Annotated in this window: 91 protein-coding genes and 1 riboswitch (1 of these 92 running past the window's edge); of the genes, 24 read left to right on the plus strand and 67 right to left on the minus strand. The window is 68.1% G+C overall.

Features of this window, described 5'->3' with window-relative positions; genetic code table 11:
- Window positions 1–87 precede the first annotated feature (87 nt).
- The 8 genes from AC0IYU_RS14710 to AC0IYU_RS14745 form a co-directional block, all read right to left on the minus strand.
- Window positions 88–543: an SUKH-3 domain-containing protein gene (locus tag AC0IYU_RS14710; protein WP_472118006.1), complete on the minus strand. Its 456-nt coding sequence runs from the start codon at window positions 541–543 to the stop codon at window positions 88–90.
- Window positions 544–931: 388 nt separating this feature from the next.
- A complete protein-coding gene (locus AC0IYU_RS14715; protein WP_472118009.1) occupies window positions 932–1558 on the minus strand; it encodes an RHS domain-containing protein in 627 nt (208 codons plus the stop codon).
- Entirely contained in the window at window positions 1545–2021 is a 477-nt protein-coding gene (locus AC0IYU_RS14720; protein ID WP_472118012.1) for a hypothetical protein, read from the minus strand. Before AC0IYU_RS14720 ends, AC0IYU_RS14715 begins: the two co-directional genes overlap by 14 nt.
- Complete coding sequence (locus AC0IYU_RS14725) at window positions 2018–6724, minus strand: RHS repeat-associated core domain-containing protein (RefSeq protein ID WP_472118015.1); 4707 nt, start codon at window positions 6722–6724, stop codon at window positions 2018–2020. Before AC0IYU_RS14725 ends, AC0IYU_RS14720 begins: the two co-directional genes overlap by 4 nt.
- A 15-nt stretch (window positions 6725–6739) precedes the next feature.
- Entirely contained in the window at window positions 6740–7234 is a 495-nt protein-coding gene (locus AC0IYU_RS14730; protein ID WP_472118018.1) for a pentapeptide repeat-containing protein, read from the minus strand.
- Between the two features lie 33 nt (window positions 7235–7267).
- Window positions 7268–7600 carry a hypothetical protein gene (locus AC0IYU_RS14735; protein ID WP_435485384.1) on the minus strand — a complete coding sequence of 111 codons (333 nt, stop codon included), beginning with the start codon at window positions 7598–7600 and terminating at the stop codon, window positions 7268–7270.
- A gap of 28 nt (window positions 7601–7628) precedes the next feature.
- A complete protein-coding gene (locus tag AC0IYU_RS14740; RefSeq protein WP_472118021.1) occupies window positions 7629–12494 on the minus strand; it encodes an RHS repeat-associated core domain-containing protein in 4866 nt (1621 codons plus the stop codon).
- 51 nt (window positions 12495–12545) lie between these two features.
- A complete protein-coding gene (locus AC0IYU_RS14745) occupies window positions 12546–15587 on the minus strand; it encodes a type VI secretion system Vgr family protein (protein ID WP_472118024.1) in 3042 nt (1013 codons plus the stop codon).
- A 367-nt stretch (window positions 15588–15954) separates the two neighbouring features.
- Between AC0IYU_RS14745 and AC0IYU_RS14750 the strand changes: the two genes are divergently transcribed.
- Window positions 15955–17319 (plus strand): hypothetical protein, encoded by a 1365-nt coding sequence (locus AC0IYU_RS14750; protein ID WP_472118027.1) that lies wholly within the window; start codon window positions 15955–15957, stop codon window positions 17317–17319.
- A gap of 127 nt (window positions 17320–17446) precedes the next feature.
- Here AC0IYU_RS14750 and AC0IYU_RS14755 read toward each other — a convergent pair whose 3' ends face one another.
- The 8 genes from AC0IYU_RS14755 to AC0IYU_RS14790 form a co-directional block, all read right to left on the minus strand.
- The gene (locus AC0IYU_RS14755) at window positions 17447–19639 is read right to left on the minus strand and encodes a LamG-like jellyroll fold domain-containing protein (RefSeq protein WP_472118030.1); all 2193 of its coding nucleotides are present in this window, start codon (window positions 19637–19639) and stop codon (window positions 17447–17449) included.
- Between the two features lie 88 nt (window positions 19640–19727).
- The gene (locus AC0IYU_RS14760; protein WP_472118033.1) at window positions 19728–20921 is read right to left on the minus strand and encodes an MFS transporter; all 1194 of its coding nucleotides are present in this window, start codon (window positions 20919–20921) and stop codon (window positions 19728–19730) included.
- Window positions 20921–22033 (minus strand): chorismate synthase, encoded by a 1113-nt coding sequence (gene aroC / locus AC0IYU_RS14765; RefSeq protein ID WP_472118036.1) that lies wholly within the window; start codon window positions 22031–22033, stop codon window positions 20921–20923. Before aroC ends, AC0IYU_RS14760 begins: the two co-directional genes overlap by 1 nt.
- Window positions 22034–22064: 31 nt before the next feature.
- A complete protein-coding gene (locus AC0IYU_RS14770; RefSeq protein WP_472118039.1) occupies window positions 22065–22262 on the minus strand; it encodes a hypothetical protein in 198 nt (65 codons plus the stop codon).
- An 88-nt stretch (window positions 22263–22350) separates the two neighbouring features.
- The gene (locus tag AC0IYU_RS14775) at window positions 22351–23907 is read right to left on the minus strand and encodes an MFS transporter (protein WP_472118041.1); all 1557 of its coding nucleotides are present in this window, start codon (window positions 23905–23907) and stop codon (window positions 22351–22353) included.
- Window positions 23908–24071: 164 nt separating this feature from the next.
- Window positions 24072–33086, minus strand: coding sequence for a two-partner secretion domain-containing protein (locus tag AC0IYU_RS14780; protein WP_472118044.1), 9015 nt, complete (start codon window positions 33084–33086; stop codon window positions 24072–24074).
- Between the two features lie 13 nt (window positions 33087–33099).
- On the minus strand, window positions 33100–34875 hold the full coding sequence (locus AC0IYU_RS14785; RefSeq protein ID WP_472118047.1) for a ShlB/FhaC/HecB family hemolysin secretion/activation protein: 1776 nt from the start codon (window positions 34873–34875) through the stop codon (window positions 33100–33102).
- A 220-nt stretch (window positions 34876–35095) separates the two neighbouring features.
- The gene (locus AC0IYU_RS14790) at window positions 35096–35410 is read right to left on the minus strand and encodes a UBP-type zinc finger domain-containing protein (protein ID WP_472118049.1); all 315 of its coding nucleotides are present in this window, start codon (window positions 35408–35410) and stop codon (window positions 35096–35098) included.
- A 127-nt stretch (window positions 35411–35537) separates the two neighbouring features.
- On the opposite strand from AC0IYU_RS14790, the gene AC0IYU_RS14795 reads away from it, so the two are divergent.
- From AC0IYU_RS14795 to AC0IYU_RS14815, 5 genes are all read left to right on the plus strand, one after another.
- Window positions 35538–35960 carry a cupin domain-containing protein gene (locus tag AC0IYU_RS14795; RefSeq protein WP_435440048.1) on the plus strand — a complete coding sequence of 141 codons (423 nt, stop codon included), beginning with the start codon at window positions 35538–35540 and terminating at the stop codon, window positions 35958–35960.
- Between the two features lie 220 nt (window positions 35961–36180).
- On the plus strand, window positions 36181–38466 hold the full coding sequence (locus AC0IYU_RS14800) for a TonB-dependent receptor (protein WP_472118051.1): 2286 nt from the start codon (window positions 36181–36183) through the stop codon (window positions 38464–38466).
- Between the two features lie 21 nt (window positions 38467–38487).
- Window positions 38488–39174 (plus strand): Fe2+-dependent dioxygenase, encoded by a 687-nt coding sequence (locus AC0IYU_RS14805; protein WP_472118053.1) that lies wholly within the window; start codon window positions 38488–38490, stop codon window positions 39172–39174.
- 52 nt (window positions 39175–39226) lie between these two features.
- Window positions 39227–40258, plus strand: coding sequence for a DUF2167 domain-containing protein (locus AC0IYU_RS14810; protein WP_472118056.1), 1032 nt, complete (start codon window positions 39227–39229; stop codon window positions 40256–40258).
- Between the two features lie 10 nt (window positions 40259–40268).
- A complete protein-coding gene (locus AC0IYU_RS14815; RefSeq protein ID WP_472118058.1) occupies window positions 40269–40997 on the plus strand; it encodes a site-2 protease family protein in 729 nt (242 codons plus the stop codon).
- Between the two features lie 70 nt (window positions 40998–41067).
- Here AC0IYU_RS14815 and AC0IYU_RS14820 read toward each other — a convergent pair whose 3' ends face one another.
- Window positions 41068–41541, minus strand: coding sequence for an Lrp/AsnC family transcriptional regulator (locus tag AC0IYU_RS14820; RefSeq protein ID WP_472118561.1), 474 nt, complete (start codon window positions 41539–41541; stop codon window positions 41068–41070).
- Between the two features lie 204 nt (window positions 41542–41745).
- Between AC0IYU_RS14820 and AC0IYU_RS14825 the strand changes: the two genes are divergently transcribed.
- Window positions 41746–43134: a tryptophanase gene (locus tag AC0IYU_RS14825; protein ID WP_472118061.1), complete on the plus strand. Its 1389-nt coding sequence runs from the start codon at window positions 41746–41748 to the stop codon at window positions 43132–43134.
- Window positions 43135–43181: 47 nt separating this feature from the next.
- On the opposite strand, the gene AC0IYU_RS14830 is transcribed toward AC0IYU_RS14825, so the two are convergent.
- Window positions 43182–44060, minus strand: a complete 879-nt coding sequence (locus tag AC0IYU_RS14830) for an aldo/keto reductase family oxidoreductase (protein WP_472118064.1) — start codon at window positions 44058–44060, stop codon at window positions 43182–43184.
- Between the two features lie 103 nt (window positions 44061–44163).
- Between AC0IYU_RS14830 and AC0IYU_RS14835 the strand changes: the two genes are divergently transcribed.
- The gene (locus tag AC0IYU_RS14835; RefSeq protein ID WP_472118067.1) at window positions 44164–45063 is read left to right on the plus strand and encodes a LysR family transcriptional regulator; all 900 of its coding nucleotides are present in this window, start codon (window positions 44164–44166) and stop codon (window positions 45061–45063) included.
- Window positions 45064–45071: 8 nt separating this feature from the next.
- Here AC0IYU_RS14835 and AC0IYU_RS14840 read toward each other — a convergent pair whose 3' ends face one another.
- From AC0IYU_RS14840 to AC0IYU_RS14910, 15 genes are all read right to left on the minus strand, one after another.
- Window positions 45072–45428, minus strand: coding sequence for a (2Fe-2S) ferredoxin domain-containing protein (locus tag AC0IYU_RS14840; protein WP_435440061.1), 357 nt, complete (start codon window positions 45426–45428; stop codon window positions 45072–45074).
- Window positions 45425–46414 (minus strand): precorrin-3B C(17)-methyltransferase, encoded by a 990-nt coding sequence (gene cobJ / locus AC0IYU_RS14845; RefSeq protein ID WP_472118070.1) that lies wholly within the window; start codon window positions 46412–46414, stop codon window positions 45425–45427. The genes AC0IYU_RS14840 and cobJ overlap by 4 nt, the downstream gene beginning before the upstream one ends.
- A gap of 71 nt (window positions 46415–46485) precedes the next feature.
- Window positions 46486–46890, minus strand: coding sequence for a cobalamin biosynthesis protein (locus tag AC0IYU_RS14850; RefSeq protein WP_472118073.1), 405 nt, complete (start codon window positions 46888–46890; stop codon window positions 46486–46488).
- Window positions 46887–47624 (minus strand): cobalamin biosynthesis central domain-containing protein, encoded by a 738-nt coding sequence (locus AC0IYU_RS14855; protein ID WP_472118076.1) that lies wholly within the window; start codon window positions 47622–47624, stop codon window positions 46887–46889. The genes AC0IYU_RS14850 and AC0IYU_RS14855 overlap by 4 nt, the downstream gene beginning before the upstream one ends.
- Window positions 47614–48411, minus strand: coding sequence for a precorrin-2 C(20)-methyltransferase (gene cobI, locus AC0IYU_RS14860; protein ID WP_472118079.1), 798 nt, complete (start codon window positions 48409–48411; stop codon window positions 47614–47616). Before cobI ends, AC0IYU_RS14855 begins: the two co-directional genes overlap by 11 nt.
- Complete coding sequence (gene cbiE / locus AC0IYU_RS14865; RefSeq protein WP_472118082.1) at window positions 48408–49715, minus strand: precorrin-6y C5,15-methyltransferase (decarboxylating) subunit CbiE; 1308 nt, start codon at window positions 49713–49715, stop codon at window positions 48408–48410. The genes cobI and cbiE overlap by 4 nt, the downstream gene beginning before the upstream one ends.
- A 14-nt stretch (window positions 49716–49729) precedes the next feature.
- Window positions 49730–50833 (minus strand): cobalt-precorrin-5B (C(1))-methyltransferase, encoded by a 1104-nt coding sequence (locus AC0IYU_RS14870; RefSeq protein WP_472118085.1) that lies wholly within the window; start codon window positions 50831–50833, stop codon window positions 49730–49732.
- On the minus strand, window positions 50830–51519 hold the full coding sequence (locus AC0IYU_RS14875) for a precorrin-8X methylmutase (RefSeq protein ID WP_472118088.1): 690 nt from the start codon (window positions 51517–51519) through the stop codon (window positions 50830–50832). The genes AC0IYU_RS14870 and AC0IYU_RS14875 overlap by 4 nt, the downstream gene beginning before the upstream one ends.
- The gene (locus AC0IYU_RS14880; RefSeq protein WP_472118091.1) at window positions 51516–52511 is read right to left on the minus strand and encodes a sirohydrochlorin chelatase; all 996 of its coding nucleotides are present in this window, start codon (window positions 52509–52511) and stop codon (window positions 51516–51518) included. Before AC0IYU_RS14880 ends, AC0IYU_RS14875 begins: the two co-directional genes overlap by 4 nt.
- Window positions 52508–53365, minus strand: a complete 858-nt coding sequence (cobM, locus tag AC0IYU_RS14885; protein WP_472118095.1) for a precorrin-4 C(11)-methyltransferase — start codon at window positions 53363–53365, stop codon at window positions 52508–52510. The genes AC0IYU_RS14880 and cobM overlap by 4 nt, the downstream gene beginning before the upstream one ends.
- A 154-nt stretch (window positions 53366–53519) precedes the next feature.
- Window positions 53520–53781: riboswitch (cobalamin riboswitch) on the minus strand.
- A gap of 61 nt (window positions 53782–53842) precedes the next feature.
- The gene (locus tag AC0IYU_RS14890) at window positions 53843–54673 is read right to left on the minus strand and encodes an SDR family NAD(P)-dependent oxidoreductase (RefSeq protein WP_472118098.1); all 831 of its coding nucleotides are present in this window, start codon (window positions 54671–54673) and stop codon (window positions 53843–53845) included.
- Window positions 54674–54698: 25 nt separating this feature from the next.
- On the minus strand, window positions 54699–55118 hold the full coding sequence (locus tag AC0IYU_RS14895; RefSeq protein ID WP_472118101.1) for a MaoC family dehydratase: 420 nt from the start codon (window positions 55116–55118) through the stop codon (window positions 54699–54701).
- 10 nt (window positions 55119–55128) lie between these two features.
- Window positions 55129–55569, minus strand: a complete 441-nt coding sequence (locus AC0IYU_RS14900) for a MaoC family dehydratase N-terminal domain-containing protein (protein ID WP_472118104.1) — start codon at window positions 55567–55569, stop codon at window positions 55129–55131.
- Window positions 55570–55579: 10 nt separating this feature from the next.
- Window positions 55580–56764 (minus strand): lipid-transfer protein, encoded by a 1185-nt coding sequence (locus AC0IYU_RS14905; RefSeq protein WP_472118107.1) that lies wholly within the window; start codon window positions 56762–56764, stop codon window positions 55580–55582.
- Between the two features lie 52 nt (window positions 56765–56816).
- Window positions 56817–58376: a long-chain-fatty-acid--CoA ligase gene (locus AC0IYU_RS14910; RefSeq protein WP_472118110.1), complete on the minus strand. Its 1560-nt coding sequence runs from the start codon at window positions 58374–58376 to the stop codon at window positions 56817–56819.
- Window positions 58377–58486: 110 nt separating this feature from the next.
- Here AC0IYU_RS14910 and AC0IYU_RS14915 point away from each other — a divergent pair, with 110 nt between their 5' ends.
- Together AC0IYU_RS14915 and AC0IYU_RS14920 are read left to right on the plus strand one after the other, a co-directional pair.
- Complete coding sequence (locus AC0IYU_RS14915; protein ID WP_472118113.1) at window positions 58487–59524, plus strand: AraC family transcriptional regulator; 1038 nt, start codon at window positions 58487–58489, stop codon at window positions 59522–59524.
- Window positions 59525–59593: 69 nt separating this feature from the next.
- Window positions 59594–60169: a GbsR/MarR family transcriptional regulator gene (locus tag AC0IYU_RS14920; RefSeq protein ID WP_472118116.1), complete on the plus strand. Its 576-nt coding sequence runs from the start codon at window positions 59594–59596 to the stop codon at window positions 60167–60169.
- 19 nt (window positions 60170–60188) lie between these two features.
- Here the strand turns inward: AC0IYU_RS14920 and cydX are convergent, their stop codons facing one another.
- From cydX to AC0IYU_RS14970, 10 genes are all read right to left on the minus strand, one after another.
- The gene (gene cydX / locus AC0IYU_RS14925) at window positions 60189–60338 is read right to left on the minus strand and encodes a cytochrome bd-I oxidase subunit CydX (RefSeq protein WP_435442607.1); all 150 of its coding nucleotides are present in this window, start codon (window positions 60336–60338) and stop codon (window positions 60189–60191) included.
- Between the two features lie 14 nt (window positions 60339–60352).
- Window positions 60353–61507 carry a cytochrome d ubiquinol oxidase subunit II gene (gene cydB, locus AC0IYU_RS14930; RefSeq protein ID WP_472118119.1) on the minus strand — a complete coding sequence of 385 codons (1155 nt, stop codon included), beginning with the start codon at window positions 61505–61507 and terminating at the stop codon, window positions 60353–60355.
- Window positions 61504–63129 (minus strand): cytochrome ubiquinol oxidase subunit I, encoded by a 1626-nt coding sequence (locus tag AC0IYU_RS14935; protein ID WP_472118122.1) that lies wholly within the window; start codon window positions 63127–63129, stop codon window positions 61504–61506. The genes cydB and AC0IYU_RS14935 overlap by 4 nt, the downstream gene beginning before the upstream one ends.
- A gap of 42 nt (window positions 63130–63171) precedes the next feature.
- Window positions 63172–64911, minus strand: a complete 1740-nt coding sequence (gene cydC, locus AC0IYU_RS14940) for a thiol reductant ABC exporter subunit CydC (RefSeq protein WP_472118125.1) — start codon at window positions 64909–64911, stop codon at window positions 63172–63174.
- Window positions 64908–66602 (minus strand): thiol reductant ABC exporter subunit CydD, encoded by a 1695-nt coding sequence (gene cydD / locus AC0IYU_RS14945; RefSeq protein WP_472118128.1) that lies wholly within the window; start codon window positions 66600–66602, stop codon window positions 64908–64910. Before cydD ends, cydC begins: the two co-directional genes overlap by 4 nt.
- A 157-nt stretch (window positions 66603–66759) precedes the next feature.
- Window positions 66760–67872 (minus strand): acyltransferase family protein, encoded by a 1113-nt coding sequence (locus AC0IYU_RS14950; RefSeq protein WP_472118563.1) that lies wholly within the window; start codon window positions 67870–67872, stop codon window positions 66760–66762.
- A gap of 56 nt (window positions 67873–67928) precedes the next feature.
- Window positions 67929–68891, minus strand: a complete 963-nt coding sequence (locus tag AC0IYU_RS14955) for an NAD(P)H-dependent flavin oxidoreductase (RefSeq protein ID WP_435440084.1) — start codon at window positions 68889–68891, stop codon at window positions 67929–67931.
- Window positions 68892–68971: 80 nt separating this feature from the next.
- Window positions 68972–70762, minus strand: coding sequence for an acyl-CoA dehydrogenase (locus AC0IYU_RS14960; RefSeq protein WP_472118131.1), 1791 nt, complete (start codon window positions 70760–70762; stop codon window positions 68972–68974).
- A 74-nt stretch (window positions 70763–70836) separates the two neighbouring features.
- Window positions 70837–71769, minus strand: a complete 933-nt coding sequence (locus AC0IYU_RS14965; protein WP_472118134.1) for an electron transfer flavoprotein subunit alpha/FixB family protein — start codon at window positions 71767–71769, stop codon at window positions 70837–70839.
- A 2-nt stretch (window positions 71770–71771) separates the two neighbouring features.
- Window positions 71772–72521, minus strand: a complete 750-nt coding sequence (locus AC0IYU_RS14970) for an electron transfer flavoprotein subunit beta/FixA family protein (RefSeq protein ID WP_472118137.1) — start codon at window positions 72519–72521, stop codon at window positions 71772–71774.
- 476 nt (window positions 72522–72997) lie between these two features.
- Here AC0IYU_RS14970 and AC0IYU_RS14975 point away from each other — a divergent pair, with 476 nt between their 5' ends.
- From AC0IYU_RS14975 to AC0IYU_RS14990, 4 genes are all read left to right on the plus strand, one after another.
- Window positions 72998–73705: a Crp/Fnr family transcriptional regulator gene (locus AC0IYU_RS14975; RefSeq protein ID WP_472118141.1), complete on the plus strand. Its 708-nt coding sequence runs from the start codon at window positions 72998–73000 to the stop codon at window positions 73703–73705.
- 193 nt (window positions 73706–73898) lie between these two features.
- Entirely contained in the window at window positions 73899–74075 is a 177-nt protein-coding gene (locus AC0IYU_RS14980) for a hypothetical protein (RefSeq protein ID WP_472118144.1), read from the plus strand.
- Complete coding sequence (gene aspT / locus AC0IYU_RS14985; protein WP_472118147.1) at window positions 74072–75775, plus strand: aspartate-alanine antiporter; 1704 nt, start codon at window positions 74072–74074, stop codon at window positions 75773–75775. The genes AC0IYU_RS14980 and aspT overlap by 4 nt, the downstream gene beginning before the upstream one ends.
- 17 nt (window positions 75776–75792) lie before the next feature.
- Window positions 75793–77412, plus strand: coding sequence for a bifunctional aspartate transaminase/aspartate 4-decarboxylase (locus tag AC0IYU_RS14990; protein ID WP_472118150.1), 1620 nt, complete (start codon window positions 75793–75795; stop codon window positions 77410–77412).
- 49 nt (window positions 77413–77461) lie between these two features.
- On the opposite strand, the gene AC0IYU_RS14995 is transcribed toward AC0IYU_RS14990, so the two are convergent.
- The gene (locus AC0IYU_RS14995; protein ID WP_472118153.1) at window positions 77462–77842 is read right to left on the minus strand and encodes a hypothetical protein; all 381 of its coding nucleotides are present in this window, start codon (window positions 77840–77842) and stop codon (window positions 77462–77464) included.
- Window positions 77843–78127: 285 nt separating this feature from the next.
- Between AC0IYU_RS14995 and AC0IYU_RS15000 the strand changes: the two genes are divergently transcribed.
- Complete coding sequence (locus AC0IYU_RS15000) at window positions 78128–80500, plus strand: phosphoketolase family protein (protein ID WP_472118156.1); 2373 nt, start codon at window positions 78128–78130, stop codon at window positions 80498–80500.
- Window positions 80501–80539: 39 nt separating this feature from the next.
- Entirely contained in the window at window positions 80540–81355 is an 816-nt protein-coding gene (locus AC0IYU_RS15005) for a YoaK family protein (RefSeq protein WP_472118159.1), read from the plus strand.
- Between the two features lie 24 nt (window positions 81356–81379).
- On the opposite strand, the gene AC0IYU_RS15010 is transcribed toward AC0IYU_RS15005, so the two are convergent.
- Entirely contained in the window at window positions 81380–82666 is a 1287-nt protein-coding gene (locus tag AC0IYU_RS15010; protein ID WP_472118162.1) for a mechanosensitive ion channel family protein, read from the minus strand.
- 43 nt (window positions 82667–82709) lie between these two features.
- A complete protein-coding gene (locus AC0IYU_RS15015) occupies window positions 82710–83663 on the minus strand; it encodes a histone deacetylase family protein (RefSeq protein WP_472118165.1) in 954 nt (317 codons plus the stop codon).
- Window positions 83664–83765: 102 nt separating this feature from the next.
- On the opposite strand from AC0IYU_RS15015, the gene AC0IYU_RS15020 reads away from it, so the two are divergent.
- The 5 genes from AC0IYU_RS15020 to AC0IYU_RS15040 are packed head-to-tail and all read left to right on the plus strand — an operon-like array spanning window position 83766 to window position 89475.
- Window positions 83766–84686 carry an AAA family ATPase gene (locus AC0IYU_RS15020; protein WP_472118169.1) on the plus strand — a complete coding sequence of 307 codons (921 nt, stop codon included), beginning with the start codon at window positions 83766–83768 and terminating at the stop codon, window positions 84684–84686.
- Window positions 84683–85648 (plus strand): DUF58 domain-containing protein, encoded by a 966-nt coding sequence (locus AC0IYU_RS15025; RefSeq protein WP_472118172.1) that lies wholly within the window; start codon window positions 84683–84685, stop codon window positions 85646–85648. Before AC0IYU_RS15020 ends, AC0IYU_RS15025 begins: the two co-directional genes overlap by 4 nt.
- A gap of 13 nt (window positions 85649–85661) precedes the next feature.
- Window positions 85662–87683: a transglutaminase TgpA family protein gene (locus tag AC0IYU_RS15030; protein ID WP_472118175.1), complete on the plus strand. Its 2022-nt coding sequence runs from the start codon at window positions 85662–85664 to the stop codon at window positions 87681–87683.
- A 53-nt stretch (window positions 87684–87736) separates the two neighbouring features.
- Window positions 87737–88837, plus strand: a complete 1101-nt coding sequence (mltB, locus tag AC0IYU_RS15035; RefSeq protein ID WP_472118178.1) for a lytic murein transglycosylase B — start codon at window positions 87737–87739, stop codon at window positions 88835–88837.
- A 5-nt stretch (window positions 88838–88842) separates the two neighbouring features.
- Window positions 88843–89475 carry an HD domain-containing protein gene (locus tag AC0IYU_RS15040; protein WP_472118181.1) on the plus strand — a complete coding sequence of 211 codons (633 nt, stop codon included), beginning with the start codon at window positions 88843–88845 and terminating at the stop codon, window positions 89473–89475.
- 9 nt (window positions 89476–89484) lie between these two features.
- Here the strand turns inward: AC0IYU_RS15040 and AC0IYU_RS15045 are convergent, their stop codons facing one another.
- The 16 genes from AC0IYU_RS15045 to glpD form a co-directional block, all read right to left on the minus strand.
- Window positions 89485–89988, minus strand: coding sequence for a hypothetical protein (locus AC0IYU_RS15045; RefSeq protein ID WP_472118184.1), 504 nt, complete (start codon window positions 89986–89988; stop codon window positions 89485–89487).
- Window positions 89985–91055, minus strand: a complete 1071-nt coding sequence (locus AC0IYU_RS15050; RefSeq protein WP_472118187.1) for a beta-ketoacyl synthase N-terminal-like domain-containing protein — start codon at window positions 91053–91055, stop codon at window positions 89985–89987. The genes AC0IYU_RS15045 and AC0IYU_RS15050 overlap by 4 nt, the downstream gene beginning before the upstream one ends.
- Entirely contained in the window at window positions 91052–91282 is a 231-nt protein-coding gene (locus AC0IYU_RS15055; protein ID WP_472118566.1) for an acyl carrier protein, read from the minus strand. The genes AC0IYU_RS15050 and AC0IYU_RS15055 overlap by 4 nt, the downstream gene beginning before the upstream one ends.
- Window positions 91283–91320: 38 nt before the next feature.
- Window positions 91321–92478, minus strand: a complete 1158-nt coding sequence (locus AC0IYU_RS15060) for an ABC transporter permease (protein ID WP_472118190.1) — start codon at window positions 92476–92478, stop codon at window positions 91321–91323.
- A gap of 10 nt (window positions 92479–92488) precedes the next feature.
- Window positions 92489–93397: an ABC transporter ATP-binding protein gene (locus AC0IYU_RS15065; RefSeq protein WP_472118193.1), complete on the minus strand. Its 909-nt coding sequence runs from the start codon at window positions 93395–93397 to the stop codon at window positions 92489–92491.
- Complete coding sequence (darH, locus tag AC0IYU_RS15070; protein WP_435485323.1) at window positions 93397–94377, minus strand: BtrH-related acyltransferase DarH; 981 nt, start codon at window positions 94375–94377, stop codon at window positions 93397–93399. The genes AC0IYU_RS15065 and darH overlap by 1 nt, the downstream gene beginning before the upstream one ends.
- Complete coding sequence (locus AC0IYU_RS15075) at window positions 94374–94769, minus strand: DarG family dialkylresorcinol biosynthesis protein (protein ID WP_472118196.1); 396 nt, start codon at window positions 94767–94769, stop codon at window positions 94374–94376. Before AC0IYU_RS15075 ends, darH begins: the two co-directional genes overlap by 4 nt.
- Before the next feature lie 84 nt (window positions 94770–94853).
- Entirely contained in the window at window positions 94854–95990 is a 1137-nt protein-coding gene (locus AC0IYU_RS15080; protein ID WP_472118199.1) for a beta-ketoacyl-ACP synthase III, read from the minus strand.
- Window positions 95980–96912, minus strand: coding sequence for a dialkylrecorsinol condensing enzyme (locus tag AC0IYU_RS15085; RefSeq protein ID WP_472118201.1), 933 nt, complete (start codon window positions 96910–96912; stop codon window positions 95980–95982). The genes AC0IYU_RS15080 and AC0IYU_RS15085 overlap by 11 nt, the downstream gene beginning before the upstream one ends.
- A 216-nt stretch (window positions 96913–97128) precedes the next feature.
- Window positions 97129–98862 carry an ABC transporter substrate-binding protein gene (locus AC0IYU_RS15090; protein WP_435440122.1) on the minus strand — a complete coding sequence of 578 codons (1734 nt, stop codon included), beginning with the start codon at window positions 98860–98862 and terminating at the stop codon, window positions 97129–97131.
- A gap of 89 nt (window positions 98863–98951) precedes the next feature.
- Window positions 98952–99260, minus strand: coding sequence for a DUF2160 domain-containing protein (locus tag AC0IYU_RS15095; RefSeq protein WP_472118204.1), 309 nt, complete (start codon window positions 99258–99260; stop codon window positions 98952–98954).
- A 12-nt stretch (window positions 99261–99272) separates the two neighbouring features.
- On the minus strand, window positions 99273–100085 hold the full coding sequence (locus AC0IYU_RS15100; protein ID WP_339094276.1) for a carbohydrate ABC transporter permease: 813 nt from the start codon (window positions 100083–100085) through the stop codon (window positions 99273–99275).
- A 72-nt stretch (window positions 100086–100157) separates the two neighbouring features.
- On the minus strand, window positions 100158–101048 hold the full coding sequence (locus tag AC0IYU_RS15105; protein WP_472118207.1) for a carbohydrate ABC transporter permease: 891 nt from the start codon (window positions 101046–101048) through the stop codon (window positions 100158–100160).
- A gap of 145 nt (window positions 101049–101193) precedes the next feature.
- Window positions 101194–102264 (minus strand): ABC transporter ATP-binding protein, encoded by a 1071-nt coding sequence (locus tag AC0IYU_RS15110; RefSeq protein WP_472118209.1) that lies wholly within the window; start codon window positions 102262–102264, stop codon window positions 101194–101196.
- Between the two features lie 158 nt (window positions 102265–102422).
- The gene (locus AC0IYU_RS15115) at window positions 102423–103493 is read right to left on the minus strand and encodes an ABC transporter ATP-binding protein (protein WP_472118212.1); all 1071 of its coding nucleotides are present in this window, start codon (window positions 103491–103493) and stop codon (window positions 102423–102425) included.
- Between the two features lie 124 nt (window positions 103494–103617).
- Complete coding sequence (gene glpD, locus AC0IYU_RS15120) at window positions 103618–105279, minus strand: glycerol-3-phosphate dehydrogenase (protein WP_472118215.1); 1662 nt, start codon at window positions 105277–105279, stop codon at window positions 103618–103620.
- A gap of 121 nt (window positions 105280–105400) precedes the next feature.
- Between glpD and AC0IYU_RS15125 the strand changes: the two genes are divergently transcribed.
- Both AC0IYU_RS15125 and glpK read left to right on the plus strand, forming a co-directional pair.
- The gene (locus AC0IYU_RS15125; RefSeq protein ID WP_435440127.1) at window positions 105401–106171 is read left to right on the plus strand and encodes a DeoR/GlpR family DNA-binding transcription regulator; all 771 of its coding nucleotides are present in this window, start codon (window positions 105401–105403) and stop codon (window positions 106169–106171) included.
- Window positions 106172–106346: 175 nt separating this feature from the next.
- Complete coding sequence (gene glpK / locus AC0IYU_RS15130) at window positions 106347–107843, plus strand: glycerol kinase GlpK (RefSeq protein ID WP_472118219.1); 1497 nt, start codon at window positions 106347–106349, stop codon at window positions 107841–107843.
- Between the two features lie 22 nt (window positions 107844–107865).
- On the opposite strand, the gene AC0IYU_RS15135 is transcribed toward glpK, so the two are convergent.
- On the minus strand, window positions 107866–108336 hold the full coding sequence (locus tag AC0IYU_RS15135; protein WP_472118222.1) for an SH3 domain-containing protein: 471 nt from the start codon (window positions 108334–108336) through the stop codon (window positions 107866–107868).
- 194 nt (window positions 108337–108530) lie between these two features.
- Here AC0IYU_RS15135 and AC0IYU_RS15140 point away from each other — a divergent pair, with 194 nt between their 5' ends.
- Window positions 108531–110180, plus strand: coding sequence for a sulfatase-like hydrolase/transferase (locus AC0IYU_RS15140; protein WP_472118225.1), 1650 nt, complete (start codon window positions 108531–108533; stop codon window positions 110178–110180).
- Between the two features lie 25 nt (window positions 110181–110205).
- Here the strand turns inward: AC0IYU_RS15140 and AC0IYU_RS15145 are convergent, their stop codons facing one another.
- From AC0IYU_RS15145 to AC0IYU_RS15160, 4 genes are all read right to left on the minus strand, one after another.
- Window positions 110206–111162, minus strand: coding sequence for an alpha-E domain-containing protein (locus AC0IYU_RS15145; RefSeq protein ID WP_280809968.1), 957 nt, complete (start codon window positions 111160–111162; stop codon window positions 110206–110208).
- Between the two features lie 29 nt (window positions 111163–111191).
- Window positions 111192–112688: a circularly permuted type 2 ATP-grasp protein gene (locus AC0IYU_RS15150; RefSeq protein WP_472118228.1), complete on the minus strand. Its 1497-nt coding sequence runs from the start codon at window positions 112686–112688 to the stop codon at window positions 111192–111194.
- Between the two features lie 89 nt (window positions 112689–112777).
- A complete protein-coding gene (locus AC0IYU_RS15155) occupies window positions 112778–113659 on the minus strand; it encodes an oxepin-CoA hydrolase, alternative type (protein ID WP_472118231.1) in 882 nt (293 codons plus the stop codon).
- Between the two features lie 199 nt (window positions 113660–113858).
- Window positions 113859–115343, minus strand: the 3' portion of a protein-coding gene (locus AC0IYU_RS15160; RefSeq protein WP_472118234.1) for a DNA internalization-related competence protein ComEC/Rec2. Its footprint extends 957 nt past the window's final position; 1485 of the gene's 2442 nt are visible here — the last part of the coding sequence; its start codon lies off the right edge, out of view — the gene reads right to left on this strand; the stop codon is at window positions 113859–113861.

The raw sequence follows: 115343 nt of genomic DNA on the forward strand, positions 1-115343 counted from the left end.
CGGCATACGAGATCCTATGACTCGTCTCGTGGGCTCGGAGATGTGTATAAGAGACAGCCCCCAGGCCTTGCACCAAATAGACCCGTCTTACTCCGAGAGCTTCTGAAACTTACCGCCAAACATAATCTTGTCCAAAGCTTCTTCTACCGTTTTCCCCATCCTGCAAAAGTAATCGTCATACCCCCCAAAAAAGCCACCGCAATCGCCAATTAAGAACGTCAAATGCCCGGAATAGCCTTGCCCGATCGGAATTAACACCTCGCCGGCGAGTCGTTCATAATCTCCAACGATCCAAGCGCGGTCTAAGCGACGCGTAGCCGCGGAAGGATCAAAATGGCTTTCATCGGATAATTCTCCGCTGTAGGCGGGATGCACTAATTTAATACCTCCAAAAGATCCAGCAAAATCCAATGCTTCCCGAAATGTTTTGTAGCCATCTTTCTTCCAGTCAGATGCAAACTGATTCGTTTCGATCTTTCGCGCAGAATTCCAACCGAAACGCCCCAGAGCAGCAGTCAATTTTGGATTTAATTGATAAGCCATGATCTATTGCCTGTCAGAACCTTGAATTTCTTGAATGTCACCGAACAATTTTTACAACAGGGCATCGGCTCTCCTGACCTCGTGTAGACAGTAGCGACATCGAGGTCGACAATGGACGACCCATCTTTTAATGCTTTATTTTCCGCATGAATTTCCGCGCAATTGTTTGCGCCCCAGCTTTCCAACGAAGATGCTGGCATGCCAACTCCCAATTCTCCATTAATGTTTTTGAGTTTTGTTTCACTGGTTCCGGTATAGATCTTTCCGGTTCTACGGTTCACCATTGCACAAGTGGCTGTGGGTAATTTTCCGCCTATCGCCCTGAGCCTTGCTGCTTCTCGCTTTGCATCTTCAAGCGCATTGGGGCATCCCTTAGATCTTTGAAGCCCTAATAAGTCGATCCACTGGATCGGATTGAGCGCGTATTCATACGAATTTGGGGCCTCCAATAGGTTTGATTGGGTCGCTGGACGTGAATCTTCCGCTGTAAGGGTCGTAATACCGATACCGGTTGCAATGCAGCCCGTCTCTTCATCAAAATACTGCTCCTGGAACCGTATCGGGTTCCGCCCCCCGCGCGTCTCCCCGCCTCGCTGATCGCCTCCCGCGCCGCTCCCCAGGCCTTGTACTGCGCCGACCACGCAACCGCGCCTTCATGGTCCGTCAGCTCCTGCGGCGTGCCAAGGTGGTCGCATTGATAGAACGCCATCTCCTTCCTGTCGAACGCACGCGGCACCGCGCTGCTACGCTGCTCGCCGTTCCACAGCGGGTCCTGCTCGATGTCGTAGACCCCGCCGTTCGCTTCCATCAGCGCCTTCGTATCCGTCGTCTCGCTCAGCGCCATCGCGCGCGCCTGGCGCACCTGCACCAGCGGCACGAACGAGCCGGCCTCGTGGATGTAGTGCACGCTCCAGCCGCGCTCGCCGCCCTCCTGAATCGCTGATTTGCTCTGCGTGCTCTCGAACCCGAGCAGGGCGCTGTCCCAGTCGATTGGCGCCGAATCACAGAGGATCAAGCAAATATTTCCGGGCGTACTTCAAAAACTCCATGCCCATTTCGGGGGCAAGCCGCTTAAGCAAGAAAAGATAGAACGGTAAGGGCGTTGGGCTTTCGTTTTCGTCCGGATTCCAGTCTGTGTCTTCATAGAAGCAGCAGACGGCGCATCGGCTCAACGCGGCCAGGGCCGGGTTTTCTTTTTCGGAACGATCGGACAACGCCCATAGCGCAAGCTTGCCCGGTTTGCGAAGCTCGTCGCTATTGCTTGCTTCAGAGCTGACAACGGCCTCCTGAAGTTGCTTAGCAATGAAGTTCAGCTGCGTCGGTGGGATCGCCTGATCGAACCGACCAGTCAAGATGCAAGTGCTTAGGAACTCGGCATACATCTTCATCATTCGGCCAAAGGGCACATGCCTGTCCGTCAGTTGCTCTTCGAGAGCATCAAGTTCGCTAATTTCTTCATCGGTGTACGGACCAATCATTCTTTCACTCCATCACAAACACCAAGCCGGCCCATGACAACCTTGCACGATTTGCAGTACGGCATCAACTTCCCATCATTTCTCACGGTCGTCGACGTACCTCCCTGAACGATGCCCCGAAGTTCGTCAACGCTAGAAGCATTGTGCGAATGCGCGATGCTGCTAAGCGCGTCGGGCTCGCCGCACCAAGGGTGTGTCTTGGACCTATCGTCTACTGGGATCTCGTCATACATTTCTTTGACCACTGGGTGCTGCGGCCCCTTTCCACCAGCTCCACCGCTGTATCCGACGACAGGTTCAGAAAGCTTCCCGCCTTCGATAGTGGTCCGCGTGCCTTGGTTGTTTGGCGTGATGCCTTTCTTTCGAGCAAGGCCCAAAGGATCGGTCCACGCTACCGGGTTGGGAGCAAATCGATGAAGATTTGAGCCGCCAATCAAGCCAATGGGATCCTTTGAAATGAATCGGCCTGCGCACGGATCGTAATACCGATACCGGTTGTAATGCAGCCCCGTCTCTTCATCAAAATACTGCCCCTGGAACCGTATCGGATTCCGCACCCCCGCTCGTCTCCCCGCCTCGCTGATCGCCTCCCGCGCCTCTCCCCAGGCCTTGTACTGCGCCGACCACGCAACCACCCCTTCATGGTCCGTCAGCTCCTGCGGCGTGCCAAGGTGGTCGCATTGATAGAACGCCATCTCCTTCCTGTCGAACGCACGCGGCACCGCGCCGCTGCGTTGCTCACCGTTCCACAGTGGGTCCTGCTCGATGTCGTAGACGCCGCCGTTGGCCTCCATCAGCGCCTTCGCATCCGTCGTCTCGCTCAGCGCCATCGCGCGCGCCTGGCGCACCTGCACCAGCGGCACGAACGAGCCGGCCTCGTGGATGTAGTGCACGCTGAAACCGTGCTCGCCGCCCTCTTCCACCGCTGATTTGCTCTGCGTGCTCTCGAACGCGAGCACATCGCCGTCCCAGCCGAACAGGGTGGTCGCCTCGCCCGTTCGCTTGGCGATGCGCCGCCCCAGCGCGTCGTACGCAAAGGTGGTGGTGATGCCGCTCGGGTCGGTGGCCGCGGTCATGCGGTTGAAGCCGTCCCAGGCGAAGACGGTGCGCCATCCGTTGCGCACGCGCTCGGTCATGTTGCCGCGTTCGTCGTAGCGGTAGCTGGTGCCGGCGTAGTTCTTCAGCAGGTTGTCCAGCAGCTTGCCAACTGCGCGCTGGTCCGGGTCTGCAGGCGTTGCGGGGTCGGCGATGTTGCCGGCCGGGTCGAAGGCGAACACCTCGCGGCCCACGCGGCTGTTGGCTTCGAGCAAGCGCCCGACCGGGTCGTAGCGGTAGCTGAGGTTGCCGCGACGGCTGTCGCCGATGCCCACGAGCTGGCCGGCCTTGTCGTAGCTGTAGCTGCGCTGGATGCCGGCCGCGCTCGCAGCCTCGACGGCGCCGGGCCTGGTGCGCGAGATCTGCTGTTCGAGCAGGCGCCCGGCGGGGTCGTACTTCAGGTGCTGGCTCAGGCCGTTGCCTTGCTCGCGCGCCACCTCGCGGTGCAGGTCGTCGCGCTCGAACTCCAGGATGTCCTGACCGTCGAGCAGCAGGCCGTGCACATGGCCCGATCCGTACGTGAGCCACTGCGTGACGTGGCCGTCGGGCCGCACGGTGGCGATGCGCTGGTTGAGCTCGTCGTAGCGGTGTTGCCAGACGGCCGTGCGCTTGCGTTCGAGGTAGTCGTGGTGCTCGCGCGTGAGGTTGCCGGCCGCGTCGTAGAACCACTGCAGGCGCGCGTCGCCGTTGGCGGCCTCGATGAGCCGGCCGCTGCGGTCGTAGCCGAAGTGCTCCGCCTGCTCGCCGGCCCTGCGTTCGCTCAGGCGCCCGAGCGCATCGAAGTCGAGCGCCGTGCGGTGGCCGGCTTCGACCACCTCGGCGAGGATGCCGGTGGTCGCTTCGTGGATGTACTGCGTGGTCTTGCGGTCGAAGCCGGTCTCTTCGAGCAGGCGGCCCGCCGGGTCGTAGCGAAAGTCGTAGCGGCTGCCGTTCTCGTTGTGCAGCTCGGTCAGGCGGCCCAGCAGATCCCATTGGTATTTGAGCGAGCGGCCTGCGGCGTCGGTGCGGCCGGCAATCAGCCCGGCTCGGGTATAGCCGTAGCGCGTGGCACGCCCGAGCGCATCGGTGTGTGTAAGCAGGCGGCCTTCGGCGTCGTGCACGAAGTGCTCGACGGTCTCGTCGGGCTGCACGACCTGTTCGAGCTGGCCGGCGGCGTAGCGGTAGCTGGTGGCGTTGCTCGCGGCATCCGTGGCCTTGGTGAGGCGGCCGCGCGCGTCGTATTCCCACTGGCTGGTCTTGGCGGAGCAGTCGGTGTAGCTGAGCAACTGGCCCGAGGGCGAATAGGCGAGCGACTTCACGCCGCCCTTCGCATCGGTGATGCGCACCGGCCGGCCGGCCTTGTCGTAGGCGTACTCGGTCTTGTGGCCCAGCGGGTCGATCTCTTCCGTCAGGTGGCCTTGCGCGTCGTAATCGCGCTTCCACACGCCGCCTTCGGCATCGAGGATGCCCGTCAGGCGGTTGAGCTTGTCGTACTCGAAATGCACGCGGCTGCCGTCGGCGCGCGTGTGGGTTTGCAGGTTGCCGTCTTCGTCGTAGGTGAAGTCGTCGGTGCTGCCGTCGGTGTGCACATGGCGGGTGATGTTCTTGGCGTCGTCGCGAAAGAACCATTCCTGCAGCTTGTCGGGGTGGATCACGCGGTAGGTGTAGCCCTGGATGTCGTAGTAGTGCCAGGTCTCGCCGCCCACTGCGTCGGTCACGTAGGTCAGGCGGATGTTCGGGTCCCACTCCAGCGTGAGCGCGAAGCTGCCGTCGTCGGACCACTCGCGAACCGCCTTGGCATCGGCGCCCGTGCCGTTGTATTCGAGGTTCATGCCGCGGCCGGTGCGGTCGGTGTAGCGGGTGACCAGATGGTGCGCGTAGGTGTAGGCCCAGCTCGCGCCGTCTTCGTCCTGTGCGGCGACGAGGTCGCGTTCCGCATCGTGCGTGTAGGCGGCCAGTTGGCGCACGACCTGGCCGTCTTTCAGCTCCCACAGCGACTGGATGAGCCCGGTCTGCGCATCGGGCTGCGTGCCCACGTGCGCCATGACGACCTCGCCCTGCTTGCTGACGATGTCGCTGAGCACGCGCTCGCCGGTCGACGCAATCACATGGTCGTAGCGCAGGCCGATGGACTTGCCGTCCTTCGCCTGCTGCGCCACGAGCCGGTAGTGCGGCTGGCGGCTGTCCACGCGCTCGTAGATCTCGCGCCATTCGCTCTGTTCGCCGGCGGGCAGCGGCTTGCCGAAGTCCAGCGCCAGCAGGCTCTCGCTCAGCAGCGAGATGCGGAGTTCCTCGATGGCATCGAAGTGGCTCTGCCCCACCTGCAGCACCGGATAGGCGTGGCTGCGGCCATCGGCCGCGTGGTACACGAAGCTGGCCTGCCCCTGGCGCGCACCGCGCACGGGCGTGGCAACGTCCACCCGCGTGCTGAACGGCGTGATCCAGCGTGCGCCGAGGCTGCCGCGGTCGAAAGCGTCGAGGTCGCTCGCATAGGTGCGCGACCACTCGATGGGCAGCGGCGCGGCGAGCGCGAAATCGGTGTGCGTGAAGCTCTCGTTGCCGGTGGCCAGGCTGATGGACTTGCCCACGCGCGGCAGGGCAGGGCAGGTCTTGCAGCCGCCCGTTCCCTGCGCCGGCGCCTGCCTGGTGATGTGCTCGAGCGGCTCACCGGGCTTGACCTTCTCGGCCTTGGCGCCGGTGTTCGGCGACAGCATCGCGTGCTGCTTGCCCTTCCTGCGCAGCAGCGCGTCCATGAGCTTGTGCAGCAGCCACATGATGCTGGCCTGCGTCTCCTTGTTGGCCAGCGCCGACAGTTGGCTGCGCAGCTGCCGCTTGAAGTCGAGCATCTGCGAAATCACGCCGTCCACCCGGCTGGCCACGCCCGCGGGCAGTTGGCTCGCGGCCGTCTTGGCAACGTAGTTGGCCGACTGCTTGGTGTAGCGCACGGCCGTGCCCCACATGCGGCGCCAGGTGCTCTCCGTCTTCGGGTCATGCACGCGGGCTTCGGCCGCGCCGGGCGTGGCCACGTTGAACAGGTCCTTCTGCCCCAGCACGCGTCGCAGGATGTCCACCAGGTTGTCGATGATCTTGTCGGCCAGGTCGGCGCAGCTCTTCAGGATGCCGTCGAGCTTGGCGATGGCACCCTCGATGAAGGTGTCCAGCTCGCCGGCGATGGTGGCGTTCAGGTGGCCCACCAGCGTGGTGACGATGGCCTCGCCCAGGTTGGACGCGGCGTTCTTCAGCTCCTGCCGCACCAGGTGCAGCGTGGGCCGCAGGCTCATGCGCGCGGCCGCCATGCTCGGCGGCAGCGGAATCAGGCCGATGAGGTTGATGCCAAGGCTCACCCAGAGCAGGAAGGCCTCGATGCCGTCCTTGGCCTTCTTCTCGACGATGTTGATGATGTCCAGGAACACATCCACCAGCGCCATGATGTTGCCGATGACCGGAATGCTGCCCAGCACCATGGTGAGCCGCTCCAGCGTGACGTAGCCGCCGCTGAAGCCGCGCAGCCAGTCGTCCACCGCCTTGCTGGACGCGGCGATGTCTTCTTTCACGATGGTGTTCAGCGGCGCCACGGCCGTCTGGGTTTCGCGCTGCGCCGGCGCGTTCTTTTCTTCCGTCCCTGCCATTTCTCGCTCCCTCCCTCAGTTGATGTTGGCGCCCTGAAACTCCAGTTGCTCGAAGGTGCTGCCCGTGAAGTCGACACTGCGCCCCTGCAGGCCCTGTGCATGCACCATGGTGCCGCTGCAGTTCAGCACGCCCACGTCGGTCCACCGGCCGCCCGCGAAGCTGATGTCGTCCCAATGGCATTGCGTGAAGGTGCTGGTGCCGATGCTGGCGCCGTCGAAGTTGGCGCGCGCGAAGCTGCAGTTGACGAAGGTGCAGCCGGAGACCGAGATGCCGCCGAAGTCGCACTGCGTGAAGCTGCAGCCGGTGAACTGGCAGGCGCTCCAGCCCGCCTGCCTGAAGCTGGTGGCGGTGAAGCTGGTGCCCGTGAAGGTGGTGGCGGCGAACTGGGCCAGGCCCAGATCGAGCCCCGCGTAGGCGAAGCTGTCGGCCTGGCCCACCAGCCCGGCGGGGGCGCCGCCCGCGCCTTTGCGCCACAGGTCGTGCGCGAGGATGATGATCTGGGAAGACATGAAAGGGTCGGTGCGCAGCGCGTGGGCGGCGCGCTAGCGGCTGCCCTGCTCCCGCAGGATTTCGCCCGTCGTCCTGGAGGCGATGTACAGCACCGAACGCCCCAGCTTGCTGGCGTTGCCAAGCCCCTTCTGCCCCGGCGGCAGCTTGGCCGAGAACGCGATGCCGATGGCGGTTGCACCGTTCTCGTCTTCGCCGTTTTCCTTCTTGCGCTCGGCGATGCGAACGGTGAAGTTGTTCAGGTCCTGGCCGGTCTTCTCGAAGAGCCTGTACGCGTTGTTCAGCGCGGCGACCACGGGGGTGTCCAGCAGCAGCTGGTCGGGCGCCTCGACTTCGAACAGCGGCGCGGCGGAGGCATGGATGTTCATAAAGATTCCCAACGCAATGATCAGGCCCTTACAGCCTGTAGGTTTGATTGGCCTTAGGGTCGTAGCCCTTGTAGCCGTCGCTCGGCGTGCCCAGGTAGCCTCGGTAATCGGGGTGATCATGTTCCATTCCTTGCTTGGCCGCGGCCTTGTCTTCGGGCGAGAAGTTGTTGCTCCCGTAGTAGTCCTTGGCGCGCGTGGTGCGGTTTCCGTCGCGGTCGGAGTGGTCGCCATGGGTGTGCCAGTAGCCCACTTCCTGCGCGCACCGGGGCATGTTCGGCGACAGCGGACTCCAGGGGTTGACGGTGTCCTTCTCGCCCCTGGTGGCCTTGGTGTAGTCGTACTTGCCGTCGGGCGTCTGGTAGACCAGGCCGCCGTACTCCACGTTGTCGCGAATGGACTTGTCGTTGTAGCGCATCATGGCCGCCTTGGCCGCGCCGTCGGCCGTGGCAAAGCGCCCGCCCTTGGGCTTCTTGCAGGCCGGCGCGGCCTGCAGGCCCAGTGGGTCGACCCAGGCCACCGGGTTGGGCACGTAGGCATGCGTGTTGATGCCGCCGCCCAGGCCCAGCGGGTCGCTGCTGACGAATCGGCCGGCCTGCGGGTCGTAGTAGCGGTGCCGGTTGTAGTGCAGCCCGGTCTCCTCGTCCAGGTACTGCCCCTGGAAACGGATCGGGTTGGCAAAGCCGGCTCTTCGACCGGCCTCGCTGATCACCTCCCTGGCCTCGCCCCATGCCTTGTACTGCGCCGACCAGGCCACCTGGCCGTTGTGGTCGGTGAGCTCCTGCGGCGTGCCCAGGTGGTCGCATTGGTAGAAGGCAATTTCTTCCCTCGCGAAGGCGGTCGGCGCGGGCAGTTGCTCGCCGTTCCACAGCGGGTCTTGCGCAATGTCGTAGGAGCCGCCGTTGGCCTGCATCAGCGCCTTCACGTCGGTGGTGGTGCTCAGCGCAATGGCCTTCGCCTGCCTGACCTGCACCAGCGGCACGAACGAATCCGGCTCGTGGATGTAGTGCACGCTCCAGCCGCGGCCTTGCCGCTCGCTGTCGCCGGCCAGGCTCTGCGTGCTCTCGAAGGCCAGCGTGTCGCCGTCCCAGCCGAACAGCGTGATGCTGTGCTGCGAGCGCTTGGCGATGCGCCGGCCCATCGGGTCGTAGCTGAAGCGGGTGCTGCCTTGTGCATCGGTGGCGGCGGTCATGCGGTTGAAGCCGTCCCATTCGAACGTTGTCTTGCGTCCGTTCTTCACGCGCTCGCACAGGTTGCCGCGTTTGTCGTAGCGGTAGGTGGTGCCCGCGTATTCCTTGAGCAGGTTGTCCAGCACGCGGTTGACGGTGTGCGGGCCCGGGTGCCTGGGCTCGGCGGCGGCGATGTCCGCGATGTTGCCGGCCGGGTCGAAGGCGAAGGTCTCGCGGCCCAGTCGGCTGCTGGCTTCGAGCAGGCGGCCCACGGGGTCGTAGCGATAGCTCAGGTTGCCGCGCCGGCTGTCGCCGATGTCGGTCAACTGGCCGGCCTTGTCGTAGCCGTAGCTGCGGCGCAGGCTCAGCGCCTCGGCCGTGCCGGCGCTGGCCGGTTTGGCGGGCGACACCTGCTGCTCCAGCAGCCTGCCCACGGGGTCGTAGCGCAGGCGCTGGTTCAGGCCGTTGCCCTGCGCGCGGGCGGTTTCGCGATGAAGGTCGTCGCGCTCGAAGCCCAGGATGTCCTGCCCGTCGACCAGCAGTCCGTGCACGTGGCCCGAGCCGTAGGTCAGCCATTGCGTCACATGGCCGTCGGGCCGAATGGTCGCGATGCGCTGGTTGAGCTCGTCGTAGCGGTGCTGCCACACCGCCGTTTGCGACCGGGCCAGGTGGTGGTGGTGCTCACGGGTCAGGTTGCCGGCGGCGTCGTAGAACCATTGCAGTTTGGCGTCGCCGTTGGCGGCCTCCGTCAACCGGCCGTTGCGGTCGAAGGCGAAGCGCTCAGTCTGCGCGTTGCCTCCCTCGCCTGCCTCGCCGGCCGTGCGCTGCACCAGGCGGCCCATCGCGTCGAACTGAAATGCCGTGGTGTGCGCACCGGCCTCCACCACCCGCAGCAGTGCGCCGGTGGCTTCCTCGTACACGTACTGCCTGCTTTGCCGGTCGAAGCCGGTTTCTTCCAGCAGTCGCCCCGCCGGGTCGTAGCGGAAGCTGTAGTGGCTGCCGTTCTCGTTGTGCAACTCGGCGAGGCGACCCGCCAGGTCCCAGTGGTAGCGCAAGGTACGGCCCGCGGCGTCGGTGCGCCCGGCCACCAGGCCCGCGCGGTTGTAGCTGTAGCGGGTGCGGCGGCCCAGCGCATCGGTATGAGCGAGCAGCCGCCCTTCGGCGTCGTGCACGAAGTGCTCGCGGGTCTGGTCGGGCAGCGAGACTTCCTCCAGCCGGCCCGGGTGATTGGCGTCGCCGCCCGAAGCCTGCTCGCCCGTCGCGGTGTAGCGGTAGCGCGTGGCCTGCCCGGCCGCGTCGATGGTCCGGCTCAACCGGCCGCGGCTGTCGTACTCCCACCGGCTGGTCTTGCCCGAGCAGTCGGTGTAGCTGGCGAGCTGGCCGGCGGAGGTGTACGTCAGGCGCTTGGCGCCGCCCTTGGCGTCGGTGATGCCGATCGGCCGGCCGGCCTTGTCGTAGGCGTATTCGGTCTTGTGACCCAGGGGGTCGATTTCTTCGGTGACGTGCCCCTGCGCGTCGTAGCTGCGCTTCCAGATGTGGCCTTCAGCGTCGCGCAGGCCCGTCATGCGGTTCAGTGCGTCGTATTCGAAATGCACGCGGCTGCCGTCGGCACGGGTGTGCACCTGCAGGTTGCCGTCGAGGTCGTAGCTGTAGTCGTCGGTGCTGCCGTCGGCATGCACGTGCCGGGTGAGGTTCTTCGCGTCGTCGCGGAAGAACCATTCCTGCAGCTTGTCGGGATGGATGACGCGATAGGTGTAGCCCAGGATGTCGTAGTAGAACCAGGTCTCGCCGCCCAGCGCGTCGGTCACGTAGGTGAGGCGGATGTTCTTGTCCCACTCGAACTTCAGCGCAAAGCTGCCGTCGTCGGACCATTCGCGCACGGCCCTGGCATCGGGGCCCGTGCCGTCGTATTCGAGGTTCATGCCGCGGCCGGTGCGGTCGGTGTAGCGGGTCACCAGGTGATGGCTGTAGCTGTAGCGCCAGCCGGCGCCGTTCTCGTCCCGCGCCTCGACCAGGTCTCGCTGGCCGTCATGCGTGTAGGCGGCCAGCTGGCGCAGCACCTGGCCGTCCTTCAGCTCCCACAGCGACCGGATGAGCCCGGTCTGCGCATCGGGCAGCGTGCCCACGTGCGCCATCGTCACGTCGCCCTGCTTGCTGATGATGTCGCTGAGCACCTGCTCGCCGGTGGCCGCGATCACGTGGTCGTAGCGCAGGCCGATGGACAGGCCGTCCCTGGCCTGCAGCGTGACCAGCCGGTAGTGCGTGTGCGGCTCGCCTGGCACCAGCTCGTAGATCTCGCGCCAGGCACCCTGCTCGCCGACGGGCATCGGCTTGCCGAAGTCCAGCGTCAGCAGCCGTTCGTTCAGGCGCGACACCGTCACCTCTTCAACGGGATCGCGGTACACCTGGCCCACCGCCAGCAACGGGTAGGCATGGCTGCGGCCGTCGGCCGCGTGATAGACCAGGCTGGGCTGGCCCTGGCGCTCGCCACGGGCCGGCGTTGCCTGGTCCACGCGCGTGCTGTAGGCCGTGAGCCAGCGCGCGCCCAGGGGCGAACGGTCGTAGGCGTCGAGCTGGCTGCGGTAGGTGCGCGCCCATTCGATGGGCAGCGGCGCGGCGAGCATGAAGTCGGTGTGGGTGAAGCTTTCGCAGCCCGTTACCAAGCTGATCGACTTGCCCAGCGCCACGGGCGCGGGGCAGTTCTTGCAGCCGGCGTCTTTCTTGGCGTCGGCTTGCTTGTTGACGTGCTCGAGCTGGGTGCCCGGCTTGTCCTTCTCGGCCTTGGCGCCCGCCTGCGGCGACACGACGGCGCCGCGCTGACCCTTCTTGCGCGCGATGGCGGCCAGCAGCTTGTGCAGCAGCCACATGATGCTGGCCTGTGCCTCCTTGTCGGCCAGTTGAACGAGCTGGTTGCGAAAGGTCTTCTTGAAGTCCAGCAGGCCGGCGATGACGCGGTTGACCTCGCCCGCCACGCTGTCGGGCAGCCGGTTGGCCGCCACTTTGGCCGCGTAGTTGGCCGACTGCTTGCCGTACTTGACGGCGGTGCCCCACAACCGGCGCCAGGTGCTCTGGGTCTGGGGGTCGTGCACCTGGGTTTCGGCCGCGACGGGCGTGGCGACCGTGAACATGTCCTTCTGGCCCAGCACGCGCTGCAGGGTGTCGACCAGGTTGTCCACGATGCTGTCGCTCAGCCGTGCGCAGCCTTGCAGCATGTCGCCGAGCTTGGCGATCGCGCCGTCGATGAAGACTTCCAGCTCGCCGGCGATGGTGGCGTTCAGGTGGCCCACCAGCGTGGTGACGATGGCCTCGCCCAGGTTGGACGCGGCGTTCTTCAGCTCCTGCCGCACCAGGTGCAGCGTGGGCCGCAGGCTCATGCGCGCGGCCGCCATGCTCGGCGGCAGCGGAATCAGGCCAATGAGGTTGATGCCAAGGCTCACCCAGAGCAGGAAGGCCTCGATGCCATCCTTGGCCTTCTTCTCGACGATGTTGATGATGTCCAGGAACACATCCACCAGCGCCATGATGTTGCCGATGACCGGAATGCTGCCCAGCACCATCGTCAGGCGCTCCAGCGTGACGTAGCCGCCGGTGAAGGAGCGCAGCCAGTCGTCCACCGCCTTGCTGGACGCGGCGATGTCTTCCGGCACGATGGTGTTCAGTGGCGCGACCGCCGTCTGGGGTTCGCGCTCCGCCGCCTGCGGCGTCGGCGCTGCTTCCTGTCCTGCCATTTTTTCCTGTGCTCTGGAGGCTGATGTGTTCGGTTGTGGAGGTGCGGCGCGTCAGCCTGTGAAGCCGGGTGTGCGGCCCGCGGTCGCAATGGCGGCTGGAGCCGGCGCGGCGTCGGGCTTCGGCGGCTTCATGCCACCCATGGCTCCGGTGACCGCACCGGTGACCGGCGCACCCATCGGCCCCAGCCTGGCGCCGGCCGCCTGCATCGCCATGCCCGTGGCGGCCTGGCTCGCCTGCCCGAGCAGCGCCTTCGCGCCGCCCTGCTGGAACGACTGCGCGGCCCCCACGGTCTGCTGCGCCAGGCTCGCCGCCTGCGTGACCCTGGCCAACGCGCCCGCCGCACCGCTGCCCACGCCGGCGACACCCGCCAGCGCAGCCGCGGCGCCGGCGGCACTTCCCACGCTGGCCACGCCGCCCACACCACCCAGCAGCCCGGAGGCGCCGGCCAGCAGGCCCGCCGCGCCGCCCGTGCCCGACACCCCGCCGCCCGCGCCGGTCGGCTCCGCGCTGCCGGCACTCCTGGCCTTCCAGTCTTCGGGCGTGCCGAAGTAGCTGCCCTCGTCCCATGGATCGCGCGGGTCCTTTCCGAAGGTCACCTTGGCCGTGCCGATGGGCAGGCCCGCCACGCTCGCGAAGCCGTTGCGGTCGAGGGTGCCCGCGTGCGAGCCGCCTTCGGAGTCGACCACCGTGAAGTCGCCCTGCGCCACGCCCTGGCGCTTCTCGCCGGTCGGCTTGACGTACTGGTGGTACAGGTCGAGCTGCCCCTTGGGCAGCGGCGCGGGGTTGGGCAGCGACGGCTTGCCCTCGCTGGCCGGCCCTACCAGGCTGTGCACCGCCGCATGCTCGCGCCAGGTGCCCGAGGTGCCGTGCTCGATGCCGCCGGCGCTCCAGCGGCTGTAGCTGGAGCCGCCGTTGATCACCACCTCCTCTTTCGCGCTGATGGTGATCCGGCTGGCCGTGTGCGTGATGTTGAGCTTGGCCAGCACGTTCACGCTGTCCTTCAGCGCCGAGATGTCGATGTCGGCGCCCGCCGCCACCAGCTTCATGCCGGCCTTGTGGGCGAACAGGCGCACCGCGTTCTTCGCGCTCGCCAGAAAGCTCTTGCCCGCGCTCACGCTGGTGTGGCCGCCGCTGGTGAGCGCGTTGTGCTCGTTGCTCACCACATGGGTGGAGCCCTGCGCCGCGGTCTGGATGCCCTCCTTGCTCGCCAGCGTGAGGTGCGGCGCCTGGAACTCGGGAAACTCGCCCTGCACGCGGTCGCCCGCGCCCTGGCCCTTGATGGCCTCGTTCTGCGCCTTCAGCTCCTGCGTGACCTCGTCCTGGTCGCCGGCCTCGTGGGCCTTGGCGTCCTGCGCCGCCTGGCTCAGCCCCTCGTGCAGGTCGCGGCCCTGCGTGAGCCGCGCCACGGTCTCGCCCATGTCGGTGGTGTGCGCCTGTGCATTGGCACGCGGCTCGGTGGTCAGCAGCAGGCCCCGGGCCGCGCGCACCGCGCCGTGCCCGTCGGTGCGCAACTCGAAGCCCTGGCCGCGCGGCTCCTGGCGCCCCGCGGTGTCCTCGATGCGCCCGATGTGGCCCACGCTCAGCTGGCTGGCCTGGTGGTCGCTGCGCAGCTGCGCCTGGATCTTGCCCTGCGTGTCGTCCAGCACCAGGTGGTTGCTGCGCCCGCCGCCGAGCTCGCGGCTGCGAATGCCCGACAGGTGCTTCTGCCCGGGCAGCTCCCACGCAGGCATGGTGTCCGCGTTGTGCACGCAGCCGGTGACGATGGGGTGGTCGGGATCGCCGTTCAGGAAGTCGACGATCACCTCCATGCCGATGCGCGGCACCGAGGTCATGCCGAAGGTGGCGCCGCCCCACGCAGTGGACACGCGCACCCAGCAGCTGGAGTTCTCGTTCTCCTGCCCGATGCGGTCCCAGTGGAACTGCACCTTGATGCGCCCGTAGGCGTCGGTCCAGATCTGCTCGCCCTGCGGGCCCACCACCATCGCGGTCTGCGGCCCGCGCGTGCGCGGCTTGGGCGTGGTGCGCACAGGGCGCCAGGGGTAGCTGGTGGGTTGCGCGTCGAACGCGAAGCGCTGCACCGAGCCCTCGGTGCCTTGCGCGCCCTCGCTGGCCTGCAGGGTCTCCTGCAGGTGGTAGCTCACGCCCACCAGCAGGTACTGCCGGTTCTGGTCGGCCTTCGGGTGGCCGCTCAGGCGCAGCGTGTGGCCGGGCGCCAGCTCGCGCAGGTTCGCGCGGCCGGTGACGCGGCTGCGCTGGCTCAGCTGCTCTTCGTTGCGGATGCGCGCGTAGGTTTCACCGTCACCGTGCTGCGTGAAACCGCCGGGCCACTCGTACTGCTCGTAGCTGTCGTGGTCGTGCCCCGGCGGCATCTGCCGCAGGTGCGACAGCTCGGCCTTGGGCTTTTCGAAGTCGTAGTCGTCGTTGTAGTGGTGGCCGGGGCGCACTTCTTCCGCGATCTCCCACGCATAGATGCGCTCGCGCTGGCCCATGCCCGATTTTTCCAGCGGGTGGTAGCGCACCTCTTCGCCGCCGGGCAGCGGGCTGTGCGAGCCGGCCATGTCGTCGGCGAACACCAGCACGTGCTGCGCGGCCTCGTGGCGGAAGTAGTAGTAGATGCCTTCGAGCTCGCACAGGCGGGAGACGAAGTGGAAGTCGCTCTCGTGGTACTGCACGCAGTAGTCCCAGCGGCGGTAGTCGGCGCGCGTGAGCTTCTTCTCGACGGGATGGCCGTAGCTGCCGAGCACCTCGGTGAGGATGTCGGGCACGCTCTTGCCCTGGAAGATGCGAAAGTCGCTGCGCCGCGTGGCCAGCCACAGCCAGGGGCGCAGGCGCAGCCGGTAGAACGAGCTGCGCGCGTCTTCCTCCTGCAGGCCGAAGCGCGTGGCGATGCCGCCCAGGTAGCGCACACCGCCCTCGGTTTCGAGCACCACGGTGGCCGCCTTGCCCAGCAGCGCCTTGGGCTCGAGTCCGTTGCTGTTGCCCAGCAGGTCGATGTCGAACGCGTACAGCTGACTGAGCGCTTCGCGGCCCACCAACTGGCGCAGCTGCAACGCCTCGCCCAGCGGGGTCTGGATACTGACGCGGCGGCTCATTGCAACGCCGCGGGCTGTTTATAAGAAAAAATGCCTAATTGGATTTGATCCAATACGAATATTGTTTGCGAATTGAGCTTCACGCTCACCTCCCCTTGCTTGTTTTCACAATTATTTTAAATGTTGATTTACGGTAAGAAGCAATTCCAATAATTGTTAAAGGCACAAATTAGAAAAAAGTTCTACCCGGTTGAGCGACACGTCATGGCGCCTCCTGGCTTTGCCAGGGCTGTCGCCGCCGGTTTGCCACACAGCGATTAACCCCGACATTGCATTCACTTACTTTTTTAATTTTCCGCTTACGATTTAAAAGCCGAGTCGCCAACTTCAATGATTCGGTCAAATCAAAAAAGAGGGAAATTCTGTAATGAAATGGTATTCGTACGCTGCAAGCGCGGCGGTGCTGATCGGGGGATTGAGCGGCTGTGGTGGTGGTGGCGGAGGCGGTGGCGGCGGTGCCGCGTTCCCGCTGCTGCCCGTTCCGGCGGCCACGCTGAGTTTCAGCGTCACGGTGAACGGCAACAGCGCCACCGAGGACGGCAGCGGCCAGTATTCGGTGAAGCCTGGCGATACGGTCACCGTGGTCCCCAACCTGGGCGCCGACTGGACGAGCAATTCGGCGCCGTCAGGCTCGGTGAGCCTGCGCGACCCCGACATTTCGAGCAACAAATGGTCGGCGCAAATCGTCAACTCGACCACCGCCAGCAGCGTGCTCACGGTCAGCGCCAAGGCGACGTCCAACGCGGCGCTGACCAAGGATGCCGTCTTCATAGTCTCTGCAGGCGACGCTCGCAACGGCTCCTACAAGGTATTTGCGGCCAACGGCACCAGGCAGGCCCTGGCGCTCAATTTCGACACGCTGTCGTACGTCATGACGGACGACACCGGCGCCAACGTCTCGGCCGCCTACAGCACCGACCCTACGGAGGCCGGCACCTATCTGTTCAAGAGCACGCGCAACACGGCCAAGGCCATCAACACCCGGTTCCGGATCACCACGGACACAGTGGTGGGCAGCTTCCCGTTCCAGGTTGCGAAGGTCCCCGGCACCTACGCCGTGCAACCCTTCGTGGCGTCGCGCGCGCTGGTGACGACACCGTCGGCGCTCGACGGCACCTACACGCGCCTGGGCATCAACATGCAAGCCGCCACGCGTGACTCGAACATCCGGCAAGTGCAAGTCACCGGCGCGGGCACCGTGCTCTACATGTGCGACGAAGTGGGCATCACCTCCATTGCAGCTTGTCCTGCACCCTCCTTGTTGACGTACAACGTGACGCCGGGCGCAACCCCCGATGCATGGAACATCGCCAACGTGGCCGATCCGCTGGACGCAGGGGCCTTCTACATCGCCCGTGTGGCAGGCAAGAACGTGTACCTGTCGGCCGGCACCAACCCCAAGGCGCCGAACGACGCGGTGTTTCGCATCGGCCTCGTCGAGTCCGCGTCCTGGCCAGCGAGCAAGACCAGCGGGGGCGACACCAATGGCAGCTGGGGCACACTGGACTTCGATGCAACGACCTATTCGACATTGCTCGCGCGCGGCGATGCGACGGGCTACGGCTTCATTGCAAACCTGAACTCGCCGAGTGCCACGATCGCGAACCTGCGTGGCTTCACGGATCCGAGCAACGAAACCTACTTCGGCACCCAGGACGGCACGTTGTCGGTGGTGGTGGGCGCGCGCACCGGGCCGGTCGCCGGCTACCTGCAGGTCGGCCTGAGCCGCTGACCTGATGGCAAGGCCGGGGCGTGACTGCCGGCCTTGACCCACACAAGCCGCGCTGCGCTGCCCATGGCATGCACAGCGCGGCTGTTCTTTTTTCGGCGCCGCTGCGCAGCAGGAAGCTTCGGACTCGTCAGCCCGGCTTGCGCGCCGTGAGCCACTGCGCGGGCGCCAGCGCCGCGGCCACCACCCGCACCTCGCCGATGTTGCCGAAGAAGCCGTCGGCGCGCGCACCGTTCCAAGAGCCGCCGCCCACCACCCAGGGCGAGGTGGCCGAGAGCGTGGCCAGTCCAGGAATGGCCGCCGCGTTGCGCAGCACCGGGGCGCCTTCGACGTACATCGTGGTGTCGTGCGACGTGGGGTCGTTCACGATGGCGATGTGCACCCAGCGGTCGGCGATCACCTCGCCCGACCAGTTGGTCTTGGGCGCGCGGCTGCCCGACTGGTTCGGCACCACCTCCCACTGCACCTCGCGCAGGCTCGAGATGGCGAACAGCATGGGCGGGGCTTCCGGGTCGTCTCCTGTGTAGCCCGACAGGTCGCCGCGACGGCCGTCGCGCGTCATGATGTTCATCCACGCCTGGTTGCCGCTGGTCCAGCTCTTGTCGATCTTGACGAAGGCCTCGACGGTGTAGCCGTTGTCCAGCGTCTGTGCGTTGATCGGCGCGGCCGCGTCGGTGAGGAAATAGCTCAGCCGCGGCGTGTTCTTGTTGGTGTTGAGAAAGCGCACCGAGCCCGGCGCGGCCGACAGGTGATGGCGGTCGTCGGTCCACACCACGTCGCCGTCGGCGGCACCGGTGATGCCTCCCTGGTTGAGCGTGTCGCGGTGCAGCGGGTTGTTGCCCGTGAGGTCGGCCACCACGGTGCCCGGCAGCACCGGCTGGTTGACCGTGCCGCCGAAGAATCGCCAGTGCGCCAGCGTGTTCGCCACCTGCGGGTAGTCGTTGGCGTCGGCCGCCGGCCGCTGCTCGAGCGTGGCGGGGTCCTTGTAGTTGGCCAGGATCATGGCGCGCGCCTGGTCGACCAGCGAGCTGTCGACGGTGGCGCTGCCGGTGCCGAAGCCCTTGTTGAAGCCGGCGAAGCGCTGCGCGAAATCCATGTCGATGACGAAAGCCTCGTTGGGCGTGGTGAGCACGGCCTGGTCGAAGCTGTTGAGCGTGCCGGCCGGCTTCTGCGGCACCCACGGCGAGAACGACAGCACCTTGATCTGCCTGTTCGTGAGGTCGAACTCGTACAGGCGCATGAGGCCGTTGCCGCCCTGGTAGGCCATCTGGTAGTCGACCACCATCTCCTCGACCTTGTGGCCGAAGTCGTTGGTCTTGGTGAGGTGCGCGGCGCCGTGGTGGTGGCCGTTGAGCGTCATGAAGATCTGGTCGTTGTCGCGAATCAGCTTCTCCCAGAGCATCTTGCCGTAGTCGGTTTCGAGCGGGCTGGTGCCGTCGGCGTCGATGTTGAGCAGCTGGTGGTTCACCAGGATGACGGGCAGCGTCGGGTTCTTCGCGATCGCCTGGCGGGCCCAGGCGATGCCCGCGGTGGAAATGCGCCACGACAGCGACAGCACCATGAACTTCTGGCCCTGCGCCTCGAACACGTGGTATTCATGAAAGCCGCTCGGGTCGCGCGCGCCGAAGGTGGCCTGCTTCTTCGCGCGCTCGGCGCCGAACCACTGGAGGTACGGCTCGTTCGCCAGCGTGCGGGTGGCGTCGGTACCGCCCACGGGATCGAGGCTGTAGTCGACGTCGTTCAGCACGTCGTGGTTGCCGGCCAGCACGCTGTAGGGCAGCTTGGCGTCTTCCAGCACCTTCATCGCGGCGTCGGCCACCTTCCACTGGTCGGGCTTGCCCACCTGGTCGACCACGTCGCCGAGGTGGATGGTGAAGGGAATGTTCAGCGCGCGGGCGTTGGCGGCGATCCATTTCGTCTGCGCGGCGAAGGGCGCGCTGCCGAAGCGCTTGTCGTACTGGTCGCTCTCGGCGGCCGTGGCGTAGCGCGCGTAGAACTGGGTGTCGGGCATCACGGCCAGCGCGAAGCTGGAGATCTTCGCGGCTGGCGGCGCGCTGGCGGGCGGTGCCGGGGTGGGCACCGGCGCAGGCGCCGGCAACGGCCCCGACACGGACGAAGCGCCGTCGTTGCCGCCACCGCAGGCAGCCAGCAGGGCGCTGCCGCCGCCCACCGTCAGCAGGGAGGCGCCGAGCTTGAGCATCTGCCGGCGCGCGGGCGCATTCGATGCGGCAGTGTGGGATGCGGCGTTCGACTCGGTGTTCGAAAGGGAAGGCGAGGCGGTGCACGGCGTGCGCGGGCCGCGCGGGTCGTCGGAAACGGACATGGGAATGAGGGCGAAACGTTGCGAAGCGCGCAGCGTAAAAAGCACCGGTGACGCGGGCGTGTAGGGCCCGTGACACTTTGCCTCGCGCTCAGGCCCGAGCCGCCCGCTCCCTGCGTTCGAGCGTCACCACCCGCCACGCGCACAGGCTGCCCGCCACCGCAAGCACGGCAGCGGCCGCAAACATCGTGCGGTACCCGAAGACCTGCGCCACGGCGCCGCCGAGCAGCACGCCCAGCACGCCGCCGAAGCCGTAGCCGATCACCGTGAACAGCGCCTGCCCCCGCCCGCGCAGGTGGCCGGGAAAGCGGCGCGACACCATCGCGATGCAGGTGGTGTGGTGCGCCGCGAAGCTCAGCGCATGCAGCCACTGCGCGACGACGAGCGCCGCCATCGAGCCGCCCAGACCCGCGGTCAGCCCGAGCCGCGCCACGGCCGCGATGCCGCACACCAGCATCCAGCGCGGCATCGGCATCAGGCCGATGAGCCGGCCCTGCAGAAAGAACCACACGATCTCGGCCACCACCGACAGCGCCCACAGCAGGCCGATGGTGCTCTTGCCGTAGCCGATGGAATCGAGGTAGAGCGAGAAGAACGCGTACACCGAGAAGTGCGACATCACCTGGAAGAACAGCGCGGCGAAGAACCACCGCACCGCCGGGTTGCGCAGCACCGGGCCGATGGGCGGCTTGACACTGCCGTGCGCGGCCACCGGCTCGCGCACGTCGGGCAGCTTCATGGTGGCGATGAGCACGATGCCCAGCGTGCCCGCAGCCCACGCCGGAAAGTGCTTCATGCCGAAGCGCTCGAACCACTCGCCCGCCACGAACACCGTGAGCAGGAAACCGGCCGAACCGCACAGACGGATGCGTCCGTAGCGCCCCCAGTCGCCGGCCACCAGCTGGGCCATGGCCGCTTCGGTGAGCGACATCATCGAGCTGGTGTGGGTGAACATGACCAGCAGCACCAGCGCGAGCCACCAGGCGCCGCCGTGCCACCACAGGCCGAACGAACTGACGAGCGCCACCGCCGCGCTGAAGCGCAGCAGCTTCACGCGGTGCCCGGTGTGGTCGCTGAGCGCCCCCCAGGCATAGGGTGCGAACACCCGTGTGATCGACTGCACCGAGGCCAGCAGGCTGATGGTGAAGATCGGCAGCCCCAGGTCCTTGAGCCACAGCGGCAGGTAGGGGTTGAAGAAACCGATGTGCGCGAAATAGCTGGCCGACAGACCAGCGAACGCCAGCAGGTGGCCGCGCCCGGCAGCCACAGGTGGCGGGGCGGACACTAGAGGAAAGACGCCTGGGGCGACGAGGCTTCGGTCTTTTGTGCGTCGGTCTGCGCGTCGCCGCACTGCGCACGGTTGCGCAGCACGTGCTCCATGACGACCAGCGCCAGCATGGCCTCGGCGATGGGCGTGGCACGGATGCCGACGCACGGATCGTGGCGGCCCTTGGTGACCACCTCGACGGGGTTGTTGTTCACGTCGATGGACTGGCGCGGGCTGATGATCGAACTGGTGGGCTTGATCGCGATGCTCACCTCGAGGTCTTGCCCCGAGCTGATGCCGCCGAGGATGCCCCCGGCGTTGTTGGTGACGAAGCCGGTCGGCGTGATCGAGTCGCCGTGCGTGGTGCCGCGCTGCGTGACGCTGTCCCAGCCGGCGCCGATCTCGACCGCCTTCACCGCATTGATGCCCATCATCGCGTAGGCGATCTCGGCGTCGAGCTTGTCGAACAGCGGTTCGCCCAGGCCGATGGGCACGTGGGTCGCCGTGACGCGGATGCGCGCGCCGCACGAGTCGCCGGCCTTGCGCAGGCGGTCCATGTAGTCCTCCAGCGCGCTCACGTCGGCGATGGGGGCGAAGAAGGGGTTGTGGGGCACGTGCTCCCAGCTCTCGAAGGGAATCGCGATCTCACCGATCTGCGTCATGCAGCCGCGAAACACCATGCCGTGTTTTTCGGCTAGCCACTTCTTGGCGACCGCGCCGGCCGCCACCATGGGCGCCGTGAGCCGCGCCGAAGAGCGCCCGCCGCCGCGCGGATCGCGAATGCCGTACTTCTTCCAGTAGGTGAAGTCGGCATGGCCGGGGCGAAACTGCTGGGCGATCTGCCCGTAGTCCTTGCTGCGCTGGTCGGTGTTCTGGATCAGCAGGGCAATGGGGGTGCCGGTGGTCTTGCCCTCGTACACGCCGGAGAGGATCTGCACCGCGTCGGGTTCGTTGCGCTGGGTGACGTGGCGGCTGGTGCCGGGGCGGCGGCGGTCGAGATCGCCCTGAATGTCGGCCTCGCTCAGTGCCATGCCGGGCGGGCAGCCGTCGATGACGCAGCCGATGGCCGGGCCGTGCGATTCGCCGAAATTGGTGACCGCGAAGAGTGTTCCGAAAGTGTTGCCGCTCATGGCGGGGATTATCCCTACAAAGCGCCGACCCTCAGTTCGTCGTGCCTTCGGGCGCGCTGTCGAGCCGCTTGGCGAGCGTGCCGAGCTGCAGCTCGATGGAGAACAGCCGCTCGTTCAGCACCGCGGTCTGCAGCCGGATGGCCTCGATGATGGCCCGGGTCTGCGGGTCGGGTGCGTTCTCGCAGAGTTCGGCCAGGTCGTGCAGCTTCTTGCGCAGTTCGTTGCTCATGGAAGGCTCCGGTGAGAGGCAAAGGCGTCGTGGGAAGCCCAGTATGGGGTTTCACCTGCGCCGCGGCAATGCGCCCGCATGGGGGTTTTCAGGGGGACGGTGCTTCGCCTGCGTTCACGCCGCGCAGCCGCACCGCCACCAGCGCCCCCACCGACAGCAGCACCGCGGCGCAGATGCCGCCCGTCAGGCGCAGGCCGTGCATCAGGGCCTCGCGCCCCGCGTCGAGCAGTTGCGCACCCGCACCGCCCGCGAGCTGGCCGGCCAAGGCCACCGCGCCGCCCAGCGTGCTGCGGGCGGCCTCCACCTCCAACGGGCCCGCCAGGCCGGCGGGCACTGCATCGCCCATCGTTGCGCGGTAGATCGCCGCGCCGATGCTTCCCAGGATCGCGATGCCCAGCGCGCCACCGAATTCGGAGCTGGTTTCCGAGATGGCCGACGCCACGCCCGCGCGCTCCGGCGGCGCGCTGCCCACTACCAGGTCGGTCGCCAGCGTGAACACCGGCGCGAGGCCGAGCGAGGAGACGACCGCGCTCGCGACCATCCAGGCCAGCCCGTCCTGCGCGGGCAGCACCGCCAGCATGCCGAACCCCAGCGCCGCCACCGCCAGCCCGCCGCCCATCACGAAGGCCGGCCGCATGTGCCGCGCCAGCACCGGCACCACCATCGAGCCGACGATGAAGGCGCCCGCGCTCGGCATGCTCCACAGGCCCGCATGCAGCGGCGACAGGCCGAGCACCAGTTGCAGGTACTGGGCGTTGTACAGAAACATGCCGAACATCACGAAGCAGGCCAGCATGTAGGCGCCCAGCGAGACGCTGAAGGCCGGCAGCGCGAACAGGCGCAGGTCGATCATCGGGTCGGTCAGCCGCCTCTGGCGGCGCACGAACACCCAGCCGAGCGCTGCGCCCGCGGCGATCGACAACAGGGGCAGCGCATGCACCCCGTGCTCCGCGATCTGCTTCACACCGTAGATCGCCGCCAGCACCGCGCCCAGCGACAGCGCCGCGCTGGCCAGGTCGAGCCGGGCCGCGTCGGGGTTGCGGTACTCGGGCAGCAGCAGCGGCCCGAGCACCAGCAGCAGCACCATCACCGGCACGCCGATCAGGAACACCGATCCCCATGCAAAGTACTGCCGCAGCACACCGCCCAGCACAGGGCCGATGACGGCGCCGGCCGAATAGCTGGAGATCCACACGCCGATGGCCACGGTGCGCTGGGCCGGGTCGAGGAACATGTTGCGGATCAGCGAGAGCGTCGACGGCGCCAGCGTGGCGCCCGCCACACCGAGCAGCGCGCGGGTGGCGATGAGCATGTTGGCGCTGGTGGAGAACGCCGCCAGCACCGAGGCCACGCCGAAGGCCGCCGCGCCAATCAGCAGCAGGCGCCGCCGGCCGATGCGGTCGCCCAGCGTGCCCATGGTGACCAGCAGGCCGGCGACGAAGAAGCCGTAGATGTCGACGATCCACAGCAACTGCGAGGCGGTGGGCTTGAGGTCTTCGCTGATCGACGGGATCGCCAGGTTCAGCACCGTGAGGTCCATCGAATAGAGCATGCACGGCAGCGCGATGACGCCCAGGCCGGTCCATTCGCGCGCCGTGGCGCGAGCGGTGGAGGCGTCGGGGGCTGCGTTCAGAGGGATGTGCATGTCACGGGCAAGAGAGGACGCGCGGGGTCGTCGAAGCCCTGGATCATGCAGAGTCGGCCGATACCGGTGTCCCGCGAAGGGCTTCCACGACACGAACGCCGGCCGGGGCGAGCGTCGCCCCCCGGCCGTGACACCCCCCACGAGCGCGTCTCGCCCGTCTTCGGCTACTTGCCCGAGAAGCTCATCGGCACGCTCTTCACCGAACCGTCGGCCTGCGGCACGCTGACCTTGACCTTCAGCTCGCCCTTGAAGTCCGCCGGCGGGTTGCCGCTGAACTTGCCGGTGGCGGGGTCCAGCTTGAGCCACGTCGGCAGCGGCTTGCCGTCGGCGGTGGTGGCCGCGACGGTCTTGCCTGCGGGCAGCTTGTCGGGCATGGGCACGCTGGCCGTGATCTGGCGCGTCGCGGGGCTCGCTGTGCCTTGCGTCACCGTCACGCCCTGGCCGCCGCTCAGCGACGTCTTCTGGCTGGTGTTGCTGGACTCGGTCTCGACGCCGACCGAAGCAACGCCGCTGCCCTTTTTCTGCGCGAGCGGATCCTTGGCTGGCGTGGTACCCGTACCCGTGCCGGTGCCGGTGCCGGTGCCGGTGCCGGTGCCGGTGCCAGTGCCGGTGCCGGTGCCGGTGCCGGTGCCAGTGCCAGTGCCAGTGCCAGTGCCAGTGCCAGTGCCAGTACCCGTGCCCGTGCCGCCCGCCTTCTTCTCCGGCTGCAGGCTAGAGCCCGAAGCCGACACGCCCACGTCCACGCCCAGCGAGCTCGAGCTGCTCTTCGCCTCGGTCTGCGTCACCTTGCCGCCAGCGCTCACGCCGACCGCGCCGGTGGCCGCCACCTGCGTGCCTTCGAGCGATGTGTTCTTGCCCGACGACAGCGCGATGTTGCCGCCGTTGCTCGTGATGCTCGCGCCCGTCGCGATGTTGCTGTCGGCCTTGCTGTAGCCCACGCCCAGCGAGGCTTCGCCGCTGCGCTCGTCCATCGTCTTGCCGCCCGTGGTCTTGCCGGCCGTGGTGGTGCCGCCGACGTTTTCCTTCTTGCCGCCCGACGCCGCCGCCGACACGTCGACGCTCAGCGACTCGCTGCTCGACACGCTGCGCGCCGCGTTGAACGCGAGGTTGCCGCCCGCCGCCACCGACACATCGCTCTTGCTGGCGAGCGTGGTGCCCGTGAAGGTGGCGTCGCCGCCGCTCTTGATCGTGAGCGGGCCGCTGCCGCTCGTGATGCTGCCGGCCACGTCGTTGTTGCTGCTGGCGCTCGACTTGGCGTAGTTGACCGCCGCGCTGCCGCTGCCGCCCTTGGCGCCGGCCGACACGGCCACGTCAACGCCCACGTCCTGGCTGCTCGACGTGCTGGTGTTCTTGGCCGCCGCAAAGTCGAGCTTGCCGCCCGTCGTCACGCTCGCGCCGCCACCGGCCGCGATGTTGGTGCCCTCCAGGCGCGTGTCGCCCGTGGTGGTCACGCTGAGATTGCCGCCCGACGTGATGCCGCCCACCACCGCCGTGCTGCTGCTGCCGCTGGCGGTGCTGCCGGCGTAGTTGACGCCCACGGCCGCGCTCTTGTTCACGAGGTCCACGCTCACGCTGCCGCCCGCGCTGGTGCTGTTGCTGCTGCCGCTGGCCGTGTTTCGCGCGGCCGAGTAGTCCAGCGAACTGGCGCCCAGGGTCACGTCCTTGCCGGCCGCGATGTTGGTGCCTTCCATCGTGGTGGCGCCGCTCGAGGTGCTGCTCACGTTGCCGCCGACCTTGATGTTCGACACCACCGCATTGCTGCTGGCCGACTTGTCGCTGGCATCGTCGTGCTGGTAGCTGGCGCGAATGCCCGCGCCGGCATCGGTCGACGTGCTGGACGGCTTGCCGGCACCCGGGCCCGCGCTGGCGCTGGCGCCGGCTTCGGCCGAAGCCTCTGCATAGACGCCCAGCTTGGCCGTGTCGGTCGCCTTGCTCGACGCGCTGTACGTCGTGTCGGCCGCCGCCTTGCTGGTGATCGTGGCGGCCGTCTGCGTGAAGTTGCCGCCCGCCTCGATCTGCGTACCCACGTCGGTGATGTTGTTGGTGGCGGTGCGCGTGATGCTGCCGCCGGCCGAGATGCCCGAGGTCCGCGCCGTGGTCGATCCGTCCACCGCGCTGCTGCGCGTGTTCGAGCCGTAGATCCCGACCTCGCCCGACGCCTCGGCCTTGGCCGACACGCCGGCCTGCGCGCCCAGGCCCGCGGACGCACCGCCCTCCACGCCGGCTTCGGCCTTGCCGCTGGCATAGAGGCCGGCAGTGGTCACGCTGCTGCTGGTGCTGACTTCGTGCTTGTCGTCGACGGCCTTGAACGTCATGTCCTTGGCCGCGAGCGTCATGTCGCCGCCCGACGCGAGCTTGGAGCCCTCGACGTTCAGCGTGTCGGTCGCCTTGATGGCGAGGTTGCCGCCCGCGCTGATCGACGAACCCTGGTTCTTCGTGTCGAGCGTGCTGGTGGTGGTGTCGCTCTTCTGGACGAGGTCCAGGTGGTTCTCGCTCGTGGCCGACACGCCGGCCGAGGCCTGCGCATTGGCGTTCGGTATGCCCTTGCCCGCCGCCGCGCTGGCGCCGGCTTGCGCCTCGGCCTTCGCGGTGTTGTCGGTGCTGGCCATGAGGCCCACGCGCGTCGTGCTCACGCTCGTGGTCGAGGTCGACTTGTCCTCGGCCGCGAGCAGGTTCACGTTCTTCGCGTTCACCGTCGCGTTGCCGCCGGCGCTCACCGACGAGCCTTGCAGCGTCACGTCCTTGCTCGCGTTGACCGTGAGGTCGCCGCCGAAGTTCATGCTGGAGCCGACGTACTTGAGGTCGGTGGTCTGCGTCTTGGTGGTGGTGTCGGAGCTGAACGCCAGCCCCGCCGAGCCCTGCCCGGAAGCCTGCGCGCTGGCTTGCGCCGACGCCGAGGCCGACGCGCCGTTGTGGTCGCTCTTCGACGCGGACGCCGCGCCCGCACCGGCACTGGCCGAGCTGCCGCTCGACGCGCCGACCTGCAGGATGCCGCTCTGCTTGACCGTGGTGTTGGTCTCGTCGTAGTTGCGCCCGGCCAGCACGTTGACGTTGGTGGCGCTGACGGTGCCGTTGCCCTTCACGTCGACGCTGGAGCCCTGCACGGTGATGTCGTTCTTCGCGGTGAGCGAAGCGTTGCCGCCCACCTGCAGCGTGCTGCCCACGTTGCGCACCGAGTTCGAGTCGGTGGTCACCGCGGTGGTGCCGTACACCGAGTTGTTCTGGCCCATGCCGGCCGAATTGCTCTCGGTGTGCGTGGTCTTGCTGTTCTCGCGCGCGATGATGTCGAGGTTGCCGCCGGCCTTGAGGTCGGCGTTGCCCGCGGCCTTGGTGTCGGTGCCGGCCAGCGTGATGTTGTTGCCCGCGTCGATCGACAGGTTGCCGCCGCTCGTGAGGCCCGACTTCACCTGGTTGACCGTGGTCGTGGTGGTGGTGGTCGAGCCGCTGCTGAAGGCGGTGTTGTAGCTGCTGTGCGTGGTATCGGCGGTCTTGTTCTGGATCGTGTCGAAGGTGACGTTGCCGCCGGCCTTCAGGCTCGCATCGCCGCCGGCCGTCACGTTGGCGCCGGTGTTGGTAATGTTCTTCGCCGCATCCAGCGACAGCGTGCCGGTCGATTCGATCGACGCGGTCTTGCCGATGTCGGTCGCGTAGCGCTGGTCGCCGCCCGAGCCCGTGGCCGTGGTCTGGTTGACGATGCTGCCCTGCGTGGACGTCACTGCCACGTTGCCGCCCTTGATCGTGCCCGAGGTGTTGGTCACGTCGCCAACCGACACCACGTTCAGTGTCTGCGTGCCCGCGATGGTGCCGCCCGTGTTGGTCAGCGAGGCCAGGCTGAGGTTGGCGTTCTGCGCCGTGATGACCGCGCCTTGCGTGAGGCCGGCCTTGGTCTGCGCCGACAGGTACACCACGGGCGCGAGCACCACCTGGCCGTCGATCTCGGTCTGCACCATCCAAACGATGTCGTGCGTGAGCTTGGCCTGTTGCTCGGGCGTGAGCGCCTGGCCGTAGACCAGGCCCAGCGCCTTGCTTTCGCCGGCGGCCGAGTCCATCAGGCCCTGCACCTGCGCGGCCGCGTCCTTCACGCCCGCGAGCAGCGAGTTGCCCGTCTGCGCGATGAGTTGCTGCTTGATCAGGTAGGCCTCGTAGCTCGAATCGCCGAGGCGGCGCACCAGCGTGTCGGCGTCGTAGCCCAGGAGCTTGGACAGGTAGTCCGAGCCCACGGTGGACGAGCCGATCTGGTAGCGCGGGTTGCTCTCGACCAGGTACCTGGCGCCCGGCTCCCGGGCGATCACGAAGAGGCCGTTGGGGTTGGTCGGCAGCGGGATGTTGATGCCGCCGAAGGACGTGCCCTTCACGCCGTTGGCCGCGTTCACCGCGACGAACGAAATGGCGGGCCGGCCGTTGAGCGTGGTGACGGGCGTCACGCTGCCGGTGGCCGCGCCGGTGGTGCCCGCGGCCGCGCCGCTGACCGTGCCCTTGGTGGCGTTGCCGCCGTTGAGCGCCGAGACCGCGGCGGTCTTGGCGCCGCCCTTCTTCATGTCTTGCGTCTGCGCCGTGGTGGAACCGTTGTTGGTCAGCGCGAAGTTGCTGCCGCTCAGCAGGCGGGCGTAGATGCCGGCACCGATGTTGCTGTTTTCGGTGACGGCGTTGGTGGTGTTGTCGTTGAGGACCCTGCGCTCGTAGTACGTGGCGCCGCCGGCCGCGATGTACTTGGTTTCCTCGGTCCAGGTGCGCGTGTAGGAGGTGCGCTGCAGCGCGAGGTCGTCGTTGATGAAGGTGGCACCGCTGCCGGTGCCCGTCAACGTCACGGTGTCGCCCGAAATCACGCCGCCCAGGTTCTTGCCGGTGTTGAAATTCAGGTTGACCGCGCCGGCGCCCGTGATCTGCGGCTTGATGGTCGGCGCACCGCCCACGTAGGACTGGTCCTTGTACCAGGTCTGCTTGTAGTACCAGCTCTCGTACTGGTCGCAGCAGCCATGGCCGTTGTAGCCCTGGCTGTCGTGGCCGGTTTCCACCTGCACGCGGGTCGACTCGGCGCCGTAGGCGCGGGTGTCGCCACCGAGCACCTCGTTGCGCAGTTCGCGCGCGGTGAGCGTGATGGCGCCGTTGCTGTCGATCGTGCTGTTGTTGACCAGCGTGTCGGCGCTCAAGGTGACCGACTTGCCCGCGCTGATCGTGCCCTGGTAGGCCGTGAGCGTGGCCGCGTTGGTCAGCGTGCCCGCGCTGGCCGAGGCCGTGAGCGCATTGCCCGCGTAAAGCGCGCCCTGGTTCATCAGGCCGCCCGTGGTGGCGGTCACGCTCAGGTCATGCAATGCGGAGATGCCGCCAGTGAGGCCGTTGGTGAGCGACGGCGCGCTCACCGTCAGGTCGTTGCCCGAGAACAGCAGGCCGTTGTTGGTCAGCGCGTTGGTCGTGGTGATGCGCGTCTGCGACGGGTTGCTCTGGTCGGTCGAGCCCAGCACCGCCGCGTTCGCGCCGCCGATCGTCAGCGTGCCGAGCGTGAGCGTCATGTCGCGGTCCGAAGACAGCGTGGCGCCGTTGGCCAGGCCGATGGTGCCCAGCGTGCCCGTGAGCTGCCGGCCGACCACCGTGCCGGCGGCGCCGATGTTCAGCGTGCTCGCGCCCGAGCCGTTCACGGCCAGCGTGCCGGCGCGGCTTTGCAGCAGGCCGTTGACGGTGGCGGTGTAGTCGTTGCCGCTGCGGCTTTGCAGCGTGAGGTTGCCTTCGGCGATGGCAGTGCCCGCGCCGGTCAGGCCGCCCGTGCCCACGCCGAGCGTGAGCGCGCCGCTCGACTGGAGCTTGCCGTCGTTCGTCACCGTGTTGGCCGTGACCGTGCCGGCGCCAGACGATGCGGTGGCCAGCGTCAGCACGCCGGCGGCGCGGTTGGTGAGCGTGTTGGCGACCGTGACCGTGCTGTCGCTGCGCGTGCCGCCCTGCACCGTGCCCGCGTTGTCGATGCTCGCCACGTTGAGCACCAGGCCGTCGCCGAGCATCTTGCTGCCGGCGGTGGTGCCCAGCGCAGCGCCGGTGCCCTGCACCGACAGCTGCTTGCCGGCCTGCACGGTGGCTGCCGCGCCGTTGTTGTTCAGGCCCGCCGTCATGTTGGCCGTGAGATTGCCCGCCGCGATGAGCTTGCCGGTGTTGGTGAGCTGGTTGGCGCCGATGGTCGCGTCGCCCGCGCTCTGCAGCGTGCCGCTGTTGGCGAGCGTGCCGGTCACCGAGACGGTGTCGGCGGCCGTGGCCTGCTGCGACAGCAGCCAGGTGCCCTGGTTGTCGAGGCTGCCCACGGCGACCTTGCTGCCGGTGCTGGCCTGCACGCGGCCGGCGGCCGTGTTGGTCATGCCCGCGGCCTTCAGCGCGAAGGCCCTGTCGGCCAGCAACGTGCCGCTGTTGACCACGGTCTGCGTGGCCGCTGCGTTGCGGTCCGCGATGTCGATGTCGGTCGCCGCATGCACGGTGCCGCTGTTGGTCAGCGTGCCGTTCACGCGCAGCGTGGCGGCACCCGCGCCGGCTTCGATGGCGCCGGCATTGGTCAGGCCGTTGGCCGCAACGAGGGCCACGGTCTGGCCCTTGAGCGAAGCCGTGGCGGCGTTGCCCAGCGCGTTGCCGCTCGTGAGCGAGAGCGCGCTGCCGGCCTGCACGGCGCCGCCTGCGTTGTTGTTCAGGTTGCCGGTCGTGGTCGCGTCGATCTTGCCGGCGGCGAGCACGTTGCCGCTGTTGACGAGGCTCGCGGCCGTCACGCCGAGGTCGCCCGCGCCTTGCAGCGTGCCGCTGTTGGTGGCGGCGCCCGACAGGGCGATCTGGTCCTTCGCGCCCGCGTTCTGCGAGAGCAGCCACGTGCCCGCGTTGTCCAGCGAACCCAGCGTGGCCGTGCTGCCCGTGGCGGCCTGCATCCAGCCGGTGGAGGTGTTGCCCAGCGACGCGGCTTTCAGCGCGAGCGCCTGCTCGGCCAGCAGCTTGCCGCTGTTGACCACGGCCTGTGTCGCGCCGCCCGTGCGGTCGGCGATGTCGATGTTGCCCCTTGCGTGCAGCTGGCCGCTGTTGGTCAGCGTGCCGTCCACGCGCAGCGTGGCATTGCCGCTGTCGGCCGTGGCGATGCCCGCGTTGGTGAGGCCCTTGGCGGCCGTGAGGTTCAGCGCCGCGGCCTTCAGCACGCCGGTGCCGGTGTTGGAGACGGCGCCGCCGCTGGTCAGGCCGAGCGTGCCGCTCGCTTGCGCGATGCCGCTGTTGCTGATGTCGCCGGTCGTCGTCGCCGTGAGGTCGGTGGCTGCGAGGAGGGTGCCGCTGTTGTTCACGCTGCCCGCGCCCACCGCCACGGCGCCCGCGCCCTGCAGCGTGCCGCTGTTGGCGAGCGCGCCCGTCACGCTCAGCTTGTCGCTCGCGCCGGCCGCTTGCGACAGCAGCCATGCGCCGGCGTTGTCGATGCTGGCCGCGCTGACCGTGCTGCCGGCCTGCGCCTGGATGCGCCCGGTGGCCGTGTTGCTCACGGCGGCGGCCTTCAGCGCCAGCGCCTGTTCGGTCAGCAGCGCGCCGCTGTTCGTGAGGCGGGCCGTGGCGACGCCCTTGCTGTCGGCGATGTCGAGGTTCTGCGCCGCGTGGATCTGGCCGCTGTTGGCGATGGCGCCGTCGGCGCGCACCGTGACCGCCCCCTTGTCGGCCGACATCGTGCCCGCGTTGTCGAGGCCCTTGCCCGCCGTCAGCGCGAGGTTGCCTCCGAGCGATTGCAGTGCGCCGCCCGTGGCCGTGCTGATCGTGCCGCTGGCCGTGAGCGTCATGTTGCCGGCCGACTGCAGCGCGGCCAGGCCGAGCGCGAGGTCGCCGTTGCCGGCGCTGGCGATCAGGGTGCCGCCGCTGCTGTAGAGCTTGGTCGCGCCCGTGGTCACGAGGTTGCCGAAGGTGCCGTTCCACGCGCCGCCCGCGCTCCATTCGGTGGCGCCGAGCGACGCCGCGTTGCCCACGGCCAGCGTCAGCGCGCCGCCCGCATGGCGCAGGTTGTTGTTTGCAATGCCAGAGGCACTGGCCGTGTCGAGCAGGCTGCCCGCGCTCACCGCGAGGTCGGTGCCCGCGACGAGCGCGCTGCCCGAGATCGACGTGCCGCCCGCCGACGCAAGCGCCAGCTTGCCAGCCGACGTGAGGCTGGCATCGGCCAGCGCGAGGGCGACGGTGTCGGTGCCCGTGGTGCTCACGTTCACGTCGGTCGTGGCCGAGATGCGGTTCTGCAGTTCGACCTTGCCGGCCGCCGTCAGCGTGAAGTCTCCCGCGCTGGCGGCCGCGTCGCCCAGCATGCGCACGCCCACGCCGGCTTCGGTCGAGGTCAGCCGGATGCGGTTGGCATACATGCCGCCGAGCACCGCGGTGTCGATCGAGTAGGCGGGTGCGCTGCCGGTGGGCGTGGCGGCGCCGGTCACAGCGCGCGTGTCGTAGCTCCACTTGTTGGTGCCGGCGGCGATGCTCACGTCCTGCCCGTTGATGGGCGCTTCGATGCGCACCGAGCGCGTCACCAGGTCGAGCACCTGCTGCGCCGTGGCGTTCAGGCCGGTGCCGGTGATCAGGATGTCGCCCTGCCCCACGCTGAAACCGCCCAGTCCGCCGTTCGAGGCGAGGAACGGGTTGCCGGTGGTGAGCGTCACGCGGTCGGTGTTGATGAAGCCGCAGCCCGAGCAGGTGATGCCGTAGGGGTTGGCGAGCACCACGTCGGCCCTGCCGCCCAGCACTTCGGTGAAGCCGGCCAGCTGGCTGCGGTTGTTGGACACCACTTCGTTCAGGATCACGCGCGCGGCGCTGGTCTGGTTGAAGTTGGCCGTGACCTGGCCCGCGAGCTGGGACTGCCAGGCGATCTGCGCCGCGCTGGTCGTGTTGTTGAGGATCAGGCCGATCGCGTTGACGTTGAAGCTGTTGTACTGGTTGTGCGACAGGCCGGCCGCGTTGGCCTGGTTGATGTTCACCACCGTCACGCCATTGGGCGCGACGTAGGCGTTGAGGTTGCTGCCCGGCGCGACGACGACGGACGCGACCTGCGCGAGCGCGAAAGGCGGAATCAGCGCCAGCGCGCACAGGGCCATGACGTTGCGTCGGCGCGCGGCGGCCTTGCGGCTCTTTCCGTGGCCCCGCGCGGTTTCCGCGACGGCCGTCCAGGTGGCGGACACGGCATTCCAGACGACTCGGTAGATGTGATTCATGGTGCGGTCGATCTCAGAGGGAAGCCGAAAGGCGGAAGCCGTAAAGGGTGCCTTCGCGCGTGAGCGTGCTGGGCACGTGCACGGCGCGCGAGGCGAAGATGTCCAGGCTCAGCGTCTTCCACTGGAAGGCGGCGCCCAGCGTGGCGCCCGACAGCGAACCCGAGGGCACGCCGCGGGCGCGGTTGCTCACGCGGCCCACGTCAAAGCCGGTGTAGACGCGGCCCTGCAGCGGGGCGCCGTCGCCCAGCGCCAGCTGCCAGGGCATCGACAGCTCGTTGCGCAGGAAGAAGCCGCTGTCGCCGCTGAGCACGGTGTTCAGAAAACCGCGCACCGACGAGCCCCCGCCGATCAGCATCTGCTGCGTGCCGTAGAGCGTGTCGTAGGCGTGCTGGCCGCTGAACTGGCTGGAGAACGAGAACGCGCGGCTCGCCACCTCGAAGCGGCGCGAGAAGCCCAGGTCGAGCGTTGCCTTGCGGAACTGCGCATGCGGCAAGTCACGGTCGAGGTCGCTGGCGTCGCGCAGCGCACCGAAGGCCCGCAGGCCCTTCACGTAGCCCACGCGGGCATTGAGGATGCCGCCTCCCACCTGCGTGAAGGCGCTCGCGCCCACGTCGAGCGTGCTGAGGTCGCGGCTGGCCACCTGCAGGAATTCGCCGCCCAGCCAGTTGCGGCTGGACTGGGCGCCCACGCGCGCCGAAAGGGAGATGCGGCTGGCTTGGTCGCGGTACACCACGCGGTCGGCCGTGAAGCTCTTGCTGAGGGTGGTGCCTTCGGACGCGATGAACTGGCCGCTGGGCAGGCGCAGCACGTTGCGGTAGTTGCTTTCGCTCGCGTCCACGCTGAAGGTGTTGTAGCCGAAGGGCAGCACGGCGCGCAGGCCGGTCGAATCCGACTTGTGGTCCCAGCGCTCGGGCAGCACCGACTGGCGCTTGGTGAGCGAGATCAGCTCGTTCAGGCCGAGCAGGCTGTCGAAGGTGACGGTGGCCGAGGCGTTGTCGGTGCCGGTGGCGCGCGTGCCCGAGTTGTCCAGCGAGGTGTAGAGATGCACGGGGAACCTGGCGGGGTTCTCCACCACCACCACGGTCTGGCCGGGCTGGCTGCCGGGGCGCAGGTCGAGCTTGGCGTTGTTGGCGGCCAGGCTGTTGATCTGGTCGATGCCTTGCTCCAGGTCGCGCAGGTTCAGCAGGTCGCCGGGGCTGGCCGGAAAGGCGCCGCGGACCCACTGGGCGCGCTCGCTGCCGCCAGTGACCTCGAAGCGCTCGATCTTGCCCTCGACCACCGTCACTTCGAGCACGCCGCTGCGCAGGTCCTGCGCGGGTAGGTAGGCACGCGTGGTGATGTAGCCGCGGTCGATGTAGCTCTTCGTGAGCGCGGCCAGCACGGCTTCGAGGTCGCTCACGCCCAGGCAGCGGCCGGCGTTGGCGTCCTGCAGGCTGCGTTTCAGGTCGTCCGGCAGGTGCTGGGTGTCGCCGACGAAACGGATCTCGCGGATGTCGCGGCACTGCACGCCCAGGTCGGGCACCGACACCTGCGGCTTGACCTCCTGCAGGTTGGTGCCGCCGGGCGGCGGCAGCGCGCGCATGGCGCGGTCCTGCTCCTCGCGCAGCCGGTCCTGCTGCTGGCGCTCGATGATCTGGTTCTGCCGGTCCACCGTCGCCGGGTTGACCTGGGCCTGGGCCGACATGCCGAGCAACGCGGTGCCCAGCAGCGCGAGCGGGGGCCTCAGGAACGAGCGGGTGCCGCGTGCGAAGGGACCGCCGGACGGCAGCCGCAAGGAGAAAAGGCGCATGGGTCGACTTGGTTGCCAAGCCGGCTGCCGTATTCGGAATGAATCGCCGCAGAGTTAACCGTCGCTTGGAAATGCGACCGAACTGTTACACGAGCAAACAAATGCTACATCCCTAAAACTGGGTATTTTTGACTTATTCACGACGGCGGGCAGCCACCAGCCCTCGCGCTGGACGGCTGCGCCGCTCCTGCCGTGGACAGAGGCCGCAGCCGCGTTCGTCTCAGACGAACCTGGGAATGGGCCCGACCTGCGGCGTGGTGTCGTCGCCCAGGTCCAGCGGCACGCGGTCCACGAAGCACCAGCCCCAGCCTTCGGGCGGGTCGTAACCTTCGATGATCGGATGCGAGGTCTCGTGGAAGTGGGCCCGCGCATGGCGGTTCGGCGAATCGTCGCAGCAGCCCACATGTCCGCAGGTGCGGCACAGGCGCAGATGGACCCAGGGACTGCCGGTCTTCAGGCACTCCTCGCAGCCCTTGGCGCTGGGCACCACGTGGTGAATGCCGTCGGTGTGGGTGCATTGCTTGGGCTTGCTCATCCGGTGTTCCTCATGAAGTGCAGAAGGGTCGATGGACAAAGGCTACCGCGATGTCGGCTTCAACGGCGGCAGGAACGCTTTATGCGTGCTGCGCCGCAACACCCACCCCCCTGCGAAGGAGCGCCCCATGCTGGACCGTACTGCCACCCAGTTCTCCCATGTGAAACCCGGCGACACGGAGTTCGTGCCGGGGGGTCTGCGAGACTTCTTTCTCTACCGCGACCTGGGCATTGCCGAAGCCACCCACGGCAAGGTCATCGCGCATCTGGTCAAGGCCAACATGGCACCGGAAACGGGCACCGGCTGGCACCGCCACGAGGCCGACTTCCAGATCGTGATCATGGTCAAGGGCTGGGCCCGCTTCATGTACGAGGACAAGGAAACGCTGGTCGAGGCCGGCGACGTGGTGCACCAGCGCCCGGGCATCCGGCACTACCTGTTCGACTACTCGCCGGACATGGAGTACCTGGAGATCGTCTCGCCGGCGGATTTCAAGAGCATCGACGTGGAGCCGGTGTGCGAAATTCCGGCGGCCACGCCGTGGGAGTGATCCGGGAGTTCCCGATGGCGCTCACCGCGCCGACTTGAAGAAACCTGCCTTTCACCTGACTGCGCAGGTAAAGAAGCAAGGCTGTCTCGCAGGCCAGACACCCGGCGGCAAAAGCGCCAAATAAGAGTCATTCGCGGCCAGAATTTCCACTTCGCTGGTGCTTTCGTTTGCACCGCACGGCGCGGGCTTCGCAGCACGCGCACTGATCGGAAATCCGCCCATGACCCGCTCCTCCCGCACACCCGTGGCCCTCGCCTTGCTCGGCCTTTGCGCCTCGCTGCCCGCCGCATATGCGCAGCAGGCGCCCGCGCCCGCCGCTGCTCCCACCACCGCTCCCGCCACCGCTCCTGCCGCCGGCACCTCCGTGCCCGCCACGCTGCGCGAGGTGCAGGTGCAAGGCGCACAGGACAAGACCGGCTTCGGCGCCAACCCCGCCTCCCTGAGCCGCCTGCCGGCCGACCTGCGCGACGCGCCGCAGTCGATCACCGTGATCAACCAGGCGGTGATGCAGTCGCAAGGCGCAACCTCGCTGGCGAGCGCGCTGCGCAACGTGCCGGGCCTGACCATCGGCGGCGCCGAGGGCGGGCAGATCGGCACCAACATCAACCTCAACGGTTTTTCCGCGCGCACCGACATCTACCTGGACGGCGCCCGCGACCGCGCGCAGTACTACCGGGACACCTTCGCACTCGATTCGGTCGAGGTGCTCATGGGCCCCTCGTCGATGCTCTTCGGGCGCGGCTCCACCGGCGGCGTCATCAACCAGGTCACCAAGAAGCCGTCGCTCACGCCCGCGGGCGAGGTGTCGGTGTCGGCCAGCACCACGGGCCTCGTGCGCTCGACCATCGACATCAACCGCCCGCTGTCCGACACCTCGGCCTTTCGCATCGCGGCCATGGGCCAGCAGGGCGACGCGAGCACGCGCGACCAGACGAAGCTGAAAGACTTCGGGCTCGACGCCTCGCTCAAGTTCGGCATCAACACGCCCACGCAGGTCACGCTCTCCGCGCTGGTGCAGCACAACCGCGACCAGCCCGACTACGGCGTGCCGCCGCTCAACGGCCATCCGGTGAAGGTCGACCGCGACACGGCCTACGGCTTCAGCGACGACCGCACCATCTCCGACATCCAGGCCTTCAGCGCGGTGGTGCAGCACAAGCTCACGCCCGACACGTCGATCCGCAACCAGACGCAGTACAACGACGTGACCACCGACGCGCGCGAGACCGCGCCGCAGGGCATCGGCACGCTGTCGGCCAAGGGCGTGTTCACGCCGCTTTCCACCGGCACCACGGCCGTGCCCACCGCCGCGTTCTCGTCGTTGCCGCTGAGCAGCCTGTGGGTGCGCCAGCAAAGCCATGACCGCACGATCCACGACAAGTCGCTGTTCAACCTGACCGAGCTGAGCACCAGGTTCCAGACGGGCTCCGTGAAGCACAGCCTGCTCGCGGGCCTGGAACTGGGCCACGACACCTACGACAACCAGGCCTACTACCGCAACGGCACCTGCGCCGGCGTGCCGCTGAACACCGCGGGCAGCACCAGCGGCTACGCCACCTGCTCGCCGCTGCTCGCGCCCTACCAGGGCAACACCCCGAGCACCGCGCCCACGCTGCCCGGCAACCTGGCCACCGCCAGCGCGACGACCGTCGCCGGCTACGTGAACGACACCATCGAGCTCAGCCCTCAGTGGAAGCTGGTGGCCGGCGTGCGGCAGGACCACTACCGCGCGAACATCGCCAACAGCATCGCGAGCGCGACCACGCTCGCCGCCGAAAGCCAGACCGTCGACTTCACCAGCGTGCGCGCCGGTGCCATCTGGCAGCCGACGCCCGCGCAGTCGTACTACGTGTCGTACAGCACGTCGTTCAACCCCTCGCTCGAGCAGCTGGTGGCCACCACCGGCAACACGCAGCCGCTGCCGCCGCAGAAGAACAAGGCCTACGAGCTCGGCGGCAAGTGGGACATGAACGACGGCAACCTGTCGTTCACGGCAGCGGCGTTCCAGATCACGCAGACCAACGCACGCTCGCAGAACAGCGACGGCACCTACAGCGCAACCGGCACGGTGCGGGTGAACGGCGCGCGCGCCGGCGTGGCGGGCCGCGTGACCGACAAGCTGCAGCTGTTCGGCGCCTACACGCACCTGGACGCGACCATCGTCGACGGCATTGCGCCCGGCACGCTCGGCAGGACGCCGGCCAACACACCGAAGGACGCGGCCAGCCTGTGGGCCACCTACGCCATCACGCCCGAGTGGGAAATCGGCGGCGGCACCACCTACAGCGCGAAGCGTTTCGCGAACAACACCGACCTCGTGCAGGTCGGCGGCTATGCGCGGCTGGACGCGATGGTGGCTTACCATCAGCCGAAGTACGACATCCGCCTGAACCTGTTCAACCTGGCCAACCGCCACTACTACGACGCGCTGATTCCTTCGGACGGCGGCCGTGCGGTGCCGGGCTCGGGCCGCGCCGCCACGCTGTCGCTCACCTACCGCCTCTGAGTTGCCCAGGAGCCCTCTCCCATGTTGGTCTGCATCCCCGGTGTTCTGGACCGCGAGGCGCTCGCGGCGGTTCGCGCGCGCCTCGACGCAGCCGGCGATGCCTGGGTCGACGGGCGCGTCACCGCGGGCCACCAGGGCGCGCCGGTCAAGTTCAACCAGCAGATCGACGAAGGCTCGGCGGTGGCGCACGAGTGCCAGGCCATCGTCGCAAGCGCGCTGGAGCGCCACCCGACCTTCATCAGCGCGGCGCTGCCCAACCTGCTGTACCCGCCGATGTTCAACCGCTACGGCGAAGGCATGCACTTCGGCCTGCACGTGGACGGCGGCGTGCGCATCGACCCGCGCACGGGGCGCAAGCTGCGCACCGACCTGTCGGCCACGCTGTTCCTGTCGGACGCCGACAGCTACGACGGCGGCGAGCTGCAGATGGAAGACACGCACGGCATGCAGACCGTCAAGCTCGCGGCCGGCGACATGGTGCTGTACCCCGCCACCAGCCTGCACCAGGTGACGCCCGTCACGCGCGGCGTGCGCGTGGCGTGTTTCTTCTGGGTGCAGAGCCTGGTGCGCGACGCGGGCGACCGTGCCTTGCTGTTCGACATGGACCACGCGATCCAGCGGTTGAACCAGAGCGGTGCCGACGAAGCGGCACGCCGCACGCTGGTGGGCACGTACCACAACCTCCTTCGGAAGTGGAGCGACACCTAGGTATTTACACTCTTCTCGCTCGCCAGATTCATAACAACCGAGGAGAGAGAACTTGCGTATTCAAACCACCCGCCTGACGGCCGGCCTGCTGCTCGCGTGCGCCGCTTTCGTGGCACACACCGCGCACGCCGCATCCCCGACCGGCACTTCCGCCGGTGCTTCCACCACCGCCGCACCGGCTTCCACCGCCCTGTCGCCGGAAGCCGAGCAGGAGGCCGCATTCAAGGCCGCCAAGGCCGTGCAGAAAGCCGGCCCCGCCGACATCGTGCTGCGCGACCAGGCCCACCTGAAACTGCCGGAAGGCTACGTGTGGGTGCCCACGCCCGCTGCCGCGCAGCTGATGCGCGCCATGGGCAACCGCACCGACGACACCTTCCTGGGTGCCATCTTCCCCGCCGACGACGCCGACTGGATGGCGGTGGTGAAGTTCGTGAAAGAGGGCTACATCAAGGACGACGATGCGAAGGAGTGGAACGCCGACGACCTGCTCAAGAGCCTGAAGGAAGGCACCGAGGCCGCGAACGAAGAGCGCGCCAAGCGCGGCATTCCCGCCATCGAGGTGACCGGCTGGGCGCAGAAACCCGAGTACGAGGCCGGCACCCACCGCCTCGTGTGGTCGGCACTGTCCAAGCGAAAGGGCGGCGCCGACGACAACCAGGGCGTCAACTACAACACCTATGCGCTGGGCCGCGACGGCTACCTGAGCCTGAACCTCATCACCAACGCCAAGGACATCGACAAGTACAAGCCCGACGCGGCCAGGCTGCTCACCGCGCTGCAGTACGACGACGGCAAGAAGTACGCCGACTTCAACGCGTCCACCGACAAGGTCGCCGCCTACGGCCTGGCCGCCTTGGTGGCGGGCGTGGCGGTGAAGAAGCTGGGCCTGTTCGCGATCATCCTGGCGTTCGCGGCCAAGTTCGCCAAGCTGGCGATCGTGGCGGTGGGCGCCGCGCTGTGGGGCGTTGCGAAGATCTTCAAGAAGAAGCAACCCGAAGTGGTGGCCGCGCCTGCTGCGACGGTCGCGCCGCCGCCGAGCGACACCACCACCTTCAACGAGCCGCCCAAGCCCCCCGCGACCTGAGGCACGCGCCATGGTGAAGCTGCTGCTGTTGCTGCTGAGCGCGGGCAAGCTCGGCAAGCTGGCGCTCTCGGGCGGCACGATGCTGGTGTCGGTGCTGGCCTATGCCTTCGTGTTCGGCTGGCGCTATGCGGTGGGCTTCGTGGCGCTGATCTTCGTCCACGAGATGGGCCACTTCCTCGCGGCGCGGCAGCGCGGCCTCGACGTGGGGCTGCCCACCTTCATTCCCTTCGTGGGCGCGTGGATCGACCTGAAGCAGCAGCCGCACGACGTGGAGACCGAGGCGTGGGTCGGCCTGGGCGGCCCGCTGCTCGGCAGCCTCGCCGCACTGGCCTGCTACTTCGCGGCGCGCGAGACCGACAGCCGGCTGCTGCTGGCGCTCGCGTACGCGGGCTTCTTCATCAACCTGTTCAACCTGATTCCGCTGTCGCCCTTCGACGGCGGCCGCATCACCGCGGTGCTCACGCCGCGCGTGTGGCTGGTGGGCGTGCCGGTGCTGGTGGCGCTGTTCTTCTGGCGCCCGAGCCCGATGCTCGTTCTGGTGGCCGTGCTGGCCGCGCCGCAGGTCATGCGCGCGTGGAAGTACGACCCGAAGGACCCGGCCAACCAGCAGTACTACGCGGTGTCGGGCGAGACGCGGTTGACATACAGCGTGTACTACATCGGGCTGCTCGCGTTCCTGGCCGTGATGGCGCACGACACGCACGAGATGCTGGGCAGCACTCGCCTGCTGGGCGGTTGAGCGCTTGCGTGCCACGGGCCGCGCGGCCCATCGCACGCGGAGCGAGCGCGCACGCACTGTTTTCAGATCGCTACTGCGGCAGCGGCAGCCCCGATCGCGGCTTTACTTCTTCCAGGCAGACGAGCGACTTGACGAAGTTGACGCCGGGCAGCGCCACCAGCCGTTCCGTGAGGAAGACGTTGAGCCCCTCCAGATCGCGCGCGATGACCTTCAGAACGTAGTCGAAGTCGCCGGTGACCGAATGGCACTCGAGCACGTCGGGCATGCGCGCAAGGGTTTGCCGGAACAGCTTGAGATCGCGCATGTGGCCCCGCTCCATGCCGATATGGACGAAAGCCGTGACATGCAGCCCCACTGCGGCGGGGCGAAGGCGCGCCTCGTACCGGTCGATCACCCCGCCCTCGTCCAGGCGGTGGTGGCGCCGGCTGCACTGCGCCGGAGAAAGCCCGATCGCCTCGGCCATCTCGAGGTTCGACATTCGACCGTTCTCCTGCAGCAGGCCAAGCATTCGCACGTCGGTGCTGTCGAGTTTGAGCATGTGCAATTTCTTTTCTTTGAAGAATTGAATCGTACAACTTTTCCTCTTTTTTTCGTTTTCGAAGCAAAAAAGTGAAAGCTCATTCCTGGACGAAGAACGAATAATTCTCTTGTCTTTCACAACGAAAGATCGTCGTTCACCGAATAGACGAAATTTCCTTCCCTTCCCAGCTTTCCCCTGCTGGGTCGAACTGAAGATCATGGAGTTCACATGAAACGCATCCCGGAGCCATTCCGCATCAAGACCGTCGAGCGAATCGCAATGACGACGCGAGAGCACCGCGAAAACGCCCTGCACCAGGCAGGACTCAACCCCTTCCTGCTGCGCAGCGACGACGTGTACATCGACCTCCTCACCGACAGCGGAAGCGGCGCCATGAGCGATCGCCAGTGGAGCGCCATGATGGCCGCCGACGAGGCGTATGCCGGCAGCCGGAGTTACTACCGGCTGGCAGCAACCATCGACAAGGTGTTCGGTTACCCGTACCTCGTGCCCGCCCACCAGGGACGGGGCGCGGAGCAACTTCTCTACCCCGAGCTCGTCAAGCGGCGCGCCTCCAGGCAGCCGGTGTTCCTGTCGAACTTCCATTTCGACACCACCAAGGTGCATATCGAGCTGGCCGGCGCGCGCGCCCTCAACGCACTCAACAAGGAAGCGCTGGACACCAGGAAATACCACGACTGGAAGGGCAACTTCGATCTGGCCGAGCTCGCACGGCTCATCGAAACAGAAGGTGCGTCGAACGTCGCGGCCGTCGTGGCCACCGTGACCTGCAACACCACCGGCGGCCAGCCGGTCGCGCTGGGCAACCTGCGGGCTGCCTCCGAGATGGCGCGCAAGGCCGGAATTCCGATGGTGATGGACGCGACCCGCTTCGCGGAGAACGCCTGGTTCATCCAACAGCGCGAGCCGGCATACGCGAAGCACAGCATCCCGGAGATCGTGCGCGAGATGATGTCCTGCGCCGACATCGCCGTCATGTCGTCCAAGAAGGACGGACTGGTCAACATCGGCGGGTTCTGCGCATTTCGCGATGACGAAGATCTGTACCGTGCAGTGCAGGAACGCTGCGTGGTCAGCGAAGGCTTCATCACGTACGGAGGCCTGGCGGGCCGCGATCTGGAGGCGCTGGCGGTCGGTCTCGAAGAGGCGATGGATCCCGACTACCTGAACTACCGGGTCGGGCAGGTCGCCTATCTTGGCGAACGTCTTCGCGCCGCGGGCATCCCGATTCAATACCCCACCGGCGGGCATGCGGTGTTCGTGGATGCCGCGGCCTTGCTGCCGCACATTCCCTCGGCGCAGTTTCCCGCGCATGCGCTGGCATGCGAGCTCTACATCGAGTCCGGCGTGCGGGCCGTCGAAATCGGGTCCCTGCTCCTGGGGCGCGATCCGCTCACCGGCGTGCAAGAGAAAGCGCCGCTGGAGTCGATGCGGCTGACGATCCCGCGAAGGGTCTACACCAACGACCACATGGACTACGTCGCAGACGCAATCGCCGCGGTGGCCCGGCGCGCGCACGCCATACGGGGGCTGGACTTCACGTACGAGCCGAAGCTGTTGCGGAACTTCACGGCACGGTTCTGCTGGGCTGGCTAGAGCGGACGATCACGCCCGCTCCAGCAAGCTCCACCTCGCGCTGAAGGTCAGTTGCCCTTCGGCGCCGCCACGCCGTCCAGCGCGGCCATGGCATCGGCCGGCAGCTCCAGCGTGCGTGCCGCCAGGTTCTCGCGCAGGTGGCCCACCGACGAGGTGCCCGGAATCAGCAGGATGTTCGGCGAGCGGCGCAGCAGCCAGGCCAGCGCCACCTGCATCGGCGTCGCGCCCAGGCTTTCGGCGATGCCGGAGAGCGCGGACGACTGCAGCGGTGTGAACCCGCCCAAGGGAAAGAACGGCACATAGGGAATGCCGTCGCGCGCCAGTTGGTCGATGAGCGCGTCGTCGTGGCGATGCACCAGGTTGTAGTGGTTCTGCACGCAGGCGATGCGGCAGATGGCGCGCCCTTGCGCGACCTGCGCGGCGGTCACGTTGCTCAGGCCGACGTGGCGCACCAGGCCCTGGCGCTGCAGTTCGGCCAGCGCCGTGAGCGGCGCCTCGATCGAGCCTTCGGCCGGGCCATGGGTGTCGAACATGATGCGCAGGTTCACGACCTCCAGCACGTCCAGGCCCAGGTTGCGCAGGTTGTCGTGCACCGCCTGCGCCAGTTCCTGCGCGGAGAACGCGGGCAGCCAGCCGCCCTTGTCGTCGCGCCGTGCGCCGATCTTGGTCACGATGACCAGGTCTTTCGAATAGGGGGCGAGCGCCTCGCGAATGAGCTGGTTGGTGATGTGCGGGCCGTAGAAGTCGCTGGTGTCGATGTGGCCGACGCCGCTTTCCACGGCCTCGCGCAGCACGGCCAGCGCCGCGGCGCGGTCCTTGGGCGGGCCGAACACGCCAGGGCCGGCGAGTTGCATGGCGCCGTAGCCGAGGCGATGGACGGCGCGGTCGCCAAGGGCGAACGAGGTGGGGGCTTGCGTGCTGGACATGGTGTTTCTTTCATGAAGCTTGAAGGGACGAGGCCAGTCTAGGCAGCGCACCATTGCTTGATAAGTCGTCACAATCGGCACAGGCTGTACGGAATTCCACACAATGAAAGTCGACCTTGGTGATCTGAACGCCTTCGTGGCGGTGGCGGGAGCCAAGGGCTTTCGCGACGGGGCACGCCTGAGCGGCGTGAGCGCTTCGAGCTTGAGCGAGGCGGTGCGCCGGCTGGAAACGCAGCTCGGCGTGCGGCTGTTTCACCGCACGACGCGCAGCGTGCTGCCCACGGAGGCCGGGCAGCGGCTGCTGGAGCGGCTGCGGCCCGCGCTGAGCGAAGTCGAGGCCGCGCTGGACGTGGTGAACGGCTTTCGCGACCGGCCGGCCGGCACGCTCAAGCTGAACGTGCCGGTCAGCGCGGCGCGGCTGGTGCTGCCCTCGATCGTGCCGCGCTTCCTGGCGGCCTACCCCGACATCGCGCTCGAGGTGATTGCCGAGGACGGCTTCGTCGACGTGCTGGCGGTCGGCTGTGACGCCGGCATCCGCTACGACGAGCGGCTGGAGCAGGACATGATCGCCGTGCCCATCGGCCCGCGCACCCAGCGCTTCGCGGTGGCGGCCTCGCCCGCCTACCTGGCGCGCCGTGGCCGCCCGGAGCACCCGCGCGACCTGCTCGGCCACGAATGCCTGCGCGGGCGCTTCGCCAGCGGATCGATGCCGCCATGGGAGTTCGAGCGCGACGGCGAAGTGCTTCGCGTGGACGTGACGGGGCAGTTGATCGTGCGGCTCGGTGCCGCGACCGACCTGGCGGTGGATGCGGCGGTGGCCGGGGCCGGCGTGATCTACCTGTTCGAGGACTGGTTGCGCCCCTGCATGGACAGCGGCGCGCTCGAGCCGATCCTCGAGCCGTGGTGGCCGCGCTTTTCCGGGCCGTTCCTGTACTACCCGGGCCGGCGGTTGCTGCCGGCACCGCTGCGCGCCTTCGTCGATTTCATCCAGGAGCCGCGCTGAGCACCCTCTCAGCCGTCCTCGCCCGCCCCCAAGCCAGGCCCCTGGTGAAACACCAGGTCTTCCACCACCACCCCGCCGACCAGGTGCTGGGCCACGATGCGGTCCATGTTCTCGGGCGTGACGTTGTAATACCAGGTGCCGTCGGGCTGCACGCACATCACCGGCCCGCCCTTGCAGGCCGCGAAGCAGCCCACGCGGCTGCGCTTGACGCGCAGTTCCCCCTCGTTGAGCCCCGCCGCCTTGAACTTGTCGCCCAGGCTGTCGAACAGGTCCTGCGAGGCGCCGTCGGGGCTGCAGCGCGGGCCGGTGCAGACCAGCAGGTGGCGCTTGTACACGCCGATCTTCGGTTTGACGACCTCGGTCATTCCTGTGTTTCCTCTGCCGGTTCCAGCGGTGCGGCCACGGCCGGCTGCGCCTCGACCGGTGCGGCAAGCACGGCCTCGATGTAGTCGGCCGGCAGGCGGTGCTGCGCCGCCAGCGCGGCAATGCTGATGCCGTCGGCGTGGTCGGCGCGCAGGTTGGTCATCCAGCCCAGCAGCCCGGTGGACAGCGAACGGCCGGGCTTCTCGCCGCTGCGCGTGCTGCCGCCGTCGTCCAGGTCGTACTTGTTGGCATAGCCGCGCGGCGTGACCATCAGGCCGTGCTGCAAAAAGGTGTGGCTGTTGCCGATGAGCACGGTCGTCAGCATGCCGATGTCGCACTCGCTCATGTGGGCCAGCGTGGTGAACTCGATGCGCTCGCGCCGGCGGTAGGCCGACTTGACCACCGCCACCGGGGTGTCCGCCCGCCGATGCCGCAGGAACAGTTGCTGCGCCTGCACGATCTGCTGGGTGCGCCGCCCGCTCTTGGGGTTGTAGAGGGCCACCACGAAGTCGGCCGCCGCCACCGCGTCGAGCCGCCGGGCAATCACCGGCCAGGGCGTGAGCAGATCGCTCAGCGAGATCGAGCAGAAGTCGTGCGTGAGCGGCGCGCCCACCAGCGCCGCGCAGGCGTTGATGGCCGACGCGCCGGGCACCACCTCCACGGCGATGTCGGAGTCCGGCGTCCAGCCGGCCTGGAACAGCACCTCGTAGGTCGGGCCGGCCATGCCGTACACGCCGGCATCGCCGCTGGAGATGAGCGCGACCTTCTTGCCCTCGCGGGCGCGCTCGAGCGCGTTGACCGCGCGGTCGAGCTCTTCGGTCATGCCCTTGCGGATCACTTCCTTGCCTTCGAGCAGGTCGGCGACCAGCTTGATGTAGGTGCTGTAGCCGACCACCACGTCGGCCTCGGCGATGGCGGCCAGCGCGCGCTGGGTCATGTGGTCGTGGCTGCCGGGGCCGATGCCGACCAGCGAGATCTTGCCGCTCATGGGGTCGGCACGCGGCGCGTGGGGTGTGCGGAGGCGTTCATTGCGGGTTCCGTTCGGGGGTTGATGTGGGTTCAGGACATGCGCGCGATCGAGATCGTCGCGTGGCGCCCGTCGGCGCCGCGGTGTTTGTGCTTCGGCACGACCAGCGCCGTCATCGGCAGGCCGCCGCCGGCCAGCAGCGCGGCCGCCTCGCTGACCGAGGGCGTGCCGGTGTGCCTGCGCACCGTTTCCGACGGATGCGGCACGGGCACCTGCGCCAGTTGCGCGGCGGGGTAGAAGTGCATCGCCCAACTGTGTGCTGCGGCCAGCGCCAGCAGGCCCGGCTCGTCGGCCTTCAGGTCGATGCTGGCCGCCGCGGCCACCTGTGCCAGCTGCGCGCCGATGCCGGCCAGCGCCTCGTCGAGCGCCTGCTGCAGCGTGGCCTGCGGCGTGCCGCGGTCGCATCCCAGGCCGATGGCATAGCGCACCGGGCTCATTGCGGCGGCCGGTACACCACGAGGCGCTCAGCCAGCGCGCTCCAGCGCTCGGCGCTCACCTCGGCCAGCGTGATCCACAGCACGGCCTTGAAGCGCGCGAGGTCGACCTCGTCGAAGCGCGCGAACCGGTGGATGTTGGCCGGCAGGGGCGTCGGGCGGGTCCACCAGTCGGGGCTGCCGGCCTCCTGCACCACCGCGATCGGCTCGCCGTTCACCACGTGGGCCGAAACCCGCGTGATGTTGATCTTGGGCGCCTCCACCTTCCAGCCGAGCTCGCGCCCGAGGATGTCCACGGGAATGGTCTTGCCCACGTCCGACGCGGTGGTCAGCACGGCGGTCGCGCCCAGCAGCGCGGCGACCTGCTCGGCCATGGCGTTGGCGCCGCCCACGTGGCCCGACAGCACCGGAATCACGAACTGCGCGGCGTCGTCCACCACCAGCACGCCCGGGTCCTCGTCCTTGCTCTTGAGGTGCGGCGCAATCAGGCGCACCACGGCGCCGAGCGAAACGAAGAACACGACCTGGTCGAAGTCCGCGAACAGCGCGGCAATTTCGTCGCGAAACGCGCCCGCATAGGCGCGCACGGGGTTGGGCAGCCCGTCCATGAGCGGCGCGAACTTATCGGCCACGCACACGCTGGCCTCGGGCAGCAGGCGCGCCAGGCCGGCCGTTTGTTGCGCGCCATGCTTGGTGATGGCCACGAGCACCACGCGGGGTGCGGCTTCATTCGTCATTCGGGGATTCCTCTTCGATTTCAGTGCTGGTTTTCTTGCGGCAGCCGCGCACCAGCTCGCCGCGTTCGCGGCCGGGGTTCTTCACCAGCAGCAGCGACAGGTAGTTGACCTTGGTGCCCTTCAGGCTGGCCACGTCGTGCACGATGCGCTCCACCGGCGAGCCGGCCTTCTCGATGAAGCGGCTGTGTTCGAGCAGGCCGCGCCGCGCCAGCAGGTCGATCAGGTCGTCGAGCAGCGGCTTGACCTTCATGAGCACCAGCGTGTCGAAGTCGTCGAGCATCTTCTCGACCGCGGCAATGCCGTAGGCCGCGGGCACGATGGCCACGGTGTCGTCCTGCTCGGACAGCGGCAGTTGCAGCCGTGCGCAGGCCGCGTTGAAAGAGGTGACGCCGGGCACCACCTCGATGCGCGAGGCCGGGTCTAGCGCGCGCAGCACGCGCGCCAGGTAGCAGAAGCTCGCGTAGGTAGAGGCGTCGCCCTCGACCAGGAACAGCACGTCCTGACCGGTCGCGAGCATCGCCTGCACGGTCTCGGCGGCCTTGAGCCAGTGGCGCGCAAGCTTCTCTGCGTCGTGCGTCATCGGGAACAGCAGGGCCTGGTGCTGCGCGGGTGTCGACAGGCCGGCGCGCAGCGCGATGTCCAACGCGTAGCTGTCTTTGCGCAGGCTGCGCACGGGGTAGGTCCAGATGGCGTCGGCGCGCATCAGCAGCGACCACGCGCGGCGCGTGATCAGGTCGGGGTCGCCGGGGCCGAGCGACACGCCGTGGAGCATGCCGGGCGCCGTCATGCCGCGGCTCCCGTCTCGGGGATGGCCACGGCTGCCTGCGCGCAGACCAGCCACACCGGGTTCTCGGCCGCCAGCCGGTGCATGTGCAGGATCGGCTTGCTGCGCGAGGCCTGCAGCTGCAGCACGTCCCAGCGCGCGCCTTGCGCCTTCAGTGCCTCGACCGCGCCCGCGAGGTTCTCGATGGTCACGAAGTTCATCACCAGCCAGCCGCCCGGTCGCAGGCGCCGCAGCACCAGCGCGATGAGCTCGGCCAGCTCGCCACCGGAGCCGCCGATGAACACCGCGTCGGGGTCGGCCCACGCCGCCAGGCCCTCGGGCGCCTTGCCGTGCACCAGGCTGTGGTTGCTGATGCCCATGGCCTGCCGGTTGCGCGCGACGATGGCGCTGTCGTCCGCGTTCTTCTCGATGGCGTACACGTGGCCGCGCCAGCACAGCCGTGCGGCCTCGAGCCCGACCGAGCCGGAGCCCGCGCCGATGTCCCACACCACGCTATCGGTGCGCAACTGCATGCGCGCGAGCGAGACGGCGCGCACCTCGTTCTTGGTGATCAGGCCCTTCTCGGGATGGCGCTGCTCGAAGCTGGCGTCCGGCAGGCCGAACAGCACCTGCGGCGCGCGCAGCCGGGTGCGCCAGAGCAGCACCACGTTGGGGTCGGCAAAGCGCATCTGCGCCGCGGCCGTGATGCGCATGCCGCTGACCACGCGCTCCTCGGGCTGGCACAGGCGCTCGGCCACGGCCATCTCGACGTCGTCGGCCAGGCCTTCGGCCACGAGCATGCGCGCGATGCGGTCGGGCGTGTTGTCGGGGCTGGTGAGCACGGCCAGGCGGTCGTGCTGGCGAATGTCGCGCAGCAGCGCATACAGGCCGTGCGCGGGCGGCGAGCCCGGCAGCCAGTCGCCCGCGTCCCTGGCGTGCACGGAAGCGAACTTCATCTCCTGCCACGGCAGGCCGAGGCGCGCACAGGCCAGCTGCAGCGTCGACACGTTGGGCAGCACCTCGATCGCCTCCAGACACAGGCGCGCCGCCAGGAAGGCTGCAATGCCGTGGCACAGCGGATCGCCGGTGGCCAGCACCACCACGCGCCGGCCCTCGGCCTGCGCGGCGCGAATCCATTCGGGCACCTGCGCCAGGCCGCCGGCCAGGTCGCGCTGCACCGCGTCGGGTGCGATGTGCGCGGCGAACAGGGCCAGGGTGCGCGCGGCACCGATCACCAGTTGCGCGCGCTGCAGATGCGCCAGCGCGCTGCGGCCGAGGCTCGCATCGCCGTCGTCCAGCACGCCGAGGATGCGGCATTTGTTCGTCATGTTGTCGTCGGTGTTCAGGGGGCCTCCGCGATCTTTCGACCTTCAAAGTCGCAGACCAGCACTTTCAGTTCGAACTGGTCGGGGTAGCGCGTGCGCAGCGTCTGGATGACGCGCTGCGCAAGCGCCGTGTGAAAAGCCGTGCCGAGCCCCAGTGCGTCCATGCGCTCGCCGGCGTAGCGCGCGGTCTCGTTGGCGCGGATCGCGTCGCACACGTCGCCCGGCGCGCCGAGCCCTGCCGCCAGGTCGGCGAGCAGGCCGGTGTCGACCTCGGCGCGGCCGGCGTGAGTGATGGTCTCGCCCTGCGCGATCTTGGTGAGCTTGCCGACCATGCCGCCGATCACGACCTTCCTGATCCCGGCCTTCACGGCCGCGCCCATCGCATAGCGCAGGAAGTCTCCCATCTGCACGAAGGCCGGCTCGGGCAGCTCGGGCATCTCGGCCATCACGAACTTCTCGGTGCGCCCGCCGGTCGTGAGCACGACCACGCCGTGGCCCAGCGTGCCGGCCACCTGCACGCCCTGCACCACGCTCGCGCGGTAGGCGGCGGTGGAATAGGGCTTGACGATGCCGGTGGTGCCCAGGATGGAAATGCCGCCGAGGATGCCCAGGCGCGCATTGAGCGTTTTCTTGGCCATCTCCTCGCCCTGCGGCACGGAGATGGCCACCTCGAGGCCGACTTCGTCGAGCAGCGGCGTGCCCACCGCGCGCACGTTCGCCTCGATGTTGCGGCGCGGCACCGGGTTGATGGCCGGCCCGCCGACGGCCAGGCCGAGCCCCGGCATGGTGACCGTGCCCACGCCGACGCCGCCCTTCAGCAGCACCTGCCCCGCCAGTTCGGGCAGCACGCGCACGTCGGCGGTGAGGTGGGCCTTGTCGGTGCAGTCGGGGTCGTCGCCCGCGTCCTTGATGACCATCGCATGCGCATGCGCGAGCGCGCCGTCGACGCGGCCGTCCTGCACCGCGAAGCGCACCAGGTCGCCGTTGGGCAGCAGGCATTCGACCTCGTCGGGCACATGGCCTGTGACCAGGCCGATCACCGCCGCGCGCGCCGCCGCGGCCGAACACGCACCGGTCGTGAAACCGGTGCGGGTGCCGCGGGGCGCGCCCTTGTCCATCATGCGGTGTGCTCGCGCGCCTCCGCCAGGCCCAGCAGCGCGTGGATCGCGGCCACCACCAGCGTGGAGCCGCCCTTGCGGCCGCGAATCACGACCCAGGGCACGCCGGCTTCGAGCGCCATCAGGTCCTTCGACTCGGCCGCCGAGACAAAGCCGACCGGCATGCCGACCACCAGCGCGGGCCGCGCACCTTCTTCATGGACCAGCCGCACGATCTCGATCAGCGCGGTGGGTGCGTTGCCGATGCCGACGATCGCGCCGTCGACCAGGCCCAGGCGGTGGGCCTTGCGCATGGCCTGCACGGCGCGCGTGGTGCCTTCGGCCTTGGCCTGGTCGATCACGTCCTCGTCGCTGATGAACTGGTGCGTGCCCATGCCGAAGTGGGCCAGGCGCGGGGCCGAGAGGCCCACGCAGATCATCTCCACGTCGGCCACCACGCGGCTCTCGCGCGAACGGATGGCGGCGATGGCGGCGTCGACCGCGTCGGGGTGGAAGTCGGTCAGGCCGTTGAAGTCGAAGTCGGCGTTCGCATGGATCATGCGGCGCACCACGGGCCACTGGTCGGCGGTGTAGGGGTGCGACGTGACCTCACGGTCGATCACCGCGAAGGAGTCGTGCTCGATGGCGCGGCCGGCCGCGGTGAGCTGCTCGGTGACGACGTTGGCCGCCATGGAAGTCGTCGGATTCATCGCAGTGCCGGCGCCGTGCCGTGCGCGTGGTCATGCGCATGTTCGTGATCGTGCGGATGCGGATGCGGATGCGGATGCGGATGCGGATGCGGATGCGCGTGCGCGTGCGCGTGCGCGTGCGCAGGGTCGTCGCCATGGCTGTGCGGCACGGCATCGTCATGGTGGTGGCCGCCCAGGCCGTGTTCCACCGCGAAGTCGCGGAACTTGCAGCCGTCGCAGGGCATGAGCGCGATCGGCGCGCCGCGCCGCAGGTCGTTCACGCGCTGCTCCAGCAGCGCGAAGATCTCGGGCTCGAAGCCGAAGTACCGGGTCGAGACGAAGCGGATCGTCGGGTACTGCGCCTTCAGGTTCTCGACCTGGCGCGCGATGCGCTCGACCAGCGTGCCGTTGAACAGGTAGTAGGGCAGCACCACCACCTGCTTCATGCCCTGCAGGCTCTGGCGCTGCACGGCCTTCTCCAGGCGCGGGTAGGTGATGCCCGTGAAGGCAAGGTCCACCAGCTCGTGGTCGGTCTCCTCCAGCAGCCAGCGCGCCATCTTCGCCATGTCGCCGTTGGCCTGCCGGTCCGACGAGCCCCGGCCCAGGATCACCACGCCGGTGGTGGTCGGGTCGGGCATGTCGAGCGCCTGCATCGCGCCCTTCAGGCGGCGCCGCAGGATCGCCAGGATCGGGTCGCAGGCCGTGAGGTGCGGCGCATACAGGAACTGCACCATCGGGAACTTGAGCCGCGCACCGTCGATGGCCTGCGGAATGTCCATCTTCACGTGGCCCGCCGCATTGAGGATGAGCGGCACCACGACCACGCGTTGCGCGCCCTCGGCCGCGCGGCGCAGCCCCTCGCTCATCGTGACTTCGGAGAACTCGATGAAGCAGACCTCGATGCGCCAGCCCGGTTGCCGCTCGCGCCACTGCGCCGCGAAGGCCTCGATCTCGTCGTTGCCGGATTTTTCGCGCGAGCCGTGGCCCACCAGAAGAATGGTTTCGGTGCTCATGGGGTGTCCTGCAGGAGGGTCTGGACGGGAACGCTCGCGCGCCGGAAGCGGTGCGTGAAGCTCGCGTCGTAGAGTTTGGATTTGGCCAGCGTGGTCCATTGCCGCGCGCCCAGCGTGGGGCTCGCGATGATCATCGACTGGCTCACGATGCGGGCCTCGCGGCACAGCGCCTGGATGGTGGCGACCGTGCCGCGCACGATCTTTTCCTCGCCCGGCCAGCTCGCCTTGTGGACCACCACCACAGGGGCGTCGGGCGACCAGCCGGCGACCGTCAGCGCGGCCGTGACCTTGCCCATGAGCGTGATGCTCAGGAAGATGCACAGCGTGCTGTGGTGCGCGGCCAGCGCCTCCAGCGACTCGCCTTCGGGCATCGGCGTGCGGCCCTCGACGCGCGTGAAGATCACGGTCTGCGTGACTTCGGGCAGCGTGAGGCTCTCCACCGCCGCCGCCGCAGAGGCCATGGCGGAAGACACGCCCGGCACCACGCCGATCGGTACGCCCGCCGCATCCAGCGGCTGCACCAGCTCGATGAGCGCACCGTACAGGCCCGGGTCGCCGGTCTGCAGGCGCACCACGGTATGGCACCGCGCGGCCTGCGCAATGAGCCAGGCGGACATCTGCTCGAGCGTCATGTCCTTGCTGTCGGCAATCGCGCAGTCGGGCGGCGCCCAGCGCGTGGCGGCTTCGCTCACGAGCGAGCCCGCGAACAGGATGGCCCCGGCGCGTTCGACCAGGCCTCGGCCCTTGACGGTGATGAGTTCCGGGTCACCCGGACCCGCGCCGACGAACCAGACGGTTCCCGGCGTGCACGCTCCCTGCGGAGCGCTGCTTGGAGCGATGGCTCGCTCGTTCATGATGTTTCCTCCGCGCCCGCCGCGCGACTGATGGTCGTTACGACCCGGCGGGAGGGGGAAATCGGGAGGCGTCAGCGAATGCTGTTCTGGCGGATGACCTGATGCATCGAGCCGGACGCAATGCGTCGCCCGCCGATCCTCGCCCACCGCAAGGTCATGCGCTGGTCGTCAGGCCGGTCTCCGGGCTCGCGAGCGGAGGGCCATCGGCTCTCCTGCAAAGACCGCCTTCCCGTGCCGTTCGTGACACAGTGGCGTGGGACCGGATCCCGGGGTCTTGCTTCTGACTCGCTTACCGTTGCGGGGGCAGCGTCGGCATGGCGCGGTGTTCTCCACCGCCGCGCACCGACTTCCCGTTTCACCCTGGCCGCCCCGCCGTTTCCACGGGGCGCCAGGACACCTGACAACGCGGGCGGAGTGTATCAGCCGCATGCGGCGACTTGCCCCGCAAGGCCCTGCCCTCGCCGCCCGGCGGCGCGCTCAGATGCCGGTGAGCCCGCCGGTGCACATCAGCGTCTGGCCGCTCACGTAGTCGGACTCCGGCGCGCACAGCAGGTACACCGCGCCGGCCGCTTCTTCGGGCGTGCCGCCGCGTCCCAGCGGAATCGACTGCTCCATCATCGCCAGCAGCCCGGGGTTGATGCCGACCTTGATCTCGCGGCCCTCGATGTTCGCGGTGGAGGCCTGCGCAGTGCTCGCGGTCAGCCGCGTCTGGATGAAGCCGAAGGCCACGCAATTGACCGTGACGTTCATGCGGCCCCACTCCTTGGCCAGCGTCTGCGTGAGCCCGACGATGCCGGCCTTGGCGGTCGAATAGTTGGCCTGCCCCGCGTTGCCGAAGAGGCCGGCCACCGACGAGATGTTGACCACCTTGCGCACCACGCGTTGCCCTGCTTCGGTCTCTGCCTTCGACAGCGCACGGATCACCGGCTGCGCCGCGCGCAGGATGCGAAAGGGCGCCGTGAGATGCACGTCGATCATCGCGTACCACTGCTCGTCGGTCATCTTCTGCACCACGCTGTCCCAGGTGTAGCCGGCGTTGTTGACGACGATGTCCAGGCCCTTGTATTCGCTCACCGCCGTGCCGACGAAGCGCTCGGCGAAGTCCGGCGCGGCCACGCTGCCGACGCAGGCCACGGCCTCGCCGCCCGCCGCGCGAATGGCCTGCACGGTGTCTTCGGCCGGCTCGGCATCGAGGTCGTTGACGACGATGCGCGCGCCTTCGGAGGCGAGCTTCAACGCGATGGCGCGGCCGATGCCGCGGCCTGAGCCGGTGATGAGGGCGACCTTGCCGGCGAGTTTGGGTGTCATGTCTCTTGTCTTTCCTGAAGTGATGTCAGCGCAGCGCCACCAGCGCCTCGCCCGCGATGCGCGCCTGCCCGTACTGGTTGGCGCTGAGCACCTCGATGCGCACGCAGGGCTCGCCGTTGTGCTCGAGCTTCTCGACCACGCGGCCGGTGCAGCGCACCGCGTGGCCCAGGTGCGTGATGCCCTGGAAGCGCACGTCGAAGCGGCGCAGCTGCGACTGCGGCGCCCATTGCGTGAGCAGGCGGCCGAGCCAGGCCATGCCCAGCATGCCCTGCGCGAACACGTCGGGCATGCCGGCCTTGCGCGCGAAGTCGGTGTCGATGTGAATCGGGTTGTGGTCGCCCGAGGCACCCGCGAACAGCGCGAGTGCGGTGCGGTTCACCGGCGGCAGCTGCAGCGCGGGCAGTTCGTCGCCGACTTGAACGGCGTCGTGGGTCAGGGCCTTCATCGGTGTTCCTTCAGTGGCGGCAGACGATCACCGCGCGCAGTTCGGCGACCAGCTCGTCGCGCTGGTTGGTGGCGCGCGAGGTCTTCACGACGAATTCGAGCGCGCCGTTCTTCTTGTCGTAGATGTCGGTGATGGTGGAGCGCACCGTCACCGTGTCGCCCACGCAGGCCGGGCGGTGGTAGCTGAAGCTCTGCTCGCCGTGCAGCAGTTTCGACAGCGGAATCTGCAGGTCGGCGAGCAGCCGGTCGGACGCGCCCGAGTCGAGCTCGGCCGCGAACAGGAACGTGGGCGGCGCGGGCAGGTCGGGGTAGCCGGCGTCGCGCGCAGCGGCGGCATCGGTGTAGAGGGGGTCGGTCTCGCCGATGGCCTTGGCGAAGAACTGCAGCCGCGTGCGCTCGATGGGCAGCACCGAGGGCGGCAGTTCGTGGCCGATCCATTTCTTGTCGATCATGGGGCGGCCTTCACACGCGTTCGTACAGCGTGACCACGCACGCGCCGCCCAGCCCGAGGTTGTGCTGCAGCGCGAGCCGCGCACCCTCGACCTGGCGCTTGTCGGCCGTGCCGCGCAGCTGCTGGACCAGCTCCGTGCACTGCGCCAACCCGGTGGCGCCTAGCGGGTGCCCCTTCGACAGCAACCCGCCCGACGGGTTGGTGACCACCCGGCCGCCGTAGGTGTTGTCCCCGTCGAGCACGAACTTCTCCGCGCCGCCCACCGGGCACAGGCCCAGCGCCTCGTAGCTCAGCAGTTCGTTGTGCGCGAAGCAGTCGTGCAGCTCGACCACGTCGACGTCCTGCGGGCCGACGCCGGCCGCGTCGTACACCTTCTGCGCAGCCTCCTGCGCCATGCTGAAGCCGACCACCTCGCGCATGTCGCGGCTCTCGAAGGTGATGGGCCGATCGGTGGTCATGGCCTGGGCCTTGATGCGCACGCTGCGGTCCAGGCCGTGGCGCTCCGCGAAGCGCGGCGAGCACACGATGGCCGCGGCCGCGCCGCAGGTGGGCGGGCAGGCCATGAGCCGCGTCATCACGCCGGGCCACATGACGGGCGCGGCCATGACCTCGTCTTCGGTGACCACCGTGCGAAACAGCGCCACCGGGTTGTTCGACGCATGGCGGCTGGCCTTGGCGCGGATCTTCGCGAAGGTGGACATCTGCGTGCCGTACTGCTGCATGTGCGCCAGCCCCGCGCCGCCGAAGTAGCGCAGCGCCAGCGGCACCTGCTCGTTGCCGACGAGTTCGTCGGTGATGTGCTCGAACTGGTCGAAGGGACTGGGCCGGTCGTTGAACACCGCGCCCAGCGCGCCCGGGCTCATGTGCTCGAAGCCCAGCGCCAGCACGCAGTCGGCCGCGCCGCTGGCCACGGCCTGGCGTGCGAGGAACAGCGCGGTCGAGCCGGTGGAGCAGTTGTTGTTGACGTTGACGACCGGAATGCCGGTCATGCCCACCTCGTACAGCGCGCGCTGGCCGGCGGTGGAGTCGCCGTACACATAGCCCACGTAGGCCTGCTGCACCAGCTCGTAGCCGATGCCGGCGTCTTTCAGCGCGGCGTTCGTGGCGTGGCTGGCCATCTGTGGATAGGGCTGGTTGGCGCCCGGCTTGGTGAAGGGGATCATGCCGACCCCGACCACGTAGACGTCTTGACTCATTGGAATGGCTCCTGGAGTTGATGGGTTGAAAGAAACGATTGCCGGCCGCGGCTCAGGCCACGCTGCGCTGGCGGTCCTGCCAGAACGGTTCGCGCAGCCTGGTCTTCAGCACCTTGCCCGCGCCCGACAGCGGCAACGCGTCGGTCACGGCCACGCTGCGCGGGCATTTGTAGTTGGCGATCAGCGTCTTGCAGTGCGCGATCAGCTCCTCGGGCCGGATGCCCTGCCCCGGCTTGAGCACCAGCACCGCGTGCACGGCCTCGCCCCACTCCTCGCTGGGAATGCCGATGACCGCGCAGGCCGCCACCGCGGGATGCTGGTTGATGGCGTTCTCGACCTCGGCGGAGTACACGTTCTCGCCGCCGCTGATGATCATGTCCTTCATGCGGTCGACCACGAAGATGAAGCCGTCGTCATCCATGTAGGCGCCGTCGCCGGTGTGCATCCAGCCGTCGCGCAGGGCGGCCGCGGTCTGCTCGGGCTTGTTCCAGTAGCCCTGCATCACGTTGGGGCCGCGCACCGCCACCTCGCCCACGGTGCCGCGCGGCACCTCGGTGCCGTCGGCATCGACGATGCGCACTTCCATGCACACGCTGGCGCGGCCGGCCGCGCGCAGCTTGCCGGTCTTGCGGCCCTCGACCGTGTGGAAGAACGCCGGGTGCAGCGTGGCGATGGGCGACAGCTCGGTCATGCCGTAGGCCTGCACGAAGTCCACGCCCGGAAAGGCTTCCATGGCGCGGTTGAGCACCGCCTCCGAAATGGGCGATGCGCCGTAGGTGATGCCCTTCAGGCTGCTCAGGTCGCGCGGCTTGCGCATGGCCGGGTGGTCGACCAGCATCTGGATCATGGTAGGCACCAGCAGCAGGCTGGTCACGCGGTCGCGCTCGATGGCGTCGAGCACGCCTTCGGGCGTGAACATGGGCAGGATGGCATGCGTGTTGCCCGTGAACCAGTGCGGCGTGGCCAGCCCCATGTCGGCCAGGTGGAACATGGGTGCCGCATGCAGGTAGCAGCCGCCGGCCGGGGCCAGGCCCTCGGCTTGCGCGGCCAGCGCCGAGCTGCAGATGTTGGTGTGGCTGAGCATCACGCCCTTCGGAAAGCCGGTGGTGCCGCCCGTGTAGAAGATGCCGGCCAGGTCCTCGCCGCGGCGCACCGCGTCGGGCACCGGCGCCGTGGTGTCGATCAGGGCCTCGTAGCCATGCATGCCGGCGGGCACGGCGCCGTCGCCGCAGTAGATCACCTCGCGCAGGCTCTTCGACTGGCCGCGCATCTGCTCGACCACCGCGCGGAAGGTCTCGTCGACCAGCATGATGATGGAGCCCGAGTCTTCCAGCGAGTAGAGAATTTCGGCGGGCGACCAGCGGATGTTGCAGGGGTTGAGCACGCCGCCGCCCCAGGGCACGGCCATCTGGTATTCCAGGTATCGGTCGGAGTTGAGCGACAGCATGGCGACGCGGTCGCCCGTCTGCATGCCGAGCCCCTGCAGCGCGCCGGCCAGGCGCGCCACGCGGTCGGCAAAGTCGCGAAAGCTGCGTGCGCGGCCGGCAAAGCGCACGGCAATGGCATCGGGGCGCTGCTGTACGGCCCGGTGAAGGCCCTGGGTGAGGTACATGGGTTTGTCTCCATCTCGTTCTTGTGTAGGCGCATGGTAGAAATCCGGCCACTGCCCGGCGATTGCACTTCGCTTCGATCGCATGGCAGAAAACGTCAATCGACAGACACATGCTGCAACCGCCAGTGACCATTCCGATTGCCTTCGTGCAGGGCATGCTGTCGGGCGTTCGCGCGCGGGGCGATGCGGCGGCGGTGTGCATCGACACCGCCCTGGAAGACGCGGGCATCGCGCCCGCGCTGCTGGGCGAGGTGGGTGCGCGCGTCACGGCCGAGCAGTACGTGGCGCTGTTCGCGCTGCTGATGCAGCGCATGGACGACGAGGCCCTGGGTTTCCTGTCGCGCCCGCTGCGCTGCGGCAGCTTCGCGCTGATGACGCGCTCCACGCTGGGCGCGCGCACCTTCCGGGTGGCGCTGCGCCGCGTGGCCCACACCTTCGGCCTGCTGCAGGACGACCTGTCGCTGGTGCTGCTGCGCGAAGGCCCGCTCGCGGGCTTCGGGCTGCGGCTGAACCACCCGCCCGCCACCCACCAGAACTTTCTGCACGAGCTGATGCTGCGCGTGTACTGGCGGCTGTTCGCATGGCTGCACGGCGGGCGGCTGGTGGCGCGCCGCTTCGACTTCGGCTTTGCGCTGCCGCCCTATGCCGACGGCTACGCCAAGGTGTTTCCGGGGCCGCTGCAGTTCGGCCAGCCGCTGTCGGCCGTGTGGTTCGACGCCGGCGCGCTCGACACGCCGGTGCACCGCGACGCGCAGGAAATGCAGGCCTTCCTGGCCGCGTCGCCGGCCAACGTGATCCTGCCGCGCATGGCGGAACAGGCTGTGAGCGCGCGGGTGCGCGCGGTGCTGCAGCAGCACCGGCCGGCATGGACCGACCTGGCGACCGCGGCGAACGTGCTGCACATGTCGGTGAGCACGCTGCAGCGGCACCTGGCGACCGAAGGCACGTCGTTCCAGTCGCTGAAGGACCAGCTGCGGCGCGACCTGGCCATCGTGCGGCTCAACACCAGCACCGTGCCGCTCGCGGTGCTGGCAGAAGAGCTGGGCTTTGCGGACAGCGCGGCGTTCCAGCGCGCCTTCAAGGCGTGGACCGGTGGCGCGCCGGGGTCGTACCGGCGGCGGATGCTGCCTGCGGCCCCATCTGACTGAGCTGGAATGCGTCGGCGCGAGTTTTCAGAAGCTACCGGAACTCCAGCAATCTCGCGCGACAATTCGCGCATGGCCACCGCATCCGAACTCCCTCCCCTCAACCGCCAGTTCGTCGCCCACTTCGGCGAGATGGGCAGCAAGTGGGGCATCAACCGCACCGTCGGGCAGATCTACGCGCTGCTCTTCCTCTCGCAGCGCGCGCTCAATGCCGACGAGATCGCCGAGCTGCTGGAGTTCTCGCGCTCCAACGTCAGCATGGGCCTGAAGGAGCTGCAGGCGTGGCGCCTGGTGCATCTGCGCCACCACGCGGGCGACCGGCGCGAATACTTCGAGGCGCCTTCGGACGTGTGGGAAATCTTTCGCGTGCTGGCCGAGGAACGCCGCCGCCGCGAGATCGAACCCACGCTCTCGATGCTGCGCAACGCGCTGCTCGAGTCGCCGACGAGCGACGCCGAGCGCCACGCGCAGGAGCGCATGCGCGAGATGCACGACCTGATCGACCGGCTCATGACGTGGTTCGACGATGTGCAGCGGCTCGCGCCCGAAACCGCCATGAAGCTCATGGGGATGGGCGCGACCGTGACGAAGGTGCTGACGCTCAAGGACCGCATCACCGGCGGCGGAGCGTCGAAAAAGAAGCCTTGAGAAGGCCCCCGGGCGAACGCTAGAGCCTCTCCTGCCCTTGCGCGGGCTCGGGCGTGTCGAACTTGGCCTTGCGCACGGCGTCGTCGTCCATCAGTTCGTACCACATGGCGTTGAGTACGGCGAAAGCGGCTGCCAGCGGCAGGCCAAGAATCCAGGCGAAGTACCACATGTCTTTTTCTCCGTTCAGTACGCGTGTCCGCTCTCGTCGCGGATCGCTTGTTCGTCGACCTTGCCCCACAGCACGTGGTAGACCCAGCTGGTGTAGGCCACGATGATGGGAATGAAGAACGCCGTCACCACCAGCATGATGAACAGCGTGAGGTGGCTCGACGACGAGTCCCACACCGTGAGGCTGGCACGCGGGTCGATCGACGACGGCAGGATGAACGGGAACATCGACGCGCCCACGCTCAGGATGATCCCGGCGATGCCGAGCGCCGCGGTGAGCAACGCCAGCACCGGACGGCGCAGCACGAGTCCGAGCAACGCACCCAGCGCGCCGACGAAGCCGAGCACGGGCGCGGCCAGCGTCCAGGGGTGCGCCGCGTAGTTGGCGGTCCATGCGCCGGCATGCAGCTCGACGGTCTTGAGCATCGGATTGGACGGGCCCACCGAATCGACCACGCTGCTGATGCGGTAGCCGCCGATGCTCGTCGCGAGCAGCACGCCCGCCAGCGCATACAGCGCAACGGTGAGCACCGAGGCGACGATGCCGAAGGTGCGCGCACGCTCGGCGACCGGCCCCGCCGTCTTGAGCAGCAGCCACGAAGCACCGTGCATCACGAGCATGGCCACTGACACCAGCCCGCACAGGATGGCGAACGGGTTCAGCAGGCCGAAGAAGCCGCCGTCGTAGAAGATGTGCATGTCGGGGCTGAAGCGGAACGGCACCCCCTGCAGCACGTTGCCCACGGCCACGCCGCAGATCAGCGCCGGCACGAAGCCGCTGAAGAACAGCACCCAGTCCCAGCGCGCGCGCCATTGCGGCGACTCGCGCTTGCTGCGGAACTTGAAGGCCACGGGCCGCAGGATCAGCGCCGTGAGAATCACGAACATCGCCAGGTAGAAGCCCGAGAAGGACACGGCGTACAGCTGCGGCCATGCGGCAAAGATGGCGCCGCCGCCCAGGATCAGCCATACCTGGTTGCCCTCCCACACCGGTCCCACGCTGTTGATGACGACGCGCCGCTCGATGTCGTTGCGCGCCGCAAAGGGCAGCAGCATGCCGCTGCCCAGGTCGAAGCCGTCGGTCACCGCAAAGCCCACCAGCAGCACGCCGATCAGCAGCCACCAGATGAAGCGCAGGGTGTCGTAGTCGAGGAGTGTGTGAAGAGTCATGCAGCGCTCCCGGTGGCAGAAATGGCGGCAGCTGCAGTCGGGCTTGCATGCGCCGGCGGAACGTGCGAGTGCATGTCGCCTTCATCGGGCGCATGCTCCGCGTCGGGTCCCTTGCGGATGGCCTTGAGCATCAGCTTCAGCTCGATGACTAGCAGCACGGTGTAGATGGCGACGAAGCCCGCGATCGTGAGCAGCAGCGTCTTCACGCCCAGGTTCGACACGGCCACCGCGGTCGGCAGCACGCCTTCGATCACCCAGGGCTGGCGGCCGAACTCCGCCACCAGCCAGCCGGCCTCGATGGCCAGCCACGGCAGCGGAATCGCGAGCACGGCGAGCTGGAGCAACCAGCGGTGGCTGTCGAGCTTGCGGCGCGCGGAGAGCACGAGGAAAGTGCCCGTCAGCAGGATCAGCAGCATGCCGATGCCCACCATCACACGGAACAACCAGAACAGCGGCGCCACCTGCGGCACGGTGTCCCATGCGGCCTTGGCGATCTGCGCGTCGGTGGCGGTGCGCGGGTCGTCCACGTAGCGCTTGAGCAGCAGCGCGTAGCCCATGTTGATGCCGTTGTCCTCGAAGTCGCCGCGCACGCCCTGCGTCACCTTGTCCGCTCCGCCGGCCTCGCGGATCTTCTGCAGCGCGTCGTAGGCCTTGAGGCCTTCGCGGATGCGTGCTTCGGCGCGCTTCACGAGCTCGTCGATGCCGGGCATCACGGTGTCGAGCGAGCGCGTGCCGATGAGGCCCATCACGCCCGGAATGTGAATGGCGTAGTGCGTCTCGCGCGCCTCCTGGTCGGGAAAGCCGATGACGGTGAAGGCGGCGGGCGCGGGCTGGGTTTCCCACATGGCCTCGATGGCGGCCAGCTTCATCTTCTGGTGCTCGCCCGAGAGATAGCCGCTTTCGTCACCGAGCACCGCCACCGACAGCGCGGCGGCCAGGCCGAACGAGGCCGCCACGGTCATCGAGCGCTTGGCCAACTGGATGTGGCGCCCCTTGAGCAAATACCACGCCGACACGCCGAGCACGAACACGGCCGCGCACACATAGCCGGCCGACACGGTGTGCACGAACTTGGCCTGCGCCACCGGGTTGGTGAGCACCGCGGCGAAGTCGGTCACTTCCATGCGCATGGTCTGCGGGTTGAAGGCGGCGCCCACCGGGTTCTGCATCCAGCCGTTGGCAATGAGGATCCACAGCGCCGAGAAGTTGGAGCCGATGGCCACGGCCCAGGTCGCGGTGAGGTGGCCCACCTTGGAGAGCTTGTCCCAGCCGAAGAAGAACAGCCCCACGAAGGTCGCCTCCATGAAGAAGGCCATGAGCCCTTCGATGGCCAGCGGCGCGCCGAAGATGTCGCCGACGTAGTGGCTGTAGTAGCTCCAGTTCATGCCGAACTGGAACTCCATCACGATGCCGGTGGCCACACCCATCGCGAAGTTGATGCCGAACAGCACGCCCCAGAACTTCGTCATGTCGCGCCAGATCACGCGCCCGGTCATCACGTAGACCGTCTCCATGATGGCGAGGATGACCGAGAGCCCGAGCGTGAGCGGCACGAACAGGAAGTGATACAGCGCCGTCACGGCGAACTGCAGGCGCGAGAGCGCAACGATGTCGAGGTCCATGGGATCTTCCTTTTGTATTTCCTGTTTTCTTGTTCTCTGAAATCAGTCGGGGCGCAGGTTGCGCAACGCGGCGTCGAAGGCCTCGCTGCCGCGCCGCAGGTCGGCCACGATGCGGCCCTGTGCCATGCACACGAGGCGGTCGGCCAACGCGGCCTCGCGGCGCAGGTGCGTGGCGATGAGCAAGGTGCGCGCGCCGGCGTGCTGCGCCAGGCGCTGCAGCACGTCGTGCGCGGTGGCGGCGTCGAGCGCTTCGGTGGGTTCGTCGAGCAGCCACAGCGGCACCGGGCGCAACAACAGGCGGGCCAGTGCGAGGCGGCGCGACTGGCCGCCAGACAGGCCGAGGCCGCCTTCGCCCAGGCGCGTGGCCAGGCCCGCCTTCATGGCGCGCACGTCGGCGTCGAGGCCGGCGGCGCGCAGTGCGGCGTAGAGCTGCTCGTCGGTGGCTTCGGGGTCGGCAAGGCGCAGGTTGTCGCGCAGGCTGTCCTGGAAGAGTTCGGTGCGCTGGGTCAGCAGGCAGGCGAGTTCCGCGCGCGCATGGCCGGCGTGCGGCGTGATTTCACCGGCAACGACGGCGAGCAGCGTCGACTTGCCGGCGCCGCTCGCACCGATCAGGGCCACGCGCTCGCCGGGGGCCAGGCTCAGCGACACGTCGCGGAGCACCGGGCTGCGGCTGCCGGCGTGCGCGAAGCTCACGCCCTGCACGCGCAGCGCGAAAGCGCCTTCGTCCTGGCGCACGGCCTCGTCGTCATGCGGGTCGTCCTCTGCGTCGTCCTTCGAGTCGTTCTCTTCGGTCATGCGCGGCGCAAGGCGGCGAACCGCCAGCCAGGTGCGGCCCGCATCGAGCGCGCCACGGCGCAAGGCCGCAAAGGGTTCGGTGGCCGTGAGTGCAACGAGCAGCGCAAGCGCGGCAGCGGGTGCGCCGATGACGCCTTCGCCAGCCAGCGCGCCCACCGCGAGCAGCACGCCGACCAGCGTCAGGGTGCCCGCGCTGCCGTACGCGAAGCCGGCCGCGGCTTCCAGCTTGTTCAACGCCAGGTCGGCCTTGGCGAGGTGCATGTCGGCGTTCATCAACGCGTCGCGCTGGGCGTCGATGCGGCCTGCCATCACCAGGTCGGTCTGGCCCGCCACGAGGTCGACGGCGCGTGCGCGCAACGCCTCGATGGCATGCGCACGCCGCAGGGCCGGGCGGCGCGCGCTTCGTGCCACGACAAAGGCGATGCCCCAGCCGACGGCCACCAGCCAGCCCCCGAGCGCGAGGCCCACGCCGAGGTGCATGAACCCCAGCATCGCGCCGGCGAGCAACGCCGCGCCCAGTGCCGCAGCGGCCGGCACGAACAGGCGCAGGTAGAGCGACTCGAGTGCGTCGATGTCCGAGGTCAGGCGAAACAGCAGGCGGGCCGGCCGCATCAGCAGTTCGCGCGCCGCGCCGGCCTTCGCCCAGCCGCGGAACAGGCGCACGCGCAGCGCGGCAAGCACCGCGAAGCTCGCGTCGTGCGTCACCAGGCGTTCCCCGTAACGCGACGCGGTGCGGCCCAGCGCCAGGAGGCGAATGCCGGCGGACGGCATGAACACATCGAAGGTGAAGGCCGTGGCGGCGTGCAGCCCGGCCAGCGCGGTCGCGGCGATGAACCAGCCCGAGAGGCCGAGCAACGCCATGCCGGCGAGCACCGTGAGGGCCGCGAGCAGGCACCCCAGCAGCAAGGGGCGCGGCTGCGCGGCGAGGAAGGGGCGCAGCACGCGGCGCAGGTCGCGCCAGTCGGAAGCGGCTCGGGCGGTCTTCATGCGGCCTGCTCCATCGTTTCAGCGACCAGGCTCACCGTGCGGTGCATGCGCGCGGCAAGCACCGGGTCGTGCGTGGCGACGATCAGGGTCTTGCCGCGCGCCAAGGCCACCAACGCGTCGGCCACGCGGCCGGCGGTCTCGGTGTCGAGGTGGGCCGTGGGCTCGTCCACCAGCAGCAGGTCGGCGTGGCGGTGCACGGCGATGCGTGCCAGCGCGAGGCGCACGGCTTCGCCGCCCGAGAGGCCCTGGCCGCCTTCGCCCAGCGCGACGCCGGGGTGCGCCTGCACCACATCTTCGAGCGCGGCGAAGCGCATCGCGGCGGCCACCTGCGGGGTGTCGACGCCCACGCGCCCCAACGCCACGTTGGCCGCGACCGAGCCGGCGAAGACGTGCGGCGCCTGCCCCAACCACGCCATGCGCTGGCGCAAGGCGGCCACGGTGCGGTCGCCGAGCGCCACGCCGCCGATCGAAATTTCGCCGCGCCGTGCCGGGACCAGGCCCGCGATCAGCGACAGCAAGGCCGTCTTGCCGGAGCCGCTGGGGCCCATCAGCGCGACATGCTCGCCGGCGGCAATGCGCAGTTCGAACCCGTCGACCACCTCTTGCGGCTCGCCCGGCCAGGCAAAGTGCAGGTCGCGAATGACGAGCGCCGGTGGCGCCGTCTTCGGGCCTGCGGCGATGCGGGTCAGCGCGGCGGCGGTGCCGGCGCCAGGCAAGGGCAGCCGCTCATGCTGCAGCTGTTCGAGCGATTGCAACGCCGCCTCGCCCGCCGCCCGGTCGTGCCAGACAGCCGACAGCTCACGCAGCGGCTCGAAGAAGGCCGGCGCCAGCAGCAGCACGAACAGCCCTTCGCCCAGGCTCAGTTGCCGCCCCCACGCGCCGAAGCCGAGTGTGCCCAGCAGGTGAAAGCCCACATACACCGCCACCATCGCGACGCCGAGCGCCGAGAAAAGCTCCAGCACCGCGGACGACAGGAACGCGATGCGCAGCACCGCCATGGTCCGGCGGCGCAGCGACTGCGCGGCGTCGCCCAGGCGCAGCGCCGTGGCGTCCACCGCGCCGAGCGCGCGCAGGGTGGCCAAGCCCCGGAGCCGGTCGAGCAGGAACGCGTTCATGCCGCCCATCTCCACCATCTGCGCCTCGCTCGCGGCCTTGGCGCGCCAGCCGACGATGGCCATGAAAAGCGGAATGAGCGGCGCCGCGAACAGCAGCACCAGCGCGGCCACCCACGAGAAGGCGGCTACCCCGCACAGGATGAACAGCGGCACCACGGTCGCGCGCCAGCGCGCCGGCTGGTAGCGCACGAGGTACGGCACCAGCGCCTCGGCCTGCTCGGCGAGCACGCTGGCCGCCAGGCCCGAGGGCGCACGGTCGCGGTCGAGCGGCGACGCGCCCGCCAGCGCCGCCGCCGTCTGCGCGCGCAGCGCGGTGAGCTGCGCCCTGACGCGGCCGAAGGTTCGGCGCGAGCCCCAAGCCTCGCAGCCCGCACGCAGCAAGCCGAGCAGCAATATCGCGCCGGCCGGCCACAGCACGGCTGAAAAGCCTTCGCCAGACGCCAGCCCCTGAACCGCCGTCGCGAGGAACGCGGCCTGCGGCAGCCAGAACAGTGCGGCCGCGCCTTGCACCACGCCGCCCACGTCGGGCGACGCGAAAGCCCGCAACGGCGAACGGGAGGGCGAGTGCTTGGTCATTCCTTGGTTTCGTGTATTTTCAGTAATTACTGAAATCTCCACGATCATACCGAAGAGACGGAACCACTTTAAGAGCCAGGGGACTGCGCGTTGCGGGGCCCTGAAGCGCCCCGTTGAGAAAAATCAAGTCACGGCGCCGCAGCGGGCGCCGGGCCGTTCAGAGCGAGACGGCGAGACCGCTGACGAGCAGCGCGGCAAACAGCATGAACACCGCACGCCACGACGCTGGCCGCACTTCCACCCAGCGGTACAGCAGCGCCGCGGCCACCACAGACAACCCGAAGGTCGCCACCAGCCCCGCCGCGTCGAACCACGCACCGTGCGGCCCCGCGTTGGCAACCGCCGCGTTCATGGCGAGTAGCACCGGAAAGTGAATGAGGAACAGCGAATACGACATGCGCCCCAGACGCTGCAGCGGCACGGCCAGCGCAGGCCAGTGCGGCGGCGAAAGCCAGTGCCGGCGCTGCGCAACCGCCAGCAGCAGCGCCGTGACCAGCGCGGTGGCGATGCGGCTGCGCCAGTCGATGGCCAGCGCGCCCGCACCCACCAGCCCCAGCAGCGCGATGGCGCTCTGCCAGGTGCTGAAGCGCGTGGCGCGCCCGATCCAGAACACCAGCATGCCGAGGCCGTAGGTGCCGAAGAAATAGAACGCGGTGTCGTCCAGTCCCGCATTGCGGTTGAAGAGCGCCAGCGAGGCCACCGCCAGGCCGACCACCAGCGCCACCGGCAACCAGCGCGCCCGCAGGCCCGGCGGCGCGGCGCCGCTCGAGCGTTGCAGCAAGGTCGGCAGGCCGACCAGCGCCAGCGCCAGCGCGAACAGCTGGAAGTCGATGGCCACGTACCAGACGCCCGTCGACAGCGACTCGTAGCCCAGCAGGTCCTGCAGCAGCAGGCCGTGCGCCACCAGCTGCCCGAAGGTCGGCGACGCGGGCACGATGTCTTCGTCGAGCCATGGCCGCACCACCGCGGCCACCAGCACGCACACCGTGAGCGCGGCCAGGTAGGGCATGACGAGCCGACCGTAGCGCTGCAGGATGCGCGCCACCGGCCGCTCGCCGCGCAGCATGCCGTCGGGCGCGAGGCTGGCCGCCGCGAGGAAGCCGGCGATCACGAGAAACACCTGCACCGCCAGCCGGCCCTGGTCTGCCAGCCAGGCAAAGAGGTCGGGCGCGAGCGCGTACGCGCCGGCCGGCATGGGGCCGTAGCGCGAAAGATGGTGTCCGACGATCACCGCGCAGGCGATGCCCTTGGCCGCGTCGAGCAGCGGCATGCGCCCCAGCGAAGACGACGGCGCGACGGCAGCCGCCGCGCCGCTCGCAACGGCGCTCAAAGCGCCAACCGTTGCCTTGCTTCCTGGTATTCGCGCTTGAGCTTCTCGATGAAGGCCGCGGCGCTGGCCACTTCGGTGACGGCGCCGATGCCCTGGCCCGAGCCCCAGATGTCTTTCCAGGCCTTGGCCTTGCTGCCTTCGCCGCTGGCGAAGTTCATGGTCTTGAGGTCGCCTTCGGGCAGGTTCGCGGGGTCCATGCCGGCGGCCACGATGCTGGGCGCCAGGTAGTTGCCGTGCACACCGGTGAACAGGTTGGAGTAGACGATGTCGTCCGAGTTGCCGTCGACGATGGCCTGCTTGTAGTCGTCGCTCGCACGCGCTTCCTCGGTCGCGATGAACGCGGTGCCGATGTAGGCGAAGTCCGCACCCATGGCCTGCGCCGCGAGCACCGCGCCGCCGGTGGCAATGGAACCCGACAGCGCGATGGGGCCGTCGAACCACTGGCGGATTTCCTGCACCAGCGCGAACGGGCTCTTCACGCCCGCATGGCCGCCGGCACCGGCCGCCACGGCGATGATGCCGTCGGCGCCCTTCTCGATGGCCTTCTGCGCGAACTTGTTGTTGATGATGTCGTGCAGCGTCACGCCGCCGTAGCTGTGCACGGCGTCGTTCACGTCGGTGCGCGCGCCCAGCGAGGTGATGACGATCGGCACCTTGTACTTCACGACCATTTCCATGTCGTGCTCCAGGCGGTCGTTGCTCTTGTGCACGATCTGGTTGATGGCGAAGGGCGCGGCGGGCTTGTCCGGGTTGGCCTTGTTGTAGGCCGCGAGTTCTTCGGTGATCTCGATCAGCCACTCTTCGAGCTGCGCCGCGGGGCGTGCGTTGAGCGCGGGCATCGAGCCGACCACGCCGGCCTTGCATTGCGCGATCACGAGCTTGGGGTTGCTGATGATGAACAGCGGCGAGCCAATGATGGGCAGCGGCAGGTTCGCGAGGACAGGAGGGAGCTTGGACATGTTGTCTCCGGATGTAGGTCGGGTTTTATAAGAGCAGGAGGCCGCTGGCGCCCGTCAGATGGGCGACAGCGGCGGCTGTGTCAGAACGCGTCGAGCGCCAGCGCCGTGACGCTCTCGGCGCCGTCGACGATGCTGTCGCGAATGCCCGGCACCTTGTTCAGGATGTGCTCGGCGTAGAAGCGCGCGGTGGCGATCTTGGCCAGCATGAAGTCGGTGTCGAAGCTGCGCGAGGCGAGGTCCTGCGCAATGATCAGCGAGCGCGCGAGCTGCCAGCCGGCCACCAGGTTGCCCGCGAGCATCAGGTAGGGCACGCTGCCCGAGAACACCGCGTTGGGCGAGGCCTTGGTCTGGCCGGCGACGAAATCGACCACGTCGATGAAGGCCAGGCGCGCGGCAGTCAGGCGCTTGAGCACCGCAGCGGCCGCCGGGTGGTCGTTCTTGGCCAGCTCGGCCTCGGTCTTCTCGATCTGCGCGGCGATGGCCTTCGCGGTCTGGCCGCCGTCGCGCGCGGTCTTGCGGCCCACGAGGTCGTTGGCCTGGATGGCGGTGGTGCCTTCGTAGATCGTCAGGATCTTCGCGTCGCGGTAGTACTGCGCCGCGCCGGTTTCCTCGATGAAGCCCATGCCGCCGTGCACCTGCACCCCGAGCGAGGCCACTTCCAGGCTAATCTCGGTGCTGAAGCCCTTGACCAGCGGCACCATGAATTCGTAGAAGGCCTGGTTCTGCTTGCGCGCATCGGCGTCGGCGCTGTGGTGCGCGGCGTCGTAGGCGGCGGCGGCCACGCTGGCCATCGCGCGGCAGCCTTCGGTGTAGGCGCGCATCGTCATCAGCATGCGCTTGACATCGGGGTGATGGATGATGGGCGCGCTGGCGTTGATGGAGCCGTCGACCGGGCGGCTCTGCACGCGGTCTTTCGCATAGGCCACGGCATGCTGGTAGGCCCGCTCGGCAATCGCGATGCCCTGCATTCCCACGGCGTAGCGGGCCGAGTTCATCATGATGAACATGTACTCGAGGCCGCGGTTTTCCTGGCCCACGAGGTAACCCACGGCACCACCGTGGTCGCCGTACTGCAGCACGGCGGTCGGCGAGGCCTTGATGCCCATCTTGTGCTCGATGCTCACGCAGTGCACGTCGTTGCGCTCGCCCAGCGCGCCGTCTTTGCCGACCATGAACTTGGGAACCACGAACAGGCTGATGCCCTTCACACCCTCGGGCGCGCCGCTCACGCGGGCGAGCACCAGGTGCACGATGTTCTCGGCCATGTCGTGCTCACCGTAGGTGATGAAGATCTTGGTGCCGAACACCTTGTAGGTGCCGTCGGGCTGCGGCTCGGCACGGCTGCGCACCATGGCGAGGTCGCTGCCGGCCTGCGGCTCGGTGAGGTTCATCGTGCCGGTCCACTGGCCGCTCACCAGCTTCTCAAGGTACACCGCCTTGAGTTCGTCGGAACCGGCCGTGAGCAGCGCCTCGATGGCGCCGTCGCTCAGCAGCGGGCACAGCGCGAAGCTCATGTTGGCCGAGTTGAGCATCTCGCCGCAGGCCGCGCCGATGGTCTTGGGAAGGCCCTGGCCGCCGAACTCCGCCGGATGCTGCAGGCCCTGCCAGCCGCCGGAGACGTACTGCGCGAAGGCTTCCTTGAAGCCCGGCGTGGTGGTGACCACGCCATCCTTGAACGACGAGGGATTGCGGTCGCCCGCCACGTTCAGCGGCGCGACCACGTCCTGGTTGAAGCGCGCGCATTCCTCGAGCACGGCCTGTGCGGTTTCGAGGCCGGCGTCTTCGAATCCCGGCAGCTTGGCGATCTCGCCGATGTTGGCCAGGTGCTCGATGTCGAACAGCATGTCCTTGATGGGGGCGGTGTAGCTCATGTCTTGTCTCCAGATACAGCGGATACGAAAAGGGCATCGCGAACGATGCCCTCTGGCTCATTGCAGCGACGCGGTCAGAGCGCCTTGACCAGCTCGGGCACGGCCACGAACAGGTCGGCGACGAGGCCGTAGTCGGCCACGCTGAAGATCGGCGCTTCTTCGTCCTTGTTGATCGCGACGATGACCTTGGAGTCCTTCATGCCGGCCAAGTGCTGGATGGCGCCCGAGATGCCCGCTGCGATGTACAGCTGCGGCGCGACGATCTTGCCGGTCTGGCCCACTTGCCAGTCGTTCGGGGCGTAGCCTGCGTCGACGGCTGCGCGGCTGGCGCCCAGGCCTGCGTTGAGCTTGTCGGCGAGAGGCGCCATCACTTCGGTGAACTTCTCGGCGCTGCCCAGGGCACGGCCACCGGAGACGATGATCTTGGCGGCAGTCAGTTCGGGGCGTTCGCTCTTCGTGACTTCACGGCCGACGAAGCTGCTCTTGCCGCTGTCTGCAACGCCTTCGGCCGTTTCGACGGTTGCGCTGCCACCGGTAGCAGCAGCTGCGTCGAAGCCGGTCGTGCGCACGGTGATCACCTTGGTGGCATCGCTGCTCTGCACGGTGGCAATGGCGTTGCCGGCGTAGATCGGACGCTCGAAGGTGTCGGGGCTGTCGACCTTGGTGATGTCGCTGATCTGCGCCACGTCCAGCTTGGCAGCGACGCGCGGCGCCACGTTCTTGCCGTTGGCGGTCGAGGGGAACAGGATGTGGCTGTAGTTGCTGGCAATCGCCAGAACTTGCGCTGCAACGTTCTCTGCGAGGTTCTCGGCGAGGCTGGGGCTGTCGGCGGCGATGACCTTGGTCACGCCTGCGATCTGGGCGGCTGCCTTGGCAGCTTCAGCAGCGTTCGCGCCAGCCACCAGCACATGCACTTCACCGCCGCAAGCGATGGCAGCAGTCACGGTGTTGAGAGTCGCCGGCTTGATGCTGGCGTGGTCGTGTTCGGCAATAACAAGTGCGGTCATGTTCAGATCACCTTCGCTTCGTTCTTCAGTTTGTCCACCAGCGCTGCAACGTCGGGCACCTTGATGCCGGCGCCGCGCTTGGGCGGCTCCGAGACCTTCAGGGTCTTCAGGCGGGGCTTCACGTCCACGCCCAGGTCTTCGGGCTTGAAGGTATCGAGCTGCTTCTTCTTGGCCTTCATGATGTTCGGCAGCGTCACGTAGCGCGGCTCGTTCAGGCGCAGGTCGGTCGTGATGACGGCCGGCAGCGTGAGGGTCAGCGTTTCCATGCCGCCGTCGACTTCGCGCGACACGGTGACCTTGTCGGCGGCCAGGTCGACCTTCGAGGCGAAGGTGGCTTGCGGCAGGTCGGCCAGCGCGGCCAGCATCTGGCCGGTCTGGTTGGCATCGTCGTCGATGGCCTGCTTGCCCAGGATGATCAGCGAGGGCTGTTCCTTGTCGACCAGCGCCTTGAGCAGCTTGGCCACGGCCAGCGGCTGCAGCTCTTCGGTGGTCTCGACCAGGATGCCGCGGTCCGCGCCGATGGCCATCGCGGTGCGCAGGGTTTCCTGGCACTTCGCGTCGCCGCAGGACACGGCGATGACTTCGGTCACGATGCCCTTTTCCTTCAGGCGCACCGCCTCTTCGACCGCGATCTCGTCGAACGGGTTCATGCTCATCTTCACGTTGGCAATGTCCACCCCGGTGCCGTCGCTCTTCACGCGCACTTTGACGTTGTAGTCGACGACCCGTTTGACAGGTACAAGAACCTTCATTGACTTGACTCCATTGGATTGCAAAAAGGGGGCTTTTGAGGGCAACCGGTCATTCTAGGACGCGACCTTTGCAGCCTTCGCGCTCTTCTCGACAACAGCGATGCCGATAAAAAGAACGATCGTGCTTTTCTTCGATTATAAAGCAGCGTCGGGGGCGTGGGGCAATGCCGACTGGTAACGATATTGGCACACCTTGCCGACCGTAAACACCCTCTCGCTGCCATCCAGCGCGAACCAGGCGCCTGCGCACAGGCTCGGCCTTGCCGGGCGGACAGCTATCGCCGCGTCGACCCCGTTTGATCTTTTTGATGCCGATGGATCCGCGTGCGCCATTTCAGCCCGCCATCGACCGCCTCGGGCGAAGCCGTATCTGGAGCTCCCGCCTCTCTTCCATCTATGTGCGCTGACAGACAGTCGAATGACACCGACACGTGCAGGCTGCAACTCAAGGCCTTGCAGCCTGCGGAGCCCCACATATGCCATCGAACGAAAATCACCTCATCCAGTTGCTTCCGGCCAGGGATCGCGAACGCCTTGTCGCGGCCTGTGAGCCGGTACAGCTGGACCTGGCGGAGGTTCTTTGCGAACCTGGCGCCCTCACCCGCCATGTGTACTTTCCGACCGAAGGATTCATCTCGCTGGTGGCGAAGGTCGAGGGAAGTACGGGTGTGGAAGTGGGCATGATCGGCCGCGAAGGCATGCTGGGCGCGCAACTCGCGCTGGATGTTCCCACCGCGCCGCTGCACGCACTGGTTCAAGGGCCCGGCGTCGCATTGCGCGTCGGTACAGACGCCTTTGCCCATGAGATGGAACGGAGCCCCGCACTTCAACGCCTGCTCAAGCGCTACATCTATGTGCTGATGCTTCAACTGGCCCACTCGGCCGCATGCCAGCGCTTCCACCTGGTCAATGCCCGGTTGGCCCGGTGGCTGCTGATGAGTGGGGACCGGGCGCGGGCCGAGACCTTCCATGTGACGCAGGAGTTCCTTGCGTACATGCTCGGGGTTCGAAGGGTGGGCGTCACCAATGCGGCGAGCGCATTGCAACGCGAGGGGCTGATCGAATACCACCGCGGAGAGGTCCATGTGCTGAACCGCAGCGGGCTCGAAGAGGCCGCATGCACCTGCTACGACGCTGACCGTCGTGCCTATGCCGAGCTTCTGGGTCAGCCGTCCGGCGCGTGAAATTCCACAACCATGCGGCTTGCCGACCAATGGCGACCCGGAGGTCGGGCAAGAAGGCACCCGCACCCCACAGCAACTTCGGCTGATCCCGTCGGCTGGACCCCATCCGGCGGAACATCTTCGGTGCGCCAGCGTACGGACGCACCGCTCATCGGGGCGCATGGTCGGGGCCGATCTGCACAAGGCATCCCCCATGACATTTGAAGAAGAAAAACGCGACGCCTGTCGCATCACAGGCCCAGAGGAAAAATATCTCGAGGCCACCCCTCTGATCGAGGTGCTGGCGGAAGCCCGCCACGGCGGTGGCAGTCTCGACGCCCGCGGAACGCCCGACCCGCTGTTCAACGCCGCAAAGGCGATGCTGCGGTGATCGGCCATCTCTTCACCAGTTCCCCGCTGGTCGCACTCTTCGTCACCATCGCGCTCGGCTATCTGGTCGGAAAGATCAAGATCGGCAAGTTCGTGCTCGGCGGGGTGGCGGGCACGCTGCTGGTCGGCGTGCTCATCGGGCAGTTCGGGATTCACCTGGACGACGGCATCAAGGCGATCTTCTTCGCGCTGTTCATCTACGCCGTCGGCTTCCAGGGCGGTCCGCAGTTCTTCCATGCACTGAACCGCCGTTCGCTCAACCAGCTGGCGTCGGCTTTCATCATGTGCCTCACCGGCTTGTTGTGCGTGCTGGCGGCCGCATGGATGTTCGGCCTGGACCGCGGCATGGCCGCCGGCCTCGCCGCGGGCGGTCTGACCCAGTCGGCCATCATCGGCACGGCGGGAGACGCCATCGCCAAGCTCGGCCTGTCCCCGGAGCTGGTCAAGACCATGCAGACCAACGTGGCCGTCGGCTACGCGGTCTGCTACATCTTCGGCTCGCTCGGGCCCATCATCCTGGTCACCTGGTTCTTCCCGGCCGTGATGAAGTGGGACATCCGGCAGGAAGCGGTCAAGCTCGCCAAGACCCTGTCGGGCGGCCGCGCCGAGCTTGACCCCGGCCAGTTCGATGCGGTTCGAAGCATCGTCACGCGCTTCTACCTGGCCACGCCACAGGGCACCGCCGTCGGGCGGACCACGCTCCAGCTGAACACCACGCTGTCCGACGCCGCTGTGGAGGCCGTCGTGCGCGACGGCAAGACGCTGGAGATCACCGATGCCACGGCGATCCTGGCGGGCGACATCGTCGCGGTGAGCGGCAAGGTGGCGGTGATGGGGCCCGCGCTCGCCTTGTTCGGGCACGAGGCGCCGGCACCCGACGGCTATTCGATCGTCGAGGAGGAGCGCGACATCATCCTGACGAGCCGGGCCCTCAGCGGCCGGGAAGTGGGCGACATCCACGACCACACCCGCATCGAGACCCGCCACGGCGTGTTCCTGACGCAGGTCAAGCGCATGGGGCATGCATTGCCCCTGCTCGACAAGCTGTTGCTCAAGAGCGGCGACGAACTGCATTTCATCGGCCGCCCGCAAGACCTCGACCGGGTCGAGCCGAAGATCGGCTACCGCATCGGCGCCGCGGCCGTGACGGACTTCATCTTCTTCGGCATCGGCATGGCGGTGGGCATCCTGATCGGCTTGATCGAGTTCAAGCTGTGGGGCGTGCCGATCTCCATCGGCAGCGGCGGCGGCTGCCTGCTGTCGGGGCTGATGTTCGGCTGGCTGCGCAGCGTTCACCCGAGGTTTGCGGCCCTGCCGCTGGGCGCCTCGAATTTTCTTCGCGACTTCGGCCTGGCCGTGTTCGTGGGCATTGTGGGCATCACCGCCGGGCCGCAGGCACTGGTCGCCATCCAGAAATACGGGCTGACCCTGCTGTTCCTCGGGTTCGGCGTGACGCTGATCCCACAGATCGTCACCTTCTACTTCTCGTACTACGTGCTGCGCATTCGCAACCCGATCGAAGCGCTGGCCTGCGTCGCGGGCGGCCGCAGCGCCAACCCGGCATTCGCGGCGCTGCTCGCCAAGGCCGGCAATGCCACGCCGGTCGTTTCCTTCACCGTGACGTATGCCGTTGCGAATGTTTTCCTGACGCTCTGGGGCCCGATCATCGTCGGTCTGGTCACCAGGAACGCGGCTCCCTGACCTCACCCTGGTACACCATGACCCCCGAAAAAGACTTCAGCCAATTCGACGACCTGAGCCCCTTCGAACTGAAAGACCAGCTCATCCAGCGGGCATCGTCGGACGCCCAGCGCCTGATGCTCAATGCCGGGCGCGGCAATCCCAACTTCCTTGCGACCTTGCCGCGCTGGGCCTTCCTGAGCCTGGGAGAGTTCTCGATGCTCGAAGCAGAGCGCAGTTACTCCTACCTGGACAGCGGCTTCGGCGGCCTGCCGGAGCTGCAGGGCATCGTGCAGCGCTTCGAGGCCTATGCCTCGAGCCGCAACGACAGCGACGGCATCAAGTTCCTGCGCTCGGCCATCTCGTACGTGAAGGACCGGCTGGGCCTGGACCGCGATGCCTTCCTGTTCGAGATGACCTCGGCCTTCCTGGGCTGCAACTACCCGACACCGCCGCGCGCGCTGGCGCACACCGAGACGATCGTCAAGGCCTACCTGGCGCAGGAGATGTTCGGCCCGATGAAATCGGACGGCAGCTTCTCGGTGTTTCCCACCGAGGGCGGCACCGCCGCCATGGCCTACATCTTCCAGAGCCTGCTGGCCAACAAGCTGATGAAGCCGGGCGACAAGATCGCCATCGGCACGCCGATCTTCTCCCCCTACCTCGAGATACCGCTGCTGGCCGAATACGGCCTCGAAGTCGTCGACGTGCGAATGGACGGCCACGCCGACTGGCAGTTTCCCGACGAAGAGATCGGCAAGCTGCTGGACCCGGCCATCAAGATCTTCTTTCTCGTGAACCCGAGCAACCCACCCTCTTCCAAGCTCTCCGACCGGATGCTCGACAAGATCGCAACGCTGGTCTCCACGCAACGCAGCGACCTGCTGATCGTGACGGACGACGTCTACGGCACCTTCGCCGACGACTTCGTCTCGCTGTTTGCCAAGTGCCCGCGCAACACCTTGTGCGTGTATTCGTTCTCCAAGTTCTTCGGCGCCACGGGCTGGCGCCTGGGTGCCATCGCGCTGCACCACGACAACGTGCTGGACGCCGCGCTGGCCGCGCTGCCGGAAGCGTCGAAGCTGCTGCTCGACACGCGCTACGCGACGCTGACCACCGAACCGCGCAAGCTGCTTTTCATCGACCGGCTGGTGGCCGACAGCCGCGCTGTGGCACTGAACCACACCGCCGGCCTGTCGGTGCCGCAGCAACTGCAGATGGCGCTGTTCGCACTGAACGGCCTGATGGACCGCCAGGGCCACTACAAGGAGGCCGCCAAGCTGCTCATTCGCCAGCGGCATCAAACGCTCTACCGGAGCATGGGCGTTCCGGTCGACCGCACGGCCAACGACGTCAACTACTACACCCTCATCGACCTGCAGGAGCTCGGCTGCAAGCTCTACGGGCTCGACTTCGAGGGCTGGTTCGTCAAGCGCGAGCTCGGCATCGACTTTCTCTTTCGACTCGCCGAAGAAACCGGTGTGGTGCTGCTGCCGGGCAAGGGCTTCGAGGTGATCGACATGTCCGCACGCGTCTCACTGGCCAACCTCACCGACGCCGAATATGCGGCGGTCGGCAGGTTCACGCGCCGCGTGCTCGACGAGTACCACGAGGACTTCAAGGCCACCAAGGTGGTGACCGCCGAATTGCTGAAGTGAACAGCGCCTTCAAGGCGCCTTGAAGTGGAAACTTCGAAGGCCTGGATATTCAATTTGCTTTCATGGGCGCTGCCATTCCCTCGTGGGTGGAGAAATAGCGCCGCGCCAGGGCAACCAGTTCATTGGTGGTCGGATGGTCCAGCGTCTGCCAGCCGACGATTTGGTTGCCCACGTCGGGGCGGTGCCTCTCGACGTAGTGGCGAAAGTCGGTTTGCACCGTGTGCGAACCCGCGATGAGCACCTGCGTGACGCCTGCCAGCGCGTCGCAGACGTCACCGAAGAACTCATGCTCGCTGCGCACCTGGCTGCCATGCTGACGGGTGTAGTGGACATGCGACTTCACCTGCTTTTCCAGCACCTGGGTGGCGTCGAACTGCAGGATCTGGGCGCTGTGATGGTCGGCCCAGACAACGGCGTGGAATAGCGACATGTGAATACCCTCGGGAACGCGATGCGACGACGGCACCGCTGGATTGCAGAAGAAGAGCTGTTGACCTGCAACGGTGCGCCCAATCGCCGCGAGCGTCCGTGCGCTGCCCCACCAAGACGAAGTGCATGGCGAAGCCACTCACGCCGACAAGATGCGACAGGTCTTGCCCCTGGTGCCTCGTCTGTGCGACGTCGAACAGACCAGCACACACCGTGCGCGCACAGTCGCGCTCAAGACAACGCCTGCCATCGCAGGCGCCCGCACGCCCTGACCGGAGCCCTACGCATGCCCAACCCCGCCGTTCACCCGCCCCTGGAAGACTTCACCCTGCTCGATGCCTGGTGGCGCGCCGCCAACTACCTCTCGGTGGGCCAGATCTACCTGATGGGCAACCCGCTGCTGCGCGAGCCGCTGGCGCTGGAACACATCAAGCCGCGCCTGCTGGGCCACTGGGGCACCACGCCGGGCCTGAACTTCATCTATGCGCACATGAACCGGGCCATCAATGCTCGCGACCTCGATGCGATCTTCATCGCCGGTCCGGGCCACGGCGGGCCGGGTGTGGTGGCCAGCACGTACCTCGAAGGCACCTACAGCGAGGTGTATCCGCACATCTCGCGCGACGCGGAAGGCCTCAAGCGCCTCTTCACGCAGTTCTCGTTCCCCGGCGGCATCCCGAGCCACGTGTCGCCCGAGACGCCGGGGTCGATCCACGAAGGCGGCGAGCTAGGCTATTCGCTGCTGCACGCGCACGGCGCGGTGTTCGACAACCCCGACCTGCTGGCCTGCTGCGTCATCGGCGACGGCGAGGCCGAGACCGGCGCGCTCGCGGCCAGCTGGCATTCGAACAAGTTCCTCAACCCCGCATGCGACGGCGCGGTGCTGCCGATCCTTCACCTGAATGGCTACAAGATCGCCGGACCCACGGTGCTCGCGCGCATCGGCGACGAACAGCTCACGCAGCTGTTGCGCGGCTACGGCTACGAGCCGCGCTTCGTGTCGGGCCATGACCCCATGCCGATGCACGGGCAGATGGCGGCCGCGCTGGACGCGTCGCTCGACGCCATCCGCGCCATCCAGGTGGAGGCGCGATCGGACGGCTTCAGCCGCCGACACCGCTGGCCCATGATCGTGCTGCGCTCGCCCAAGGGCTGGACCGGTCCGAAAACGGTGGACGGGGTGCCCATCGAGGGCACGCAGCGCGCGCACCAGGTGCCGCTGACCGGCTTTGCCGACAAGCCCGGGCACATCGCCCTGCTGCAGCAATGGATGCAGAGCTACCGGCCCGAGGAGCTGTTCGATGCCGACGGCGCACTGCGCGCCGACATCGCTGCGCTGGCGCCGAAGGGCACGCGCCGCATGGGCGCGAACCCACATGCCAACGGCGGCCTGCTGCTGAAGAACCTCAAGCTGCCCGACTTCCGCGACTACGCCGTGGCGGTGGCGAAGCCCGGCGCGGTGGACGCCGAGGCCACGCGCGTCATGGGCGAGTTCCTGCGCGACGTGATGCGGCTCAACGCGGCGGACAGCAACTTCCGCCTCATGGGTCCCGACGAGACCGCGTCCAACCGCCTGGGTGCGGTGTTCGATGTGAGCAACCGCACCTCCACCGCCGAGATCCTGCCGGGCGACGACCACGTCGCGCCCGACGGCCGCGTGATGGAGGTGCTCAGCGAGCACCTGTGCCAGGGCTGGCTCGAGGGCTACCTGCTGACGGGGCGCCATGGCTTTTTCTCGTGCTACGAGGCCTTCATCCACATCGTCGACTCGATGTTCAACCAGCATGCGAAGTGGCTGAAGGTGACGCGCCACATTCCATGGCGCCGCCCCATCGCGTCGCTGAACTACCTGCTGACCAGCCACGTCTGGCGCCAGGACCACAACGGCTTCAGCCACCAGGACCCGGGCTTCATCGACCAGGTCGTGAACAAGAAGGCCGAGGTGGTGCGCGTGTACCTGCCGCCCGACGCCAACACGCTGCTGTCCGTCACCGACCACTGCCTGCGCAGCCGCGACTATGTCAACGTGATCGTGGCGGGCAAGCAGCCCGAGGCGCAGTGGCTGGACATGGCCGCGGCCGAGCGCCACTGCACGGTGGGCCTGGGCATCTGGGACTGGGCCAGCAACGACAACGGCGTGGCGCCCGACGTGGTGATGGCCTGCGCGGGCGACGTGCCCACGCTGGAGACAATGGCCGCCGTCGACCTGCTGCGCACCTTGCTGCCCGACCTGAAGGTGCGCGTGGTGAACGTGGTCGACCTGATGGCGCTGGAGTCGCCCTCGGGCCATCCGCACGGGCTGGAGGACGCGGTGTTCGACTCCATCTTCAGCACCGACGCGCCGGTGATCTTCGCCTTCCACGGCTACCCCGCGCTGATCCACCGGCTGACCTACAAGCGGCGCAACCACGGCAACTTCCACGTGCACGGCTACCTGGAAGAAGGCACCACCACCACGCCCTTCGACATGACGGTGCTCAACCGGCTCGACCGCTTCCACCTGGCCGCCGACGCCATAGACCGCGTGCCGCGCATCCGCGACACCGCCGGCCATGTGCAACAGCACCTGCGCGACCGTCTGCTCGAGCACCGGGCCTACATCGTGCGCCACGGCAAGGACATGCCGGAGATCGAGCACTGGCGCTGGACGCAGCGCTGACAATCCGAAGGCCGGCCGGCTTCGGCCTTCGAGGTGCCCATGCGCAGACTTCGCTTTCTTACCAACCGCCACCGCGCGCCGTCGACGAACCTGGCGCTCGGCCTGCTGCTGGCCTTCAATGCCGGCGCCATCAATGCGGGCGGCTTCCTGGTGCTGCACATGTACACCTCGCACATGACGGGCTTCGCCTCGCAGCTGGCCGACGGCATGGTGCTGGGCAACGCCACCCTGCTGCTGAATGCGCTGGGCGCCATCCTCGCGTTCATGAGCGGGGCCGCCGTCTGCGCGATGCTCGTCAACTGGAGCCGGCAGCATCGCCTGCACGGCGTGTACGCACTGCCGCTGCTGCTGGAAGCCGCGCTCATGTTCCCGTTCGGGCTGATGGGCGCCATCACGCTGACGTGGCCGACGCCCTTCGCGGTGCCGCTCACCGTGCTGCTGCTGTCCTTCATCATGGGCCTGCAGAACGCGGTGGCGTCGAAGACTTCGGGAGGCAGCATCCGCACGACCCACATGACGGGCAACATCACCGACGTGGGGATCGAGCTGGGCAAGATGCTCTACTGGAATCGGCGCGCGGGCACCGCCCCGGCCCCGGTGCCGGTTCGCCATGACCGCGCCCGGCTGCGCAGGTCGGGCGGGCTGGTGTGCATGTTCGTGCTGGGCGGCGCGGTGGGCGCGCTGGGGTTCAAGTACGTGGGCTTCGTCTGCGTCGTGCCCTTTGCCGCGCTGCTGCTGGCGCTGTCGATCCCGCCGCTGCTGCGCGACGTGCCGCGCTCGAAGTCGCTCGCGCGGCGGCTCGGCTGGCACGGGCGTGCGGCGGCCGATGCGCAGGCCTCTAGGCGACCGGACTGACGCCCGCCGCCAGCTGGCGCCCGATCAGCGGTCGGCGGAATTCAACGCCGCGGACTCCGGGGCGGCGGGCAGCGATTCCACACGCACCACGCGCTGCGGATAGGGAATGTCGATGCCCGCGGCGCGCAGCCCGTCGAGGATGGCGATGTTGATCGCCGAGCGCAGGTTGTCCTTGCCCTTGTCGGGGTCGGCCACCCAGAAGTTCAGCGTGAACTCCAGCCCGTCGGGCGCGAAGTTCATCAGGAAGGCCACGGGTTCCGGGTCGGTCATCACGCGCGACTGGGCCTTGGCGGCCTCGCACAGGATGGCCTGCACCTGCGACACGTCGCTGTCGTAGCCGACCACGATGGTCGTCGTGATGTTGAACTTGCGGTCGGCCAGGGACAGATTTTCCACCCGGCTGGTGATGAGCGACTCGTTCGGCACGATGGCCTCGCGACCGTTGCCCGCGCGAATGAGGGTGTAGCGGGTCTTGATGTCGGTGATGCGGCCCTCGAAGGTGTCGACCTTCACGTTGTCGCCGATGCGGATCGAGCGCTCCAGCAGGATCACGAAGCCGCTCACGTAGTTGGCGGCCAGCTTCTGCAGCCCGAACCCCAGGCCCACGCCGAGCGCGCCGCCCAGCACCGACAGCGCCGTCAGGTCCACGCCCACCGCCGACAGCGCGAACAGCAGCCCCACCAGCAGCAGAAAGGCACGCACCGCATTCGACGCCACCTTGCGCATCGACAGGTCGGTGACGGCCTCGCGCAGGATGCGCTTCTCGATGGTGCTGGCAATCCACAGCGCGATCACCAGCACCAGCCCGGCCGACAGCACACCCTGGAAGATGGTCTGCAGGCTCACGCGCGTCTTGCCGAAGGCCAGCGTGATGTCGTCGAGCTCGGCCAGCACCGGCGGCAGCAGGCCCACGATCCACAGCACCGCCGCAATCCACGCCAGCCAGGAGATGGTGCGCTCCAGCAGCCGCACGAGGTTGGACGCAGGGAACACCGCGCGCAGCACCCGCGCGAACAGCCGGATGACCGCCAGCGACAGGAACACCGACACCGCGATGCGCAGCACCAGCACGGTCTGGAAATCGATCACCACGCGCCGGGCGACCTCGGTGAGCACCAGCGCCAGCAGCGGAAACAGCACGCCGTCGAAGGTGCGCTCGCCGAACCAGATGGAGTCCTTGGGCTGGTCGCGCCCGAACCATTTGCACAGGGCCCAGGCCAGCGCCACGCAGGCCACCAGCGCAGCGAGTTCGATGCCCAGGCCGCGCGCATCGACCTGGCTCAGGCGTTGGGTGAAGTCGTTGAAATTCATCTATGAAGAAAAAATCGGAGCGCACCCGCGTGCGCCGGTCGCGCTAAAGGTCCGCCAGCACGCGGATGTGGGCTTCCACGCTGCGCGCCAGGGCGTCGAGGTTGTAGCCGCCTTCGAGCATCGAGACGATGCGGCCCTTGGCATGGCGCCTGGCCACGTCGTGCACGCGGCCGGTGATCCAGGCGAAGTCGTTCTCGTTGAGCCCGAGCTGGCCCAGGTCGTCTTCGCGGTGTGCGTCGAAGCCGGCGCTGATGAAGACCATCTGCGGCTTGAATTCCTCGAGCCGCGGCATCCAGGCGGCCTCGATCATCTCGCGCACGTCCATGCCCCGGGTGTAGGCCGGAATGGGCATGTTCAGCATGTTCGACGCAGGGTGCTCGGTGCCGCTGAACGGATAGAACGGGTGCTGGAAGAACCCGACCATCAGCACGCGCGGGTCGTTCGACAGGATGTTCTCTGTGCCGTTGCCATGGTGCACGTCGAAGTCGACGACGGCCACGCGCTCCAGGCCGTGCACGTCCAGCGCATGCCGCGCCGCAATGGCCACGTTGTTGAAGAAGCAAAAGCCCATGGCCTGCTCGCGGCACGCATGGTGGCCGGGCGGGCGCACGGAGCAGAAGGCGTTCTCGAGCTCGCCGGCCATCACGGCGTCGGTCGCGGCAATGGCGGCGCCGGCGGCGCGGCGCGCGGCCAGCAGGGTGAAACGGGTGAGCACGGTGTCGGGGTCGACCTGCGCGTGGTCGGGGCCGCCGGCGGGCTCGTCGGCCACCAGGCGCTGGTGCAGGGCCTCGAGGTTCTCCACATGCGCCGCGCTGTGCGCCCGGGTGATCTGCTGCAGGGTGACCAGCGGCACCTCGCAGTGCTCGAGCGCATCGCCCACGCCGGTGAGCAGCAGGCGGTCTTCGATGGCGTCCAGCCGGCCGGGGCACTCGGGATGCCCCTCGCCCATGTCGTGCTTCCAGAAATCGCGGTGTGTGAAGTAGCCGGTCTTGCCCATGTGTCTATCGCCACGTGCCCCTGTGTCTCTGCCGCCACGTCCAGACCTCACGCGGCATGGGGCCGGCACGTCTTACGGTATCGTTTGCATATGGATACAAATATGGACGTCGCCGCAAAGCTAGCCACATTGCTAAATCAGCTTAACACGGTGATCGTGGGCAAGGAGGCCCAGGTGCGCGACTGCGTGGCCTGCCTGCTGGCGGGCGGCCACCTGCTGATCGAGGACGTGCCGGGCGTGGGCAAGACCACGCTGGCGCACGCGCTTTCGCACACCTTCGGGCTGCATTTTTCGCGCGTGCAGTTCACGGCCGACCTGATGCCGGGCGACCTGTCGGGCGTGGCCATCTACGACCGGGCGCAACAGTCCTTCGTGTTCCATCCCGGCCCGATCTTCGCGCAGGTGCTGCTGGCCGACGAAATCAACCGCGCCAGCCCCAAGACGCAAAGCGCGCTGCTCGAGGCGATGGAAGAAAAACAGGTGACCGTCGAAGGCGAAACCCGTCCGCTGCCCACGCCCTTCTTCGTGATCGCCACGCAGAACCCGCAGGACCAGCTCGGCACCTTCGCGCTGCCCGAGTCGCAGCTCGACCGCTTCCTGATGCGCATCTCGCTCGGCTACCCCGACCGCGCCGCCGAGCGCCTGCTGCTCGCGGGCGCCGACCGCCGCGAAATGCTGGCCACCCTGCCCGCCCTGCTGACCGCCGAGGAACTCACCGCCCTGCAGCAGCGCGTGCAGCAGGTGCATGCGGCGGATGCGCTGCTCAACTACGTGCAGGACCTGATCGCCGCCACCCGCTCGGGCCGCTGGTTCCTGCAGGGACTGTCGCCGCGCGCCGGCATCGCGGTGCTGCGCGCGGCCAAGGCGCAGGCGCTGCTGGCCAACCGCAGCTACGTCGCGCCCGACGACGTGCAGGCCGTGCTGCCGCAGACGATTGCCCACCGCCTCACGCCCGTGGGCGACGCGGGCCGCGGCGCGGTCGAGCAGGTGCGCGCCATGATCGCGGCCGTGCCCTTGCCGTGAACCTCCGCTCGCGCATCGACGGCTGGTTCCTGTCGCGCCGCCCGCCGTCGGACACGCTGGAGCTGACGCAGCGCAACGTCTACATCGTGCCCACGCGGGCCGGCTGGACGCTCGCGGCCACATTGCTGGTGCTGCTGGTCGCATCCATCAACTACCAGCTCAACCTGGGCTACCTGCTGACCTTCCTGCTGGCCGGCAGCGTGGCCGTGGGCATGCACGTGTGCCACGGCACGCTGCGCGGGCTGGCGATGCACATGGTGGCGCCGGAGGCGCACTACGCGGGCGCCGCCGCGGTCTTTCGCGTGGTGCTGCACAACACGCGGCGCAGCGTGCGCTACGGCATCGGCATGGCGGTGCGCGGCAGCGGGCAATGGGCCTGGACCGACGTGCCGGCCGAAGGCACGTCGACCGTGGAGATCGCCTTCCAGCCCGAACGGCGGGGCCTGCATGCGGTGCCGCCGCTGACGGCGGAGACCCGCTTTCCGCTCGGCACCTTTCGCGTGTGGACGGTGTGGCGCCCGGCCGCGAAGATGCTGGTGTACCCCACACCCGAAGCGCATCCGCCGCCGCTGCCGCCGGGCGAGCCGCTGTCGGGCGCGGCCGCGATGTCCGCGGCGTTGCGCGCCCACAGCGCCGGGGAGTACGACGGCGTGCGCGCCTACCGGCGCGGCGATCCATTGAAGCTGGTCGTCTGGAAGAAGGCGGCCCGCGCGCAGGCCGCCGGCTCGGAAGACCTCGTCAGCCGCGACACGCAGCAAACGCAGCGCGAGGAGCTTTGGCTCGATGCGCAGCACACCGGCATTGCCGACCCCGAAGCCCGCATCTCGCGCCTGTGCGCCTGGGTGCTGATGGCCGACCGCCTGGGCGTGGACTACGGCATGCGCGTGGCGGGCCGCGTCGTGAAACCGTCGCAGGGCGAAGCGCACAAGCGCGCATGCCTCGAAGCCCTGGCCCTGTGCTGAAGAAAGCGCACGCATGAACAAGCTCATGACCCGGCTGGCCGCCTTGCCGCGGGACGCGAGGGACACGCTGTTCCTGCTGGCCGTCATCGCGCTGATCGTGCTGCCGCAGGTCGAGAACCTTCCCTGGTGGTGCACCGCCATCACCGCGATGGTCCTGTTCTGGCGCGGCATGCTCGCGGTGCAGGCGCAGCCGCTGCCCGGCAAATGGTGGCGCATCGCGCTGCTGGCGATGACGCTGGGCGCCACCTACGCCACGCACCGCACCCTGCTGGGCCGCGACGCGGGCGTGACGCTGGTGGTGATTTTGCTGGCGCTGAAGACGCTGGAGCTGCGCGCCAGGCGCGACGCCTTCGTGATCTTCTTCCTGGGCTTCTTCGCGATGCTCACGAACTTCTTCTACTCGCAGTCGCTGCTGACCGCCTTCACCATGCTGCTGGCACTGCTGGGCCTGCTGACGGCGCTGGTCAATGCGCACATGCCGGTGGGGCGGCCGCCGCTGATGCGGGCCGCGCGCACCGCCGGATGGATGGCGCTGGCCGGCGCGCCGATCATGCTGGCGCTGTTCCTGCTGTTCCCGCGATTCGCGCCGCTGTGGGGCACGCCGAGCGACGCCATGACGGGGCGCACCGGCCTGTCGAACACCATGCGCGTGGGCACCATCGCCGAGCTGGCGCTGGACGACAGCATCGCCGCGCGCATCAAGTTCGAGGGCGACCGCCCCCCCGCGCAAAGCCAGCTGTACTTTCGCGGCCCGGTGCTCGCGCAGTTCGACGGCCGCGAATGGACCGCGCTGCCGTCGTGGGCGCGCGGCGGGCAATGGTCTCCCAACCTGCGCGTGAGCGGCGAGCCGGTGCGCTACGAGGTCACGCTCGAAGCCAGCAACCGGCCCTGGCTGCTGACGCTCGACGCCGCCCAGAAGGCACCCGATGCGCCCGGCTTCGAAGTCAGCGGCACGCCCGACCTGCAATGGCTGGCGAACCGCCCCCTCAACGACCTGGTGCGCTACCGCGCCGAGAGCTACCCGCAATTCACGAGCGGCCCGCTCAAGCGCACCGGCGGCCAGCTGCAGGCCTACCTGGCGCTGCCGCCGGGCGCCAACCCGCGCACCGCCGCGCTGGCCGCCGACATGCGGGCCGACCCCGCGCTGGCCCACGCCGATGCGCAAGCCTTCGTGCAGGCCGCATTGCGCCGCCTGCGCACCGGCGGCTACACCTACACGCTGGAGCCCGGCGTGTACGGCAACGACACCGCCGACGAGTTCTGGTTCGACCGCAAGGAGGGCTTCTGCGAGCACATCGCCTCGGCCTTCGTGGTGCTGATGCGCAACCTGGGCGTGCCGGCGCGCATCGTCACCGGCTACCAGGGCGGCGAGTTCAACAGCCTCGACAAGTACTGGGTGGTGCGCCAGAGCGACGCCCATGCGTGGGCCGAGGTGTGGCAGGAAGGCACCGGCTGGACGCGCGTGGACCCGACGGCGTCGGTTTCGCCCGGGCGCATCGGCCAGCAGCAGCGGCTCGTGCCGCAGCCCGGCCTGTTCGCCGGCGCCATCGGCGCCATGAGCCCCACGCTCGCGCAGAACATCCGCGCCGCCTGGGAGGCCGTCAACAACGGCTGGAACCAGTGGGTGCTCAACTACACCCAGAGCCGCCAGCTCAACCTGCTGAAGAACATCGGCTTCGAGGCGCCTAGCCTCGAGGACCTGGCCTATGTGCTGCTCTACCTGCTGATCGGCGCGAGCCTGGCCGGCGCGGCATGGACGCTGTGGGAGCGCAGCCGCCACGACCCCTGGCTGCGCCTGCTGGACCAGGCGCGTGCAAGGCTCGCCAAGGCCGGCCTCCCATTGCCGGAGACGGCCCCGCCGCGGCAGATGGCGCAGGCGGCAGACGCGCGCTTCGGCCCCGCCGCGCACGCCGTGCGCGACTGGCTGCTGAAGCTCGAGGCGCAGCGCTACGCCGCAGCCACGCCCGGCTCGCTGTCCGCCTTGCGCGCCGAGTTCCGCCGCCTCGCCTGGCCCAGCGCCGACCCGCGCGGCTGAAACCACTTGTGTCCCCGAACAGGCGCCGCGCGGGCGGGCGGCACAATCGGCCCATGCGATTTTTTCTCCCCACGCCGTCGCGCGCCGCTGCGGCAGCCGCTCTCCTCGCCGCCTGCTGCGCCTGGTCCACGGGGGCTTTGGCACAGAAGTCCTCCAACGGCCGCGCGGCCACGGTCAACCCGGTGCGCGGCAGCACGCCGTACGCCACGCGCGACGACGCCATGCAGTTCGCCGACGAGGTGGCGGCGCGCCGCGGCCTTGACCGCGACTGGGTGCGCGCCACCATCGGCAGCGCGCGCTTCCTGCCCAACGTGCCTCGGCTCATGCTGCCCGGCCCGGTCGGCACCGTGAAGAACTGGCAGACCTACCGCAGCCGCTTCATCGACCCGGTGCGCATCGCGGCGGGCGTGCGCTTCTGGCGCGCCAACGCCGACACGCTGGCACGCGCCGAGCAGGTCTACGGCGTGCCGCCGGAAATCATCGTCGGCATCATCGGCGTGGAGACCATCTATGGACGCAACATGGGCAGCTTCCGCGTGATCGACGCGCTGGCCACGCTGTCCTTCGACTTTCCCGACGGCCACCCGCGCGCGGCCGAGCGCCAGGCCTTCTTCCGCGGCGAGCTCGAAAGTTTCCTGAGCACCGAGAGCCGCACCGCCGACGACCCGCTCACGCCGCTGGGCAGCTACGCCGGCGCCATGGGCATGCCGCAGTTCATGCCCAGCAGCATCGCCAAGTACGCGGTCGACTTCGACGGCGACGGGCGCGTCGACCTCGTCAACAACCCGGCCGACGTGATCGGCTCGGTCGCCAACTACTTCAAGGGCTTCGGCTGGAAGCCCGGCATGCCGGCCATCTACCCGGTGCACTTCGACGAAGCGCGGCTGCAGAAGGCGGTGCTGATGGCGCCCGACATCCTGCCGACCTTCAGCACCGACAGCTTCGTGGCCGCCGGCGCGGTGCCCGAGGGCGACGGCATCCGGCACAAGGGCCTGCTCGCGCTGATCGAGCTGCAGAACGGCGCCGACGCGCCGCCGAGCTACGTGGCCGGCACACGCAACTTCTACGTGATCACGCGCTACAACTGGAGCAGCTACTACGCCATGTCCGTGCTCGACCTCGGGCAAGAGGTCAAGGCGGCGATGGAGCAGTAGACGCCATGACGCCCGAGGCGCTGCGCGCGAACTGGAACGAGGCCTGGCAGGCGCTGGGCGTCACCGCGACGAACAACGCGCCGAACGATGCGCTGTGCGCGGAGTTGCAGCGCCGCTACGGCGAGCCCCAGCGCCACTACCACACGATGCAGCACCTGGGCGAATGCCTGGCCTGGTTCGAGCGCGAGAAGGCGCTGGCCGAACGCCCCGGCGAAGTGGCGCTTGCGCTCTGGTTCCATGACGCGGTCTACGACGTGCACGCGCACGACAACGAAGCGCGCAGCGCCGACTGGGCGCGGCAGGCCTTGCGGGCGGCGGGCGCGGGCGACGCGGCAGCCGACCGGGTTCATGCACTGGTGATGGCCACGCGGCACGACGCGGTGCCCGAAGGCCGCGATGCCGAGCTGCTGATCGACATCGACCTGTCGATCCTCGGTGCCGAGCGCGCGCGCTTCGACGAATACGAGCAACAGGTGGGCGCCGAATACGCCTTCGTGCCGCTCGAGGTGCGCCTGCCGCGCCGGCGCGAGATTCTTCAGCGCTTTCTCGACCGCCCGGCCCTCTACGCCACGCCGCGCATGCATGCGCTGCTCGAGGTGCGGGCGCGCCTCAACCTGCAGCGCTCGATCGCAGGCTGAGCGACCCGCTCAGGCGGGCACCAGCCGCCACCACTCGGAGCGTGCCGGCTCGCCGTTGCACGCTTCGTCGACCACGCCGAACAGCAATCCGTCGCGCGCAGCGCCCCGCTTCGCAAGCTGCAGCAGGCGCTGCGGATCGCGGCACAGCATGAAGCTCGCGTCGCCCTGCCATTCGAGGCATCGGCCCACTTCGGCCAGCATCAGCGCGGGCTGGCTCTGCATGAAGGTGAACGGCATCGGCAGGCCCATGTCCAGCTGCGACAGCCCCGCATGCATCGCGCTCCACGCACCGCGCAGGCTCGCCACGCGAATGCGCGCGTCGGCCGGCAAGGCGGTTTCGCCGGCCGCATCGACGCAGCTTCGCGCGCCGTGCATCGCCAGCTCTGTCCACAGGCCGACACGGCGCGGCCGCCGGCCGAGGCGTTGCGCCAGGTCGTCGCGCCATGCCTCGGGCAGCGGATCGGCCACGAAGTGGGCGACGGTGCGCCAGCCGCTCGCGGTGTCGCTCGTCATGCCGCGCAGTCCTTCACCACGAGCGACGCATGGCCGCCGCCGAACCCGGCCACGTTGAGCAGCATGTGGCGCAGCGTGCGCGGCGCCTGCTCGCTCAAGGCGATGCCCAGCGACGCGTCGAGCGGGTAGTCCCGCACGGGCCACACACGGCCTTCGATGCAGCCGGCCAGCAAGGCCAGCTCCGCCGCACCGGCGGCGCCCAGCGTGTGGCCAAGGGCCGACTTGAGCGAGACCAGCGGCGGCAACACATCGAACACCTGCTTGAGCGCCTCGGCCTCGATGGCGTCGTTGACCGGGCTGCCCGCGGCCTGCACCTTGATCAGGTCGATGTCGCCGGGCTGCAGGCCGCTGCGCGCCAGCGCCTCCCGGCACATCGCGCGTACGGCCGAGGCCTCGGTGCCAGACGGGTTGCGGCCGTCAACCACGTTCGAGCCACCCATGACCTGCCAGCGCGCGGGCTCGCAACGCAGGCGCAGTGCCGCCACGGCCTCGCCGAGCACCAGGCCCTTGCGTTGCGCGCCGAAGGGCTGCGCGCGGTCGGGTGCCAGCAGCTGCATCGCGCCGAAGCCGGCCACGGTGAAGCGGTTGTCCATCTCCGCGCCGACGACGAGCGCCTCCGCGGCATCGCCGCCGCGAACCAGGTCGGCAGCCGCCAGCACGGCGTTGAGCGCCGAGGTGCAGGCGGTGGACACGGTGAACACCGGGCCCTGCCAGTCCAGCGCGCGTGCGACCACATCCGAAAAATCCTGCAGGTCGCCACCGAAACGCTGATCCTGCGGTACGTGCTCCATGCCGCCGATGTCGAGCGAGGACGAGGCGACGAACAACGGCGCGGTGCGCGCGCCCCAGTCGCCGGTCTGCGCAACCACGCTGCGCACGGTGTGGCGCACGCGCTCGGTCCAGTCGCCCTCTCGTGCCGCCAGCTTGTAGACGGGCCAGCACACGCCGTGCGCCACCGTCACCGGTGTCGGTGGAACGCCGCCGCGCTGCAGTGCCGCCAACGCGGCGCGCATGTCGTCGCCCAGCACGCTGGCCAGGCCCGTGCCGGCCAGGAAGACATTTCTCATGCCTTACCCGCTTGCGCGAGGTGCTGCGCCAGGTGCGCAATGGAGGTCAGCGCGCGGCGCGTTTCCTTGCTGTCGGGCATGCGCAGGCCGAAGCGCTGCTGGATGATCATCGACACCTGCAGGGCGTCGAGCGAATCGAGGTCGAGCCGGGCCTCGGGGCCGAACAGCGGCTCGTCGTCGCCCAGGCCGCCCGGGGGCGCATCTTTTTCAACGGCTTCGAGCACCATGGCCTTCAGGCCGGCGATGAATTCAGGGGTAACGGTGCTCACGGTGTGCGCCTGCGAAACAGAAAAACGGCCAGAAGAAACATCAGCGCCGCGAACCCGGCCAGCCGGCCGATCTGCGGCAGCGCATCGGCCACGCCGCCGCCGCGCAGCAGCACGGTCAGCAGCGCTTCGAGCCCCCAGTTCATCGGCGAGACCTCGACCAGCCGCTGCATGAAGCCCGGCATGACGAACTTGGGCACCATGATGCCGCCCGCCGCCGCCATCAGCACATTGACCATGGGCCCGATGGTGGCGGCCTGCGCATGGCTGCGCACCAGGCAGGCCAGCGCGAGCGACAGGCTCACCGCCGCCAGGCTCACGGCTGCCAACGACAGCAGCAGCGCGCCCCAATGGATGCCCGCGAGCGACAGCGCGTCGCCGCCGATCAGCGGCATGAGCCAGATGCCGGCGGCCAGCATCAGCACCGCCTGCAGCGCATTGACGCCGAGGTACGGCAGCGCCTTCGACGCCAGCAGCATGGTGCGCGACACGCCCAGGCTCTGCAAGCGGCCAAGCGCGCCCGAGCTGCGCTCCTGCACGAACAGGCTGGACAGCGACGCCACCACGAAGAACATGCCGAACACCAGCCAGGCCGGCACGTTCTGCTGCACCGAGGTCGGCCGCGGGCCGGCGGTGGAGAAACGTTCGGCGCGCACCATCGCCTGGATGGACGCATCGGGCGCGGGGCCGGCCGTGCCCGGCACCGCCAGTGCGAGCCGCGCCTTCAGCTCGCCCGACGCACCGATGAGTTCGGCGCGCAGCGCGTTGAACAGGTTGGCGTCGATGCCGGGTTCGGTCAGCAATTGCACACGCGCCTGGGTCGACAGCGCGGCCGACTCCAGCTCTTCGGACAGCCCCGGCTCCATCACGATCACGTACTTCAGCGAGCCGTTGCGCAGCCGCGCCTGCCAGTCGGTGCCCAGCGGCTGCGGCGCGCCGTGGTTGCGCTGCCAGAGCTGCTGCAGCCACTGCGCGGGCGTGGCCGTGTCGCGCATGTCGACGGCATAGCTCAGCTCGGCCAGCGGCGGGCGGTAGATGTCTTTCAGCGTGAGCGACATGAGCACAATGAAGACCATGGGCATGAGGAACAACGCGGCCAGGCCGTGCATGTCGCGCACGAGGGCGAGCAGTTCCTTCTTGACGAGCGCGAGGAGCATGGGCGGGCGTTCAGTCGCGCAGCGAGCGGTGGGTGAGCGCCATGAACAGCTGCTCGAGGTCGTGGCGGCCGAACTCGGCGTGGCGCACTTCGATGCCGGCGGCTTCGAGTGCGGCCAGCACCGTGGCGGGGCCGGTGCGCTCGTTCAAGTGAATGCGCCAGTGCACACCGTCCCGCTCCACGGTGCCGAAGTGCGCGAGCATGTCGGCGTCGAGCCCGTCGGCGGCCAGCGTGAGCAGCATCGCGCTCTTCGAGAGCAAGGCATCGAGCGCCCCTTCGCGCAGCACATGCCCACGATCGAGAATGGCGACGCGGTCGGCAATGGCCTCGATCTCTTCCATGTAGTGCGACGCGTAGATGACGGCCGCGCCGGCCTGCGCGAGGCTCTTGATGGCGTCGAGGATGAAGGCGCGCGATTGCGGATCGACGCCCACGGTGGGTTCGTCGAACAGCATCAGTTCAGGCTCGGGCAGCAAGGCGATCGCCAGGTTGAGCCGTCGCTTCAGACCGCCCGAGAGGCGCTCGGCGCGAACGCCTGCGAACTGTTCCAGCTGGGCGAACTGCGTGCAGGCATCGACGCGCTGCTTCTTGCGCGCGCCCGACAGGCCGCCCGCCGCCGCGAACACCGCGAGGTTCTCCGCGACGGTGAGCATCGGATAGAAGGCCTGCTCCTGCGGCGCCACGGCGATGCGCGTGGGCGTTCTTGCGCGCACCTGGCGCAGCGGCTGGCCGTCGATGAGGATCTCGCCCGACTGCACCGCAAGGGCGCCCGACAGATGCGAGATGAGCGTGGTCTTGCCAGCGCCGTTCGGGCCCAGCAAGCCCAGCACGCAGCCTCTGGCCACCTCCAGCGACACGTCGGCGAGCGCCGCCGCCTCGGCGTGCGGATAGCGGTAGCCGAGCTGCTGCAATGCCAGCATCAGGCGACGGCAGCCTTGAGGTCGCGGAAGAAAGTCTCTTCCTGCTGCGCCTGCTCCCGCAGCTTGTCCGCCAGCGCCGCAGGGTCGACCGCCTCGCGCCCCTTCACCATGCGCGCCGCCTTGAGCGCAAAGGCGCGCCAACCGTCGCCGATGGCAATGAGCCGCTCGGACATCTGCTGCAGCTGCGGCTTGTCGAGCAGCTGCGCTGCCTCCTGCAGGAAGCCCGCGTAGATGAAACGAAAGCCCGCCCCGCCCGTGCCGATTTCTTCCTGCATGCGCACCACGTGGCCGATGAAGTCGACGCTGCGCGGGTCGGTGGGCGACAGCTTCTGCATGCGCCTGGCCAGCGTGCGCATGCCGCGCACGCCGACGATGGGAATCGGCGCGAGCATGGTGCGCACGGTCTTGCGGATGGCCTTGGTGACCGAGGCGGCATCGACCGCCTTGCGCTCGATGGCCTGCGGGTAGTACATGAGGCCCTTGGGGGCGAGCACGCCCTTGGCGAAGCGCGCGCGCGCCAGGTCGCCGCTCGGGCAGCGCACCGGCTCCTCGAACACCGGGTCGCTGATCAGGTAGTCGTCGCCGTCCTTGCCGTACACCAGCAGGTTGTGCGCGTTGAAGTGGAAGCGCATGTTCGGCGGAAAGTACGGCAACCAGTAGACCGAGGTCTGCAGGCCCACCAGCTGGCCGTCGGCCAGCAAGGCGTCGAGCCGCTTCTGGCCGGCTTCGGGGCTGCGGAAGGTCTCGAAGCGAAAGCGCGCGGCCATCGGGGCCAAAAGGCCCTTGATGATCGCCCGGGGTGGCATGCGGTACGAAATGAGCGGCAGGCCCGACAGCTTGATGAAGGGCAGGTACGCGAACGAAATGGCGGACGACAGGCCCAGCGCCATGCTCTCGCTCATCGGCGCGCCGTGGTGCCGCATGAGGCTGGAGATGACGCCGCTTTCGCAGTGCGCCGCCTGTTGGTGTTGAAAGTTCACGGCAGGCTTCGCAAGGTGGAAACGGGCAGGCCCAGCGCTTCGCCGTAGCGCGCGAGCTGGGCCGGCGACAGCGCGGCGAAATGGCGCGGCTGCAGGTGGCGGCGCACGCGCCATTGCCAGAAGCCGCTGGTCTGCGAGAGCAGCGCCACGTCCATGCGGCGTGTGTACATCCAGTACTCGAGCGGCGAGGCGAGCCCGGCCTTTACGCGCTGCTTCGCGGCCTGCGCCTGGTCGACCAGCAGGTCGACCGCATGGCTGGTGACGATCTCTTCCGCCTCCCAGCCGCGCGAGGTGGTGGTGACGACGCGGCCTTGGGCATCCCGCGCATACATCAGCTTGGAATGGCCGGCCAGGGTGGCGTTGCCCTCCTGCGGAACTGCGTCCAGGTCCATGTCAGGCCTCCCGCCGGGCCGACCCAAGGCAGGCCTGCGCCCCCTCGGCGGGCAGCGATACGCGAAGCGTTGAGCGTGGGGTTTTCATACCGCCTCCATGTAGATGAAGCCGCTGGAGAAGCGGCCGCTTTCGGGCACGAACATCAGGAGCTTGTGCCCCGGCTGGATGCGCCCGGAGCGGAACAGCTCGTCGAGCATGATGTACGGCGACGCCGAGCCCGTGTTGCCCTTGCTGGCGAGGTTGCTGAACCAGCGTTCGCGCGGGATCGTCAGGCCGACCGCTTCAAGGCAACGGGCCACCGGCTCGACGAAGTAGTGCGACGACAGGTGCGGCAGGAACCAGTCGATGTCCGCCGCCTTCAGGCCGCGCTTCTCGATGATGGCCGCCAGCGGCTCGCCCAGCGTGGCGCGCACGATGTTGTCGTTGAGCAGGCGCACGTCCTGCTTCACGGCGAAGGTCGATTCGCGCTGCCAGTCGTCGGGCGACTTGCGCGCCCAGCCGTCGAGGCCGCCCGCGGCGTTCTTCTCGGCGCCGGCGTACATGCACACGGGCAGTTCATTCGCGGCGGAAGACAGCTCGATCCACTCGACGCGCAGCGACAGCGGTCCGCGCGGCTCGCGCTCCAGCAGCACGGCGCCGGCGCCGTCGGACAGCATCCAGCGCAGGAAATCTTTCTCGAAGGCCAGCTCGGGGCGGGCCTCCAGGGCTTCGAGCTTGTGCTCGAGCTCGGCCTCGAAGCGCGAGCCGCGCATCACGGCCGAAGCCAGCTCCGAGCCGGTGGCCACCGCGCGGCGCGCGTCGCCCGCGCGCACCGACAGCCACGCATGCTTGAGCGCCGTGGTGCCGGCCAGGCAGATGCCCGCGCAGGCCACCACTTCGAGCCGTGGCCAGCCGAGCTCGCCATGCACCATCACCGCGTGGTTGGGCATCAGCTGGTCGGGCAGCGAGGTGCCGGTGGCCAGGCAGTCGACCGGGCCGATGTCGTCGCCCAGGCCGCGGATGGCCGAGGCGGTGAGCTGCGCGTTGGTCATGGCCAGCTGGCCGGTGGCGCGGTCGATGGCGTAGTGGCGCGACTGGATGCCGTTGCTGCGAAGAATCAGCCGCCGCGCACGGGAGGCCTTGCCGCCGATGCGACCGAGGACTTCTTCGATGTCTTCATTGCTGACCGGGGAAAAGGGCAGGAAAGCGGCGGTGCGGGTCAGGAAGACATCAGTCGTCATAGAGGTGGGAGCGGTCCGTGGCAGAGCCCGACGGGCACTCGAATTGGGCTGTCATTTTAGTCAGCCACCCCTTGAACAAAGGTCGCAGAAGCGCCTGGAGGGTCAAGCTCACGGGGACGACCGTGACAATCAGCGCAAGAAGGAACACGACATAGAGCAGCAGCAAGGGCTTGCGCGCCCGGGCGCCGGGGCCGCCCGCCGCCATGATGAGCTTGCCCCAGAGGTAGAAGCTGCGGGTGCCCGCCTTCTCGCTGATCAGGAGGCGCGCATCGGCCTGCACCGCGCCCAGGCCGGCCAGCAGGGGCTGCGTGCCGCGCTCCAGGCCCTGGTGCAGCGCATCGCGAAGGGCGCGACCGAAACGGGCGGTGCCGCGCATCTGTTCAGCGCTCAGTCCGGCGTCGGGCATGCCCCAGAAGCCGCGCTTGCGGCCCCAGATCAGCCAGGCCGGCGTGGTGAAGAAGGTGGCCAGCGTGGGGCCGGGGTCGGTCAGCACCACGTTGTCGATGAGCCGCGCGCCGGCGTCGGCGAGCATGCCCTTGAGCTTTTCGTGCGCCAGCAGCCACATGTTGCGGCACGCAATGACCGTGACCACCGGCTTGCCCTTGAGCAGGCGCGCTGCCACAGGGTGCTTCAGGAAGGCGGTGACCGGCTGCGAAGGCGCCAGGAACCACACCTGGTACGGCAGGATGACCAGGTCGAAATCTTCGTCGCCGGTGAACGACAGCGGCGCCAGCGGCTGCGGCTTCATGTGGGCCGATTCCGGAAAGGCATCGAAGAAGCGCAGCAAGGGCCACGGAAAGGGGAACGGCGCGAGCGGCCGCAGCACTTCCTCGTGCAGCTGGATCGACGGGTCGGCGCGCAGGGGCGCAACGATCTGCCCCGCCACGCTGTCGAGCTGGCCGGATTGCGAGTAACGAATCAACAGGACGCGCTTGGGGCGTCCGAAAGGGCTGGGGGAACTGGAAGTCACGTGGCGGGCAGTTTCGAGGGCCGTCGAATGTAAGCCAAGCATCGGCAGAACGCATCTGCCATTGGTCATGCCGTCGCGCCGGCCCCACGGCGGCCCGTACAGAAAAAAAGGTCCGCACCCTTCGGCGCGGACCCTTCCCGTGTGCTGGCGAAAAGTGGCAGCAGGCGCTCAGCGCACCTTGCCTTCCTTCCAGGCACCCAGCAGCTTGTTGTAGTCGATGGTCTCGCCCTTTGGCTTTTCGTTGGCCAGCTTCTTCCACGGGGCGTGGTCGTCGCTCAGGTACTTGGCCGGGTCGCCCTTCGGGTTGAGCTTGGGCGCGCAATGGGCCATGCCGGCGCGCTCCAGGCGGGCCATCACGTTGTCCATTTCGTCGGCCAGGTTGTCCATGGCTTTCTGCGGGGTCTTCTCGCCCGTCACGGCCTCGGCCACGTTTTTCCACCAGAGCTGCGCGAGCTTCGGATAGTCGGGCACGTTGGTGCCGGTCGGGGTCCACGCCACGCGCGCCGGGCTGCGGTAGAACTCGATCAGGCCGCCGTACTTGTTGGCGTTCTGCGTGAAGTAGTCCGAGCGGATGTCGCTGTCGCGGATGAAGGTCAGGCCGGTGATCGACTTCTTCAGCGAGGTCGTCTTGGCAGTGATGAACTGCGCGTAGAGCCAGGCCGCTGCCGTCTTGTTGGCGTCGTGGCCCTTGAAGAAGGTCCACGAGCCCACGTCCTGGTAGCCGTTCTGCATGCCCTGCTTCCAGTACGGACCGTTCGGGCCGGGGGCCATGCGCCACTTGGGCGAACCGTCGTCGTTCACGACCGGCAGGCCCTTCTTGGTCATGTCGGCGGTGAAGGCCGTGTACCAGAAGATCTGCTGGGCGATCTGGCCTTGCGCGGGCACCGGGCCCGATTCGCCGAAGGTCATGCCCATGGCTTCCTTGGGCGCGTACTTCTTCATCCAGTCGATGTACTTGGTGAGCGCGTACACGGCGGCCGGCGAGTTGGTGGCGCCACCGCGCGAGACCGAGGCGCCCGTGGGCGTGCACTTGTCGGCAGCCACGCGAATGCCCCATTCGTCGATCGGCATGCCGTTGGGGATGCCCTTGTCGGCGGCACCGGCCATCGACAGCCACGCATCGGTGAAGCGCCAGCCCAGCGACGGGTCCTTCTTGCCGTAGTCCATGTGGCCGTAGATGGGCTTGCCGTCGATGGTCTTGACGTCCACGCTGAAGAACTCGGCGATGTCCTCGTAGGCGCTCCAGTTGAGCGGCACGCCCAGGTCGTAGCCGTACTTGGCCTTGAACTTGTCCTGCAGGTCCTTGCGCGCGAACAGGTCGGCGCGGAACCAATACAGGTTGGCGAACTGCTGGTCGGGCAGCTGGTAGAGCTGGCCGTCGGGCGCCGTGGTGAAGCTGGTGCCGATGAAGTCCTTCAGGTCGAGCCCGGGGTTGGTGAACTCCTTGCCGGCCCCGCCCATGTACTCGGTGAGCGACATGATCTTGCCGTAGCGGTAGTGGGTGCCGATCAGGTCGGAGTCGGACACCCAGCCGTCGTAGATCGACTTGCCCGACTGCATCGAGGTCTGCAGCTTCTCGACCACGTCGCCTTCCTGGATCAGGTCGTGCTTGACCTTGATGCCGGTGATTTCCTCGAAGGCCTTGGCCAGGGTCTTGGATTCGTACTCATGGGTGGTCAGCGTTTCGGAAACGACCGACACCTCCTTCACACCCTTGGCCTGCAGCTTCTTGGCGGCGTCGATGAACCACTTCATCTCCTCCATCTGCTTGTCCTTGGACAGGGTGGATGGCTGGAACTCGCTGTCGATCCATTTCTTGGCTTCGGCTTCTCCGGCCGATGCAGCGCCGTGCGCGGCGAACATCGCCGCTGCCAGTGCCAATGCCGTGTAGCGCATCTTCATGATGTTGTCTCCTCGGTTGTGCTTCCCCGGTTCTTTCATCTCGGCTCCGGGGAGGCGGAGAGCCGGACGCATCTCGAAATCCTCCGGGCCTAGCCCTTGCGCATCACCAGCGCGAGCACGAGCATCGACAGCACGAAGCTGATCCAGATCGAGGGCTCGGCCTCCAGGCTCATCCACTCCTGGAACTTGCCGGCCAGGCCGATGAAGACCAGGTTCACATAGGCCGCCGACAGCAGGCCGATGAAGAGCCGGTCGCCGCGCGTGGTGGCAATGGGCAGCCAGCCGCGCCGCATGACGGTGGGCGACTTGAATTCCCACACCGTCATGCCGACCAGCATGAGCGCGATGCAGATGAAGAAAACGGCCACCGGGGTGGTCCAGACCATCCAGTCGAACATGTCTCGGTCTCCTTAGACGCGGCCCATCGCAAAGCCTTTTGCGATGTAGTGGCGCACGAACCAGATGACGATGGCGCCCGGCACGATGGTCAGCACGCCCGCCGCCGCCAGCGTGGCCCAGTCCATGCCCGATGCGCTCACGGTGCGCGTCATGGTCGCCACGATCGGCTTGGCGTTGACGCTGGTGAGCGTGCGTGCCAGCAGCAGTTCGACCCAGCTGAACATGAAGCAGAAGAACGCCGCCACGCCCACGCCGGCCTTGATGAGCGGCAGGAAGATGGTGACGAAGAAGCGGGGGAACGAGTAGCCGTCGATGTACGCCGTCTCGTCGATCTCGCGCGGAATGCCGCTCATGAAGCCCTCGAGAATCCACACGGCCAGCGGCACGTTGAACAACAGGTGCGCCAGTGCCACGCCCAGGTGCGTGTCCATCAAGCCGACGGTGCTGTAGAGCTGGAAGAACGGCAGCAGGAACACGGCGGGCGGCGTCATGCGGTTGGTCAGCAGCCAGAAGAACACGTGCTTGTCGCCCAGGAACGAATAGCGCGAGAACGCATAGGCCGCCGGCAGCGCCACGGTGAGCGAGATCACCGTGTTGATCGCCACGTAGATCAGGCTGTTGATGTAGCCCGAGTACCACGACTCGTCGGTGAAGATGCGCGCATAGTTGGCCCAGGTGAGTTGCTGCGGAAAGAACGAGAAGCTCGAAAGAATCTCCTCGTTCGTCTTGAAGCTCATGTTGATCATCCAGTAGATGGGCAACAGGGCGAACAGGATGTACAGCACCAGGAAGATGCTGCGCTTGTGGAATCTTTTCTCAGACATGTTGACCCCCTTGGCGCGGCGCGCCGTCCCCCCGAAGGGGAGCATCCGCCTCGAGGCGGCTCGGCGACGGATTCATTTCTCCACCTCGACTTCCTGCGTACCCACCCGCTGCATCCAGTTGTAGAGCACAAAGCAGAACAACAGGATGATCAAGAAATAGATCAGGGAGAACGCGGCCGCCGGCCCGAGGTCGAACTGCCCCACGGCCTTCTGCGTCAGGTACTGGCTGAGGAAGGTGGTCGCATTGCCCGGCCCGCCACCCGTCAGCACGAAGGGCTCGGTGTAGATCATGAAACTGTCCATGAAGCGCAGCAGCACCGCGATCATCAGCACGCCGCGCATCTTCGGCAGCTGGATGTAGCGGAACACCGCGAACTTGCTGGCGCCGTCGATGCGCGCGGCCTGGTAGTAGGCGTCGGGAATCGAGCGAAGACCCGCGAAGCACAGCAGCGCCACCAGCGGCGTCCAGTGCCACACGTCCATCACCAGCACCGTGAGCCAGGCGTCGGTCGCACTGCCCGTGTAGTTGTAGTCGATGCCCATGACCTGCAGCGCATGGCCCAGCAGGCCGATGTCGGCGCGCCCGTAGATCTGCCAGATGGTGCCGACCACGTTCCACGGAATGAGCAGCGACAGCGCCACCACCACCAGCACCGCCGACGACTTCCAGCCCTTGGCCGGCATCGACAGCGCCAGGCCGATGCCCAGCGGAATCTCGACCAGCAGCACCGACAACGAGAAGCCCAGCTGGCGCCACAGCGCCTGGTGCAGCTCGTCGTCGCGCATCACCGAGGCGAACCATTCGGTGCCCACGAACACCCGGCGCTCGGGCGAGATGATGTCCTGCACCGAATAGTTGACCACCGTCATCAGCGGCACGATGGCGGAGAAGGCGACGCAGATCAGCACCGGCAGGACGAGCCACCAGGCTTTCTGGTTGATGGGTTTGTTGGTGGCGTTCATGGTGTTGCTCCTTCCCCCTTTGGGGAAAGGCTGGGATGGGGGCAGGCAGAGCGCCCGACGGATGTGCCGCTGGCCCCCACCCCTGCCCTCCCCCAACGGGGAAGGGAGAAAGACAAGGGAGCGGGAGCGAACAAGGTCAGGTTGTTCATGCCACCAGCTCCTCGTCCTTGTAGTAGCAGGTGTGCGCATCCAGCACCCGCAGCCACACCGTGTCCCCGACCGCCGGCGGCGGGTCGTCCGAATGCAGCCGCACCTTCATCACGATGCCGTCGACTTCGGCGCTCAGCATCGCGTGCGTGCCCACGTCCTGTACCTGTTTCACCACGGCCGGCACGGCACCGGCCGCACCGGCGTTCGACAGGCGCAGGTACTCGGGCCGGATGCCGATCTTCAGCGCGCCCCGCGGCAGTTCTCGCGTCGGCACCAGTGGCGTGCCCGCCACTTCGAGCGCGCCATCCGTGCTGTTCGCCGACAGGAAGTTCATGCCCGGCGAACCGATGAAATGGCCGACGAAGGTATGGGCCGGCCGCTCGAACAGGGCCTCTGCACTGCCGACCTGCACGGCCTTGCCGCGCGTCATGACCACCACCTCTTCGGCAAAGGTGAGCGCCTCGACCTGGTCGTGCGTCACGTAAATGAGCGTCAGCTTCAGCTCGCGGTGAATCTGCTTGAGCTTGCGGCGCAACTGCCACTTCAGGTGCGGGTCGATCACGGTGAGCGGCTCGTCGAACAGCACCGCTGACACGTCGCTGCGCACCAGCCCACGGCCCAGCGAAATCTTCTGCTTGGCATCGGCGGCGAGCCCAGCCGCGCGCTGGTTGAGCTGGCCGCTCATGTCGAGCATTTCGGCGATCTCGCCCACGCGCTTCTTGATCTGGTCTTCGGGCACCTTGCGGTTGCGCAGCGGAAACGCGAGGTTCTCGGCCACGGTCATGGTGTCGTAGATCACCGGAAACTGGAACACCTGCGCGATGTTGCGTTCCTGCGGCGTGGCGCGCGTCATGTCGCGGCCGTCGAAGGTCACCCTGCCCTGCGACGGCACGAGCAGGCCCGAGATGATGTTGAGCATGGTCGTCTTGCCGCAGCCCGAGGGGCCGAGCAGGGCGTAGGCGCCGCCGTCGCGAAAGCTCATCTTCAGCGGCAGCAGCGCGTAGTCGCTGTCCTGCGTGGGGTTGGCGCGGTAGGCGTGGGCCAGGTCGAGGTCGATGCGTGCCATGTCAGCCCTCCTTCACGCTTTCGCGTGATTCGCAATGCATGAAACAGTCGAGGTCTTGTCGTGGAACACCGCGGAGCCGGCTTTGCCGGGCCGCAGGTGTTGCCCCCTGGAGGGGGGTTGGCGAAGCGACACGAAGTGCGCGAACACGGGGGGTCATGCTAGGTCCTTCGCCATGCGGGTGCCAGCGCCAGCTTTTCGCCGGCATCGAACACATAGGCTTGCGCCGCGCTGAAATTCAGCGTGATCGAAGCACCCAGCTCGAAGCGGTGCACGCCGGTGAGCTGCGCCACCAGTTCACCCACCGCCGTATCGACGTGCACGAAGGTGTCGGAGCCCGAGATCTCGGCCAGCTCCACCTTGCCGGGCAAGGCGACGTCGCCCGCCCCCGCATTGACATTCAATGCGCTCGCGCGCAGCCCGACGGTCACTGCGCCCGCCGCGCCTTCAGGCACGGCCAGCGACAGCACGGGGCCGCCGGTCAGTTGCACCCGGCCGGCCGTGGCCGTGCCGGCCAGCAGGTTCATCGGCGGATCGCTGAAGGCGCGCGCCACGCGCAGCGATTGCGGTGCATGGAACACCTCGGCGGTCGGGCCGTACTGCAGCAGCTCGCCAGCGTCCATCACGGCCGTGTAGCCGCCGAGCAGCAAGGCCTCGCCCGGTTCGGTGGTCGCATAGATCACGGTCGAGTCGCCGGTGGCGAAAAGCTGCGTGAGTTCTTCGCGCAGGCCCTCGCGCAGCTTGTAGTCCAGGTTGACCAGCGGCTCGTCAAGCAGCATGAGCGGCGCGTTCTTGGCCAGCGCGCGGGCCAGCGCCACGCGCTGCTGCTGCCCGCCGGAAAGCTCGGCCGGCAGGCGCTCGAGGAACATGCCGATGTGCAGCTTGTCGGCGAGCGCCTTCACGCGCGCCTCGATGTTCTTCTCGCCGCGCAGCTTGAGCGGCGAGGCGATGTTGTCCGCCACCGAGAGCGACGGGTAGTTGATGAACTGCTGGTACACCATCGCGACGTTGCGTTCGCGCACCGGCATGCCTGTCACGTCCTTGCCATCGACAAAGACCTTCCCCGCGGTGGGCGTGTCGAGCCCCGCCATCAGCCGCATCAGGCTGGTCTTGCCAGCCTGCGTGGCGCCGAGCAGCACGGTCACCGCGCCGCTTTGGGGCGCGACGCTCTGCTCGTAGAGCCAGGTTTGCGCGCCGACCTTCTTGGTCACGCGCTCCAGAGTCAGTTGCATGTGTCCCCTCCGCCCATTTCGGGTCTTGGTTCAGCCGCTGGTGTTCAATCGCTCTGTCGGTCGCTCTTTGTCGATTTCTCTTCGATCGTTTCTTGTTCAGCCGGCCCTCTTGGGCCGCACTCTCTCACGCAGTCTTCGGATGGCCCTGCAGCCAGGCCTCGACCTGCTCGCGTTGCTCGGGCGTGTAGTGCAGGCCCAGCTTCGAGCGCCGCCAGAGCACGTCTTGCGCGCTCACGGCCCACTCGTGGTCCTGCAGGAAGCGCAGTTCGCGCTCGTACAGGCCGGGCGCCACTTCGGCGCCCAGGTCGGCAAAGGATTTTGCGTCGCCCAGCACGTCGGCAATGCGCGCGCCGTAGGCCCGCGCGAGTCGGCGCGCCAGTTGGCCGTACAGCCACGGGTGCCTGGCCTGCACCGCAGACACGAAGCGCTCGAAGTCGTCGTCGGGCCGTTTGGCCGCGCCGATCCAGGCCGACAGGTCGCCGCCCGCGAGGAAGGCGTTCTCGGTCCAGGCCGGGCGCTGCGCGCTCGACTGGCCCAGCATCTTGCCGACCTCGTCGGCCGCGTCCTCGGCCAGCTTGCGGAAGGTGGTGATCTTGCCGCCCCACACCGACAGCAGCGGCGCGGCGGTGGTGTTCGACTCCAGCAGGTAGTCGCGCGTGACGGCCGAGGGGTCGCCCGACGCGTCGTCCAGCAGCGGGCGCACGCCCGAGTAGGTCCACACCACGTCGGCCGGCACGATGGGCTTGTCGAAGTAGCGGCTGGCCTGGGCGCAGAGGTAGTCGATCTCTTCCTGCGCGATGCGCGCGGCGCCGGGATCGTCGCCGCTGATCTCGATGTCGGTGGTGCCGATCAGCGTGAACGCGTCCTGGTAGGGAATGGCGAAGATGATCCGCTTGTCGGGGTTCTGGAAGATGTAGGCATGGTCGTGCTCGAACAGGCGCGGCACCACGATGTGGCTGCCCTTGACCAGTCGCAGGCTCTTGGTGGCCAGCGCCTCGCCCTTGGCCGACTTGGCCACGCCGCGCAGGAAGGATTCGGCCCACGGCCCCGCCGCATTGACCACCGCGCGGGCGCGCAGCGTGCGATGCGCGCCGTCGGGCCCTTCGAGCGTGGCGACCCAGTCGTCGCTGCCGCGCTGCACATGAACGCAGCGGGTGCGCGTGAGCACTTCGGCGCCGCGCGACTGCGCGTCCAGCGCGTTGAGCACCACCAGGCGCGCATCGTCGACCCAGCCGTCCGAATATACGAAGCCGCGCTTGTACTGGTCCTTGAGCGGCTTGCCGGCCGCGTGGCGGCGCAAATCGACGCTGCGCGAAGGAGGCAGCACTTCTCGCCTGGCGAGGTGGTCGTACATGAACAGGCCGATGCGGACCATCCAGGCCGGGCGCATCGACGGGTCGTGGGGCATGACGAAGCGCAGCGGCCACATGATGTGCGGCGCGCTCTTCAGCAGCACCTCGCGCTCCTGCAGCGCCTTTCGCACCAGCGAGAACTCGTAGTACTCCAGGTAGCGCAACCCGCCGTGGATCAGCTTGGTGGACGAAGATGAGGTATGGGAGGCGAGGTCGTCCTTTTCACAGAGCACCACGCGCCAGCCGCGGCCCGCCAGGTCGCGCGCGATGCCGCAGCCGTTGATGCCGCCGCCGACGACCAGCACATCGCAATCGGCGGCGGGGCCAGGTGCGGAAACAGCTGGATCGGGGGAGAAATCGCTCACTGGAAGGGGCTCCATGGATGCATGACTTTGGTCACCAACGGCGGCCATTGTATTTTCGAGATTTTTCACTTAGGTTCCTTTTGGCGCGATTTTCCTCCGAGTTTTCCCTTACCCAGATTCGTTTTCTTTCGTTTTAAAGTGACGCGCACTGTAACCTTGCCGCAGTCTTCCTGCTTTCCACGACGCCTCTGTGAACTCCAACCCGCGCCAGATCAACCTCCTGGAGACCGTGCGCACGCGCGGCTCCATCACCGTCGAGCAGCTGGCCGAGATGCTCGGCGTGACGCTGCAGACCGTGCGGCGCGACGTGCAACGGCTGGCCGACGCGGGGTTGCTGACGCGGTTTCATGGCGGGGTGCGCGTGCCCAGCTCGACCACCGAGAACATCGGCTACCAGCAGCGCGAAACCCTGCATGCCGATGGCAAGGCCCGCATTGCCCGCCGCGTGGCAGAACTGGTGCCCAACGACTGCTCGCTGATCCTGAACATCGGCACCACCACCGAGGCCATCGCCAAGGCGCTGATGCGCCACACCGGGCTGCGCGTGATCACCAACAACCTGAACGTCGCGACCATCCTGAGCGGCAACACCTCGTGCGAGGTGATCGTGGCCGGCGGCTCCGTGCGCCCGCGCGACCGCGCCGTGGTGGGCGAGGCGACCATCGACTTCATTCGCCAGTTCAAGGTGGACATCGCGCTGATCGGTGTGTCCAGCATCGAGGCCGACGGCTCGCTGCGCGACTTCGACCTGCGCGAGGTGAAGGTGGCGCAGACCATCATCGCGCAGGGGCGCGAGGTGTGGCTCGCGGCGGACGCGAGCAAGTTCAACCGGCCCGCGATGATCCAGCTGGGCACGCTGTCGCAGATCGACCGGCTGTTCACCGATGCGGAGCCACCGGCGCCTTTTGCCGACCTGCTGCACGCTGCGCAGGTTCGGCTCGAGATTGCGCGCGAGCCATGAGCGCCTCCCGCATTGCTCCCTCCCCTTCCGGGGGAGGGTTGGGGTGGGGGCAGGACGGCGCGCAAAAAAGCACGGCGCCCGATCGAAGGCCTGTCCCCATCCCAACCTTCCCCCGGAGTGGGAAGGCGCAAGACAATGCCGCTCCACTGACCGGCCCCAGAGGAACCATCACGCCATGACCACTTACCTGCTCGCCCTGGACCAGGGCACGTCCAGCTCCCGCAGCATCGTGTTCGACCGCGAAGGCCACATCGTCGCCATTGCCCAGAAGGAACTCACGCAGATCTACCCGCAGCCGGGCTGGGTCGAACACGACCCGATGGAAATCTGGCGCAGCCAGCTGGCCACCGCGCGCGAAGTGCTGGTGAAGGCGAAGCTGCAGCCCACCGACATCCATGCCATAGGCATCACCAACCAGCGCGAGACCACCGTGCTGTGGAACCGCAAGACCGGCCAGCCGGTGCACCACGCCATCGTGTGGCAGGACCGGCGCGCCGAGCCCCTGTGCGCCAGGCTGCGCGACGACGGCATGACGGACACCATCCGCGAGAAGACCGGGCTGGTGATCGACGCGTATTTTTCCGGCACCAAGCTGCGCTGGCTGCTCGACAACGTGCCCGGCGCGCGCGAACAGGCCGAGCGCGGCGAGCTGGCCTTCGGCACCATCGACAGCTGGCTCATGTGGCAGCTCACCGGCGGCAAGGTGCACGTGACCGACGTGAGCAACGCCTCGCGCACCATGCTCTTCAACGTGCACGACAACCGCTGGGACGCCGACCTGCTGAAGGCGCTGGACATTCCCGCCGCGCTCATGCCGAAGGTGCAGCCGTCGAGCTCGCACTTCGCAGACACCGACGCCGCCCTGCTGGGCCGCGCCCTGCCCATCGGCGGCGTGGCCGGCGACCAGCAGAGCGCCCTGTTCGGCCAGGCCTGCTTCGAGGCCGGCATGGCCAAGAACACCTACGGCACCGGCTGCTTCCTGCTGATGCACACGGGCGGCGCGTTCCAGCCCTCGCACAACGGCCTGCTCGTGACCAGCGCCGCGCAGGCCGACACCACGCCTCAGTACGCCATGGAAGGCAGCGTGTTCGTCGGCGGCGCGGTGGTGCAGTGGCTGCGCGACGGGCTCAAGGCCATCAAGGGCAGCGCCGAGGTGCAGTCACTCGCCGAGAGCGTGCCCGACGCGGGCGGCGTGATGATGGTGCCGGCCTTCACCGGCCTGGGCGCGCCCTACTGGGACGCGGACGCGCGCGGCACCATCACAGGCCTCACGCGCGGCACCACGGTCGCGCACATTGCGCGTGCCGCGCTGGAGAGCATCGCCTATCAGAGCGCCGCGCTGCTGCAGGCCATGAGCCGCGATGCGGTGGCCGCCGGCGGCAAGCCCGTGGCCGAACTGCGCGTGGACGGCGGCGCCAGCGTGAACGACCTGCTGATGCAGTTCCAGGCCGACCTGCTGGGCATTCCAGTGGTGCGGCCCGAAGTGATCGAGACCACGGCGCTGGGCGCGGCCTACCTCGCCGGACTGTCGACGGGCGTCTACAGCGACGCGCGCCAGTTGTCCAAGCTGTGGAAGGTCGAGCGCCGCTTCATCCCGACCATGGGCCGCGCGCAGGCCGAGGAATCGATGGCGCGCTGGGAGCGCGCGGTGCGCCAGGCCACGGCGACCTGATTCCGCGCGGCCTTCGCGTTGTCTACCAGCCCCAGGTGAGGCGCTTCGACACCCAGCCGGTGGCGCCGTCTTCGTGCCGCACCTTGAGCCAGTCGCCGCGGCGCTCCAGCGTGCGCAGCACGTCGCCGTAGCCCGCCTTCATCACCACCGGGCTGCGCGTGCTCGGCGAGCGGCGCAGGTTGGCCGCCCGGGCATTCACGACGTGATGCGGCGTCTTGTCGGTCATGCGGCGGAACACCCAGGCCTTGTCGCCCTCGAAGTCGCTGACGTGCAGCCATTCGCCTTTTCTGCCGATCACCTTGAACGGGTAGCCCTTGTTCACCGTCCAGTGCGTCTCGTGGCGCGGGCCCGGGCCGGTGCGCATGTTCAGCGTCTTCACGGCCACGCTGACCATCTGTTGCTGCTGTGCGGCGGAGGCGGAGGCGGACGGCAAGGTCATCCACGAGAGGGCGAATGCGAGCAACAAGGCGGGCAGGCGAATGAATCTGGACATGGAGCGGAGCTTCCTTTTCTCTCAAGCGTGAAGAATGTCCGGCGGTGCCGGGAGAGCCCGTCTGGGAGCCCGAGGCCCGATAAGTTCCGCGGGCATTTCCCTGAAAGCACCTCGCGGCCATCGGGGCACCGAGGCACGCCGCATATGTCGCACGGCAGAATGCGCCCGCCCCGACCCTGCCGCGCGCCGACCGCTTGACCACCTTTCCCTCGCACCCCTCCCCGCCATGCCGCGCGTCCGGCCGCGGCGCCCTGCTCGCCTGCGGCGTGGTCGGCGCCACGCTGCTGGCGCTCATCGCCCTGGGCCACGACGGCCGCCGCATCGCGCAGCTCGCGGTGCTGGCCGCCCCCGCAGTGCTGTGGCTGCTGTGGCCGTTGCGCAGCGCGCGCATGCGGCAGTTGCGCGCGGTGCTCGTCTGGCTCTGGGTGATGGGCTTCGCGCTCGACGGCGCGGTGCGCGCCTACCTGCTCGACACCTACCAGGCCGCGCCCGACGGCGCGATGGTGCTGGGCGCCGCGGCGAACACCAATGCGCGCGAAAGCGGCGAGTACCTCCGGATGCACTGGCGCTCGGCGGTCGTGTGGTGTGCGGTGGTCGTCGCGGCGGGCGTGCTGGTGGGCATGTTCGCCCGGCGCGGCGCGCGCGCCTCGGCCTCCAGGGTCGGCCTGTCACGCTGGATCACGGGGCTGGTCGTGCTCGCGCTGCTCGTGTCCTGCGTGGCCTATGCGAGCAAGCCATGGCGCCGGCTGCATCCTGCGATCTTCTGGACCCAGTGGGTGGACTCCCTTCACACGCTGCAGGCCGCCTGGGCCGACCAGCAGAAGCAGCGCGACCGCCTCACGGCGCAGGCGCAGGCCATCGCGCCCGTCGTCACACAGGCGGGACCTTCCACCGTGGTGCTGGTCATTACCGACAGCATCAACCGCGACAACATGGGCCTGTACGGCTACGGCCGTCCGACCACGCCGCGCCTGCAGGCGCACAAGGCGCAGACCGGCGACCAGATGACTGTGCTGAAGAACGCATGGTCGGTCGACGCCAGCACCCTGCCCTCGCTGCGCAACATGTTCCATTTCGGGCTGCCCGACAGCGAGAACCCGCCGCACGTGCTGGCCCTGGCGCGCGCCGCGGGCTACAAGGTCTGGTGGATCAGCAACCACGACGACCTGGCCATCGAGCAGCAGCACGCGCGCTTCGCCGACGTGGTCGACATGGTCAACCGCACGCCCGGTCGCGCCAGCGCGTCACTCGACGGCGAGATCCTCGACTGCGTGCAGGAGGCCTTTGCGGACACCAGCACCGACCGCAAGCTGATCGTGGTTCACCTGATGGGCGCGCACCCGCACTACAGCCTGCGCTTTCCGGCGAATGCCAACCCCTTCGACGACGACGCGGACGCGGTCGAGAGCGGCTTGGTGAAGGAAGGCCGCTCTGCCTGGGTGCGGCGCTTTCGCCAGGAGTACGACGCCGCGCTGCTCTACCACGACTTCGTGGTGTCGGAGCTGCTGCAGCAGACCCGTACCGCGGGCAAGCCGGACGAATACAGGGCCTGGATGTACCTGTCGGACCACGGGCAGGAGGTGGGCCACGTCAGCGACCGCGCGGGCCACAGCCCGTCGACCGCCTCGGGCTACCGCATTCCGGCAGTGGTGTGGCGCAACCAGCAACCCTGGCTGCCGGATGCCGCCCAGCAACCGTTCCGCGCGGACTGGACGGGGTGGACGCTGATGGACATGCTGCACATCCGGTGGAACGGGCAGAAGCCCGAGCGCAATGTGCTGGGGGGCGCCTACCGCTGGGAGGCGCCAGGGATTCCGGTGGCCGTCGAATCGTTCTCGCGCTGAGAACGATCGACGAACTGCCCCGTGCTCAGTGCGCCGGAACCAGAAAGTCCTGGCTGATGCGCCCGCCCAGTTCGTTCACACGATCGAGGAACTGCGTGAGGTAGGCGTGCAGCCCGGTCGCCAGGATCTCGTCGACCCGCGCGTACTGCAGGTCGGCCAGCAACTTGCCGGCACGGCGCTGCGTTTCGGCGCTCTGCTCGTTCTGCACCTTGGCCAGGTTGCTCACCACCTCGGCCAGGCTCGCATGCAGCGAGCGCGGCATGTCCGCGCGAAGGATCAGCAGCTCGGCCACGCGCTCGGGCTTGATCACGTCGCGGTACACCTTGCGGTACACCTCGAAGGCCGAGACGCTGCGCAGGATCGCGCTCCAGTGATAGAAGTCGTACTCTTGGTCTTCCTCGGTGGCGGCACCGAAGAACTCGCTGTTCAGCGCGTGAAACTTCACGTCCACCAGCCGCGCGGTGTTGTCCGCGCGCTCGAGGAAGGTGCCCAGGCGCGAGAAGTAGAAGGCCTCGTCCTGCAGCATGGTGCCCAGCGTCACGCCGCGCGACAGGTGCGAGCGGAACTTGACCCATTCGAAGAACTGGCCCGGGTCGCGCTCGAAGTCGCCCTGGCGCAGCATGCGGTTCACTTCGAGCCAGGTGGTGTTCTGCGTTTCCCAGGCTTCGGTGGTGAGCGCGCCGCGCACGGCGCGCGCGTTCTCGCGCGCAGCCTTCAGGCAGGAGACGATCGACGAGGCGTTGCTCTCGTCCTTGACCATGAATTCCATCACCTCGTTGGGCGCGATCTGCTCATACTTCTTGTTGTAGAGCGGCAGCAGCTCGCTGATGGACAGCACGCCCTGCCAGCCGTACTTGGCGACTTCGGCCGACTGGGGCAGCAGCGAGGTCTGGTAGTTGACGTCCAGCATGCGCGCGGTGTTCTCGGCACGCTCGGTGTAGCGGGACATCCAGTAGAGGTGGTCTGCGGTGCGTGAAAGCATCGTGTGTTCTCCTAGTTCCTTGCCTGCACTCAGACCGACGACGACTGGCTTTGCGACTGCGATTGCGCCTTGGGCGCGCGCTCTGCTTCGAGAATCCAGGTGTCCTTGGTGCCACCGCCCTGCGACGAATTGACCACCAGCGAACCTTCCTTCAGCGCCACGCGCGTGAGGCCGCCGGGCACCATCTGCACCTCGCTGCCCGAGAGCACGAAGGGGCGCAGGTCGATGTGGCGCGGCGCAATGCCCGCGTCAACGAAGGTGGGCGAGGTCGACAGGCTCAGCGTGGGCTGGGCGATGTAGCCGTCGGGCTTGGCGATCACGGCCTTCTTGAAGTCCTCGATCTCGGCCTGCGTGGCGGCCGGGCCGATCAGCATGCCGTAGCCGCCGGCGCCGTGCACTTCCTTGACGACCAGGTCCTTCATGTTGTCGAGCGTGTACTGCAGCTCGTCCTTGTTGCGGCACATGTAGGTGGGCACGTTCTTCAGGATGGGCTTTTCGCCGAGGTAGAACTCGATCATCTTGGGCACGTAGGGGTAGATCGACTTGTCGTCGGCCACGCCGGTGCCCACAGCGTTGCAGATCACCACGTTGCCCGCGCGGTAGGCGCGCATGAGGCCGGCGGTGCCGAGCGTGGAGGTGGAGCGGAACACGTCGGGGTCGAGGAAGTCGTCGTCCACGCGGCGGTAGATCACGTCGACCCGCTTGGGGCCGCGCGTTGTGCGCATGTAGACGAAGTCGTCCTTGACGAACAGGTCCTGCCCCTCGACCAGTTCAATACCCATCTGCTGCGCGAGGAAGGCGTGCTCGAAGTAGGCGCTGTTGTACATGCCGGGCGTGAGCACCACCACCGTGGGCTCGGCCGTGGCGGGCGGCGCGCTCGCGCGCAGGGTTTCGAGCAGCAGGTCGGGGTAATGCGCGACCGGCGCGATGCGGTTCTGGTTGAAGAGCTCGGGGAAGAGCCGCATCATCATCTTGCGGTTTTCGAGCATGTAGCTCACGCCGCTCGGCACGCGCAGGTTGTCTTCGAGCACGTAGTACTCGCCGTTGCCGTCGGCATCGGGGGCACGCACGATGTCGATGCCCGAGATGTTGGAGTAGACGTTGTGCGGCACCGTGACGCCCATCATCTCGGGGCGGAACTGCGCGTTGTTCAGGATCTGCTCGGCCGGGATGATGCCGGCCTTGATGATGTCCTGGTCGTGGTAGACGTCGTGCAGGAACCGGTTGAGCGCCGTGACACGCTGCACCAGCCCCTTTTCCATGCTCGCCCACTCGTGGGCGGGAATGATCCGGGGCAGCAGGTCGAACGGAATGAGCCGCTCGGTGCCGGAGCCGTCTTCATCCTTCGCGCCGTAGACGGCGAAGGTGATCCCGACCCGGCGGAATATCATTTCCGCCTCTTCGCGCCTCGAACGCATCACCTCGCCGGGTTGCTTCGCAAGCCATTGGTCGTAGCGCTTGTAGTGCTGTCGGATCGCAGCCCCCGAATAGGGCAACTGCTCATACATCTCATCGAATTTGTGCATGGAACGACCAATCTCCTAGAGCCATAGCTTAGCAAGTTCGAGGCCAGTAGAACCCCTTATGCCAGGCCAGGAGACGGGGCTGACGGCTTTTATTTTCCAGGCTGCGCCGCGGGCCCTTCGCTCGCCGTGTGCTTTTTGCGGGGCGAAAGAAATGCCTTGATGCGATCGCCGCTCTCGTCGCCGTAGAGGCTGGCGAGGAAGGATTCGCGCTCCGCGTCGAGCTGCTCGCGACGGCTGCGCCCGCGCGCGCCGTGCACCAGCTGCTTGATGCGGGCCTGGGCCTCGAAAGGGCCGCGCGCGAGCTGCTGCGCCCATTCGAGCGCCGCTGCATAGGCGGTGCCGCTGGGCACCACCTTGTTGACCACGCCCCAGCCGTGCAGGCGCTCGGCGCTGACGGGCGTGCCGTCGAGCAGCATCTCCAGGGCGGCCTGCGGCGGCAGCGCGCGCGCCAGCGAATCGGTGCCGCCGGCGTCCGGCGACAGGCCCATGTTGACGTACGACATGGCGAATTTGGCGTCCTCGGCGGCCACGATGAGGTCACAGGCCAGGCACACCGAGAAGCCGCCGCCCATGGCCGCGCCCTCGACGGCGGCAATCACCGGTTGGGGCGCCTCGTGCAGCGCCATGATCCATTCGTGCAGCGCGTCGATGTGGCCGCGCTGCTCCTCCACCGGGAACTTGCGCTGCCGGGCAAGCCGCTTCAGGTCGCCGCCGCCTGAAAAATGCGCACCCTCGCCCGTCAGCACGATGGCGCGCACGGTGCGAAACCCCGCCGTGGCCCGCACGGCCTGGGCGGCGGCGCGGTAGACCGACGGATTGAGCGCGTTGCGCGCCTTGGGGTTGCTCAGCGTCAGGACCAGCACCGCGCCTTCCCGATGCGTGCGAAGGCGCGCGCCGGGGGCCTCCGGGGCCGGCGCCCCGGGCGCGTCGCTGCCGTGGCCGGTCATGGCGGAGATGGATTCGGCGGTCATGGGCACGGTCCGACGAACGGCGGCTGCCTGAAATTGCAAGGGGAGCGCATGGTGTTTCCTTTCGGAATGAATACGAAGGTACACAACGCATCGGATTCACAAAGGCATGACACGGTCCGTTCTTTACCCGTCATTTTTAACAATTTGTTCACGCTTTTGGGCATTCAAAAGCACCTGCAAATCCGACCTGACCAAAAAGTCAGCCCGGTTCTGACGGCAGGCGGTGCTGCCAGTACCGCGCACGCCGCTCGCGCTCGCAGCGCACGTCGGCCGGCCGGGCGCTCGACCAGTGCGCCGCGCCACAACGGGTGTTCTCGACCAGCCGCACGTTGCGCTGTGTGTACCGGTCGAGCACCTCCGGCGCCGGATGGCCGAACCTGTTGCGGTAGCCGGCCTGGACCAGCGCGATGCGCGGGCGCACCGCGTCGAGGAACGGTGCGCTGGACGAGGTCTTGCTGCCGTGGTGGGGTGCCAGCAGCACGTCGGCACGCAGCAGATCCGGCGTGCGCGCGACCAGCGCGGCCTCCTGCAGGCGCTCGATGTCGCCCGCCAGCAGCGCCGTGGCGCGGCCGTTGCCGATGCGCAGCACGCACGACACGGCATTGGGCCGGGTGAAGCTGCGGTAGTCGGCGTCGAACGGATGCAGCACCTCGAAGCTCACACCGTCCCAAGTCCAGCGCTGGCCCGCTTCGCAGCGCTGCGCCGGGCGAAGTGCCTGCAGCGGATGCGTGGCCTCGATGGAGCTCAGCAGGGCCGCCTGCGGCTGCATCGCGAGCACGGCCGGCGCGCCGCCGGTGTGGTCGCTGTCGCGGTGGCTCAGCACCAGCATGTCGAGGCGTTCTCCCTGGGCGCGCAAAAGCGGCACCAGCACGCGATGGCCGGCGTCGCTGTCGAGGCTGTAGCGCGGACCGGCGTCGTACAGCAGGCTGTGCGTCGCGGTGCGCACCAGCACCGCATTGCCCTGCCCGATGTCGGCCGCGAGCAGTTCGAAGTCGCCAATGGCGGGCCGGGGCGCCTGCCACAGGAGCACGGGCAGCAGCAGCGGCACGCCGAGCGCGCGCAGCGACCACGGCAGTCGCATCGCCAGCAGCATGCCCCCCGCCACGCCAAAGGCGGCCGCCCACGCGGGCGGCGCCGCCATCGACACCGTGGCCCAGGGAAGGCCGGCGAGCCATTGCAGCAGCAGCGTGAGCCACCGCACGGCCTGGGCCCCGAGGTCCCACGACGGCGCCACGGCCACACCGAGCATCGCCAGCGGCGTGACGACCAGCGTGACCCACGGAATCGCCACCGCATTGGCCAGCAAGCCGACCAGCGACACCTGCTGGAACAGCAGCAGGCCGAGCGGCGTGATCGCCAGCGTGATAACCCATTGCTCGCGCAGGAACTGGAAGAGCCGCGAAGACGCATGCGTATTCTTCTCTCCGGGCACCGCCGCATCGGCGGCGAACAGCACGCCGACCGCCACGAAGCTGAGCCAGAAACCCGCCTGCATCAACGCCCACGGATCGGCCGCCACCACCACGGCGGCCGTCAGCAGCCACACATGCGGCCAGGGCCAGCGCCGCCCGGTGAGGCGCAGCAACGCCACCGTCGCGAGCATCCAGACCGTGCGCTGCGAGGGCACGCCCCAACCGCTGAAAAGCGCATAGAGCGCGGCCAGCAGCAAGCCGCCGACCAGCGC

It is taken from the genome of Variovorax sp. AC103 (assembly GCF_979254005.1).

Bases quoted from the DNA above. Each gene is read 5' to 3' on its own strand.
- AC0IYU_RS14710 (WP_472118006.1), bottom strand. From the start codon at position 543: ATGGCTTATCAATTAAATCCAAAATTGACTGCTGCTCTGGGGCGTTTC.
- AC0IYU_RS14720 (WP_472118012.1), bottom strand. From the start codon at position 2,021: ATGATTGGTCCGTACACCGATGAAGAAATTAGCGAACTTGATGCTCTC.
- AC0IYU_RS14725 (WP_472118015.1), bottom strand. From the start codon at position 6,724: ATGGCAGGGACGGAAGAAAAGAACGCGCCGGCGCAGCGCGAAACCCAG.
- AC0IYU_RS14730 (WP_472118018.1), bottom strand. From the start codon at position 7,234: ATGTCTTCCCAGATCATCATCCTCGCGCACGACCTGTGGCGCAAAGGC.
- AC0IYU_RS14735 (WP_435485384.1), bottom strand. From the start codon at position 7,600: ATGAACATCCATGCCTCCGCCGCGCCGCTGTTCGAAGTCGAGGCGCCC.
- AC0IYU_RS14740 (WP_472118021.1), bottom strand. From the start codon at position 12,494: ATGGCAGGACAGGAAGCAGCGCCGACGCCGCAGGCGGCGGAGCGCGAA.
- AC0IYU_RS14745 (WP_472118024.1), bottom strand. From the start codon at position 15,587: ATGAGCCGCCGCGTCAGTATCCAGACCCCGCTGGGCGAGGCGTTGCAG.
- AC0IYU_RS14750 (WP_472118027.1), top strand. From the start codon at position 15,955: ATGAAATGGTATTCGTACGCTGCAAGCGCGGCGGTGCTGATCGGGGGA.
- AC0IYU_RS14755 (WP_472118030.1), bottom strand. From the start codon at position 19,639: ATGTCCGTTTCCGACGACCCGCGCGGCCCGCGCACGCCGTGCACCGCC.
- aroC (WP_472118036.1), bottom strand. From the start codon at position 22,033: ATGAGCGGCAACACTTTCGGAACACTCTTCGCGGTCACCAATTTCGGC.
- AC0IYU_RS14770 (WP_472118039.1), bottom strand. From the start codon at position 22,262: ATGAGCAACGAACTGCGCAAGAAGCTGCACGACCTGGCCGAACTCTGC.
- AC0IYU_RS14775 (WP_472118041.1), bottom strand. From the start codon at position 23,907: ATGCACATCCCTCTGAACGCAGCCCCCGACGCCTCCACCGCTCGCGCC.
- AC0IYU_RS14780 (WP_472118044.1), bottom strand. From the start codon at position 33,086: ATGAATCACATCTACCGAGTCGTCTGGAATGCCGTGTCCGCCACCTGG.
- AC0IYU_RS14785 (WP_472118047.1), bottom strand. From the start codon at position 34,875: ATGCGCCTTTTCTCCTTGCGGCTGCCGTCCGGCGGTCCCTTCGCACGC.
- AC0IYU_RS14790 (WP_472118049.1), bottom strand. From the start codon at position 35,410: ATGAGCAAGCCCAAGCAATGCACCCACACCGACGGCATTCACCACGTG.
- AC0IYU_RS14795 (WP_435440048.1), top strand. From the start codon at position 35,538: ATGCTGGACCGTACTGCCACCCAGTTCTCCCATGTGAAACCCGGCGAC.
- AC0IYU_RS14800 (WP_472118051.1), top strand. From the start codon at position 36,181: ATGACCCGCTCCTCCCGCACACCCGTGGCCCTCGCCTTGCTCGGCCTT.
- AC0IYU_RS14805 (WP_472118053.1), top strand. From the start codon at position 38,488: ATGTTGGTCTGCATCCCCGGTGTTCTGGACCGCGAGGCGCTCGCGGCG.
- AC0IYU_RS14815 (WP_472118058.1), top strand. From the start codon at position 40,269: ATGGTGAAGCTGCTGCTGTTGCTGCTGAGCGCGGGCAAGCTCGGCAAG.
- AC0IYU_RS14825 (WP_472118061.1), top strand. From the start codon at position 41,746: ATGAAACGCATCCCGGAGCCATTCCGCATCAAGACCGTCGAGCGAATC.
- AC0IYU_RS14830 (WP_472118064.1), bottom strand. From the start codon at position 44,060: ATGTCCAGCACGCAAGCCCCCACCTCGTTCGCCCTTGGCGACCGCGCC.
- AC0IYU_RS14835 (WP_472118067.1), top strand. From the start codon at position 44,164: ATGAAAGTCGACCTTGGTGATCTGAACGCCTTCGTGGCGGTGGCGGGA.
- AC0IYU_RS14840 (WP_435440061.1), bottom strand. From the start codon at position 45,428: ATGACCGAGGTCGTCAAACCGAAGATCGGCGTGTACAAGCGCCACCTG.
- cobJ (WP_472118070.1), bottom strand. From the start codon at position 46,414: ATGAGCGGCAAGATCTCGCTGGTCGGCATCGGCCCCGGCAGCCACGAC.
- AC0IYU_RS14850 (WP_472118073.1), bottom strand. From the start codon at position 46,890: ATGAGCCCGGTGCGCTATGCCATCGGCCTGGGATGCGACCGCGGCACG.
- AC0IYU_RS14855 (WP_472118076.1), bottom strand. From the start codon at position 47,624: ATGACGAATGAAGCCGCACCCCGCGTGGTGCTCGTGGCCATCACCAAG.
- cobI (WP_472118079.1), bottom strand. From the start codon at position 48,411: ATGACGGCGCCCGGCATGCTCCACGGCGTGTCGCTCGGCCCCGGCGAC.
- cbiE (WP_472118082.1), bottom strand. From the start codon at position 49,715: ATGACGAACAAATGCCGCATCCTCGGCGTGCTGGACGACGGCGATGCG.
- AC0IYU_RS14870 (WP_472118085.1), bottom strand. From the start codon at position 50,833: ATGATGGACAAGGGCGCGCCCCGCGGCACCCGCACCGGTTTCACGACC.
- AC0IYU_RS14875 (WP_472118088.1), bottom strand. From the start codon at position 51,519: ATGAATCCGACGACTTCCATGGCGGCCAACGTCGTCACCGAGCAGCTC.
- AC0IYU_RS14880 (WP_472118091.1), bottom strand. From the start codon at position 52,511: ATGAGCACCGAAACCATTCTTCTGGTGGGCCACGGCTCGCGCGAAAAA.
- cobM (WP_472118095.1), bottom strand. From the start codon at position 53,365: ATGAACGAGCGAGCCATCGCTCCAAGCAGCGCTCCGCAGGGAGCGTGC.
- AC0IYU_RS14890 (WP_472118098.1), bottom strand. From the start codon at position 54,673: ATGACACCCAAACTCGCCGGCAAGGTCGCCCTCATCACCGGCTCAGGC.
- AC0IYU_RS14895 (WP_472118101.1), bottom strand. From the start codon at position 55,118: ATGAAGGCCCTGACCCACGACGCCGTTCAAGTCGGCGACGAACTGCCC.
- AC0IYU_RS14900 (WP_472118104.1), bottom strand. From the start codon at position 55,569: ATGATCGACAAGAAATGGATCGGCCACGAACTGCCGCCCTCGGTGCTG.
- AC0IYU_RS14905 (WP_472118107.1), bottom strand. From the start codon at position 56,764: ATGAGTCAAGACGTCTACGTGGTCGGGGTCGGCATGATCCCCTTCACC.
- AC0IYU_RS14910 (WP_472118110.1), bottom strand. From the start codon at position 58,376: ATGTACCTCACCCAGGGCCTTCACCGGGCCGTACAGCAGCGCCCCGAT.
- AC0IYU_RS14915 (WP_472118113.1), top strand. From the start codon at position 58,487: ATGCTGCAACCGCCAGTGACCATTCCGATTGCCTTCGTGCAGGGCATG.
- AC0IYU_RS14920 (WP_472118116.1), top strand. From the start codon at position 59,594: ATGGCCACCGCATCCGAACTCCCTCCCCTCAACCGCCAGTTCGTCGCC.
- cydX (WP_435442607.1), bottom strand. From the start codon at position 60,338: ATGTGGTACTTCGCCTGGATTCTTGGCCTGCCGCTGGCAGCCGCTTTC.
- cydB (WP_472118119.1), bottom strand. From the start codon at position 61,507: ATGACTCTTCACACACTCCTCGACTACGACACCCTGCGCTTCATCTGG.
- AC0IYU_RS14935 (WP_472118122.1), bottom strand. From the start codon at position 63,129: ATGGACCTCGACATCGTTGCGCTCTCGCGCCTGCAGTTCGCCGTGACG.
- cydC (WP_472118125.1), bottom strand. From the start codon at position 64,911: ATGAAGACCGCCCGAGCCGCTTCCGACTGGCGCGACCTGCGCCGCGTG.
- cydD (WP_472118128.1), bottom strand. From the start codon at position 66,602: ATGACCAAGCACTCGCCCTCCCGTTCGCCGTTGCGGGCTTTCGCGTCG.
- AC0IYU_RS14950 (WP_472118563.1), bottom strand. From the start codon at position 67,872: ATGCCGCTGCTCGACGCGGCCAAGGGCATCGCCTGCGCGGTGATCGTC.
- AC0IYU_RS14955 (WP_435440084.1), bottom strand. From the start codon at position 68,891: ATGTCCAAGCTCCCTCCTGTCCTCGCGAACCTGCCGCTGCCCATCATT.
- AC0IYU_RS14960 (WP_472118131.1), bottom strand. From the start codon at position 70,762: ATGAGCTACACCGCCCCCATCAAGGACATGCTGTTCGACATCGAGCAC.
- AC0IYU_RS14965 (WP_472118134.1), bottom strand. From the start codon at position 71,769: ATGACCGCACTTGTTATTGCCGAACACGACCACGCCAGCATCAAGCCG.
- AC0IYU_RS14970 (WP_472118137.1), bottom strand. From the start codon at position 72,521: ATGAAGGTTCTTGTACCTGTCAAACGGGTCGTCGACTACAACGTCAAA.
- AC0IYU_RS14975 (WP_472118141.1), top strand. From the start codon at position 72,998: ATGCCATCGAACGAAAATCACCTCATCCAGTTGCTTCCGGCCAGGGAT.
- AC0IYU_RS14980 (WP_472118144.1), top strand. From the start codon at position 73,899: ATGACATTTGAAGAAGAAAAACGCGACGCCTGTCGCATCACAGGCCCA.
- AC0IYU_RS14990 (WP_472118150.1), top strand. From the start codon at position 75,793: ATGACCCCCGAAAAAGACTTCAGCCAATTCGACGACCTGAGCCCCTTC.
- AC0IYU_RS14995 (WP_472118153.1), bottom strand. From the start codon at position 77,842: ATGTCGCTATTCCACGCCGTTGTCTGGGCCGACCATCACAGCGCCCAG.
- AC0IYU_RS15000 (WP_472118156.1), top strand. From the start codon at position 78,128: ATGCCCAACCCCGCCGTTCACCCGCCCCTGGAAGACTTCACCCTGCTC.
- AC0IYU_RS15005 (WP_472118159.1), top strand. From the start codon at position 80,540: ATGCGCAGACTTCGCTTTCTTACCAACCGCCACCGCGCGCCGTCGACG.
- AC0IYU_RS15010 (WP_472118162.1), bottom strand. From the start codon at position 82,666: ATGAATTTCAACGACTTCACCCAACGCCTGAGCCAGGTCGATGCGCGC.
- AC0IYU_RS15015 (WP_472118165.1), bottom strand. From the start codon at position 83,663: ATGGGCAAGACCGGCTACTTCACACACCGCGATTTCTGGAAGCACGAC.
- AC0IYU_RS15020 (WP_472118169.1), top strand. From the start codon at position 83,766: ATGGACGTCGCCGCAAAGCTAGCCACATTGCTAAATCAGCTTAACACG.
- AC0IYU_RS15030 (WP_472118175.1), top strand. From the start codon at position 85,662: ATGAACAAGCTCATGACCCGGCTGGCCGCCTTGCCGCGGGACGCGAGG.
- mltB (WP_472118178.1), top strand. From the start codon at position 87,737: ATGCGATTTTTTCTCCCCACGCCGTCGCGCGCCGCTGCGGCAGCCGCT.
- AC0IYU_RS15040 (WP_472118181.1), top strand. From the start codon at position 88,843: ATGACGCCCGAGGCGCTGCGCGCGAACTGGAACGAGGCCTGGCAGGCG.
- AC0IYU_RS15045 (WP_472118184.1), bottom strand. From the start codon at position 89,988: ATGACGAGCGACACCGCGAGCGGCTGGCGCACCGTCGCCCACTTCGTG.
- AC0IYU_RS15050 (WP_472118187.1), bottom strand. From the start codon at position 91,055: ATGAGAAATGTCTTCCTGGCCGGCACGGGCCTGGCCAGCGTGCTGGGC.
- AC0IYU_RS15055 (WP_472118566.1), bottom strand. From the start codon at position 91,282: ATGGTGCTCGAAGCCGTTGAAAAAGATGCGCCCCCGGGCGGCCTGGGC.
- AC0IYU_RS15060 (WP_472118190.1), bottom strand. From the start codon at position 92,478: ATGCTCCTCGCGCTCGTCAAGAAGGAACTGCTCGCCCTCGTGCGCGAC.
- AC0IYU_RS15065 (WP_472118193.1), bottom strand. From the start codon at position 93,397: ATGCTGGCATTGCAGCAGCTCGGCTACCGCTATCCGCACGCCGAGGCG.
- AC0IYU_RS15075 (WP_472118196.1), bottom strand. From the start codon at position 94,769: ATGGACCTGGACGCAGTTCCGCAGGAGGGCAACGCCACCCTGGCCGGC.
- AC0IYU_RS15080 (WP_472118199.1), bottom strand. From the start codon at position 95,990: ATGACGACTGATGTCTTCCTGACCCGCACCGCCGCTTTCCTGCCCTTT.
- AC0IYU_RS15090 (WP_435440122.1), bottom strand. From the start codon at position 98,862: ATGAAGATGCGCTACACGGCATTGGCACTGGCAGCGGCGATGTTCGCC.
- AC0IYU_RS15095 (WP_472118204.1), bottom strand. From the start codon at position 99,260: ATGTTCGACTGGATGGTCTGGACCACCCCGGTGGCCGTTTTCTTCATC.
- AC0IYU_RS15100 (WP_339094276.1), bottom strand. From the start codon at position 100,085: ATGTCTGAGAAAAGATTCCACAAGCGCAGCATCTTCCTGGTGCTGTAC.
- AC0IYU_RS15105 (WP_472118207.1), bottom strand. From the start codon at position 101,048: ATGAACGCCACCAACAAACCCATCAACCAGAAAGCCTGGTGGCTCGTC.
- AC0IYU_RS15110 (WP_472118209.1), bottom strand. From the start codon at position 102,264: ATGGCACGCATCGACCTCGACCTGGCCCACGCCTACCGCGCCAACCCC.
- AC0IYU_RS15115 (WP_472118212.1), bottom strand. From the start codon at position 103,493: ATGCAACTGACTCTGGAGCGCGTGACCAAGAAGGTCGGCGCGCAAACC.
- glpK (WP_472118219.1), top strand. From the start codon at position 106,347: ATGACCACTTACCTGCTCGCCCTGGACCAGGGCACGTCCAGCTCCCGC.
- AC0IYU_RS15135 (WP_472118222.1), bottom strand. From the start codon at position 108,336: ATGTCCAGATTCATTCGCCTGCCCGCCTTGTTGCTCGCATTCGCCCTC.
- AC0IYU_RS15145 (WP_280809968.1), bottom strand. From the start codon at position 111,162: ATGCTTTCACGCACCGCAGACCACCTCTACTGGATGTCCCGCTACACC.
- AC0IYU_RS15150 (WP_472118228.1), bottom strand. From the start codon at position 112,688: ATGCACAAATTCGATGAGATGTATGAGCAGTTGCCCTATTCGGGGGCT.
- AC0IYU_RS15155 (WP_472118231.1), bottom strand. From the start codon at position 113,659: ATGACCGCCGAATCCATCTCCGCCATGACCGGCCACGGCAGCGACGCG.